The following is a 115,343-nucleotide window of genomic DNA, read 5'->3' as shown; positions in this document are numbered from 1 at the left end:
TCAAGGCGGCCAGGAAGACCGCCGCGAACAGATTGCCGCCGATGGTCCTGGCGACACCCTCGGAAAGCGAATCGGCATCGGGAAACGAACTGCCCGGGGCCACCAGGCTGACAACGTAGGCGACGGTGACGAAGATGGCCCCGCCGATCAGCGCGATCAGCACAATGGCCCGCGGGATGGTGCGCTCGGCATCGTGGGTCTCCTCGGTCAGCGTGCTGACAGCGTCGAAACCCAGAAATGAGTAGGCGGCCACCGCCGCTCCCGCGGTGATCGCCGTAAACCCTCCGTTGCCGGTGAACGGGGTCAGTGAAAGCAGTGACCGCGAGTCGCCGACCAGATACCCAATCGTCAGCGCCACGAAGGAGGCCAGGATCAGCAGTTGAAACGTCACAGGATGAAGTTCGCCCGGTCGGCGACTTTGAGCCCGATGAGGTTGAGCACGGTGGTCAGGGCGGCAAAGCCCACGATCCATGTCCAAAACGGCACGGCGGGAAACCGGTCTTGCAAATAGGAGCCGCCGATCAGCCAGATCACCAACGGCAAAAATAGGTAGTCCAACAGGACCGCCCAGCCGACCATGAAGCCCACCCGGGCGTCCAGCGCCTTGCGCACGTAGGTGTAGGCCGAGCCGGCGACCGGAAAGTGCCGTGCCATCACCCCGTAGCTCTGCGCGGTGAACAGCATCGCGACGGTGGCCAGCAGGTAGGACCCGGCGCTGGCGCCCTTCGATCGTTCGGCGATCACCCCGAAGATGCCCAGCACGATGATCGGCGTCATATACGCGAGACCGAACAGCACGGCCGACCGCTGCCCCAGCGCCTTCTGCAGCTCGGAGCGAGCCCCGGTGGTCACCGCCATCCCCACGCCGCCGTGTGCGCCTCGTCGATCCGACTCACACGGCCCACCTGCACCAAGCCAGGCTAATCGCGATCTGATCCGGGCGACCGAATCTATCCACACCCGGACGTTCATCCACAACCGGCCGCTATGGCGTGGTGGCTACCAGTGCGGACGATCTAGCATTCGAATATGCGTTCGATTGCCGGTCTTCTGGACGCCCTCGATGCCGCCGTGGCGGCGATCGGCGAAGCCCACCTCGAGGGTCTGCAGCCTGTCGAACGGCTGCGCATGCTGGCGCGGCTGGAAACCGCTCGACGCCTGCAGGCGGTGATCAGCCACGACGTGATCGCCGGCCTGTACACCGAGGATCCCGCCGCCATCGGTGGGCCGGTGACCAAGGTCGTCGCCGACTGGCTACGCATCACCCCCACGGACGCCCGTCGCCGGCTGCGTGATGCTCAACAACTGTCTGCCCGGACCACCCTGGCCGGGCAGGTGCTGCCCCCGGAACTGCCCGCCACCGCGCGGGCCTGGCGCGACGGTCAGCTCGATGGCCAGCACCTGCGCGTCATTGCGACCTTCGTGCGCGATCTACCGCAAGACACCGCGCCGCAAATCGTTGCGGGCGCCGAGAAGCTGCTGGCCCACCAGGCCCCGCAACTGCGTCCCGACCAACTGGAAAAGGCGGCACACCGCTGCGCCCTGCTGATCAACCCGGACGGCAGGTTCTCCGATGCCGACCGGGCACGTCAGCGTGGCTTCACCTGGTGCGCCCAACGCCGCGACGGCATGAGCATCGGGAAACTGATCGCCACCCCGGAACTGCGCGCCAACCTCGACGCCTGGCTGGCGCGCTTCGCCGCTCCCGGCATGTGCAACCCCGACAACCAAACCCCCTGTGTCACTGACGAACCCACCGAAGACGCCGCCGCTACCGACGCCCGCCGCCCCGCCCAACGCCAACACGACGCCCTCAACGCGCTGGTGCGCGGCCAACTCGGTGACCCAGCCCTGGGCACTCACAACGGGCTGCCGGTGACCGTCATCGTCTCCACCACCCTGCAAGAACTCACCGCGGCCACCGGCCGCGCCGTCACCGGCGGAGGGACCCTGCTCCCCATGCGCGATGCCATCCGCATGGCCCGGCACGCCTACCACTATCTGGCCGTTTTCGACGAGCACTCCAACCGGCCCCTATATCTGGGGCGCACCCGGCGCATCGCCTCGCCCGACCAGCGCGTGGTCCTCTACGCCGCCGAGCGCGGCTGCACCCACCCCGGCTGCGACGCCCCGGGCTACTGGTGCGAAGTCCACCACCTCGCCGACTGGGCCGCCGGGGGCCCGACCGACGTCGACAACCTCACCTTCGCCTGCACACCGCACCACAGGCTTGCCGGAAAGAGCTGGCAGACAATAAAACTCCCCAACAGCCGCACCGCATGGCTCCCGCCACCCCAACTTCGTCGCGGCGCCCGCACCAACGACTACCACCATCCCGAACGCCTCTTGGACGACCGGGCGGCACCGGATTGACGGCCGCGATCACTTCTGGGATTGGCCGGCGCGGCCGTTGCCTGCGTGCAGTATGGGTATCACGCTGGCCATCAGTGGTCCATTGGATGAGGACGTGAGGTTATGAGCGAGCACGAAGTGGTGGTTTATTGGCGGCCTGGCTGTCCGTTCTGTTGGCGCCTGCGCCGCGGGCTCCGCCGGCGCGGGCTACCGACCCGAGAGATCAACATCTGGACGGATCCAGATGCGGCCGCGGCGGTTCGCTCAGTCGCAGACGGCAACGAGACGGTGCCGACCGTGGTGGTCGGCGACGTGGCGATGGTCAACCCGACGGCCGGCCAAGTCATCGACGCGGTGCGCACCCAGGCACCGGAACTCCTGGAACAACGCAACACCAGCAGGGGCTGGTTTTCCCGACGCTAACGCTTGCCGCCAAGCCAGCCGGCCACCCGAGACACCAGGCCGGTCGCCTCGCCCTCGGGTTCACCTTCGACATCCACGCCGTTCCAGAACGCGACATGATTCTTGATGCGACGGGCCAGCGGGCTAGGACGCGGATAGAACCAGGCGGCGTCGGGATTCGTACGGCCGTCGACCACGACGGTGTAGTAGTGGGCCACGCCCTTCCAGGGGCACAGCGAAGTGGTCGTGCTTTCCCGCAAGTACACCCGATGCACCGATTCGGGCGGGAAATAGTGATTGCCCTCCACCCTTGCCGTCCGGGGCGTTTCTGCCAGCACGGTTCCGTTCCACACGGCGCGGATCATTGGCCCACCTCCTCGACACTTCTGTCTGATCGATAGTCCACCCGTTCGCGTGCTGAGTGGGCGAATTGCCGCGAGTAATGCCCATGACCTTGAGATCAGCCCTGCGCAACGAGTTCGATGGTGACATGCAATTCCCCGAACGCCTCGCGCGATTCGCCCCAGGGCAAATGACAGCGCCGTGCTACTGACCCGGACTCCTTGAGCCCCTGGTGATGCGGATCGTCGCGATCCTGGAGCGGCCGGTCCGGCTACTCGGTGGACCCGCCAACGCGGTCGTCAACTTCAGCCAGCACACGGTCTCGCTCGTCGCCGTGGTCAGCGACGTGATCCGGCACGGAAAACCGTTGACGGGGGTGGCTTTCAACTCGATTGGGCGATTCGCCCAAAGCGGGATCCTGCGCGACCGAATGATCCCCCGCGTGCTCGCGGCGCCCGAAGATGCACTGCTGGACCAGCGCGGACACCTCGACCCGGCCGCTGTGCTGCGGCATGCGCTTTGCGACGAGAAGCCCGGCGGACATGGGGACCGGGCCGGCGCGGCCGCCGCCGTGGAACTGGCGTGCTGGGATCTGGCCGCCAAGCTCAATGACGAGCCCGCATACGCGACCATCGCGCGCCGCTTCGGACGGGATCCGGCCCCGCTGGTCTCGGTGTATGCCGCCGGCGGCTACTACTACCCGGGCGGCGGCCTGGACGCCCTGCGCGATGAGATGCGCCGCTATCTGGATCTGGGCTATGACGCGGTCAAGATGAAGATTGGCGGCGTGGCGCAGCGCGACGACCTGGCGCGCATCGAGGCGGTCATCGACGTCGTGGGCGCAGATCGGGTGGCGGTGGACGCGAACGGCAGGTTCGACCGGGCCGCCGCGACGCGCTGGGCCGCGAGGTTGGCCCCCTACGGACTGCGCTGGTACGAAGAACCCGGTGACCCATTGGATTTCGAGCTGAACCGTGCGGTGACCGGCTGCTACGCAGGCACCGTTGCCACCGGCGAAAACCTGTTCTCGGTACCCGACGTAACCAATCTGGTCCGCTATGGCGGCATGCGCGCGGGCCGTGACATCTTTCAGATGGACGCCGGCCTGAGCTACGGGTTGGGCGAGTACGTGCGGATGCTCGAGTTGATCGAGGCGCACGGGTTCGACCGCCGTTGCGCATACCCGCACGGCGGACACATGATCAACCTGCACATCGCCGCGGGCCTCGGATTGGGCGGATGCGAGTCCTATCCGGGGGTGTTCCAGCCCTTCGGCGGCTATTGCGATGGCTGCGTGTTGCGCGACGGGCAGATCGTGCCCACGGATGCGCCGGGGTTCGGGCTCGAACGCAAACCCGGCCTTGGCGAGCTGATCAGCGAACTGACGAGGTAGCCTCGGGAGAGTGCGTTGAAGATTGCGATAATCGGCTGCGGTGCAATGGGTTCCATCTACGCCGCCAGACTCGCCGGAGCGGACAACGACGTCGCGGTGATCGACCGTCACCAACCCAACGTCGACCAGATCACCCGAACCGGTCTGCGGGTCAGCGGCCCCGGCACTGACCAGCTGGTGTCGCTGCGAGCAGCCACCACTGCGCCCACCGAGGTGATGGACCTGGTGGTGCTTGCCGTCAAGGCCGCGGACGTGGCGGCGGGCGCACGGCAAGCGCTGTGCATGCTTGGCGCCGACACACCAGTGCTGACCATTCAAAACGGTCTCGGTTCGGCCGAGACGGTCGCCGACATCGTCGGTGAGCAGCGGGTCGCGGTTGGGATCGCAAGCGGATTCGGCGCGGCCCGGCTCGCGCCCGGGCACGTGCACCACAACGCGATGAAAGCGATGCGCTTCGGCGCCTATTCGTCGCTGCCGCACGAGACCGTCGAGCGCATTGCCCACGCCTGGACCGAGGCGGGCTTCGACGCTGCGGCCGTCACCGATATCGCTGCGATGCAGTGGGAAAAGCTGATCTGCAATGTCGCCTACAGCGCGCCATGCGCATTGACCGGGATGACCGTGGGCCAGGTGCTCGATGACGCGGAGATGGGCCCGGTCAGCCGTGCGGCGGCAACGGAAGCGTGGGCAGTGGCGCGGGCATCAGGGATCGCGGTTGCCGTCACCGACCCCGTCGCACACGCGCGCGCCTTCGGCGCCGCAATGCCCAACGCAAAACCGTCGGCGCTGCTCGACCACGAGGCGCGCCGGGCCAGCGAGATAGACGTGATCAACGGCGCGGTCGGGCGCCACGGCGCCCGGGTCGGGGTGCCGACACCGGTGAACACGACACTGACCGCGTTGGTCAAGTCGGTCGAACGGCAATGGAGTGCAGTGAATTCGGATTAGGGGTTGTCACACGTCGCTGGTTTGGCCCCGGGGCCGCATCCGGCTGTTGCGGTTGATCAGCCTGGTTATCCCGTAGATCCCGAGCACGGCAACCCAGGACAACATACTGAGCCAGAACTGGCTGTGCGCGGCGTCGTCGAAAGCCATGCGGACCAGCACAACGAAGATGCCGACCACCGTGAGAATCGGCAGCCAGGGGAAAAACCACATCCGCACCCGCAGCTTCTCCGGTGGGGTTCGGCCGCGCAAGACGATCTGGGAGAAAGCGATCAGCAGGTAGACGAAAAGCAGAACCGCACCAGAGGAATTGAGCAGGAAGATGAATACCGTGGTGGGCGCGATCCAGGCCATGATCACGCACAAAAAGCCCACCGCCGACGAGGCCAGGATGGCCACGTAGGGCACCCCCCGGCGGCTGACTTTCACCAGCGAGGCCGGCGCCTCCCGTCGCCCGGCAAGCACGAACATCATTCGCGACGCGGTGTGGAGGCCCGAGTTCAGACAGGACAGCACCGCGGTGACCACCACCGCGTTCATGATCTGGTCCGCGCCGGGAATCCCCATGCGTTGGAAGGCCGCAACATAGGGTGAGGTGCCGGGGTCGATCGTGTCCCACGGCAGAATCACGACGAGCAAAAAAACCGACCCGACGAAAAACACCGCAATGCGGGCCATCACCGTGCTCATCGCTCGCTGCACCGCATATTCCGGGTCAGGCGTTTCGGCGGCAGCGATGGTGATGATTTCGGTTCCGGTCATGGAGAAGATCGCGATCACAACGGTGGCGAAGACCGGCTCCACGCCCTTGGGAAAAAGTCCGCCGTGTGAGGTGAGGTTGCCGAAATCCATATGGTGACCCGGTAGCAAACCAAAGGCGAACGCGGCGCCGAGGGCCAGGAACACCACGATGCCGGCCACCTTGATGCCCGCAAACCAGAACTCGAACTCACCGAAGGACGACACCGAGAACAGGTTCGTCGCCGTCATCATGATCATCAGACACAACGAGAGCAGCCACAACGGCGCATGAATCCAGTACATCAGGACTTTTGCTCCGGCGACGGCCTCGAAGCCGACCACGATCACCCAGAAGTACCAGTACAGCCAGCCGACCGAGAACCCGGCCCAGCCGCCGAGGGCGTCGGCAGCAAAGTCGGCGAACGACCCGGTGGACGGATTCGCGGCGGCCATCTCGGCGAGCATCCGCATCACCAGAAGGATCAGCAGACCGCACAGCGCGTAGGTCAGGAAGGCGGCGGGACCGGTAGCGCGGATGACCACACCGGACCCGACGAAAAGGCCGGCCCCGATGACACCGCCGATCGCGATCATGTTGAGCTGACGCTGCGTTAACCCTTGCCGCAGTCCTAATCGGTTATCTATTGACGGCTGCCTTCCAGGAGGTCGGGGCGGTCCAGACCGCGCATCGACCGATTGACTCACGAAACGGGCCACCCCGGCAAATCGGTGTGCGACCGAGTTGCCGGGGTGGCTCGGGTACGTCAGTGGGGCTTGCGGAAGTGCTGGATGCCCCAGGCCAGGTGCCCCTCACGCGCGGAGTCCACCCAGTTCCGCAGGCCGACCCGCATCTTGTCCAGGTACTCGGTGGACGAATGCTCCTCGAGTTCACGACGGCGGGTCTCGAGTTCCTCGAGCACCCGCTGGTAGTGGACCCCCAGGTTGTGCACCAGGTCGATCTGATCAACCACTTCGAAACCCACTGCCAACGCGGTTTCGCGATAGAAACGCATCGAGCCGAGGTCGGCCAGGTTCAGCCGGTCATACACCGGCGCCAGCACACCGTCGGGCACCTCGTCGGCCTGCATCGGATCGGTGAAGATCAACTCGCCACCGGCTTTGAGCACCCGGAACGCCTCCTCGATCACCTTTCGGCGGTCGGCGGCATGCAAGATGGCGTCCTGCGACCAGACGACGTCGTAGCTGCCGTCGGGCTCGGGAATCGCTTCAAAGCTGCCGTGCACCACCCGGATCTTGGCGTCCAGGCCCGCATTGCGGTTGCGCTCCCGGTTCGTCTCGTTCTGCGCTTCGGAGATGTTCAGACAGGTCACCGAACTGCCGTAGTCGCTGGCGAGGTGCCGGGCGCAGCCGCCGTAGCCGGCCCCCAGGTCCAAGACCCGGGTATCGCCGTCGAACCGGGTCAACTGGCGCACCATGCGGTCCACGGTCTTTCTCGCGGCTGCCCCGATATCGCGGGTGTCCTCGTAGCAGCCGACGTGAATGTCCTCGCCGCCCCAGATCATCGAGTAGAAGGCGTTGGCGTCATCGCTGTCGTAGTAGGCCGCGGGCTCGGCCCGAGTGCCGGTCAACGCCGCATCAATATCGGGCTCGGCCAGCGCCTCACTGGCCAAGGACTTCTCCGCGACACAGGGCTCCGGCGTTGTTGATTAGCAGGCTTGTGAGCTGGGGAATTGTGGATTGAGGAGGTCTAGGCGGCGGTTGGCGGTCAAAGCGGTGATCCGGCAGGCTTCGGCGATGTTGTCGGCGCCGTTGAGGCGGTGCAGATTGATCGCGGTGTTGCGTAGCGTTGCTAGGACCTGTGCGCCGTTTCCAGTATGTGCCCTTTGACGGTCTTCGTCGAAGGTGACGTCGCGTATCCAGTGCAGGCTGTTCTCGATTCCCCAGTGTTGACGCATCCAGGCCATGATCGCGGTAGGGCGGGCGTGCTCGAACGGCAGGCTGCAGATGGCATAGACCACCTCCACGCTGCGCTGGTCGGTGGCGGTGATCAAGCGTTCACGAGTGATCCGGATGATTTGTTTTGCGTAGGGGAAGCCGATTCCTCGTGCAGCGGTGATGATTTGCGGGGTGCGGGTCTCGACACGGCCGTGGCCGCGGGAGTCGTCGGTAGCGGCTGTGGGCACCTCGGCCCAGGGCAGCGCGGTGATACGCGCAAGTATTTTGGCTTGGTTGGACTTGACGATCATCAGGTAGTGCGACTTCAAGGTGGCGCAGATCAACTTCGCGGTGACGACCTGGGTATGCATCGCATCCACGGTGACCAGCCACCGCAAGCTACCCGGCAGCAGCGTGAGCAGGGCACGTACGCAGGGAATTTCATTGCTTTTCTCGGCGACAGCGAGTTGACCGAGCACCAATCGGGCACGGTGGGCGAACACCGACACGAGATGCGTGGCTGTCGCTTTGGCGCGTAAAGCACCACGCAGCATCTTGCCGTCCAACGCGATCGGCACCAATCCACTGGGGTCGCTGCTGGCCACGTGTGCAGTGAAGTAACTGCCCATCCTGGCGTTGAGGTCGGCGGGGTCTAGCCGAGACAAAACAGCGCGGAAGGTCTTCTCACTGGGCCGCCGGAACCGGACCCCTAATTGGGCCAACACATCATCGGGAGCGGTGGCCGCCCATGTGGCAAAACCAGCATAGCCGCGCATCCCCGCGGCAGTGGCCAGAACCGCGATCGCCAACAAAGCCACCAGCGAATACCTCCGACCGCGTGGGCCCCTCGGGTCTGGCACCGAGGCCAACACATCGAGAAACTCCGATCCGATGAGCTCGCTGCGCTCACCAGGACTCCAGCAGTCGAACACCTCTGGAACCGGCGACACACGCAATACTGAAACGGTAGGCACGGGCAACTCCAGACCAACGACGAACAGTAACCAACTCGATCGTTCTCCAGATAGCCCGTGCCTACACTCCGGCCCCAATAGCGCGGCACCAAAGATCATCAACCCAGCTCACAAGCCTGCTAATCAACAACGCCGGAGCCCTGCTCCGCGACATGGATGAAGAAATCGGGTTCGGTCTCCTCGTAGGATTCCTGGAAATCCCCGTAGGTGCGCACCGCCGTAAAGCCCGCTTCGCGCATCAAGCGACGAACATAGGACTTCCGCAGCGGAAACATGTTCAGCGTGTATTCCGAGCCGTCCGGGAAATCGTACTTGAAACGAGCGAGGCCCTCATCGACATATTCCGGCTCCGCCGTCACCTGATCACCACAGTAGTAATATTTGTGCTTTGACTTGAACCCGTGATCGAGTATCTCATCATAATTTCGCTGGTCGAGGATGAGAATCCCATCATGGCGTAATGCCGCATAAAATTCGGCCAGGGCCCGACGCCGATCGTGTTCATCATGCAAGTGAGTGAACGAGTTGCCAAGACAAATGATGGCGTCGTACTTGCCCTGGATGTCGCGGTTCAGCTCCCGCCAATCGGCCTGCACGGTTCGCAGGATGAGGCCCCGCTTGCGACCGTTCTCAAATGCCTTGGCCAGCATCGCCGCCGAACCATCAGCACTGGTCACATTGAATCCCGCCTCAGTGAGACGCACCGAGTGAAACCCGGTGCCCGTCGCGACGTCGAGAATGTTCTGCTTGTCGCGGGCGCGCTGCACGTCAACAAAGAACCGCCCCTCGGACTCGGAGCGAGCATCCCAGTCGATCAGCTCGCCCCATTTCTCCATAAAACTCATCACGTATTCAGCGCGATAAAGTCCCGTTTCACGATCGGACAACGGATCGTCGCCGTAGATTTGATCGTTTAATTGCAGTTCAGCGTTTTCTTGATGGATAGATAAACTAGTCATCTAGCCTTTCTTCTCCGCTAGCCCGCACGCAAATACCGCGACCCGATCGCGCGCGGTGTACTTGTGGCCATGGAATGCCTCGATACCCACCCACGGGCCCGGGGGCGAGTTCAATCCTGCGATGCATTCCGCCGAGCGAAAACGACGCCATCCCGACAGCACCTATGTGCCACTCCTGGGAAGCGGACCAAAAACCGCACCAGCCCATCGCTCCCGCACCGCGCCGTTGAGTCTAGTGATGTCCGTGAGCAACAGTGCACGTAGGTCAGAATTACCTGCGCTGTGCTGGGGCTATCCTGCGCACCAACTTGTCGGCGGCCACAACCAAGCTGACCACGGTGGCGACGCCGAAGATACGCAGCCATACCGGGGCGCCGATCGGCGCCGTCGCAAAGACCGCGTTCATCGCGGGAAGGTAGGTGATGGCAAGTTGAGCGATCGCTTGAGCAGCGACCCCAAAAATGATCCAGCGGTTGGACCAGAAGCCGATCCGCCAGGCCGAGCGGGTCAGCGACCGACAACTGAAGAGGTAGAACGCCTCAACGACAACAAAGAGGTTCAGCGCCGCGGTCCGGGCAGCTTCGACACTGGCGCCCTTGCCGACCTCCCATTCGAACAGCCACCAGGCTGAGGCCACGAGCAGCGTGGAGACCAGCAGAATGCGCCCCACCAGCGTGCGCGTCAACAACGGCTGGTCCGGGTCGCGCGGCGGACGGGACATGATGGCCGCCTCTTTGGGCTCGAACGCCAGCATCAGTCCGAGCGCGATCGCGGTGGTCATATTGATCCACAAGATCTGAGTCGGCAAGATCGGCAGGGCGGTGCCGAATGCGATGGCGGCAAGGATCACCAACCCTTCACCGATGTTGGTGGGCAGTGTCCAGGTGATGAACTTCGTCAGATTGTCGAATACCCCGCGTCCCTCTTCGACCGCAGCTTCGATGGTGGCGAAGTCGTCATCCGTCAGCACCATGTCAGCCGCGTCCTTGGCGACTTCGGTGCCGCTTCGGCCCATCGCGACACCAACGCTGGCCTGCCGCAGCGCCGGCGCATCGTTGACGCCGTCGCCGGTCATCGCGACCACGTGCCCTCTGGCCTGTAGGGCCTGGACCAGTCTCAGCTTCTGCTCGGGCGAGACCCGGGCGAACAGGGTGGCCTGGTCCACGGCGTCGGAATAGTCTTCGGCGTCCAGCGCGGCGAGGTCAGGGCCTGTAAGAACGGCACCCGGGCCGGGTCCGCCATCGTCGAGCAACCCCACCTGCGCCGCGATCGCCGTGGCAGTGCCGGCGTGATCACCGGTGATCATCTTCACGTCGATGCCGGCGGTGTGACAGGCCGCCACCGCACGCCGCGCGGCCCCCCGGGGCGGATCGAGCATCGCGTGCAACCCGGTGAACGCCAGGTCGCCCGGCAGCGTGTCTTCGTTGAGCTCCAGGGGACTGCCGCCAACACGCACCGCGGTGGCCAGGACCCGCAAACCTCGGGCGGTGAGCATTTCGGCAGCGTCCACGACAGCGCCAGGCTCCAGCGGGCGCAATGCGCCGTCGGCACCCATCTGCGAGCTGCACAGCTCGAGCACTCGCTCCACCGCGCCCTTGGCCAGCACCACACGATCGGCACCGTCGCGATGCAACGTGGCCATGTACTGGCGCTCGGAGCTGAACGGGATGGCCGCCTCTCGTGGCATTCCGGACGCGAGTCGCCCGAGGTCGAGCCCGGCCTTTGAGGCAACGACGAGCATCGCCCCCTCAGTGGGATCGCCGACGATGTCCCAGCGCGCGTCGTCATGGGTGAGCGCGGCATCGTTGCAGCTCGCCCCGGCGATCAAGGACCAGCGCAACGCCGCATTCGCGTCCATCGACATCGGTGCGCCATCGCAATCCTGCAGGATGCCGTCGGGTGCGTAGCCGGTGCCGGTCACCTCAACGACGTCGTCGGGGGTCCAGATCACCTGAACGGTCATCTGGTTTTCGGTCAGCGTTCCGGTCTTGTCGGTACAGATCACCGTGGTGCCGCCCAGCGTCTCCACCGTCGGCAGGCGCCGGACGACGGCGCGGCGCCTGGCCATGCGGGCCACCCCAATCGCCAAGGTGATCGTCACCGCGGCCGGCAGGCCTTCGGGAATCGCACCGACCGCCAGCGCGATCGCGGCGGTAAAGGTCTCGACGGCGTCCTGCTGCCGAAGCAGCCCGACGGCGAAGGTGACCGCCGCCAGACCCAGGATGGCGATGGTCAGGACCTTGCTGAACCAGGCGAGTTTGGCGGTCAGCGGCGTCATGAGCGTTTCCGCAGCCCCGACGAGGCGATGAATTTCGCCCAGTTCAGTCTCGGCGCCGGTCGCGACCGCGATGCCCGCGCCCCGGCCCGCGGTAACCAAGGTGCCCGAATAGACCATGTTGAGTCGGTCGGCTACCGGAGTTGCCTCCGGCAGTACGGCCACGGATTTGTGGACCGCCGCCGACTCCCCGGTCAGCGCCGACTCGTTGAGGTGCAGTTCCGTTGCTCGCACCAGTCGCAGATCGGCCGGCACCTTGTCGCCGCTCTCGAGCAGCACCAAATCTCCGGGAACGAGATCTTCGGAAGCCACGGTGTGCTCGTGGCCGTCCCGAATCACCGTGGCCTGGGTGCGCACCATGGACCGCAGCCCCTCCAGCGCCGACTCGGCCTTGGACTCCTGAATGAAACCCACGATTGCGTTGAGGACGACCACCCCGAAGATCACCGAGGAGTCGATGTACTCCTGCAAGCCCGCGGTGATCGCCCCGGCAACCAGCAGCACATAGATCAGCGGGTGGTGAAACTGCCGCAGAATGCGCAGCAGCAAGCCACCACGTTTGGCCAGCGGCAGGGCGTTGGGCCCGAATCGCTGCAGTCGCTCGGCCGCCTCGCCATCGGACAATCCGCGGTGCGGATCGGTCTCCAGCAACAGCACCACTTCGTGGGCCGGCAGACCGTGATGGGCCGCGGTGGCGGTCACCGATACCGACAATCACCTCACCTCGCCAGGAAACCGACAAGTCATGGCTCCCACCCTGCCTGATCAAACCCCTGCGGGGTCAGAGCCGGAAGTCACCCACCGCGCGGACCTAGGTCCAAGCGCCCCGTCGGCGCTCAGGAGTCGGCGGGAACCTGCCACCCGCTCGGCACCACCAGGACCGGCCGATGGGAGTGGTGCACGGTGCCCATTGCGACGCTGCCAAGCAATGTCTCGCGCGCGCCGGAATGTCCCCGCGAGCCGACCACCAGCAGGGCCGCGCCGTTGTCCTGTCCGGCCGCTACGAGCGCTTCGGAGACGGCTCGAGCGTGGAAACCGCGACCACGTTCGACACTCAGCTGCCGAAGCTCTCCCACGCCCGCCGCGGGCGGAGGCGCACTACCGTCGCCGACGAACACCAGCACCACCTCCCGGTCCGGGCACAGGCGTCTGGCCGCCGCCAACTCCGTTTCCGAGCCGGCCGAGCCGTCCCATCCCACCACCATCGGCCCCTTCGGCAGCGCGTCGTACTCGGCTGCCAGCATCGGATTGGGCACCACGACCACCGGTCGCGGGCAGCGGTGCAGCACCATGTCGGCCACGCTGCCCAGCACCGCTTGCGTCCCGCCGAGCCCCCGGGTGCCGACGAGTACCAGGTCTGCCTGAACTTCGTCGGCTTCCTCGGCCATGCGCAGTCCTTCGGGCCCCCAAGTCCGCTTGAGCACCGGTTCGGCATCCCATCCGGCGGCGCGGGCCAGGGTCGCGCCCATCGCGACCACTCGCCGGGCCTCGAGCTCCCCCTCGCGCTCCACCATCTCGACCAACTCGTTGGTGTTGCTGGCCATGGGCCGCAGACGCCGGCGCACCTTTTCGCTGGCGAACGGCGGAACCCAGAGATAGGTGATCCATCCGCGCGCTCCTGGGAACAACAACGCACCGGCGTCTATCGCCGTGCTCGCCCCCGGCGAGCCGTCGTATCCCACAACCGCGTTCACCGGCACGGTGCACCTCCTGGATAGGTCCCGGGCAACAAGGCCCGCCATCACTGGTCACATCGCATTGCTCCACAACGGAATCTACGCGCCGCACTTTTCGGCAACTTCGCTACACAACGGCTCGCTGTGGATTAGCCGCGCTCACCGGGCACGCCGGGATGTCACGCGACAATTACGTTGCCCGGTTGTCCGGCGTGCCTCGGCCGGAAACCCGGTGTCGGCACGGCATCATGGCGCTCGTGGCTGACCTGACCCGTCGCGCGGTGCTGCGTATGGGAGCCGGCACCAGCGCAGGAGCCGCCGGGATGTGGGCGCTGAGCGCATGGCTGAATCCCCTCGAACCCAAGGCGGCCCCACCGCAGGCACCCGCTCCGTTTGAGCCCCCGGCGGCCGGGAGCAGCCTGCCGACCAGGTTGTCCGGCTCGTTCATCTCGGCTGCTCGCGGCGGCATCAAGACGAATTGGGTGATCGCCCTTCCGCCCGGCCAGACCGGCTTGCTGCGTCCGGTTATCGCCCTGCACGGCAAGGACGGCAACGCGGGCATGATGCTCGACCTCGGTGTCGAAGAAGGCCTCGCACAGCTGGTGAAGTCCGGCAAGCCGCCCTTCGCCGTGGTGGGCGTGGACGGCGGCAAGACCTCCTACTGGCACCGCAGGGCCTCCGGCGGGGACTCCGGCGCAATGGTGCTCGAGGAGCTGTTGCCGATGTTGGCCGCGATGGGGATGGACACCTCCCGGGTAGGTTTTCTGGGCTGGTCGATGGGCGGATACGGGGCGCTGCTGCTGGGGGCCCGGCTGGGCCCGGCACGGACCGCAGGGATCTGTGCGATAAGCCCGGCCCTGTTCAGCTCCTTCACCGGCAGCGCGCCGGGAGCCTTTGACAGCTACGACGATTGGATGGCGCACCGCGTGGTGGGTCTGCCGGCGCTCAACCAGATTCCACTGCGCGTGGATTGCGGCACCAGCGACCGCTTTTACTTCGCCACCCGCCAATTCGTGAACCAGCTGAAGAATCCACCGGCGGGCAGTTTCTCCCCCGGCGGGCATGACGCGGAGTACTGGCGCGAGCACCTTCCCGGTGAACTCGCCTGGATGGCGTCCTAGCCATGCGTGCGGCCCCCACGAACCGACCAAATTGATGACAAGACGACGTTGATGACAATCCGGCAGGATCGGTCCGCCAGCCAGCTCCGCGCAGCGCAGCGGCCCGGTCCGCGAATCGCGTTTCGCCCCGACATCGAGGGCCTGCGCGCGATCGCGGTGGTGGCGGTTGTCCTGTACCACGCGGGTATTCCGGGGATCTCCGGCGGCTACATCGGCGTGGACGTGTTCTTCGTCATCTCCGGTTTCCTGATCACCGGGCTGCTTTGGCGCGAAGTGACCACCACGAATACGGTCGCGCTGGGCCGCTTCTATGGTGCGCGCGCTCGCCGGCTGCTGCCGGCCGCGGCAACCGTGGGCGTCGCCACGGCGATCGTCTCAGCCATTGTGCTGCCGCCGCTACAAGCACGACGGGTCTTCGTGGACGGCATCGCCAGCGCCCTCTATGTCGGCAACTACCGGTTCGCCGTGCAAGGCACCGACTACATGGCCTCCGATCTGCCGCCATCGCCGTTCCAGCACTACTGGTCGCTCGGGGTGGAGGAACAGTTCTATCTGGTCTGGCCGGCGCTGATCATCGCAACCGCGTGGTTGCTACGACGTATCGGGAAGAACAACCGCGGCGCCACCCCGTACGCGGTGGTCCTGGTGCTGGTGGCCGCGGCATCGCTGGCAGCCGCGGCAATCTGGACCCGCACCTCGCCGCCATGGGCGTTCTTCTCGCTGCCGACCCGGGCCTGGGAACTCGCCGTCGGTGGCCTGGTTGCCCTAACGATGCAGCAGTGGCGCCGGCTTCCGCTGGTCCCGGCGACCATCGTCGGATGGGGCGGTTTGGCGCTGCTGCTACTCACCTGCACCCAACTGGGCCCGAACACCCCGTATCCCGGCACGGCGGCGCTGCTGCCGGTACTGGGCACCGCGCTGGTGATCGGCAGTGGCTGCGTCACCGGTGCCATGGGGGTCGGGCGGGTGCTGTGCCGGCCCGTCATGCGCGCCATCGGCCGGGTGTCCTACTCGTGGTACCTCTGGCACTGGCCGGTGCTGCTGCTCCTGCCGACGCTGCTGGGTGACCCCGCGGGCCTGCCGGCCCGGCTGGCCGCTACGACCGTCTCCGCCGGCCTGGCGGTGATCACGATGTATCTGGTCGAGAATCCAGGGCGGTTCACCGCGGCATTGCGATCGGTCCGGGCCAGCCTGACACTGGCGGCGGCGGCCACCGCGGCCGCGGCGTGCGCGTGCGCGCTGCTGCTCACCGCGATACCGGTACCGGACGGCCATGGAACCGCGGCCCCGGAAGCCAAGATCATTGCGCTGCCCCCGGCCGCGCTACCCCAGCGAGCACTCAGCCCACAGGAGGCGGCGGTCCAGCAGGCGTTCGCCGCGGTGCGCGCGGCGGTCGCGGCCTCCGCCGGCCTGGGCGCGGTCCCGTCCAACCTGAATCCACCGCTGGCCGCCGCGCCCGGCGACAAGGCGGCGGTGTTCGTCAACGGGTGCCTGCGCTCCTGGCGCGACCTCGGTCAAAGCGAGTGCGCAACGGCCGACACCGCCTCGCCGACAACGGTGGCCCTGGTCGGCGACTCGCACGCCGCGATGTGGGACCCGGCGCTGCAATTGGTTGCCGAACAGCGCCACTGGCGCCTTGAAACGCTGGCCAAAGTGACCTGCCCGATGCAGGATCTACCAATCCTCAGCCCGTATCTGGGCCGCGAGTACACCGAGTGTGAGCAGTGGCGCGGCGAGATCATGGGGCGGCTACAGAGCGAACGGCCACGGTTGGTGGTGCTGAGCATGAGCCGGCGCTATCAACCGGACTTCAGCTTCGCCTCGTATGACCCCGCATGGATCGACACCTTGAACCGGACCGTGGCGCAGCTGCGTCGCAATGGTTCGAGCGTCCTGGTCCTGGGGCCCGTCGCGGATCCGCAGTCGTCGGTGCCCACCTGCCTTTCCGCCCATCTCGACGACGCCGGCGCATGCGCACCGTCGCGCTCCGCTGCTACCAACGCCGGCGGCGTCGCCGCCGAACAGACTGCCACCGAAGCCGGCGGGGGCCACTACGCGGACCTGACCGACCTGTTCTGCACCCCGGATCGCTGCCCCACGATCATCGGAAACACCCTGGTGTTCCGCGACGACAATCACCTGACGACCGAATACGCGCAGCTACTGGCACCCGTCATCGGCGCGCTCGCCGATCGTGCCCTGGCCGCGGGCTGACCCGGGCGATTGCCGGTCATCACGGCCAAATTCCTCGGCGAGTTTTCTGGCGAATGAACCACGCGGGGGCGCCGAACGTGCTAGGAATAAAAGAGCTTTGGAGGTTCAGATATGAGTCCGATGCTGTTGGTATTCGCCACGGTCGTCACGCCGCTCGCGGGACTCGGCCTCATGCAATTGCAAGCGCGCCTTGAGCGTTGGGACTACGAACGGCACGCCGAAGACTGAGAAGTCAGCCGCATGCTCGCTAAACACCCAGCGCAACTTCGCGTTTGGAGCTAATCAAGTTACCTGGAATTAACCGGCCAGCCGCGCGCCGATCAGCGGCGCAATCTTATCCGCCAAATATGCATGTCCGGCGTCGTTGGGGTGCACACCGTCCGCGCCGATCAGGTCGGGGCGGTCAAAGAACCAGCCTTCTGCGATCGGATCGACGAACTCGGCTTGTGCGAAGCCGGCGGCCGCGCGGACGACGTCGCGAATCTGCAACACCGGAATGGGTACGTCAGGGGTCGGCCATGGCGGTCCGATCACCAGTAGCCGCGCCGAGGGCGCGACGCGGTGCGCCAGGTCGAATGCATTGCGCGCCCGGTCGCCGAGCAGCCCTAGGTCCACCCCTTGGTCGTTGCGCGAGCCGAAGAACACGACCAGTGCATCGTCGGGTTTGACCGCACCGGCGGTCAGATCCTCGAACACACTGCCGTGGTCGCCGGGCATGCCGTAACCGGCCCTGCCCTCCGCGGCGACGTCGGCGTTGATCCGCATGCCTCGCTGGGCCAGCTCTCGCCAGGCAAGAGAAGTCCACGCATTCGGTCCCCGGCCGCCCTCATCGGTGCCGGTGGTGTAGGAATCACCGATCACCGCGATATGGCTGAGCCGATAGTCCACGGTCAGGGCGTCGTATGCGCGCGCCCGCGCCGGGTGCAGCGGGCGCAGCGGAAATCCAACGACCACACCGACGAGCAGGGTGAGACCGATCACGACCATGACCAGACGACTCACCACCACCTCCACCACAGACCGAATCATTGTGTGCCGCACGCAAATCAAATCATACGGGGAACCCGTCGCTACCTCGCAAATGACGCATCCCACGTGTCACGCCCGATGAATCACGGCCAAGCGCGCCACTGTTCAAACCGCGCGAGCCGAAAACCCTTCCAGCGCACCATCGGCCTGATTGCGCTTACCGTTCACCGGCTCGCTGGGCTCGATTCTGGCCGTCACGGCTCTGACATCGACCATCCTACGCATCCAGCGCCGGGCTGGCTCTTCGATGAAGTGGTACAGCAGTACCGAGGCCGCCACGGCGATCACAAGCAGGCCGATGACATTCCATTTCCACGGATTGTCCTGCGGCGTGAGCTCGAATTGCAGCACCGCCCAACCCCATGCCGTGTGCACCAGCTCGTGAACCATGTACAAGCAGAACGAGATCTCACCGCCGTAAACCATGACCCGAGTCGACAGCAACCTCGGCAGACTACCCACGCCGACCGCGAGGGTGACTATCAACGGCACAAACAGCACGTCGACCACCCCGCCGCTGTCCACGACTCCGCTTATCGGGTGCGCGTCAACCAGGTAGAGGATGCCCACGATGGCAGCGATCAGCAGGACCGACAGGTAGCCGGAGGCCCGCCGGGCCCGGTCGGTCAGCCGCAATCGGCGCACGGCGGCGGCGGCCAGCGCACCCGCAACGAATTGGGTGACAATTCGGGGCAACCAGCTCCAGGGCGTGTAGAACTGGCCGCTGGCCAGCAACAGGATCACCGGGGGCAACGACGCCGCGAACGCCAACCACATCAGGTTGCGCGCCCGGGTGGCATGCGTCATCCGGAAGATGACCAGAACCAGTGCGCCGAACAGCAGGTAGGCCAGCCATTCCGCGCTGATCGACCAGGCCGGCCCATCCCAGCTGGAGTCGTCGAAGAAGGGCTGAAACCACAATTGCACCATCAGCACCTGGCGTATGTAGCTGACCGCGGTGAGCTGACCGACCTCGGGCAGCGGCACATGCCCCACGTGCAGGGTCATGATCACCAACAGCGCGGCAAGGTGCATGGTGACCAGGTACACCGGCCACACCCTGGCCAGCCGCAGCCACAGAAAGTGCAGGGTCGCCCGCGTCGACCACGAATGGCCCATGCGATCGAGATAGTTCCAGGTCAGCACGAACCCACTGAGGATGAAGAACAGGTCGACGCCCTGTGCGCCGCAGTTGAGCACCGGAGCGAGGTTCTCCCGAAAATCCGGCGATGCATCGGCCAGCATGGGGCGGAAGTGAAACAGCACCACCCACACCGCGGCGACGATGCGGAGTCCCGTCAGGGCTTTGATCTCACCCTGGAGCATTGGGCTGCGCACGATGGTCTTTCCGCGCTCTCTACCATCTAGAAATCCGCTGTCTGGTTCGCCTGCTAGTGCGGCTGACCCGGGGATCCAGCCACCTCACGAGCCCCCCGACGGGCAATCGGCAGCCTAGCAGCTCCGCTCGCCCGAAATGCCGCACGAAGCCTGTGCACCGGTTGGGAAGCGCGCGGCGGGTCGCCGGCCTCACATCTTTAGCAAAGAGTTAGACGCAACTGTTGGTCTCCTTAGTTTTGACGTGCAGCGTTGGGAGACAGAATTTGACCGGGTCCGAGCTACACAACGCCAAGGGGAATGGGGGCCGCTGATGGGTATCGCGATCACTGCGTCGAGCTTCGCCGATCGACAGAAAAATGGCACCTTCGAGTGCAGCGGCGCGGTGGTCCGCGCGCACTGCCGCCACCTGGCCACCATCGTGACCATCCGGGGCGAGATCGATGCCGTCAATGTCGATCAGGTCACCGAGCGCATCCAGCACTTCATCCACGGGACGAACCCGGTGGTCCTCGATGTCGGCGACGTCAGTCACTTTTCTCCGGCCGGGATCTCGCTGCTGGCCGCCATCGATGAGGAGTGCCACGCCGCGGGAGCGGAATGGACCTTGGTCGCAGGCCCGGCCGTGGTTGAGCTACTGGGTGAGGACATGGCAACGATGTTTCCGGTCGCGCATTCGGTGCACGAGGCGCTGCGCAACCTGGCTGAGGCCAACAGCAGTCGCCGTCAGCTGATGTTGTCGCTGGTCCGCAAAACCGCTTAGCGTGCGAGATCCGAGCTGTTGTCGGCAGGCCCGCTGGGCAGTTATCGCGCCCGAATCGCGCCCGCCGCAGCCGGCAGACTCCCACGACCGCGAGCACCCCGCCAGGGTCGCCAGGGTCAGGGTCAGCACCCATTTGCTGTGGGTGATAGATCACCGACGCCGTGACGGATTGACCTGCGGTAACGGGAGCGCCGGCCACCGTTGAGGTGGCCTGTCCTGATTTGGCTCACGATTGGCGGTTCGCGGTAGCTGTGGCGCCTTGAACTTTGGGAGTGGTTTAGCCGAGGCTTGCGCACTAATACGGCGCCTCGCCGGCGGATTCCGAGCCGCTGCCGATTCACGTCCTCGCTGACGAGGCGCACTAAAGTGAGCCAACTCGGGGCAACAGCTACACCGCATCGTTGCATCTGACCCTCGCGACGCCGCTAAACACCTCTCACATCAGCAGATAACGATTCTGAGTTACGGATCATGTTGTGTAGCAGAACTATTCGCAAGACCCGACACTCTCGGCCATCAGCAACATCGACCCACCGACCCGCACCGCGCAGCACGGGAAACGCGAATCCCGCTGATCTATAAGCACTATCGCAGACCGCGCAACCTCACGCTACCCACCAACGGCAACCACCACAGCCTCCCGACGAAACCTCCCACCCGTTCCGATCAACAGCGATCTCCGAACACAAACGCATGTACGGCGCAGTCTGATGTGAGCAGATCGTCGACATCGCGGCCCGGCACGGACGGTCGGGGAAGAAACCAACGCGACCATGCTGGGTCATCCAGATTCATTGAGAATCCCTTGAGGCCAACGCTCTTTGATTGGTGTCGAAATCTCAGCAGCCTCTCGCCCTATCGGCAGTACAGCGGCCGAAGGCTTCGGGCTGGCCAAATGGAGTTCAGTGCCTTTGATCGAACGCAACGTCCGACGAGATACTTGGTTGAAAGGGTTGTCTTGGTGGTTGATCCGCCCGATATCCGTTCTTTGCCCTTGGCGCCGAGAAACCCACTGCCTTACTGGCAACAGCTGAAGGCGCTCAAGACGCTTCATGTTGGCAGTGAGGCCCTGCGTGACGCTGGTGGGTCGGTGACTCGTATCTGGCTGGGTCCCAAACGGCTCGTACCACCAATGGTCATGGTCACTTCACCCCAAGGGGCTCGCGACGTCTTGGGGCGCTCAGGTGCGTTGTCGGACCGAGGAACGCTGCCACTCTTGAAGGATCTGCGTCGCACCATCGGCGAGAGCGTGCTGAACCTCCCGCACGACACCTGGCTTCCACGAAGGCGCACACTGCAGCCGATATTCACCAAGCAGCGCGTCGCCGGATTTGCTGGACACATGTCCGAGGCAGCCAATCACATACTCCTGGGATGGCCTGACGGCGCGGAGGTCGATCTGAACGCGGCTTCTCACGCGCTGGTTCTTCGTGTCGTGGGGCACTCGGTTTTTGGGCTGGACCTACAGGACAAGGCTGACGTGATCACCACTGGCGTGACATTGGCGGCGAAATGGGCGGCTGATCGTTCCGCACGACCTGTGCGCGCGCCGCACTGGCTACCGACCCCAGCGCGACGAAGGGCTCGGGGCGCCTACGACGCTATGTACAAGATCGCGGCCGACATGCTGGCGGCGTGCGGGGCTGATCCGAGTCGAGAAGCACCGCTGATTAGGGCCCTGATTGATGCGACTGACCCCAACACCGGAGAGTCCTTGTCTGACCAGCAGATCTGTGACGAGATGGTCTATTTCATGATCCTCGGCGAAGACACCACCTCGACGGTGCTGACCTACGCACTTTGGGCGCTAGGGCAACATTCCCAGCTACAGGATCGACTCGCCGCTGAGGCTGCTGAACTGGGCGATCGTCCGTTAACGCCTGCCGAAGTCCCTCGCCTCGGATACACGATCCAAGTGCTGCAAGAAGCTATGCGGCTGTGCCCGCCGGGCCCCACGGTGGCGCGAAGAGCCATGCAAGATATCGAGGTGGATGGGTATCGCGTGCAAGCTGGCACCTACTGCCTTGTCGGTGTGTACGCCATGCACCGCGACCCCGCACTCTGGGACGATCCGCTAGCGTTCGATCCCGATCGGTTCGCTCCGAAGAAATCCAAAGGCCGCGACCGCTGGCAGTATCTGCCATTCGGAGGCGGCGGGCGTTCCTGCCTCGGGGATCATTTCGCCATGCTCGAAGCGAGCCTAGCGCTAGCCACGATCATCCGCGAGGCTGAAATCCACTCACTCGATGGGGATTTCCCCGTTGCCATTCCACTACCCATCGTCCCTGCCGGACCTATCCGTGCCCGGGTAAACCAACGCAGGCCAAGCCAAGAGGTGTGTACGACGACGTTGTCTGATTCTTCAGCGTCTTCTTCAGCGTCGTGATTTCGCCAGGATCGTGGATCGACTCGCTGAGGTGTCTGAGGACTGATCTTTGGCGCGCTTCGCGTCGTAGGCAGCGTGTATCTGCTGATCTGCCCGGCTTCTCCTGCGTTTTTGTCCTAGCCCCTTCACCGGACATAAGGTCCGCGCATTCACACCGTTCGACGTACGTTCATCCCTTAACCTCGCCATCAATGCTAATACGACCACTTATCGTCGAACCATCACCCTGGGCTACCAATATCGGGGCGACCGATTCTGCTGTCGCCCTGACAATTATAGGCCACGGCAATGCTATTTTGTTGAGGTCACGCGGTATCACTTCCGGGTCGAGGTGGTCAATATCTGCATAGGCACCAGAATCAGACACATCATACGTCACCATTTTCGGGTTGCATCCGCACTACCACCAGTGCCGGTCTGACAATCACCAAGACAGCGACAATAGGGATCTACCGCCGCCCCAACACCGAAACTATATTATGCCGAAGGATAAGAATGATGTCATTGACCAGATTGCCTCTATTATACGAGGCATGTCAGCGGCTAACGACACCTATGCGCCCTGGCAACAAATTGTATGCAACCCAGTATTTTTTCAAAACCAATCTCAGTTCCACCCGTAGTTACGCTGCCCGCCGAACTATCAGAGGCACATCTTCGGGGCACGGACCGGAGCCGCCGTGGACCACAGAGCAGCGGAAAATACCTGTGTTTGGAAAGCCCATTCAACCCATCCCCGGTGGGCGCCTCTCCGCGTGACCACAACCAGTGGTGACGCAACCCAAACCGTGCGACGGGTGCACCCAGGCGCGGAATTTCAGCATAAGCTTACTGTTCAGGGTGCCCTTTGACATCACACCGGAGCCGGCAGACGGAGCAACGCAACCACCGGCGATAGACAACCCGCCTAACCCCGAGACTGGCTTCCCCGCCCGATGGGCGGCCATGCGCACCCATCAATGAGACATTCATGTCTTATATTGAACAGTTTCAACCCCGGCGCGACAATTTGTGTTCATATTTTGAATTCGAGTCGACCTATACAGAATCGCGACATATGCCCTGGGTCGTCCACAGACGTTTTCCGCAGATGCTCGAAAGCCAGGGCGGCCCTGACCGCCCGAGCAAAGGTAGATGAGATCTTTGCCTGCTATTGCTGGTGAGGTTGGTTGCGGAAAGTCTAAACGCATAGCTTTCCAGCTTGCATGGGCGCCATTTCCCGCTTGCTATAGGTATTATCGGAGGTTGATCAGTGGGGCCACGCCAGGGCGGATTGCCTTTAACCCGCGGCCAGCTGGGCATCCAGGGCTCCGGCGTTGTTGATTAGCAGGCTTGTGAGCTGGGTTGATGATCTTTGGTGCCGCGCTATTGGGGCCGGAGTGTAGGCACGGGCTATCTGGAGAACGATCGAGTTGGTTACTGTTCGTCGTTGGTCTGGAGTTGCCCGTGCCTACCGTTTCAGTATTGCGTGTGTCGTCGGTTCCAGAGGTGTTCGACTGCTGGAGTCCTGGTGAGCGCAGCGAGCTCATCGGATCGGAGTTTCTCGATGTGTTGGCCTCGGTGCCAGACCCGAGGGACCCACGCGGTCGGAGGTATTCGCTGGTGGCTTTGTTGGCGATCGCGGTTCTGGCCACTGCCGCGGGGATGCGCGGCTATGCTGGTTTTGCCACATGGGCGGCCACCGCTCCCGATGATGTGTTGGCCCAATTAGGGGTCCGGTTCCGGCGGCCCAGTGAGAAGACCTTCCGCGCTGTTTTGTCTCGGCTAGACCCCGCCGACCTCAACGCCAGGATGGGCAGTTACTTCACTGCACACGTGGCCAGCAGCGACCCCAGTGGATTGGTGCCGATCGCGTTGGACGGCAAGATGCTGCGTGGTGCTTTACGCGCCAAAGCGACAGCCACGCATCTCGTGTCGGTGTTCGCCCACCGTGCCCGATTGGTGCTCGGTCAACTCGCTGTCGCCGAGAAAAGCAATGAAATTCCCTGCGTACGTGCCCTGCTCACGCTGCTGCCGGGTAGCTTGCGGTGGCTGGTCACCGTGGATGCGATGCATACCCAGGTCGTCACCGCGAAGTTGATCTGCGCCACCTTGAAGTCGCACTACCTGATGATCGTCAAGTCCAACCAAGCCAAAATACTTGCGCGTATCACCGCGCTGCCCTGGGCCGAGGTGCCCACAGCCGCTACCGACGACTCCCGCGGCCACGGCCGTGTCGAGACCCGCACCCTGCAAATCATCACCGCTGCACGAGGAATCGGCTTCCCCTACGCAAAACAAATCATCCGGATCACTCGTGAACGCTTGATCACCGCCACCGACCAGCGCAGCGTGGAGGTGGTCTATGCCATCTGCAGCCTGCCCTTCGAGCACGCCCGCCCTACCGCGATCATGACCTGGATGCGTCAACACTGGGGAATCGAGAACAGCCTGCACTGGATACGCGACGTCACCTTCGACGAAGACCGTCAAAGGGCACATACCGGAAACGGCGCACAGGTCCTAGCAACGCTACGCAACACCGCGATCAATCTGCACCGCCTCAACGGCGCCGACAACATCGCCGAAGCCTGCCGGATCACCGCTTTGACCGCCAACCGCCGCCTAGACCTCCTCAATCCACAATCCCCCAGCTCACAAGCCTGCTAATCAACAACGCCGGAGCCCTGGCTGCTACCCAAGATGCGTGCGCAGATTCCGCCGATGATCAACACCATGACGATCATGCGCGACATGCTGCTCGTCTGGCACGGCACACTGCAGTCGTTCTACGAGCAACAGGACTCGGGCAGCAAGGATCCCGGCGCAATGGGGCGGGTGTTCGACGCGGCCCAAATCGATGATTCGTTCTATCTGCCGGAGTCGGCTTTCAAGAATCCGGATTTCCAACGTGGTCTGAAGATGTTCCTGTCCAAGGACGGCAAGGCGGCGCGGTTCATCATCGCGCTCGACGGCGACCCCGCGACGTCAGCGGGCATCTCGCGCGTCGCGTCGATCAAGCAGGAGGCGCGCGAGGCGATCAAGGGCACCCCGTTGCAGGGTGCGGCGATCTATTTGGGCGGCACCGCGGCGACGTTCAAGGACATCAGCGAGGGCGCGACCTTCGATTTGCTGATTGCCGGCGTGGCCGCGATCAGCTTGATCGTGATCATCATGATGCTGATCACCCGAAGCGTGGTGGCCGCCGCGGTGATCGTCGGGACCGTGCTGCTTTCCATGGGGTCTTCGTTCGGCCTATCCGTGCTGGTCTGGGAGGACATTCTCGGCATTGAGCTGTACTGGATGGTGCTGGCGATGTCGGTGATCCTGCTGCTGGCGGTGGGATCGGACTACAACCTGCTGCTGATCTCCCGGCTCAAAGAGGAGATCGGCGCCGGCCTCAATACCGGGATCATTCGTGCCATGGCCGGTACCGGAGGCGTGGTGACAGCCGCCGGAATGGTGTTTGCTGTGACGATGTCGCTGTTCGTGTTCAGTGACTTGCGGATCATCGGGCAGATCGGCACCACCATCGGATTGGGCCTGCTGTTCGACACGCTGATCGTGCGCTCGTTCATGACGCCGTCCATCGCGGCGTTGCTGGGCCGTTGGTTCTGGTGGCCGCAACGAGTTCGCCCGCGCCCGGCCAGCCAAATGCTGCGGCCGTCGGGACCCCGCAGCCTGGTTCGTGCGCTCTTGCTGTCGCCGGAGAACAAGTCGCCAGAGGGCCATCGCCTTCCCGAACCTGGTGCCCCGGGCACGCCGAACAGCAGCGATGTCACCGTCGCCGGACGTGCGCCAATTCAGCCGTCAGGTTAGCTGCCACACTGATGCCCATGACAGAGCCAACACATCGCCGGCAGGTGGAGCTATTGACCCGCGATGGTTGCGCGATCTGCTTGCGAGTGCACGCGCAGTTGGCCGAGTTGGCCGGTGAGCTCGACTTTGACCTGGTCAGCACCGATGTCGACGTCGCCGCGTCGGCCGGCAACGCACAATTGCGGGCCGAGTTCGGCGACCGGCTGCCGGTGATTCTGCTGGATGGGCGCGAGCACAGCTACTGGGAAGTCGACGAACCCCGGCTGCGGGCTGACCTGGCCAGCTGAGGAGCCCATACCCGTCTAGTCGATTATTTGGTAGCCCAACTACCAAGCGTCTACCGTAGAGAGCAGTTCACTTTCTCGAGACGCAAGGGAGCGGGCCAGGTGATGCTGCCGTGAGCATCTTGCTCTTCGGGGTTTCGCACCGTAGTGCGCCGGTCTCCGTCCTGGAACAACTCAGCATCGAGGAGTCCGAGCAAGTCAAAATCGTCGACCGGGTGCTGCAGTCGCCGCTGGTCACCGAGGCCATGGTGCTGTCGACGTGCAACCGCGTCGAGGTATACGCCGTTGTCGAGGCGTTCCACGGCGGTTTGTCGGCGATTGGGCAGGTGCTCTCCGATCACTCCGGTATGTCGATGGGGGAGCTGACCAAACACGCTTACGTGCGCTATAGCGAGGCGGCCGTCGAGCACCTGTTCGCGGTGGCCAGCGGACTGGATTCGGCGGTGGTCGGCGAGCAGCAGGTGCTCGGCCAGGTGCGCCGTTCGTACTCCGCCGCCGAGGCCAACCGCACCGTCGGCCGGGTGCTGCACGAGCTGGTCCAGCGCGCGCTGTCGGTGGGCAAACGGGTGCACTCGGAGACCTCGATCGACGCCGCGGGTGCCTCGGTGGTGTCGGTCGCGCTGGGCATCGCCGAACGCAAGCTGGGCGGTTTGGGCGCCAAGACCGCCGTGGTCATCGGAGCGGGGTCGATGGGGGCGCTCTCCAGCGCACATCTGACCCGGGCCGGCATCGGCAAAGTCCACGTGCTGAACCGTTCGCTGGCCCGTGCACAGCGGCTGGCCGGCAAGATCAGGCAGTCGGGCGTGCTCGCCGAAGCCCGGACACTGGACCGGCTGGCCGAAGTGCTGACCGACGCAGATGCGGTGGTCAGTTGCACCGGGGCGGTGGCTCCGGTGGTTTCCCTGGCCGACGTGCACCACGCGCTGGCCACCGCACGCCGCGACGAGACGACCCGGCCCCTGGTCATCTGTGATCTGGGGATGCCCCGCGATGTCGACCCGGCCGTGGCCAGGCTGCCCGGTGTCTGGCTGATCGACGTGGAGCGGGTGCAACGCGAACCGTCGGCCCATGCCGCTTCCGCCGACGTTGCTGCGGCCCGCCACATTGTCGCGGCCGAAGTCGCCGGCTATCTGGCGGGGCAGCGGATGGCCGAAGTCACTCCGACCGTTACGGCGCTGCGCCAGCGTGCCGCGGACGTGGTCGAGGCGGAATTGTTGCGCCTGGACAACCGGCTGCCGGGGCTGGACAGCGCCGAACGCGACGAGGTGGCCCGCACGGTGCGACGGGTGGTCGACAAGCTGCTGCATGCGCCGACGGTGCGGATCAAACAACTGGCCAGTGCCCCTGGTGGCGACAGCTATGCCGAGGCATTGCGCGACCTGTTCCAACTGGACCAGACCGCCGTCGACGCCGTAGCGACCGCCGGCGAATTGCCCGTCTTTTCAAGCGGATTGGATGCCGGAGCCGGCCCGCAGGGCGCTGATGGCCCGTCGGCCGGCCCGACCCCGTCTGCCCCCAACCCTTCCGCCGAGTAGCTGATTGGCGCACGTGATCCGGATAGGCACCCGGGGCAGCCTGCTGGCCACCACCCAGGCTGCGACCGTTAGAGACGCTCTCATCGCCAATGGCCATGCCGCCGAGCTGGTCACCATAAGCACGCTCGGCGATCGATCCTCGGCGCCGATCGAAACTCTCGGTGTGGGGGTTTTCACCACCGCGCTGCGCGAGGCTATCGAGGACGGCCGCGTCGACGCCGCTGTGCACTCGCACAAAGATTTGCCAACCGCCCAGGACCCCAGGTTCACCATTGCGGCCATTCCGCCACGACAGGACCCCCGCGACGCAGTTGTTGCCCGCGACGGGCTGGTGCTCGGGGAATTGCCGGTCGGTTCGCTGGTGGGAACCTCGTCGCCGCGGCGGGCCGCGCAGCTTAGAGCATTGGGTCTCGGTTTGGAAATCCGCCCCCTAAGAGGCAACCTAGATACCAGGTTGAACAGGGTAAGTAATGGTGATCTTGACGCCATCGTGGTGGCTCGGGCCGGGCTGGCCCGGCTGGGCCGTCTCGACGACGTCACCGAGACGCTGGAGCCGGTACAGATGTTGCCAGCGCCTGCTCAAGGTGCGCTCGCGATCGAATGTCGAGCCGGCGATAGTCGGCTGGCAACAGTGTTGGCGGAGTTGGACGACGCCGACACGCGGGCAGCGGTCACCGCCGAGCGAGCCCTGCTCGCCGAACTGGAGGCTGGTTGCTCCGCGCCGGTGGGTGCGATCGCTGAGGTGGTCGAGTCCATCGACGAGGAGGGACGGGTTTTCGAAGAGCTGTCGCTACGCGGCTGCGTGGCGGCACTGGACGGATCCGACGTGATCCGCGCGTCCGGAATCGGCACTTCCGGTCGGGCACGGGAGCTTGGGCTCGCCGTTGCCGCGGAGCTGTTCGAGCTGGGCGCTCGAGAGCTGATGTGGGGAGAGGGCAATTCCCCGCAAGGAAGTTGAGTGAGTGACTTGGGAGCGACAATGATGACGCGAGGGCGCAAGCCGAGGCCGGGCCGCATTACTTATGTGGGCTCTGGCCCAGGTGACCCGGGTCTGTTGACCACACGGGCCGCCGCGGTACTGGCGAACGCCGCCCTGGTGTTCACGGACCCCGATGTGCCTGAATCGGTGCTGGCCCTGATCGGTAACGATCTGCCGCCCGTCTCCGGGCCGGCGCCCGCGACTGCAGTGGCCGACAATGCTGACGCTGCGACCGGCGGCCCCGCCGAGGATGAGTCCGACCAGGCGGTTCCGGCGGTGGTCTCTAGTGGTCCGGACATCCGCCCGGCGCTGGGTGATCCCACCGAAGTTGCCAAAACGCTGACCGCCGAAGCCCGTTCGGGCGCCGACGTGGTGCGTTTGGTGGCCGGTGACCCGATGTCGGTGGACGCGGTGATCGCCGAGGTCAACGCCATTACCCGCAGCCACCTGCAGATCGAGATCCTGCCCGGTCTGGCGGCAACCAGCGCGGTCCCGACCTATGCGGGACTGCCCCTGGGCTCCGCGCACACGGTTGCCGACGTGCGTGGCGACGTGGACTGGGAGGCGCTGGCCGCCGCACCGGGTCCGCTGATCCTGCAGGCCACCGCGTCACATCTGGCTGACGCGGCCCGCACGCTGGTTGAGCACGAGCTGGCGGACACAACGCCGTGCGTGGTGACCGCGCACGGAACCACCTGCCAACAGCGCTCGGTGGAAACCACCCTGCAGGGGCTGACCGATCCGGCCATCCTGGGTGGAACCGACCCTGCCGGCCCGCTGACCGGGCCGCTGGTGGTGACCATCGGCAAGACCGTGAGCAATCGCGCCAAGCTGAACTGGTGGGAGAGCCGGGCACTGTACGGCTGGACCGTATTGGTACCCCGAACCAAAGACCAGGCCGGCGAAATGAGCGAGCGGCTGACGTCCTACGGCGCCCTGCCGGTCGAGGTGCCGACGATCGCCGTCGAACCGCCGCGCAGCCCGGCGCAGATGGAACGCGCGGTCAAAGGCCTGGTCGACGGCCGGTTCCAATGGGTCGTGTTCACCTCCACCAACGCCGTGCGCGCGGTGTGGGAGAAGTTCGGCGAGTTCGGCCTGGATGCCCGGGCGTTCTCCGGAGTGAAGATCGCCTGTGTGGGCGAGTCGACTGCCGACCGGGTTCGCGCTTTCGGGATCAGCCCGGAGCTGGTCCCGGCCGGGGAACAGTCCTCGCTGGGCCTGCTGGACGAATTCCCGCCCTACGACAGCATTTTCGATCCGGTCAACCGGGTGTTGCTGCCGCGCGCTGACATCGCCACCGAGACGCTGGCCGAGGGGCTGCGCGAGCGTGGCTGGGAGATCGAGGACGTGACGGCCTACCGCACGGTGCGGGCCGCTCCGCCGCCGGCGGCCACCCGCGAGATGATCAAGACGGGCGGTTTCGACGCGGTCTGCTTCACCTCGAGTTCTACGGTGCGCAATCTGGTCGGTATCGCCGGTAAGCCGCACGCGCGGACCATCATCGCCTGCATCGGACCCAAGACCGCCGAAACGGCCGCCGAGTTCGGGCTCCGGGTGGATGTCCAACCCGAGACTGCCGCGGTGGGTCCGCTGGTGGACGCGCTGGCCGAGCACGCCGCCCGGCTGCGCGCCGAAGGAGCCCTGCCCCCGCCTCGCAAGAAGAGTCGCCGGCGCTAGTGGTGCACGCGGAGGGATGCTAGTGGCGGGCCGCCACTGATGGGCGCCTACCCGCGGCAGCGGCCGCGCCGGCTCCGCTCGACTGCGGCGATGCGCCGCTTGGTAGCGCAGACCTCCTTGGAGCCAAGGCATTTGGTGCTGCCGATGTTCGTCGCCGACGGTATCGAAGAGCCGCGCCCGATCGCGTCGATGCCGGGGGTGATGCAACACACCCGCGATTCGCTGCGCAGCGCCGCCGCGGACGCCGTTTCCGCCGGGGTGGGCGGCCTGATGTTGTTCGGGGTGCCCCGTGACACGTCGAAGGACCCCGTCGGCTCGGCCGGTACCGATCCCGACGGCATTCTCAACGCGGCCCTGCGCGACTTGGCCAAGGATCTCGGGGACGCGACGGTGCTGATGGCCGAAACCTGCCTGGACGAGTTCACCGACCACGGGCACTGCGGGGTGCTCGATGACCGGGGCCGTGTCGACAACGACGCGACCGTGGCCCGCTACGTCGAATTGGCGGTCGCGCAGGCGCAGGCCGGCGCCCATGTGGTGGGACCGAGCGGGATGATGGACGGCCAGGTGGGTGCGATCCGCGACGGGCTGGACGAGGCCGGCTACGCCGACGTGGTGATTTTGGCCTACGCGGCCAAGTTCGCCTCGGCGTTCTATGGCCCCTTCCGAGAAGCGGTGAGCTGCAGCCTGTCCGGGGATCGGCGCACCTACCAGCAGGAACCGGGCAACATGCGGGAGGCGCTGCGCGAGGTCGAGCTGGATCTGGACGAAGGTGCCGACATCGTGATGATCAAACCCGCTTTGGGGTATCTGGACGTCGTCGCCGCGGCCGCAGACATTTCCCCGGTGCCGGTGGCCGCCTATCAGGTCTCGGGGGAGTACGCGATGATTTGTGCGGCGGCGGCCAACAGCTGGATCGACCAGCGGGCCGCGGCCCTGGAGTCGCTGACCAGCATCCGGCGTGCCGGGGCCGATATCGTGCTCACCTATTGGGCCGCCGATGCAGCGAGTTGGCTGTCGTGACGGAGGCTCACATGACATCAGCGGGGGAACCCAAGACGTTGTTCTACGAATCCGGCGCCTCTTGGTATTGGCTGCTGGCCGGCCCGTTCTCGGCGCTGTCGTTGATCTTGATCGAGAAGTCCACCGGCGCCGGCATCCAGTTGATCACCCCAGTGATCTTCCTGGTCCTGGTGTCGGTATTCGTCGGCATTCAGGTGAAGGCGGCGCGAATCCACACCTCGGTGGAGCTGACCGAAGAATCCCTACGTCAGGGCACCGAGACCATCCTGGTGTCCGAAATCGTGAGGGTGTTCCCCGAACCCGAGAACTCCGTCGCATCTGGAAAGTCGCTGGCCAAGTGGCAGTCGGCGCGGGCGCTTGGTGAGTTGGCCGGGGTACCACGCGGCCGGGTCGGCATCGGCATCAAGCTCACCGGCGGACGCACCGCGCAGGCCTGGGCGCGTCGGCATCGCCATCTGCGTGCGGCGCTGACTCCATTGGTGCAGGAACGAGTCGGGCCTACCCAGGTCGACCGCGACGCTGGCGACGACGCCGAGACGGCACTGTGAACCCCCGCAACCGGGCCGTGATTGAGCTGGCTCTGGCCCTCGTCGCGGTGTGGGCCACCGCGGCGAGCTGGCTACAGACCACCTCAACGGTGGCGGTCGCTCCCGTTACCGCAGGTCAACCCGTCACGACGTCGGTGATCTATCACCCGCAGCAATTGGTGCCGACCCTGGCCCTGGCGACCCTGGCAGGGGTGCTCGCGGTCGTGGGAGTCTGCCGGTTGCGGCGGGCGCGACAATCGCCCAGTGCGCCTGCCGACAACAGCTCGGATCTCGCGCGCTAAGCGGTTTTTCGGACCAGCGACAACATTAGCTGACGGTGAATGCTGTTGGCCTGAGCCAGGTCGCGCAGCGCCTCGTGCACCGAGCTCCGAGTTGGCTCAATTGGAGGACGGGTCGGCAGCAGTGAGGGTGTGGTCGCCGGCCTTGATCTTGACCGTGCGGGTCCCCACCCGCCACGACGGACGCTGGCCGTAGCCAAGGTTTGCCGCCACCGGCGTTGGGCCTAGATCGGCATCCGCCGCTTGACGGTGGCATAGGAGATCGGCCGGACCCCGATCTCGGTGAGCACTCGTTCGGTGTCGATCATGGTGCTGGGCCCAATGATCCGCGCCATCACGAAACACGTTGTCGCTATAGATGGTTGAGTCGAACCCTAGGATCCGGTAAGACGCGCACAGGCCGTTTCGCAGATGTCTTCTTGGGTCACTTGTGTGTCACTGGAGGAAGTTTTTGAGGTGGTTGGTGTAGGTGGGGGTGTGGTTGGGGTGGAGGAGTTGGTGGTGTGTGCAGTTGGTTGAGTGGGTTGTGGTGGGGCCGGTGAGGTGTGGTTGCCAGGCCTGGAGGAGGTATGCGGCTTTGGTGTGGGTGCTTTCGTAGGTGGGGTGGTTGGGGGGTGGGGTGTGTTCGGCGGCGATGAGCAGGGTGGGGCCGGTGTAGGTGTGGGGTTGGTGGTGTTGGTAGAGGGTGATGTTGTGGTTGTGGTTGTGGTTGTGGTTGTGGTTGGTGGTTGGTGGTGAGGTGGTGTAGCTGGTCGTCGGGGATGGTGGTGTGGTGGTGGCCGAGCAGTGTTTGCAGGGTTTGGCGGTTGTTGCGGGGGTGATTGTTGGGTCGGTGTTGGTGTCGAGGGTGGGTAGTGAGTCGAGCAGGATGAGTCGGGTGTCGGTGTGGCCGCGGTGGTGTAGTTCGATGGCGATTTGGTGGGCGAGGACACCGCCGAAGGACCAGCCGAGGAGGTGGTAGGGGCCGGTGGGGTGGGTGTTTTGGATGCGGGTGGCGTAGTTGCGGGCCATGGCTTGGAGGGTGTGGGGTGGGGTTTCGTCGGCGTTGAGGGTTTGGTTGATGCCGATGAGGGGGTTGGTGAGGTGGGTGGCGAGGGTTTGGTAGGGCCAGCTGATGCCGCTGGTGGCGTGGATGCAGAACAGGGGTGTGCCGGTGCCGGTGTGCAGGGTTTGGATGGGGGATGGTGGCGGGTTGGGCTTGGGTGTCGATTCGGTGGGCGAGGGTGGTGATGGTGGGGGTGTCGAAGATGTCGGCGACGCGCAGGTCGGTGTGCAGGGTGGTGTTGGTGGCGGCGATTAGGCGCATCGCCGACAGGGAGTCTCCACCCAGATCAAAGAAAGAGTCGGCGGCGCTGACCCGGTCCTCCACACCCAGGATTTGGGCGTAGAGGCTGGCCAGGGTTTCTTCCACCGGGCCTTGCGGCGCGACATAAGCCTGCGCGCTAGTGGTGTAGTCGGGGGCGGGCAAAGCGCGGCGGTCGAGTTTGCCGTTGACCGTCAACGGTAGTTCGTCGATCAGCATGAAGGCGGCCGGAACCATATACGCCGGCAACACCTGGCTCAACGAGGCGCGGATGTCGGCGGTGTCGAGCCCGGTCCCCGTGGTGGTGGTGTAGTAGGCGACCAGCCGGGTTTGGCCGGGGGCGTCGTCGCGGGCGATGACCACCGCCTGCTCGACCCCGTCGAGGGCGGCTAGGGCGGCGGTGACTTCGCCGCATTCGATGCGGTAGCCGCGGATTTTGACTTGTTCGTCGGCGCGGCCCAGGTATTGCAGTTGCCCGTCGGGGCCTCAACAGACGAGGTCGCCGGTGCGATACATCCGCGACCCGGCCGACCCGTACGGGCAGGCGACAAACCGGGCCGCACTCGACGCGCCGCGGCGCCAATAGCCGACACCGACCCCGGCACCGGCACCGGCACCGGCACCGGCGACATACAACTCACCCACCACCCCGGGCGGGACTGGGCGCAGCCAGCTGTCGAGGACGAATACCCCGGCCCCGGACACGGGTGCGCCGATGGGCACCACTGTGTCCGCGGGGTGTAGGGGGTTGCTGATCGTGGTGCACATGGTGGTTTCGGTGGGGCCGTAGGCGTTGAGCAGGGTGTGCTCGGTGGCCCAGTGGTGGGCGAGGTCGATCGGGCAGGACTCTCCCACGGTGATGACGGTGGTTGCCTCTAACCCGTGATCGGGGAGTTGGGCTAATGCTGAGGGGGTGTGGGTGAGCACACTGACGTGTTCGTCGATGAGCAGGGTGTGGAAGTCCTCGGGTGAGGTGACGATGTGTTCGGGCACGACCACGACCCGTCCGCCGCTGAGGAGGGCGCCGAGGATTTCCCAGACGGAGACGTCGAAGGCGTAGGAGTGCCATTGCGACCAGACCGCGTTGGTGGGGATGTCGAGATCGAGTTGGGTGGTCAGGGTGGTGGCGTTGTGGTGGGTGATGGCCACGCCTTTGGGGGTTCCGGTGGTGCCGGAGGTGTAGATCAGGTACGCCAGGTCGTGGGGGTTGGGTGGGGGTAGTGGGGTGGTGGGGTAGTCATCGAGGTTGGTGAGGGTGTCGAGGGTGATCACCGGAACACCACTGCCGGTGCCGGTGCTGGTGGGGAGGTGGGTGGTCAGTTCGGTGGTGGTCAGTACTGCGGTGGGGGTGGTGTCGGTGAGCATGAACGCGATACGCGTTGGGGGTGGTGGGGGTCGATGGGTAGGTAGGCGGCCCCGGTTTTGAGGACGGCCAGGATGGCGTGGTCGCTGCGCGGTAGCAGCAGCGCAACGACCGCACCCGCTCGAGCCCCGTGGGTGGTGGTGAGGTGGTGGGCGAGTTGGGTGCTGGCCGTATCGAGGTCGTGGTAGGTCCAGGTGTGGTCTTCGAAGGTGAGGGCCGGGGCGTGGGGGTGGGTGGCGACGATGTTGGTGAAGGCAGCGGGAATCGAGATCGCCGTGGTGGTGGGAGCGGTGAGGGTGGGGTGGTTGCCCCAGGTGTGTAGTTGGGTGTGTTCGGTGTCGGTGAGTAGGTCGAGGTGGTGCAGGGGTTGGTCGGGGTGGGTGGTGAAGGTGGTGAGGGTGTGGTGCAGGCGGGTGGCCAGGGTTTCGATGGTGGTGGCGTTATAGACGTCGGTGCGGTATTCGATGGTGCCGGTCAGGGCCGGTGCTGTGTCGGGGCTGGTGGGGTGTTCGCCCACGGAGATGACCAGGTCCATGCGGGCGGTGTGGGTGGCGACCGGATACGGGCTGATCCGGGCCTGACCCAGGCGCATTTCAGCACCGTCGTTGGTGTGTTGGGTCCAGGGGTGGTTTTGGAAGGCGAGCATGACCTGGATGAGGGGGTGGTGGGTGCGGAAGCGGGTGGGTTGGAGGTGTTCGACGAGGAGTTCGAAGGGCACGTGTTGGTGTTCGAACGCGGTCAGGCTGTCCTCGCGGATGTGGGCCAGTAGGTCGGTGGGGGTGTCTGCGGGGTGGGTGTGGGTGCGTAGCACCAGGGTGTTGACGAAGAACCCGATCAGTTCATCGAGGTGGGGGTGGGTGCGTGCGGCGATCGGGACGCCGATGGCGATGTCGTTGGTGTCGGCGAGGGTGGCTAGGACCACGGTCAGGGCGGCGTGGATGACCATGAAGACCGAGACGTGGTGGGTGTGGGCCAGGGTGTGGATTGCGGTGGTTAGTTCCGGGGGGCCAGCTGAATTAGTGGCTGGCGCCGCGGTAGTCGGCGATCGGGGGGTAGGGGCGGTCGGTGGGCAGGGGCAGGTGTTCGGGGAGTCCGGCCAGGGTGTGCTGCCAGTAGGCCAGGTCGGTGGCCAGCAGGCTGGCCGGGTCGTGGGGGTCGCCGAGGAGTTGGTGGTGCCACAGGGTGTAGTCGGCGTAGTGCACCGGCAACGGCACCCACACCGGCGGGTGCCCGGCGGTGCGGGCGGTGTAGGCGGTGTCGAGGTCGCGGGCCAGCGGGCCCAGCGACCAGCCGTCGGCGGCGATGTGGTGGATCAGCAGTACCAGCACGTGCTGGTGGTCGGCGGTGTGCAAGATGGTGGCGCGGATCGGGATCTCGGCGGCTAGATCGAAGTGGTAGTTGGTGGCTTCGTCGATGGCGGTGTGCAGGTGTTGGGGTGTCCACCCGCGGGCATCCACGACCTGCCAGAAGACTTCGGCTTGGTTGGGGGTGAGGATGTCTTGGTAGCCGATCCCCTCGCTCGTGGTGCTGAAGCGGGTGCGCAGGGTTTCGTGGCGGGTGATCAGATCGTCGAGTGCGGCTCGGAGTGCCTCGGTGTCCAGCGGGCCGTCCAGGTGCAGGACGACCGGGATGTTGTAGACCGCCGAGGGGCCTTGAAGCTGTTCAAGAAACCACAGCCGGGACTGGGCAAACGACAACGGCACCCGTGGCGGGCGCTCACCGGCGATCAATGGCAGCTGAGCGACCGGGTCGGCCCCGACACGGTGGGCTAGCCCGGTGATGGCGGGGGCTTCGAACACATCAGCAACGCGCAGACCGGCGTGCAGGGTGGTGTTGGCGGCGGCGACCAAACGCATGGCTGAGACGGAGTCTCCACCCAGGTCAAAGAAGGAGTCGGCGGCGCTGACCCGGTCACTACCGCCGAGGATCTGGGTGTAGAGGCTGGCCAGGGTTTCTTCCACCGGGCCTTGCGGCGCCACATAAGCCTGCGCGCTAGTGGTGTAGTCGGGGGCGGGCAGGGCGCGGCGGTCGAGTTTGGCGTTGACCGTCAACGGTAGTTCGTCGATCACCACGAAGGCGGCCGGAACCATATACGCCGGCAGGACCTCACTTAGCCGGTCCCGCAGCCACGCCGTATCGATCCCACCGCCACCGATGGTGGTGGTGTAGTAGGCCACCAGCCGGGGTTGGCCGGTGTCGGTGTGGGCGATCACCACCGCCTGCTCCACCCCATCGAGTGCGGTCAGGGCGGCGGTGACTTCTCCGCATTCGATGCGGTAGCCACGGATTTTGACTTGGTCATCAGCGCGGCCCAGATATTGCAGTTGCCCATCAGGGCCCCAACAGACGAGCTCGCCGGTGCGATACATCCGCGACCCGGCTGCCCCGAACGGGCAGGCGACAAACCGGGCCGCACTCAACCCGCCGCGGCGCCAATAGCCGACACCCACACCGGCACCGGCACCGGCACCGGCACCGGCGACATAAAACTCACCCACCACCCCGGGTGGCACCGGACGCAGCCACCTGTCGAGGACGAACACCCCGGCCCCGGGCACGGGTGCGCCGATGGGCACCACAGTGGCGCCGGCGTGCAGCGGGGGTGCGGCGGTGAGGTAGATCGTGGCTTCGGTGGGGCCGTAGGCGTTGATCAGGGTTCGCCCCGGAGCCCTGCGCGCGCATGCGCCTGTGGTCTTGGTTTTGCAGGGTTTCTACGGGGAATCGCTGATGTTGCACCGCTTTTTCGATCCGGGCATGGGTGTGTCTGCAGAACTGGGCGATGCTGGATCCCGGTGTGGAGATCAACGTTAACGGGACAGTGCCCACCATCAACCCGGTGAAGGTCATTGACTCAGGTTCGACACGGCGGCTCACCGGGAAATCGATGACAACCTCAGAGTGGTGATCGCACCACTTCCCGACCAGCAGCGCGCACGCCGCGGTTAATATCGCCGATCGGCGCACTCCTAGCGCCCGGCAAAGTTTCTGCACCCCGGTGACGATCGCGGGATTCAGCTGCACCGGCGCGGAAACGCCGTCGCTTTCGGTGTTGTCGTCTAGGGGGCTGACCAGGGCTCCGGCGTTGTTGATTAGCAGGCTTGTGAGCTGGGTTGATGATCTTTGGTGCCGCGCTATTGGGGCCGGAGTGTAGGCACGGGCTATCTGGAGAACGATCGAGTTGGTTACTGTTCGTCGTTGGTCTGGAGTTGCCCGTGCCTACCGTTTCAGTATTGCCTGTGTCGTCGGTTCCAGAGGTGTTCGACCGCTGGAGTCCTGGTGAGCGCAGCGAGCTCATCGGATCGGAGTTTCTCGATGTGTTGGCCTCGATGCCAGACCCGAGGGACCCACGCGGTCGGAGGTATTCGCTGATGGCTTTGTTGGCGATCGCGGTTCTGGCCACTGCCGCGGGGATGCGCGGCTATGCTGGTTTTGCCACATGGGCGGCCACCGCTCCCGATGATGTGTTGGCCCAATTAGGGGTCCGGTTCCGGCGGCCCAGTGAGAAGACCTTCCGCGCTGTTTTGTCTCGGCTAGACCCCGCCGACCTCAACGCCAGGATAGGCAGTTACTTCACTGCACACGTGGCCAGCAGCGACCCCAGTGGATTGGTGCCGATCGCGTTGGACGGCAAGATGCTGCGTGGTGCTTTACGCGCCAAAGCGACAGCCACGCATCTCGTGTCGGTGTTCGCCCACCGTGCCCGATTGGTGCTCGGTCAACTCGCTGTCGCCGAGAAAAGCAATGAAATTCCCTGCGTACGTGCCCTGCTCACGCTGCTGCCGGGTAGCTTGCGGTGGCTGGTCACCGTGGATGCGATGCATACCCAGGTCGTCACCGCGAAGTTGATCTGCGCCACCTTGAAGTCGCACTACCTGATGATCGTCAAGTCCAACCAAGCCAAAATACTTGCGCGTATCACCGCGCTGCCCTGGGCCGAGGTGCCCACAGCCGCTACCGACGACTCCCGCGGCCACGGCCGTGTCGAGACCCGCACCCCGCAAATCATCACCGCTGCACGAGGAATCGGCTTCCCCTACGCAAAACAAATCATCCGGATCACTCGTGAACGCTTGATCACCGCCACCGACCAGCGCAGCGTGGAGGTGGTCTATGCCATCTGCAGCCTGCCCTTCGAGCACGCCCGCCCTACCGCGATCATGACCTGGATGCGTCAACACTGGAGAATCGAGAACAGCCTGCACTGGATACGCGACGTCACCTTCGACGAAGACCGTCAAAGGGCACATACCGGAAACGGCGCACAGGTCCTAGCAACGCTACGCAACACCGCGATCAATCTGCACCGCCTCAACGGCGCCGACAACATCGCCGAAGCCTGCCGGATCACCGCTTTGACCGCCAACCGCCGCCTAGACCTCCTCAATCCACAATCCCCCAGCTCACAAGCCCGCTAATCAACAACGCCGGAGCCCTGGGTTGCTCATGAACACCGAAAACGCGATGGAGCCGGTAAATACCAAGCCCGGCGACAAGGGCCACGCCCATGACAGCAAGCAGCAGCCACATTCGTCTCACAACGCTGGTAACCGGAATCATCCTCACCCTCGTGTTCCGCCACCGGGTCACAAAATCGCCCGCGCGACCAAAAACACCGGCCGCGGCTGGACCCTTAAAAAGGGGCTCGGCTGAGACCGCCCATCACGCGGGCCTGTACCGCCCAATATTCTCCATATGCGTCGCTATCAGATATCTCGTTGCGCTAACTAGCGTAGACGCTAATGGCGACCTGCTGAAGCATTTCGGATTTCCGCACGCGGCACCTCGCGCGCGGGATTTAGGTGCAACCCAACGGCTTGCCCGATGGCAACCGTTGTCTGCCGGCCCGGCTTGCGGCGGCCGTCACGTCCAGGCGGCACTTCCCCACCCATCGGCGCTTCGCGCTAGGCCCCAAAATGCCTCGACGGGGCCATCAACCGTCGCTCCAAGCACTGCGCCGGAAGCGGCATCGGATGCGCAGCAACCCCAGCCGCTATCGATGGCCCGCACTGCCCCACAACGACGCGTTCCACGCTTATTTCAGCGGTCCGTGAATTAGCCATCGGATGTCACCGCCGAATGAATTAGGGAGCGCAATGATTCGGGGGCAAGGTTGACGATTCAACGCTTGTAGAGCACACTGTTCAGCGTCTGCGACAGGCCGCTCGGTCAACTCTAAAAAAATTCCACGGTCATCGGTCGCAACTCAATTGGGCGAAAGGGACAACATCGATGCGTGTATCGACCGACCATCGAGTAATCACCAGGTGGGCGCCAAAGTCATGCTACCGCGCGGCGGCCGACGATTTCTTGGCGGCGGCAATTAGCCTCGGTTTTCTGGACTCCAATGCCATCTGTGGCTCACTGGCTAAAGACGATGTAATACCCGGATGGAGCGACCTGAATATCGTGTGCATCGCCCGAGACGATGCGCCAAGCGGGGAGACGCTGGGTGAACTCAACCGCATCGTCAAAGACCTCACCGAGCGCACCGCCATCGGAATTGGGTTTGACCTCGTGTGGCGCACAGAATTCGACCGGTCATCAAAAATCGGCGGTCGACCACTGGCGATGACGTACGAAGTCGCTCAATGCGGAGAGTTCCATATCAACCCGGCACCGTTTGCTGCCGCCGCGCCGATGCATACCGTCGTCGAAAAACTTCGACAGGAACGCGCTGTACTGCTGCTCGCGGAGATGCATAACTGGCGGCGGGCATGCTTTGCGGACGACGAGCCCGAAACCAACAAGCTCGCCGTGAAGACGCTTCTGAAGATGCTCAAGCAATGCGTCAGCCCCTACCCCGGGAGTTGCTTCACCCATGCCGCGAACCTCACCCGGCTGCCGCGAGACATCCCTGACATCGCTCGCGAAGCATTCCTGATGGCGGTGGAGACACGCGCCACGTGGGGGCAGAATCGCGACATCGACCAAGCCCGATCCGCAATCCTGAGCCTGCTGTTGACCGAGATCGATGCGCTCGATCTCATCGGGTCTTTTTATTCGCCTCAGTCATCAGAAAATTGATGCCGATCTATTTCTGTCGGCGATACGAAAGTGCATGATAGAACGGACACCCGCCAGCGAGCGACGGAGCCCATCGGACTCACATCGGTGCCGCAAAATATGCCGGACCAAAAAGCAGTTTCCCGTCGGCCGACCTCTTCCACTAAATGGCAGGTCCCGAAGTTTTTTCCTCACCGAAGTTCAGGAATCACGCTTTCACGTCTTGGCATGATCGCCTCGGACATACGGAATCGAGAAATATCAGGGAAAATGATCTGCGCATCGCGCATTTTGCGTGAGCCTCTGGCCAGAACGGCCGATCCGCCACCTACGGTCACGCGGCTGACGGAATCGGCCGAACGCCCAAAATTCGGGACCAGCACCGATAGGTTATTGCCATCTACCACTATTAACCAGCGATACAGTGCCCATCCGATATTGACGGGCCCGAAGGAAACCATGTCATATGTGATCGCGGCCCCGGAATTGCTGGCAGGCGCAGCTACGGACTTGGCGGGTCTCGGCTCGACGCTGCAGATCGCCAACCGGGCCGCCGCCGCCACGATCACCGGCGTGCCGGCCGCCGGCGCGGACGACGTCTCAGCCGCACTGGCGGCGGTGTTTTCCGGCCACGCCCTGGATTATCAAGCCCTGAGCGCCCAGATGGCCGGGGTGCACCAACGGTTCGTACAGGCGTTGACCGCCAGCGGGAGCTCCTATGCGGCCGCCGAGGCCGCCAACACCAACCCGCTACAGGGCGTCGAAGAACACCTGCTCGGCGTGCTCAACTCCCCCACCCAAGCCCTGTTGGGCCGCCCCCTGATCGGTGACGGCGCCGCCGGCGCCCCCGGACAGGACGGCGGCGACGGTGGACTGCTCTTGGGCAACGGCGGCGCCGGCGGAACCGGCTCCGCGGCGAACGCCGACGGTGGCAACGGCGGGGCGGCCGGACTCATCGGCAACGGCGGCGCCGGCGGAACCGGCTACAGCCCGACCACCGGTTCCGGCGCGGTCGGAGGCGATGGCGGGGCCGGCGGCTCCGGCGGAATCGGCGGCGTCGGTGGCAGCGGCACCATCGGCGCTCCCAGCGGTCACGGGGGTAGCTGTGGTCTCGGCGGTGGCACTGGGCTATTTGGCCAAGGCGGCGCCGGCGGCAACGGCGGGCAGGGCGGAGGGGAAAACTTCGCCTCGACCGCTGGGGCAGGAGGGCCCGCCGGCACCGGCGGGCACGGCGGCTGGCTCTACGGCAACGGTGGAGCCGGCGGTATCGGCGGGGCCGGCGGGGTCGTTGGTAGCTCCGAGGGCGGCGTGGACGGCGGAGTCGGCGGCAGCGGCGGCAGCGGCGGCGCTACCGGGCTGCTCGGCAACGGCGGGGCCGGAGGAACCGGCGGACAGGGCGGCGGCGGTGGCCGAGGGTTTGACGGCTCCCTCGGTGCTGGTGGCACCGGGGGCACCGGCGCCGTCGGCGGGTCCGGAGGGTGGCTCGTGGGCGACGGCGGGACCGGCGGCGACGGCGGGCAAGGTGGCGACGGCCACCTCGGCGGCGCGTTCGCGGGCGGGGGCGGCGACGGCGGCGCGGGCGCTGTCGGCGGGACCGGCGGGTGGCTGCTGGGTGACGGCGGGGCAGGCGGGGCCGGCGGCGCCGGCGCGAACGGCGGCCTGCTGATCGGCCACGGCGGCGCTGGCGGCGGCGGCGGGACCGGCGGGAATGGTCACGGTCGCCCCATAGGCAGCGGTGGGGCCGGCGGCGATGGCGGCGGCGGCGGGACCGGCGGGTGGCTATACGGCAACGGCGGGCACGGCGGCACCGGTGCCACCGGTGGCAGCGGCAGGCACTCCGGCGCCAGCGGCGATAGCGGCGACGGCGGTGACGCCCAGGCGATTGGCGACGGCGGGGCCGGCGGGTCCGGTGGCGCCGGCGGGGCCGGCGGCTCCGGCGGGCTGCTGTTCGGTGCGCCCGGCGCGCACGGGTAGCGCTCGGTAACCAATCGCGTGCGGGTTCGCCCGCCCGGATCAGAGCAGCTGCTCGACCCTGATTGGCAAGTCGGTGACCCGTTTTCCGGTGGCATTGAATACCGCGTTGGCGATCGCCGCGGGCACCGCAATGATCACCAACTCGCCGAGTCCCTTCACCCCGATCGGGTCGGCGATGGTGTCCTGTGCGGGCAGAAAACTTGCGTCCAGCGCGGGAACGTCGGCGTTGACCGGGACCAGGTAATCCGAGATGTTCGCGTTGACGACGCGACCGTCTCGGTAATCCAACTCGGTCCCTTCCAACAGAGCCATCCCTATTCCGCCGATCATGCCTCCGATTGCCTGGCTGTGCGCGAGTTTGGGATTGATCACCCGGCCCGCGTCGTAGCAGGCATGGATGCGGCGGATCCGCACCGTAGGCAGCAATGCGTCGATGGCGACTTCGGCGAATACGGCTCCGTAGGCGTAGGTGGAGTATCGCTTGCCGGCATCATCGGGTGTCCAGGTGTGTTCGGATTCCAGGGCTGGCCAGCCACGCCTGCGCAGCAGATCCTGATACGACTCGCCCCGCGCCGGCCCGTCCGTGGCGACCGTGGAAAACATGTGGCCGTTGGTTACCATCACGTCTTCCGGGCGCAGGCCCGCCAGCGGCGATTGCGGGTCAGTCACCGCCGCACGAATGAACTTGTCGCGCAGCATATTTGCGACAGTGAACACAGCCGAGCCCACGCTTGCCGTAGTCCGCGAGGCCGAGTGCGCCGGCGCCGGCGGGAAGCGGCTGTCGCCCAGTGAGAATCGCACCCGCTGCAACGGCAGGCCGAGCGCATCCGCGGCAATCTGGGTCATCGAGGTGTAGGTCCCCGGTCCCATGTCGCTGGCGGCGCTGCACACCTCGGCAGTGCCGTCCGCCGAGATCCTTGCGATGGCCGCGCACTTACTGCGATAGGTGAAGTACGCCGCGGTCGCCATCCCGATACCGACAAAGGAATCGCCGTCGCGGTTGGCTCCGGGGATGCTGTTTCGGCGGTGCCATCCGAAGTCGGTGGAGCCCTGCTTGATGCAATCGACCAGCCGCCTGGTGGAAAAGGGCAAGCCGTTGATCTGGTCGATTCGAGGTTCGTTGCGCAAGCGCAACTCGATGGGGTCGATGCCCAGGCGGTGCGCGAGATCGTCCATGGTGGACTCGAGCGCAAACGTTCCGGTGACCGCACCGGGTCCCCGCATGAACCACGGCAGGTTGATATCGAGTGGCACCACGCGGTATGTCGAACTCATGTTGGGGACCTGGTACATCAGCTGCGGGCTGCGCACGATGCCGTCTTCATAGATGCCGTACTGCGCGGTTTCCGTGCGCCCTTCGTGGATCATCGCCATCAGGCGCCCGGAGGGGTCTGCGCCAATCGCCATGCGTTGGCGGCTGGTCGGCCGGAAACCGACCGAGCTGTACATCTGTTTTCGCGTCAGCACCAGCTTGACCGGCAGCTGCATTCGGCGCGCGGCGAACGCGGTCAGCAGTTGATGCGGCCACATGCGGCCGGCGCTACCGAACGCGCCACCAACAAATGGCGAGATCAGCCGCACCCGCTCTTCGGACATCCCGAATGCCCGGGCATAGGACCGCCGCGCTCCGTTGATGTGTTGGACCTTGTCCCAGAGTGTGAGCCGGTCGCCATCCCATTTGGCGATGGTGGCGGGCAATTCCACCGCGTTGTGGTTGTTGCGGGCGATGCTGAAATTGAGGTCGCTGATCCCCGCAGCGCGGATCATCACCTGATCGGGGGTGCCGCGAACGTAGTCGGCGATGAGTCGGCCGGGATAGCCGACTGCCTGCGGCGCATCGATATCGGTTAGCTGCGGCCACGTTGAGTAGCTGACGTCGACCAGCGATACCGCGTGCGCCGCAGCCTCATGCGTGGTGGCGACCACCACGGCGATCGGCTGTCCAAAGAAGAAGACCTGGCCGGTGCCGAAGGGCAGACGCACCCCGGTGAAATCGGTGAGCACCGCAAGCACGCCAGGCTGGCGCATGGCGGCTCCGGTGGCGATGTGGTCGACGGCACCGCGCGCCACCGTGCTGCAGACCAACGCCGCATACACCAACCCGGGAATCGGGTGGTCGGCCGCGTAGCGGGCTTTTCCGGTCACCTTCAGCGGGCCGTCCACCCGGTTGATCGGCTGGCCACTGATGCCTCCGGCGGCGGAGAAGGCGTGGGTCATGGCATTGCCGCCACGACCGTCAGCTGCTTTTCGACGACGCGCTTGAGCAGCTCTACCTTGAAGCGGTTCTCGCTCAAGGGTTTTGCCCCAATGGCCGAGAGCGCGGCGGCGCGGCGGAACAGATCCGCATCCGATGGGCGGCCCCGAAGCGCGGCTTCGACCGCCGGCAGGCGCCACGGCACGGTGCCCACCCCGCCGGCGGCCACCCGCGCGGTGCGTATGGTGCCGGCGGCGATGTCGAGTGCCACGGCTGCGGACACCAGCGCGAACTGGTACGACTCACGGTCGCGCACCTTGAGATATCCGGACCGGTGCAGCTGGGGCCCGACCGGAATCTCGATGGCAACCAGCAGCTCACCCGGGTGCAGGTTGTGTTCCCAGTGCGGAGAGTCACCCGGATGGCGATATAACTCCGCGAGCCCAAACCTCCGATGTCCAGCGATCTGGCGAGTCAGCACAACGGCGTCTAGTGCCACCAATGCCACCGCGAGGTCGGAGGGATGGGTTGCGCAACAGTGTTGGCTGGCGCCGAAGATTGCGTGCGTTCGGTTGCGGCCCTCGATTGCCGCACAGCCGGCATCGGGACCACGTCGGTTACATGCGGCCGAGACGTCGCGGAAATACAGACACCTCGGGCGCTGCAACAGATTGCCGCCGATCGATGCCATATTGCGCAACTGCGCCGAAGCGCTGAGCTCCAAGGCTTGGCTGACCATCGGAACTTGTTGCCGGACAACGGGATGAGCCGCCAGATCCGACATTCGCACCAGGGATCCAACACGGATCACTCCGGGCTGCACGTCGATCGACTGGTAGGGCAGCGCATTGATATCCACCAACGAATCGGGACGTTCGACCGTCTCACGCATCAGGTCGACCAGAGTGGTACCGCCGGCTATGTAACGGCCACCGGCCGCGGCTGCCCGCAACGCGGACTGCTCGTCGGAGGCCTTGCTGTAGCGAAACGGAAACACGGATTAGTCGTCTCGAGCCACCGATGCGACAGCTTTGACGATGTTCGGGTAGGCACCGCAACGACAGAGATTGCCACTCATCCACTCGCGTATTTCCGCGGGTGAACCCGCGTGACCTTCGGCGATACACGCGACGCCGGACATGATCTGACCTGGGGTGCAGTACCCGCACTGCAACGCGTCCTCATCGATGAAGGCCTGCTGCAGCGGATGCAGCCGGCCGTCCGGGCCGGCCGAACCTGTTAGCCCCTCGATCGTGGTGATCTGTGCGCCGTCGTGCATGACCGCCAGAGCCAGGCAGGAGTTGATGCGGCGACCGTCAACCAGCACCGTGCACGACCCGCACGCGCCCTGATCGCAGCCCTTCTTCGTTCCCGGCAGCCCCGCTCGCTCCCGCAGCATGTCCAGCAAGCTGGTGCGGTTATCGACGGCGATCTCCCGCTGCTCACCATTGATCTGAAGGCGCACCACAGCGGTGTGGCCATCGCCCTGGTGGACGCGTTCGGATCCGGGGATGGCAGTGACAGCCGCGACGGCGCCCCCCACCGCAACGGAGGTACCCACGAACGTCCGGCGGTTGACTCGTAACCCGAGTCCGTCATCCACGGATTTACTCTAGAACGGGTAGATCGGTGCGCATCGCCAGATCGAAATCTCGGCCATCCGCCGCACTGTTTACCGGGCAGCGTTAGCTGTCCCCCAGGTAGCTCGGACGGTTGCCAACCGTTGCCGGATAGGGTTGAGATCGGCCGCAGCAAGTCATCGGCCGGTACCGCGATTCCGGGAGGTTTCTGATGGCTTCCTCTGACCTGGGCAGCTCGAGCGGCGGCGGTCATTTTGACCTGGAGTCGCTGGCCGAGAATGCCAGCGCCACCCGAGCGCTAGCGGATATGACGGTCCCCACCGAAGGCTCGGCCGCTGACCCGCAGCCACCGATCGATCTGACCGCCGCCGCATTCTTCGACGTGGACAACACCCTGGTGCAAGGCTCGTCCGCGGTGCACTTCGGCCGGGGCCTGGCCGCCCGCCACTACTTCACCTACCGCGACGTGCTGGGCTTCGTCTATGCCCAGGCCAAGTTCCAGCTGCTCGGCACCGAAAACAGCGAAGACGTCGCCGCCGGCCGCCGCAAAGCACTCGCCTTCATAGAAGGCCGCTCGGTCGACGAACTGCTGAACCTCGGCGAGGAGATCTATGACGAGATCATCGCGGACAAGATCTGGCCTGGCACCCGCGAGCTCGCGCAGATGCATCTTGATGCCGGCCAGCAGGTGTGGCTGATCACGGCCACGCCCTACGAGCTCGCCGCGACCATCGCCCGCCGGCTGGGGCTGACCGGTGCCCTGGGCACCGTTGCGGAGTCCGTCGACGGGGTGTTCACCGGACGGCTGGTCGGTGAGATCCTGCACGGCACCGGCAAGGCTCATGCGGTGCGCTCGCTGGCGATCCGGGAGGGTCTGAACCTCAAACGCTGCACCGCATATTCGGATAGCTACAACGACGTGCCAATGCTGTCGCTGGTGGGCACCGCAGTCGCCATCAACCCCGACGCCCGGTTACGTAGCCTGGCCCGCGAACGAGGATGGGAAATCCGGGACTTCCGCACCGCTCGTAAAGCCGCCCGGATCGGGGTGCCCTCGGCCCTTGCTCTGGGCGCGGCGGGCGGCGCGTTGGCAGCACTGGCGTCTCGACGGCAATCACGCTGATAAGCTGCGCCGCTGAGCATATATTCGAGCAGAGAGCAAAGGGCATGACAGTCCCCCCAGAAGCCGCAGGACTCATCGGCAAGCACTACCAGGCACCGGACTACTTCGTGGTTGGCCGCGAGAAGATCCGGGAATTCGCAACCGCGATCCAAGACGAGCACCCATCGCACTCCGATGAGGCCGCCGCAGCCGAGTTGGGTTACCCCGAGCTGGTCGCCCCGTTGACCTTCCTGGCAATTGCAGGGCGTCGGGTGCAGCTGGAGATCTTCAATAAATTCAATATTCCGATCAACATCGCCCGGGTCTTCCATCGGGACCAGAAGTTCCGCTTCTACCGGCCCATCGTGACCGGCGACAAGCTGTACTTCCACACCTATCTCGACTCTGTCCTGGAGTCTCACGGGACGGTGATAGCCGAAATCCGCAGCGAGGTCACCGACGACGAGGGCAAGCCGGTGGTGACGAGTGTGGTCACGATGTTGGGCGAGGCGGCCCATCACGAGGCCGAAGCGGATGCCGCTGTGGCGGCGATTGCATCCATCTAGGAGGGCCAGTAGGGTCCGGTTGATGGGGAAAAGGGGCGACCAACCTTCTCTTCCGGACCAGCTCTCGCCACCTGTCGAGGCGGTCCAATCGCACTACGACCGCTCAAACGAGTTCTTCAAGCTTTTCCTCGATCCATCGATGACCTACAGCTGTGCCTACTTCGAGCGTCCCGACATGACGCTGGAACAGGCTCAGTACGCCAAGCGCAAACTTTCACTGGACAAGCTCAACCTCGAGCCCGGCATGACGCTGCTCGACATCGGCTGCGGCTGGGGCTCGACCATGCGCCACGCGATCGAGGAGTACGACGTCAACGTCATCGGCTTGACGCTCAGTGAGAATCAACTTGTCCACGACGAGCGCAAGTTCGCTGACATGGACAGCCCTCGGCACAAAGAGGTGCGGCTGCAGGGCTGGGAACAATTCGACGAACCGGTCGACCGCATCGTGTCGCTGGGCGCCTTCGAACACTTTGCCGACGGCGCCGGTGACGCTAGCTGGGAGCGGTATGACCGCTTCTTTAAGATGTGCTACAACGTGCTGCCCGATGACGGCAGGATGCTGCTGCACACGATCATCGTGCCCGACGCCAAGGAAGCCAAGGAACTTGGTTTGACGGCGCCGATGAGCCTGATGCGCTTCATCAAGTTCATCCTGACCGAGATCTTCCCCGGCGGGCGGCTACCCCAGATTCCGCAGATCGATGAGTATTCGTCGAGGGCGGGTTTCAAGGTTGAGCGGTATCACCGGATTGGGTCGAATTACGTTCCGACACTGAACTCTTGGGCTCAGGCGCTGCAGGCCAACCAGGAAAAGGCCATTGAACTGCAGGGCCAAGAGGTCTACGACATCTATATGCACTACCTGACGGGCTGCTCGGACCTGTTCCGCGACCACTACACCGACGTTTGCCAGTTCACGATGGTCAAGTAGCTGGCCCGCCCACCAAGGTAGCGGTGCAGCGTCGGTGACGTGGCCGCGCGAGGTCAGCCGAAGAAGACGTTGCGCCGCCCGGCCAGCAACCGGTACAACGTTTGCTGGATCGTCTCACGGACCTGGTCGCTCAACTCGAAGGTGACCATCGGATCCTCGGCGTCACCGGACCCGTAGTCGGCGGTGTAGATCGGTTCGCCGAATGCGATGCGCCACTTCGACGGCAGCGGCACCAGCCCGGCCGGACCCGCCAACGGGAACAACGGGGTGACCGGGAAGTACGGCAAGCCGAACAGCCGCGCCAGCAACTTGACGTCGGTGAGCATCGGGTAGATCTCTTCGGAGCCGATGATCGAACACGGAACAATCGGCGCCTTGGTTCGCAACGCTGCCGATACGAAGCCGCCGCGGCCGAACCTCTGCAACCGGTAGCGATCAGAGAAATGCTTGCCCAGTCCCTTGTAGCCCTCGGGAAAAACGGCAGTCAGTTCGCCGGAGGCCAGCAGGCGGTGCGCGTCGGTCGTGCAGGCCATCGTGTGCCCCGCTTTACGGGCGGCTTCACCGACCACCGGCAGATCGAACACCATGTCGGCGGCCAGCAACCGCAGATCCCGCTGCGCCGGATGCTCATCGTGCACCGCCACCGACAGCATCAACCCGTCGAACGGCAGCACCCCTGCGTGGTTGGCCACCAACAGTGCGGCGCCTTCGCTGGGGATGTTCTCCACGCCGCTGACTTCAACCCGGAACCAAGACTTGAAAAAGAACCTCAGCAAAGGCCGAACGATCGCATCGTTGAAGTGCGGATCGAACCCGAACTCATCAACGCTGTAGTCACCGATCAGTCGCTGACGGAGAAAACCCGCGACCGCGGCAACGCGCTGCGCAAGCTCGTTCAGCGGCGGTTCGGCAGTTGAACTCCCACCCGCGACACGCCGGTGTTCATCGATTTCGCGGACGACAGCGGCGATCTGCTCGGCCGATGCGCGGCCGCCCGGATCGGACAGCAATGAGGGATGTTGACGAGACGTGTCTGCCCGTTGATCGGCGCGACGACGCGCCGCCACACGACCCCGATTGGCGTGCAGGGGAATGACATTCGCTCTGGTATTACCCGCCACGATATCTACCTGACCCCACCCCATGGAATTGGATTTCGGCTACCCCAGCGCTGCGCTACCGCTATGGCGCGCCCCTCCCAGGAGCGTACCCGATGCGGGGCGATTATGGGAGTCAAGCCGCGGCCGCGAACGTAGTCGTCAAAGGCCTCCGCCGTCGACCACTTGGGCTGGTAGCCGAGTTCGGAACGCATCCTGGTGGTGTCCATCACGCGGCCATAACTCAAGTACGCGAACTGCTCGCGGTTGATCTCGGTATAACGATTAGCTCGTCTCAGCGAATCGAGAGCCCACACCCCAAAGCCCGGAACCGGCAGCGGAATTCGGCCGGCCCGACGGATAGCCTGGGACAGCATGATGATGCCGTCGGCACCGATGTTGTAGGTGCCGCCCTTGCCCGAAAGAGCCGCGCGTTCCAACGCGCCCAGGGCATCCTGCTCGTGCAGCAGCTGCAACCTCGCGTCGCGGCCAAACATGGTGGGCACCCCTGGCCCGGCCAGATACCGCGACAGGGTGGTGTCCATCGCCGGGCCGATCATGTTGGCCAACCGCAGGATCGTCACTGCGATATCGGGGCGACGCCGGCCCAGGCCGCGCGCATAACCCTCGATGTCGAGGCTGTCCTTGGCAAAGCCCTCGCGAAATGGACGACGGCTGCTGCTGTCCTCGGTGAATACCACCGGATCGTGCGGGCTGGACCCGTACACCTCGGAAGTCGACTTGAGCACAACCCGACGCACCGACGGCGCCTTCTGGCACGCCGCGAACAGCTGCATGGCGCCCATCACGTTGAGTTCCTTCAGCGCGGCGCTACCACCGGAGCGCGGAGCGTAGGACGCCGCCGCGGCGTGCACCACCGTGTCGACATCGCCGTTGCGAATCACCTTCGCGATGAAGGGATTACGGATGTCGGCGCGCACGAACTCGGCTCGGCCCATGCGCCGCAGCATGTCCTTGCTCGGCGCGATCGCATCCACCGCGATGACCGAACTGATCAACGGGTTTTGTGCGAGTCGCGCGGTCAAGTAGCCGCCGAGAAATCGGCAGGCGCCGGTAACCAGCACCACCTTGGGATGGTGGACGCTGTCACCGCCGCCACCGATTCCTCCGGCGCCGCCCCCTTGACCGTTCGACGAATTCACCCCGACAGCCTAGCCGCGGCTAGAGGCATAGGCGTTACAGCCTGGTGACGGCAGCCGCCAACCCGAGCCAGTCGAGGCCTACTTGCCAAGTTTTCTGCGCTGCACCCGGGTGCGGCGCAGCAGCTTGCGGTGCTTCTTCTTGGACATGCGCTTGCGCCGCTTCTTGATTACTGAACCCATGAACTCCGCTATCTGACCTGTGACCGGCTTGCTTCAACAAATGACCCGGACACCTTACCCAGCCCGCCGTACCCAACACCAAACCGGCGCCACCTAACCAACCGAAGCCAAGCCTGGCGGCGTGCGGCCGGTATTCGGCTAACCGGCGAAATACGAGGTCTGCAGCATGTCGTGGACTGCCTTGGCGTGCACCCGAAATGACCGCCCGACCCGAACCGCTGGCAACTCTCCGTTGTGCACAAGCCGGTAGACGGTCATTTTGGACACCCGCATGAGCGAAGCCACCTCGGCCACCGTGAGGAACTGGCTGCCGGCCTGCTGGCCTTCGCCTGAACCGCTATCACGTACCGACTTACCAGCAGAATCGCGCGCCGATGGCCCGTTCGTAGACGTCATCGCTAACCCAATCGTGTCAGGCACACGCAATCCCAGCGGCTTCCCCTCCGCTGGCACCCACGCGTGCATACAAAGAGGAGAATAGCGGGACTAGTGGGGTTACTGGTACTGGTGGGGGACAATCAGTTCAAATTTTTTGAATTATTCCGATGTAATTCTTAGCTGCTCAGAGCGGCTTTTGGCGGCCTGCACGGCGGCATCGACCGCCCCCCGGAACCCTTCGCGCTCGAGTTCGCGCAGCGCAGCGGCGGTGGTCCCGCCGGGTGAGGTGACCGACGCCCGCAGCTGCGCCGGCGAGGTGTCCACCCGCAAACCCAACGGCTCGGCAGCGCCGCGTCGGTCTTGATCCATCCGCTCCAGCAGCATCGCCGCCGAACCGGCCATCGTCTGGGCCGTCAGGTCGGTTGCCACCTGACGACTCAAGCCCGCCGCCACACCCGCGTCCACCAATGCCTCGACCATCAGCAGGAAATACGCCGGCCCGGACCCCGACAACGCGGTCACAGCGTCGAGTTGCTGCTCGGGAACGGTGAGCACGACGCCGACCGAATCGAACAGGGCTGAGACTTCCTCGAGCTGTTCGGGCGTGACGAAGCGGCCCTTGGCCAGCGCGGTAACCCCCGCACTCACCAGTGCGGCCGCGTTGGGCATCGCTCGAACCACCGGGGTGCCCGCGGGCAACTTGGATTCGAAATATGAGGTGGTGACCCCTGCCGCGACGGTGACGAACACCTGCTCGCCGCTGTAGCTTTCGGCCGCGGCAACCACCGCGCTCAGGTCGCCCATCACCGAGTCGACGTCGCCGGGCTTGACCGCGACGACAACCAGCGAGGCGCTCTCCGCCGCATCCTTGGCCGACGTCACCAATACCGAATAGGTACTGGCCAGGTATTTGGCGCGCTCCGGTACCCGCTCAGCCACCACCAGATCTTTGACTTGCCGCCCGGCCCGCAACAGTCCGGACAACAATGCTTCACCGATGCTGCCGCCGCCGATGATCGCGATTCTTGGCATGCCCGACAGCATCGCAGACGGTCCGCAGTGGCGCCGCTACCGGGCGGGCACCATCGCCAGCTGGCGCGTCTGCACCACGATGCGGCCCGCCTGATCGACGACGATGTGGTCCTCGTCGAACCAGCCCTGCCCGATCTCAACGCAGGTGGCGACGATCCGTAGCCACCCATCGGTGGGCAGGGCGCGCAGGATGGCGGTCAGCTGGACGGTGGGCGCCCAACCGGTGCGTCCGACGGCAAAGGTGACCGGGACCGACAGATCGCCGCACATGAGGGCGAACAGCGCGTCCGGGGCGACGCCACGCGGCCGGGCCCACATCTGAAAGGTCGGCGCCCGTCCGCCCCACCCGCTCGCCGGCGTCTGCAGCGTCGACGCCAGGGGCCGCACATCGCAGCCCGCACCCAGGTGGGCCAGACCGGCCAGCGCATGACCGGGGTCGATCGGTGTGACATCGTCGGGCGGTTCGGGGGCCATCATTTCCAGCACCGGGTTGGCCGATAGCAGCGGTGCCGCCGGGCCGGACTCGTAATGCTCGGGTTCACCCAGCGTGACGACGGCGTGCACCGCGGTGCGCTCGCCCTGCATGAGCTCCACGTCGACCACGCTGATCCGGCGGCCACGCTTGCGGATCGATGTCACCAGTCGCATCGGCCCCGGATCGGGGGCCCACAGGAAGTTGGTCGACACCGCGACCGGTTGCAGTGCGTCACCGCCATGGGCGGCGCGCGCCGCCTTGGCGCACAGGGCCAGCATCACGCCGCCATGCACCTTGGGACCGATGGTCCAGTTCTCGTCGAACTCACCGTCGAATATCCGGCATTGCCCGCCCGCGGGTGCTTCGACCTCGCGCAACGCCATCGCCGTCGTGAATAACGCGTTCATATCACCGCATCAGGTGGGTACGGGCAAACTGCAAGGACTCCGACAGCATCGCTTCGCGCTCCGCCGCCGAACGGGCTGAGGAGGTGGATACCTCCAAGACCACCTGCCCGGCGAAGCCCCCACCGGCCAGCATCTGGCATACCTCGGCGGTGGGCTCCGTTCCGAGGCCGGGAACCAGGTGTTCGTCGGCGGGCAGCCCGCTGCCGTCGCACAGGTGCAGATGCATCAGACCCGAGCCCATCCGCCGGGCCATGCTCAGCGCGTCGGTTCCGGCTGTCGAGGTGTGCGAAAGGTCCAGTGTGTAATGCGCGTGATCGCCGTCCAGCGGGTCATAGGACGGCGCGAAAGCCGAAATCGCCGCACCTGGGCCACCACCGCGCTTGCGCATGCGTTCTCGTGACTGGCCGGCCCCGAAGAACCGGTCCGCCCGGAACGGAAACATGTTCTCGACGGCCACCACCACGTCGCTGGACGCTTCCAGGGCCGCAACCTGGTCGCTGAATCCCTCGGCGTAGCGCCGTTGCCAGCGGAAGGGCGGATGCACAACGACGGTCTGCGCGCCCAGCTCTTCGGCAGCCCGAACGCTGCGGTCCAGCTTCAAGATCGGGTTGGCCCCCCACACCCGCTGCGAAATCAGCAGACACGGGGCGTGCACGGACAGCACCGGCACGCGGTAGCGCCGGGACAGCTTTCGGACGGCATCGATGTCCCGGCTGATCGACTCGCTCCAGACCATCAGCTCCACGCCGTCGTAGCCGAGCCTGGCGGCATACTCGAACGCGGCCTCGGCCCGCAAGGGGTACACCGAGGCCGTCGACAGACCGACTTTGATTGCTGGGCGCACTGTGAGTGGGGGCCGCCTAGCCCGATTGCAGCAAGGCCAACGGCCCCAGGGTGATCAACGCACCCACGGCAACCGCTATCAATGTGCTTCCGATGTCCTCCGTCTTGCGAACCACCCGAACCCCGACCACCAGACCGAGGATGACCAGCACCGAGAGCACCAGAGCGACGATGCTGTTCCATCGCCACAGCTGGTCAAACGCGATGAACAGACCCGCACCGAAGACCACGGCCAAGATCGACTGCAGCACCACCAGCGTGCCGCGCCACAGGGCCGCGAGCTTGCCCGACAACGGGCGCGCACCCTGTTCCTCGTCGGCTTCGGCCTCTTCCTCGTCGAACGTCGACGGGGACGATTCCCCGCGCCGCCGCGCCACCTCGTCGGCCAGGGACTGCCCGCCATAGAGGGCCTGATCGGAGATCCCCTCCGACGCCTGCAGAAAAGAACGCACGTAGGCGGAATCCTCGACCTCGGATTCCGCTTCGGCGTCGGAGACATCCACCGATGTATCGCCGTAGTGGCCCACCGGGTCGGGGCTCATGTCCTCAGCCCCGGGCCCTTGCCCCGCGGCATCGCTATCCCCGGTGTGGCGCAGGGGTCTGGGGTACTCACTGCGCTCAGGACCCGCTTTGGTCCGGGTGATCGGCTCCGATTTCGGCCAGCGCGGCTCGGGCTCCGACCAATACGCCGCCCTGCCGGCCTGCCCGGCCGCCGGTTCCTCGGCGGCCTGCGGGGGCTCGGTGGCTTCGGCCGGTGCCACGACCGATTCGGGCTGCACGCGCGATGCGGGTGCAGGCTCGTCGACCTCGACTCGGCCGTTGCCGGGCTTGGCTTGGCTTGTCGGCGCGACAGTCTCGGTGGTTTCGGCGGGCGCACTGGGCGCGCTTCGCTCATCGTGATGATCGTCACGGATGATCGGAATTTCACCAGTGAGCTCGGCGACCGTGATCGAGTCGGTGTCGCCGCGGCGGCGGCGGCGCCGCCGGGTCACCGCCGGGGCACCGACGTTACCATTGCGGGCCAGTAGTTCGGCCACCGAGATCTGCTTGGTGTCCTCCGTCTCGGAGTGTGGTCCAGTCATGGTTTGTTGCCTCTCGATCGGCCTGCAGCGTTCCGATCTACTACCTGACCTCTAGCATCGCGCACCGAAGTCAACACCGGCGAAGTTTCCATGAAGGCGGTCCCGTCGCCCTCACTGTCGAGTCGGCGCAAAATAACACCTTCTCGGAGCGCCCACGGGCAGATATCCAACGCTTCTATCGAGAGCGCTCGCATGCTTGCCTCCGCCACCAGAGCCCCCGCCACGATTTGCGGCGCCCGCTCGGCGCTGACTCCTTCCAGTTCTGCACGGTCAGCGGTCGTCATCCTAGAGATGAAAGATATGAGTTGTCTGAGGCCATTGGCCGTCAGGGTCCTCTTCACCCGTGGTCCGGCGGCCGACGGCGCCGCGCCGGTGAGTCGGGCCAGCGAGCGAAATGTCTTGGACGTAGCCACCGCGAGGTCCGGGATGCCCGCGTCCAACATCGTCACGCTGGCATCGGATAACTCAGCATCCAGCCAATCCCGAAGCATCGCCACCCGGCGCCGGCCGGGCGGATCGTCGGGCAGCCATTCCCGCGTCAACCGTCCCGCGCCTAGCGGGAGCGACAGCGCCACCTCGGGCTCTTCGTCCACGCCGCTGGACAACTCCAGCGAGCCGCCGCCGATGTCGAGGTTGATAATGCGCCCCGCGCTCCAGCCGAACCAGCGGCGCACCGCCAGGAAGGTCAGTCGCGACTCGTCGACACCGCTGAGAACCTGCAATTCGACATCGGTTTCGTTGCGCACCCGCGACAACACGTCATCGGAGTTCTCCGCCTCTCGGACCGCCGATGTCGCGAAGGCCATCAGCTCCGCGCAGCCCGAGCTGGCGGCGATCTTGGCGAACTCGTCGATCGTGGACACCAGCTTGTCGGCGCCACGCTTGGTGATGTTGCCCGAGCTATCGGTGGCCTCGGCCAGCCGCAAAGTCGCCTTCGTCGAACTCATCGGGGTCGGATGGCCACCACGGTGAGCATCAACCACCAGTAGGTGGACCGTGTTGCTGCCCACGTCGAGCACGCCCAATCGCACGAAATCAACCTAGTCGTGCGGCAATGCGGCCCGCCGTGCGACCCGCTGAGTTGCCCGGCAATACCGGCCGGCAAGCTCGCCGACGCGCGCGCAACCGCAGCAGCGCCGCGAAGCATGACTGTGGACTAACGTTGTAACCGTGGCAAACTCGTGCCTGAAGACGGTGCAGCCGGGACAAGAGGTCGAACTGGATTTCCCCCGCGAGTGGGTGGAATTCTACGATCCCGACAATCCCGAGCATCTGATCGCGGCCGACCTGACCTGGTTGCTGTCGCACTGGAGCTGTGCCTTCGGCACCCCGGCCTGCCAGGGCACCGTGGCCGGCCGGCCGAACGACGGATGTTGTTCACACGGCGCATTCCTGTCCGACGATGACGACCGCGCCCGGTTGGATGACGCGGTCAAGAAGCTGACCGACGACGATTGGCAATATCGGGACAAAGGCTTGGGCCGCAAGGGCTACCTAGAGCTCGATGAGCGCGACGATCAGCCTCAGTACCGCACCCGCAAGCACAAGGACGCCTGCATCTTCTTGAACCGTCCCGGATTTGCCGGCGGCACCGGCTGTGCGCTGCACAGCAAAGCCCTCAAACTCGGTGTTGCTCCGTTGACCATGAAACCCGATGTGTGCTGGCAATTGCCGATCCGGCGCAGCCAGGAATGGGTGACCCGGCCAGACGGCTCCGAGATCCTCAAAACCACGCTCACCGAATATGACCGGCGCGGCTGGGGCTCCGGTGGCGCCGACCTGCACTGGTATTGCACCGGCGATCCGGCCGCCCATGTCGGAAGCAAGCAGGTGTGGGAGAGCCTGGCCGATGAGCTCACCGAATTGCTCGGCGCCAAGGCGTACGCCGAACTGGCCGCCGTGTGCAAACGCCGAAGCCAGCTGGGTCTGGTCGCCGTACATCCGGCGACGCGGGCGGCCGAGTAGCGGCGCGCGACGCTACCGCTCGGGATCCTCGCCGGCATAGGCGGCGCGATAGCACATGATCATGCGCAATGCGCTCGCGTTCAGGTATCCCTCAACCGCCGCGGCGGCCGTCTCGGGGTCACCCGCCAGCACAGCGTCGTTGATGGCCGTCAGATCGGCGATCACCGGGTCCGCGTCCTCATAGGCGCCGGTCAGCTCGTGCTCGCGGCCCCCGAAGGCCTGCTCGACCCAGCGGTACAGCAAACCCAAAGCGCGGTTGCGGGTGCCGTGGATGAGTACCCGAAAATAGGCGAGATCGGCGGCCTGGCGCGCCGGCGCAGTGTCGGCGTCGGCCACCTCCGCCAGCGCAGCGCGTAGCGCCTCAGCGTCCCCGGAGCTGTTCCGTTCGGCAGCCAGACGGCCGATCAGCGGCCCCAGGGCGGCCCGAATTTCAAGCACTTCGACCAGGAAGTCGGGACCGAGCTTGCGCACCAGCGCCTCGACCACCGCGGGATGGGTAAGGCTCTGCGGGTCACGCACGACGTTGCCGCTCCCCTGCCGGGTCTCGATCAGCCCCATCTGCTGCAACCTGGCCAAACCCTGGCGCAGCGACGTCCGGTTGACACCGAGCTGCCCGGCCAGCTCCCGCTCGGGCGGCAGCGCGGAGCCAGGTGGAAAAACGCCATCGAGGATCGCGTCGGCGATCGATGTGGCGATCTGCTCGTCGACCCGTTGACGATCCGGCGGCTGCAAAATACTTGACTGGTTCATTGGCTCAACCAATATAGTGGATGGACCGACGGCACAACCACAACCAAGAGCGTGTCGCGCCGCATGGCAACACCGGAGGTGAAGCGGGTGGACGAGGAAATGCGATCGGCGGTAGCCCCACGCTGGCAGGGCAAACCCGGACGCCTGGAAGTCTGGTATGCGACCCTGTCGGATCCCTCAACCCAGGCCGGACTATGGGTCCACTACGAAACCGTGGCACCCACCAGCGGTGACGCGCCCTACGCGCACGGATGGGCAACGTGGTTCCCGCCGGACGGCCCGCCCCGCACCGGACGTTTCGGCCCCGCGCCGGTCGGGCCGGCGACGGGAGCCGCCTGGTTCGAGGCGGCAGGCGCGCGGGCGGCTCACGAATCGCTCACCGGCCGAGCGGGTTCACTGAGTTGGGACTTGTCGTGGAAGGACGCCGCCGCGCCGCTGTGGACGTTCCCGCGGGTCGCATGGGAGCGCGAGTTGTTGCCGGGCGCCCAGGTGGTGCTCGCCCGCACCGCTGAATTCAGCGGTTCGCTGACGGTGGGCGATACCAGCCACCCGATCGGCGGCTGGCGCGGCGGGGTCGCCCACATCTACGGGCACGGCAACGCCAAACGCTGGGGGTGGATCCACGCCGACCTCGGTCACGGTGACGTGCTGGAGGTCGTCACCGCGGTGTCGCACAAGCCGGGACTGCGCCGGCTCGCACCGATGGCGTTCGTCCGCTTCCGCATCGATGGAAAAGACTGGCCCGCAAGCCCGTTGCCGTCCCTGCGGATGCGCACCACCCTCGGCATTGCACATTGGCAGCTGGAGGGCCGCATCGATGGCCGTGACGTGCTGATCCGGGTCGACCAACCGGCCGAGAGGTGCGTGAGCCTGCAATACACCGATCCCGATGGGGGGAAAGCGGTGTGCACCAACACCGAACGGGCCGACGTCCACGTCGAAATCAGCCGCAACCGGGTCATCGAGCGCAGCTGGTCGGTGTTGGGAACCGGGCACGCCGAAGTCGGCCTGCGCGATACCCGCGATGCCAAGGCGCCGGCCGTCAATGAACGTCGATGAACGTCGATGAACATGAATGAAAGGACGTACCGATGAGTTTTCTGCTGGACCCACCGCTGTTGTTCGCCTGCGGAGTGCTCATCGAGCGCCACCTCGACGAAGACCGCCGCGACCTCGCCGAAGCCGCCGCCCTCGGGGTCTTCTTCGCGGGTTCGTTCGGCCTGTACAACAACGTGCCCGGGCTGGGCTTGCTGTGGCGGCCGTTCCGCGCCCGCAACGGCCGCGACTTCATGTGGAACAGCGGGGTGTTCAACGTGGATACCGACCAGGCACAGTGGCCGCTGCACGCGGCGGCCGGAGGCATCTTCGCGACGTATCCGTTCTTCATCAAGCTCGGCCGACGGCTCGGTAGCCGGCTGGCAACCCGGATATGAGCCGCACCCAGGCCGCACTGGCCTCGTTCGGCGCCGCGTTGTTGCCCGAGGAACGCGGTGGCCCGACGTCGACCGAATTCGCCGAGCGCGTCGACCGGTACCTGTCGCAGCTGCCGACCACCTCACGGCTGGCCGTGCGCGCCGGGCTGGTGTCGCTGGCGGCCGCGAGCTACCTGACCACCGGCCGATCCCTGGCCCGGCTTGAACCCGCCCAACGCGAACAGGTGTTGCGCCGAGTCGCGGCGATCAATCCCGACACCAGCGCCGCGCTGGAAGGGCTCAAAGCGGTCGCGCTGCTGGCCAACGGTGCCGACACCTACGCACCGGACTTGCTTGCCCGCGCCCAGGCACACGACGCCGCGCGTTCCGATGCGGCGCTGGACATCACCGCTTCCCCGGATAGCCCTTCGGTGGTCACCGCCGACGTGGTGATCGTCGGGTCCGGCGCCGGTGGCGCCATGACGGCCCGCACCCTGGCCCGTGCCGGCTTGCGCACCGTCGTGCTGGAGGAGGGCCGCCGCTGGACGGTGCGGGAGTTCCGCACCACCCACCCGATAGACCGCTACGCCGGCCTGTATCGCGGCGGCGGGGCCACCATCGCGCTGGGACGTCCGGCCGTAATACTGCCGATGAGCCGAGCGGTCGGTGGCACCACCGTGGTCAACTCGGGCACCTGTTTCCGGCCGCCGTTGGCCGTGCAACAACGCTGGCGCGATGAGTTCGGGCTCGATCTGGCCGATCCGGACCGACTGGCCGGCCGCCTCGACGACGTGGAACACACCTTGCAGGTCGCACCCGCGCCGCGCGACATCATGGGCCGCAACGGAAACCTGCTACTGGATGCCGCCGCATCGCTGGGCTGGCAGGCCGCACCTATCCCCCGCAATGCTCCGGGATGCGCCGACTGTTGCCAATGTGCGATCGGTTGCCCCAGCAACGCCAAGTTCGGCGTGCATCTCAACGCACTTCCCCAGGCCTGCGCGGCCGGCGCCCGGATCATCTCCGACGCGCGGGTACAGCGGGTGCTGCATCAGGGGGGACGGGCCCGCGGCGTGCGCGCCCGCCGCCCGGACGGCACCGCGATCGACGTGCGCGCCGACATCGTCATCATCGCCGCCGGGGCCACCGAAACACCGACGCTGTTGCGACGCAGCGGCCTTGGCAGCCACCCTCGACTCGGCCGCAACCTCGCGCTGCATCCGGCCACCATGCTGGCCGGCGGCTTCGACGACGATGTCTACGCTTGGCGCGGCGTCCTGCAGAGCGCGGCGGTTCACGAGTTCCACGAGTCAGACGGCGTCCTGATCGAAGCGACCGCCACACCACCGGGGATGGGTTCGATGGTTTTTCCCGGCTACGGCACCGAGCTGCTCGACTGGCTGGATCGGGCGCCTCAGGTCGCGACTTTCGGTGCGATGGTCGCCGATCGTGGTGCCGGTTCGGTGCGGTCGGTACGCGGCGAAACCGTTGTGCACTATCAAGTGGCCCCGGACGACATCACCAAACTACGGGTGGCGGTACAGGCCATCGGCCGGCTGCTCTTTGCCGCGGGTGCGGTCGAGGTGCTCACCGGACTGCCCGGTGCCCCCACGGTGACATCACCGGCAGCACTGCAGGATGCGCTGCAGCGCAGCGACCCGAGAAATCTGCACCTGGCCGCCTTCCACCCGACCGGAACCGCCGCCGCCGGCGCCGACTCGCAAATCTGCCCCGTCGACGCAACCGGCCGGCTGCGCGGGGTCGACGGAGTATGGGTCGCCGACGCGTCGATCCTGCCCAGCTGCCCGGAGGTGAACCCGCAGATATCGATCATGGCGCTGGCGCTGGCGGTCGCCGACGAGGTGGTCGCCGACCGCTCGGGCTCGATCTATATCAGCCCTCCAGCTTGTAGCCCAGGCCCCGCACTGTGACCAGATGCACCGGATTGGCCGGGTCCGCTTCGATCTTGGAGCGCAAGCGCTTAACGTGGACATCGAGCGTCTTGGTGTCGCCAACGTAGTCCGCGCCCCAGACCCGGTCGATCAGCTGGCCGCGGGTCAGCACCCGCCCACTGTTGCGCATCAGGTATTCGAGGAGATCAAATTCCTTGAGCGGCAAGGTGATCGCGTCACCGTTCACCGACACCACATGGCGCTCGACGTCCATGCGCACCGGTCCGGACTCCAGCACGCCGTCGCTGACTTCGGAATCGTCGTCGCCGCCCCGGCGCAGCACCGCCCGGATTCGGGCGATCAGTTCGCGCGCCGAATACGGCTTGGTGACATAGTCGTCGGCGCCCAACTCGAGCCCAACCACCTTGTCGATCTCGCTGTCGCGGGCGGTCACCATGATGACCGGCACGCTGGAGCGGGCACGCAACTGCTTGCACACGTCGGTGCCCGACATGCCCGGCAGCATCAAGTCGAGCAGCACGATGTCAGCACCCGAGCGATCGAACTCCGCCAGCGCGGCCGGGCCATCGGTGACCACGGTGGCTTCAAAGCCCTCCTTGCGCAGCAGAAACGCAAGCGGATCGGCCAATGACTCCTCGTCCTCAACGATCAGCACGCTAGTCATCGGCGCCACTCCTCTTCATCGCTTCGCTCTGCATCGTCGTAAGCGCGGGTCATCGGCGCCACTCCTCTTCATCGCTTCGCTCTGCATGGTCGTTAGCGCGGGTCATCGACTTAGCTCTTCCTCTCGTTGTGACCGATTGGGCCGCGCGTCGCGGGCCCGCGGCTGGTCAGGTTGATCGCTGTCGTCGGGCGCCGAACTGGCAGGGATGGACAGGGTGAACGTGGACCCCGTTCCCGGCTTGCTCCACACGCCGATGCTGCCGTTGTGGTTGGCGGCGACGTGCTTGACGATGGCTAGCCCCAGTCCGCTCCCACCAGTAGCCCGCGAACGAGCCTTGTCGCCCCGGAAGAACCGCTCGAAGACTCGCTCCTGGTCTTCCAGCGCGATCCCGATACCCCGGTCGGTGACGGCGATCTCGACGTTGTCGCCGCGCTTACGGCGGCTGATCGACACCGGTGAGCCCGGTGACGAGTAGGCGATTGCGTTGGAGACCAGATTGGCCAACGCGGTCACCAGCAGGGTCTGGTCCCCCAGCACATGCAGCCCGGAGGACGAATCGGTGCGCACCTCGATCTCGGCGTTGTCAGCGGCCACCTTGTGGCGAGAAATCGCCTCCGAGACAATGGTGTCGACGTCAACGTCGGTGACGTTGTGTAACCGCTCGGCCCCCTGCAGGCGCGATAGTTCGATCAATTCCGCGACCATGTCGCCCAGCCGATTGGCTTCGATCAGCACCTTCTCGGCGAACCGCCGAACCGTGTCGGAGTCATCGGCAGATGCCAGCAGGGCCTCGGCGAGCAGGGCCATCGCACCGACCGGGGTCTTGAGTTCGTGGCTGACGTTGGCCACGAAATCACGTCTGGTTGCCTCCATGCGGGCATAGTCAGACTGGTCGTAAGCGAAGACCACGGTGAAGCGCCGGTCTTCCTCGCTGAGCAACCGGGCTTGCCCGTGCACCGATAGCCCGGACCGGCCGCCCGGACGCTTTCCAGGTGACAGATCGAACTCGACGTCGCTGCCCCGCAACGCCTGCTGTGCGGCCTCCCACGCCTGGTCGTCGAGCTGCCGGTCGCGCACCAGGCCCAGCTCTTTGGCCCGGTCGTTGAGGTAGACGACGTCCCGATGGCTATCGACCACCGCGACACCCATCGGCATCAGCGCGACGATGCGTTGCAGCATCTGCGCGACGGTGATGCCAGTCCACTCGGTGGACGCTTGTTGGCGGCGCCGCACCAGCCGCTGTGACAGCCGGGCCCCGACCGCGACACCTGCGGCCAGCGCCAGCGCGGACAAGACCCCGGCCAGCAACAGTGCCGAGAACACAGTCACAAACAAAATCCTACAAATCTGGTGAACGCAGCCCTAGCGCTGCGCGGCCAAATCAGGACAAGTCACATCCTCGGCCGCATGTGTTCTGCTGCCGTTCACGCATTGTTTAGCGACTGGCCCTATCGGCGCCAGAAATCAGGCTTTTGCCGCGCCTTGACTCGCCACCGCGGCAGCCCCCGCGGCGGCCGCCTCCGGGTCCAGATAGGTACCCCCGGGCACCACCGGTTGCAGCCGTTCGTCCAGGTCGTAGCGCAGCGGAATGCCCGTCGGGATGTTGAGTCCGACGATGTCCTCATCGGACATCTGGTCCAGATGCTTGACCAACGCGCGCAGCGAGTTGCCGTGCGCGACGATCAACACCGTCTTGCCGGCCCGCAGGTCACCGACGATGACGTCGGTGAAGTAGGGCAGAAACCGGGCCACCACGTCAGCCAGGCATTCGGTCAGCGGCCCGCCGTCAATGTTGGCGTAGCGGGGGTCAGCGTCCTGGCTGAACTCACTGCCCTTCTCGATTAGTGGCGGTGGAGTGTCATAGCTGCGCCGCCAGGCCATGAACTGCTCTTCGCCGTAGCGGGCCTTGGTCTCGGCTTTGTCCAGCCCCTGCAGCGCCCCGTAGTGACGTTCGTTGAGCCGCCAGCTGCGCCGCACCGGAATCCACAGCCGGTCGGCGCTGTCCAGCGCCAGATGCGCAGTGGTGATCGCGCGCCGCAACAGCGAGGTGTAGAGCACATCGGGCAGCAGATCCTGTTCGGCCAGCAATTCGCCGCTTCGTACCGCCTCGGCCCGGCCCTTCTCGGTCAGGCCGACGTCGACCCAGCCGGTGAACAGGTTGCGAGCGTTCCAGTCGCTCTCGCCATGGCGAAGCAGCACCAACGTCCCGGTGTCTCCCATGCCGGCAAGTCTCTCACGTCGCCGGAGCCCGGTCCTCTCGGTCATCCTCGTCGTCGATCAGATGCGCGAACGCCTCCAGGTTCTTCAACGACTCGCCCCGGGAAATCCGCCATTCCCACTCTTTTTGAATCGAAGACCGAAAACCCAACTCCAGCAACGTGTTGAAATCCGAGTCCACCGCCTCGAGCACCTGCCCAAGCACTCGGTCGATCTCGTCGGCGTCGACGGAGGCCAAGGACATGCGCCCAACCAGGTAGATATCGCCGACGTTGTCTAGCGTGTATGCCACCCCGTAAAAGCGGCGGTTGCGTTTGAGTAAGAACCGGTAGACACCTTCATGGTTTTCGTCCGGCTTTCGACAGACGAAAGCCTCCACGCGTACCGAGTGCTCACCGATGCTCAGGATGGTGTTGGTCTTGAGCTTGCGTTCCCCCGGCAGTTCGACGATCAGGCCGGCCAGCCCGCCGTGGGCGCCCTGATGCCGGGTGTAGCTCAGATCGTTGACCTTAAGCGTGTCCTCGATCACCGCTTGCACGGACTGGCTCTGCGGCGTGGTGGGGGTCACGCGCCGACTCCGCGCCGAGCCGTCCAGCGACGCGGTTTGCGAGCCGCCACCGGGTCGCGAACCTTGCGGCGGCGCCCGGCGGTGAAGTCGCCGATCGCGCGGCGGTAACTGGCCAGCAGCGCGTCTGTGGTGTTCTCCCAAGAGAACGTGGCCGCATGCTCGGCCGCAGCCCGACTCATCAGCGCGCCCTGCGCGCCGGCATTGCTTCGCAGCAGCCCGTCGATCGCCGCCGCCCATTGGTCGACGTCATGTCCGGAGACCAGAGTCCCGCTGACCCCGTCACGTACCGCCACCGGCAACCCGCCGACCGCGGCCGCCACCACCGGCGTTCCGCACGCCTGGGCCTCCACAGCGACCAGGCCAAACGACTCGGAATAACTCGGTATCGCGACCAGATCAACCGCGTGGAACACGCGAGCCAAATCCGTGCGGGACTGCGGCGGCAGGAATGTCACCCGCTCTGCGATGCCGAGTTCGTCGGCGAGTTGAGCCAAACCGTCCGGGGATGCCAGTCCACTGCCCGAGGGGCCCCCGGCAACGATGATCCGCACCCCGGGCAGTTTGGCCACAGCACGCAGCACAATGTCGGGCGCCTTCAGCGGCTGGATCCGCCCGACGAAGGCCACCACCTTCTCCTCGGGCCGTAGCCCCAGCGCGGTTCGCGCCTGCTGACGGTCGCCGGGGCGGAACACCTCCAGGTCGACACCGGGATGCACGACGTCGATCCGGGCCGGATCCGCATGGTGAATCGAGATCAATTGCTTGGCCTCATCGTCGGTGTTGACGATGAGCCGATCAGCTTCGTCGACCACCTGCTGCTCGCCAACGGTGCGCAGCGGCGGCTCCGGTGCATCACCGTTGGCCAGCGCCGCGTTCTTCACCGCCGCCAGCGTATGGGCGGTATGCACCAAAGGGACCGCCCAGCGGTCACGGGCCAGCCAGCCGACCTGGCCGGACAGCCAATAGTGCGAGTGCACGATGTCGTAGTGCCCGGGTTCGTGGGCGGCTTCCGCGCGCAGCACCCCGGCCGCGAACGCACACAACTGGGTGGGCAGGTCGTACTTGTCCAGACCCTCGAATGGTCCCGCCACCACATTGCGCACCAGCACACCGGGCGCCACCCGCACGACCGGCGGGTCCGCCGAAGCGGTGGCCCGGGTGAAAATCTCGACCTCGATCCCCCGCTTGGCCAGATGTAGCGCACTTTGCAGCACGTAGACGTTCATGCCCCCGGCGTCACCGGTGCCCGGCTGCGCCAGCGGCGAGGTGTGCACAGCCAGCAGGGCAACCCTGCGCACGACGGCGTCGGCGGTTAGCCGGGAGACATCATCGGGCCGCACACCATCATCTTTACAGGACTCGCCCGCGGCACCGGCCCCCGCACGCATGGGGCGCACGTCAGGCCCTCCTACGCCGAGGCTTCGGGTTCGGCCTGCCGCAGCCGGGTGTTCAGTGCCCCAGAACGACGCATCGCCCCGCGCGGATCGGCATACAACCCGCCTAGGGACACAATGCCCGCTCCCGCTTCCTGCACCCGGTTTCCGAATGACGTGACGCGGATGTCGCGCGGGGCCAGCACCGATCGAGCGGTGAACGCCTCTTCCACCTGGCGCATCCCCTCCGGGTACTCGGTGAATGCCTGGCCACCCACCACGAGTTCATCGGGGTTGAGCACGTCGCGCAGCAACGCAACCGTCTCGCCGAGCACTCGAGCCCGCTCCGCGAGCAGCTCCCTGGCCTGTTGATTTCCCGCCCGCGCCACGCGCAGCAAGTCGGTCATCGCGGTGACCGAGCCGTTCGTACGGGCCTGCGGGGTGGCCGCGATGATGCGCAGACGGCGGACAGCGGCCAGCACCGCCTCGTCGCTCACCGTCGACTCGAGCTGGCCGGTACCGCCGAGCAGTTCGGAGTGGGCCGGCAAACCCGCGATCGTGCCCGGGCCGCTGGCCGGACAGTGCACCCGCCCGTCGATCACCAGCGCGTAACCCACGGTTTCGCGAGCGTAGACATACAGGCTGGTCGATGACCCCCCCGCGAGGCGCCGGGTACCGAGCAGAAGTTCGGCTCCGGCCATCGCGTCGACGTGGGATGCCACCGAGACCGGAAGCCCCAAGGCGTCTGCCAGCGCGGGCCCCACCGGTGCCTGCCGCCAGCCGAGTCGTTGGTGGTCGACGTGGCCGCTGGCGTCATCCACCGTGCCACCGATCGCGACCCCCACCCACAGGGCACGACGACGATGCCAGCGCCGCAGATACCGGCCCGCACTGTCGGCCAGGGACGCCAGCGCACTGCTGGCCGAACTGCGCGGTGTCGCGGTTTCGACGGTGTCGAGGGTGCGCCCCAACAGGTCGGTGGCCACGATGCTGGTGGTACGCGCACCGATGTGCAGACCCAGCGTCACGAACGGCTCGTGGTTCACCTCGACCGGCACTCGCGGACGCCCGATGGCCCCCGAAACCGCCAAGTCGGCGCGCTCCCGCAGCAGGCCCGCATCAAGTAGCGCGATGACCTGGCGGTTCACCGTCGCGATGCTCAGCGAGGTGGTGGTGGCGATGACGTCGCGGCCAACCGGTCCGCGCAATCGCACGGCCCGAAACACGGAGGCCGCCGCGGAATCCGCGAGGTGCAATGACGGGGCCACCACCTGACGGTAGGAACGTGGCTGGCCGTTATGACCGGAATGATGGGCGGTGAGGGTAGTCGAGTGCACAGGCGTCCTTGTTCTGAGTCAACTGGCCGGGTCCCTGGCCGCACATGCTGAGCTGAGTCAGGCGCGGCAAAGTCAGCGGCAACAACAGGCGCCCGCGAAGCGACGCGGGGCGGTGCTGCTGAACATGGCACTGTGGTACACACCGCGAATTTAGCACGTTTACTAGAGTGTGCCCGATGACAACTACTGACGCTGGAAACCGAGTCGCAGTGGTCACCGGCGCCAGTTCCGGGATCGGCGAAGCAACCGCCAGAACTCTTGCCGCGCAAGGGTTTCACGTGGTCGCGGTGGCTCGTCGCGCGGACCGGATAACTGCGCTGACCGATCAGATCGGGGGCACCCCAATTGTGGCGGATGTCACTGACGGTGCGGCAGTGGCGGCCTTGGCGGACGGACTGAGCCGCGTTGACGTCCTGGTCAACAATGCCGGTGGCGCCAAAGGGCTGGAACCGGTGGCCGACGCCGATCTCGAGCATTGGCGCTGGATGTGGGAGACGAATGTGCTGGGCACGCTGCGGGTAACCCGCGCGCTGCTACCCAAGCTGATCGCCTCCGGCGACGGGCTGATCGTGACCGTCACCTCCATTGCGGCGCTGGAGATCTACGACGGCGGCGCCGGTTACACCGCCGCCAAACACGCCCAGGGCGCACTACACCGCACCCTGCGGGGCGAACTCCTGGGCCTGCCGGTGCGACTCACCGAGATTGCACCCGGCGCGGTCGAAACGGAGTTCTCGTTGGTCCGGTTCGACGGCGACGAGCAACGCGCGGACGCGGTCTACTCCGGGATGACTCCGCTGGTGGCCGCCGACATCGCCGAAGTGATCGGGTTCGTGGCCTCACGCCCCCCGCACGTCAACCTGGATCAGATCATCATCCGGCCGCGTGACCAGGCCTCAGCGACCCGACGGGCTAACCACCAGGTGTAGTAGTGCTCGGTGTGGTCGGTGTACCCGACAGGCTGGGGGCAGTCGACGGGGTGGCCGGCGCCGTGATCGGGATCTGCGTACCAGGCGTACGCGCCGACGGAGCCGGCAGCGCGGACATCGACAACCAGGTGTCCCAGTCCACCGCCCAGTCCCAGATGTCGCCGTCTGAGTAGGACAGCTCGATCGTGCTGCCGGTGACCTCAACCGGGTCGCCGTATATCGCCGAGTGGAAGTACTCCTCAGCGTTGGACGTCGACAGATTGATGCAGCCGTTGGTGACATTGCTGTTGCCTTGCGCGCCCGCGCTTTGCGGGTTGGCGTGGATGAACTCACCGTTGTTGGAGATCCGCACCGCCCAGCGCTCGTGCACGTTGCTGTATCCGGCGGCCGGGTTGGACATGTAGAAGTCCGAGTACTTCTCGGTCACCACATGGACACCGTTGCGGGTGACGTTGCGCGCCAGGTCGGCCTCGCCGTAGCTGCACGGGAAGTCCATGATGACTCCCTCATCGGTGACGACCTGAATGCGGTGGGAGGGGACCTCGGCCTTCACGATCTGGCGGCGCCCGATCTGGAAGTTCAACGTCATGTCTTGGGCACCGTAGGCGCCGTCGCCGAACGGCAGCCCATAGAGCTTGGCGTCGACGCTGACCGTGGTGCCCGCGGGGTAGTACTCGCGCGGGCGCCAGTGCACCCGGGCGCCCTTGGCCTCATCGGGCAGCCAGGCCCAACTCCCCTCCACCGGCGGGTTGGTGGTGACGTGGAGCGCACGTTCCACTGTCGCCTTATCGGTGATCGGTGCATCGAATTGAATGATGACCGGCGCCGCGATCCCGACAGTCTGCCCGTCGGCTAACTGGAAGCCCCCGTCGATCTGCTTGTCCGGCGTCACGGTGGTGAACTTGCCCCCCACCGGAATCGCCTTGCCGTCGTGGCCGACAGCCGCACCACTCCAGGTGTAGGTGGTGTCGTAGCCCAGTGGTTCGGTGACCGTATAGACGGTGCGTTCCTGGTTGTAGGCACCGGCGATGACCTTGCCGGACGGATTCTTCAGCACGACCCGCTGGAACCAGCCGTTGCCGACCTCGACACTGACCGGATCGATCGGCAGCACGTCACCAGCGGCATCGGTCGGCCGGAAGATCAGCCGCGGCGCCTCGGGCGCCTTCTGCTCGGCCTGCTTGGCGACCTTGCCCGAACAGGCGGCCAAAACATTTGGCGCCAACACACCGGCCCCAAGGGCCATCAAAGCCATGCGCCTATTGATCGGCGCCTGACTCTTGGGTGCGCTGGATGTGTTCACGGGATTCCAAGATACCGGGCGCAATAGCGCGCAAACGGTCCTCAAGCGGCCCCGTACCCGTCGCAGCACGATGCTCCAGACGGGCTCCGGGCCAAAAGTAGCAGCTACAACGCGCAACCAACCAGAACGGGCTCCGGTTTCAGTGTGATACCAAACACATCACGAACTCCGTCACGCACTGTCCTGGCCAATACCATAACGTCCGCTGCCGTCGCGCCACCGCGATTGGTCAAAGCCAGTGCGTGCTTGCTGGACAGTCGGCATCGGGCGTGCGGGTCGCCGGGATAGCCCTTGCCGAACCCGGCCCGCTCCAGCAGCCAGCCGGCAGCCAGCTTGACGCCGTCCGGTGCCGGGTAGTGCGGCACCGACTCCCCGGTCTGGGCCGCCAGCCGTTCGTAGATCTCGGGCGCGACCACGGGATTGGTGAAAAACGACCCCACGCTCCAGGTGTCATGGTCCGTGGCGTCAAGCACCATGCCCTTTCTCGCCCGCAGCGCCAGCACCGCATCGCGGACCGCCCGCGGCTCGCCACGCTCGCCGCTATTCATGCCCAGCGCAGCCGTCAGCTCGCCGTAGCGCAGAGGGGCGCTGCGGCCCGAGGCATCCAGCGCGAACTCCACCTCTAGGACCACCGCCGGCAGCGCCAGCCCGTCGGCTTGCTTGAGCACGCTGGTTCGGTAGCCGAAAGACAGGTCGGCGGCGGGCACCCAGCTCACATCGCCGGTGCTGCGGTCCAATAGCCGGACCCGGGTGATGACGTCGGACACCTCCACGCCGTAGGCGCCAACGTTTTGTACCGGCGTCGCCCCGGCCGATCCGGGAATGCCCGACAGGCATTCCAGACCGCCCAGACCGCGTTCGATCGCCGCGACCACCACTTCGTCCCACACCGCGCCGGCCTCCGCGCGCACCAGGTTTCCGTCGATGGTGACCCGGTCGTTGGCCACCCGCACCACGGTCAGGTCGGCAAGGGCGTCGCCGATCACCACATTGGAGCCGCCCGCGAACACCAACACCGGCCCGCAGTCTCCGTTTCGGGCACGGTCATCGAGCTCCCGGAGCACGCCAACCAGCTGATCGGTGGTGTCGCAGGTGACCAGCGTCCGCGCGACCGGCCCCACCCGCAACGTGGTCAATGGCGCCAGCGGCACCGACTCGGCGACGCGCGCACCGGCGAATAGCGAACCGACATCGCGCCGTTTCATGGCCCGTAACGGTAGCCTGGCCAGCTATGCCGCGTTCATTCGACGTGTCAGCCGACTACGAAGGCAGCGTCACCGAAGTCCTCCAGGCTTTCTACGAGGAGCAATACTGGCGGGCCCGGCTGGCAGAAACTCCAGTGGACGTCGCAACCCTGGAGTCGATGCGGGTGGACGGCAAGCCCGGACACGACGGGACCATCGAAGTGGTCACCTTGCAGACCGTCTTCAGCCACAACTTGCCGGGCCTGGTCACCCAGTTGCACCGCGGAGATCTGTGCATCCGGCGTGAGGAAACCTGGGGGCCGGTCAACGATGGAACCGCAACGGCGTCCATCGCAGGGTCGATCGTGGATGCGCCGGTGAATCTATGGGGCACCGGAGTCCTCACGCCCAACCCCAAGTCGGGCGGCTCCCGACTGTCGCTGCAACTCACCGTCCAGGTACGCATCCCTTTGATCGGCGGCAAGCTGGAACGGATGATCGGCACCGAGCTGAGCCAGCTGGTGACCGTAGAGCAGAAGTTCACTACCGAGTGGATCGCGGACAACGCCTAAGTAGCCCCAACTAGGCGCGCTAACACGTGCCGCAACCGATCCCGGTTCCGATCGCCGGGAGACGCCCGCAAGCCGGCTCTCAACGCCTTCGCCGCAACATGCATCGACCGGAATTGGTCACCTCAGCCGGCGATGATGCGAGCGCCACAGTCCCTGAGCTCCGCGTAGTCCCAACTGCAGGGCGTGTCCGTCCGTCTCGATGTTGAGACGGGTTTGGTGGCTGCCGGTGGTTGTTTATGCAGTTCGGGTTGGGGTGGCTAAGACGCTGGTGGGCGGCGTGCGGGAGCGGTGCTACTCAACTTTTGACGATCTGATTTTTCTACAGATGCATCGCTGACCTGCGGATATAGCGTGTTTGGACCGGTTGGGTCCGGGTCGAACTCTGTTGGCCTTTGGGTGGATGGGCGGTGGGTGTTGTGTCGTTTGTGAGTGTGGTTCCGGAGTGGGTGGCGGCGGCGGCAACCGATGTGGCCGGGATTGGGTCGGTGGTGGGTGCGGCTAATGCGGCGGCGGCGGGGGCGACGACGTCGGTGACGGCGGCTGCCGGTGATGAGGTGTCGGTGGCGATTGCGGCGTTGTTTGGGGGGTTTGGTCGCGAGTATCAGGCGGTGTGTGGGCAGTGGGCGGAGTTTGAGCAGCGGTTCGCGCGGGCGTTGGGGGCCGGGGCTGCGGGGGCTGAGGCGGCTGCGGTGGGGACGTTGTCGCCGCTAGGGGTGATTGAGCGGGGCGTGTGGGGGGGCGGTGAACGGGCCGGCGGTGGCGTTGTGGGGGCGGCCGTTGATCGGTGATGGCGCTGATGGGGCGGCCGGGACGGGGCAAGCCGGTGGGGCGGGGGGGGTTTGTTGTGGGGTAACGGGGGTAATGGGGGTTCGGGCGGGGTGGGTCAAAGCGGTGGGGCGGGTGGTTCGGCGGGGTTGATCGGGCGAGGCGGGGCCGGTGGTGCGGGCGGGCTCAGCGGCGCCTCGGGGGCCGGCGGTGCGGGCGGGGTGGGCGGCAATGGCGGCTGGTTGTGGGGTGCCGGCGGGGATGGTGGTGCTGGCGGGGTGGGTGCGCTTAGCGGTGGTGTTGGTGCTGCGGCGGGTCGAGCGTGGTTGTGGGGTGCGGGCGGGGCCGGCGGTGCCGGCGGGCAGGGCATGGGTCTCGGTGCCGGTGCCGGTGCCGGTGGCGGCGGCGGGCAGGGCGGGCTGGTCTATGGCGGCGGCGGCGACGGTGGCGCCGGCGGGGTGGGTGCGCTTAGCGGTGGTGTTGGCGGTGCGGCGGGTCGAGCGTGGTTGTGGGGTGCGGGCGGGGCCGGCGGTGCCGGCGGGCAGGGCATGGGTCTCGATGGCGGTGCCGGTGCCGGTGGCGGCGGCGGGCAGGGCGGGCTGGTCTATGGCGGCGGCGGCGACGGTGGTGCCGGCGGGGTGGGTGGTGAGGTCGGCGGTGGTGGCGCCGGCGGTACCGGCGGGGCCGGTGGTGCGGCGGGGCTGATCGGCCACGGTGGGGCCGGGGGTGGCGGTGGTGCCGGTGATGGCGGTAGCACCGGGGGTGCGGGCCAGACCGGTGGTGATGGCGGCCGTGCCGGTGATGGGGGCGTTGGGGGCGGGGCGGCTGGCTGGCCGGTGCCGGCGGCGACGGGGGTGTCGGCGGTGCCGGTGGTGGCGGCGCGGACGGGCTGGTGTTGGGCAGTGACGGCGGAGATGGCGGTGATGGCGGTACCGGCGGGGCCGGGGGGACCGGCGGCGCCGGGGGTGCGGGCGGGTTGATCAGCTTCTTCGGCGGCCAGGGTGCCGGCGGGGCCGGCGGTGCCGGTGGGGCCGGTGGGCTGGCCGGTGATGGTGGTGTGGGGGCCACGGGCACGTTTGCCGGTGGTGGCAGCGGTACCGGTGGTGCCGGCGGTGATGGCGGCACCCCCGGTGTGGGTGGTGCTGGCGGCGCCGGCGGGGCCGGCTCGATCGCGGGCGCTCATGGCAGCGAAGGTGCCCGCCCACTGAGCGGTAATGGCGGTAGCGGAGGGCGCGGGGCCGATAGCACCGTGCCCGGCGGGATCGCCGGTGATGGTGGGGTCGGTGGCAACGGCGGGGTGTTCGGCAACGGCGGTACCGGTGGTGCCGGCGGTACGGGCATCGCCGGGCAGCGGGGGGTGAGCGCGGACACCCCGGGCGGCTCGGGCACCGCCGGTGAGGATGGCGGGGCCGGCGGCAATGGCGGGGCCGGTGGCCTGGGTGGTGCCCTGGCCGGCCACAGGGGCGACGGCGGAGCCGGTGGCACCGGCGGCGACGGTGGGGCCGGCGGCTCGGGTGCGGCCGGCACGGCCGGAGACCGGGCCACCATCGCCCACCTTGATGGTGGCCGCGGGGGTGACGGTGGGTCCGGTGCCGACGGTGGGGCCGGCGGGGCCGGCGGGGCCGGCGGGGCCGGCGGTAACGGTGGCGCCGGTGGTCAGGCATTGGCGGCCGGCTACACCGACGGCGTTCGCGGCGCCGGAGGATCCGGCGGCGCCGGCGGGGCCGGCGGGCTGGCCGGGGCTGGCGGTGACGGCGGTGACGGCGGTGACGCATACACGACCGGCGGCGGGGCCGGCGGGGACGGCGGCCACGGCGGTGACACCGGGACCGGTGGGGCCGGCGGGTCCGGCAGCGCCGGCTCGAGCAACGGCCTGTCCGGCCTGTCCGGGCATAGCCCGACCAGCGGCGGTGATGGCGGCGCCGGTGGCGACGGCGGTGACAGTCCCGCCACCGGCGGGCGTGGCGGGGCCGGCGGTAACGGCGGCAAGTATGGCAATGGCGGCGCCGGCGGGGCCGGTGGTGACGGGATCGCGCGGGGCGACGCGGCCGGCGGGGACGGCGGCAACGGCGGCAACGGCGGCAACGGCGGCAACGCCGGCAACGGGGGCAACGGCGGCAACGGCGGCAACGGCGGCAACGGCGGGTTCTACGGTGACGGCGGGGACGGTGGGGCCGGCGGCGCGGGCGGTTCGGGCACCAGCGGTGTGGGGTTTGAGGGTGGCCGTGGCGGGGCCGGCGGGGCCTACGGCGACGGCGGGGCCGGCGGAGCCGGCGGCGACGGACGCAATGGGGTCGACGCCACCACCGCGGGCGCTTCCAGCACGCAGGGATTCGCCGGCGGCGGCGGTGGCGCGGGCGGCGCCGGCGGGGCCGGGGGCGCCCAAGCCGGCGCCGGTGGGGCCGGCGGCACCGGTGGTTTCGGCGGGTCCGGCGCGAACGGCGGGGCCGGGGATCACGGCACCGCCGCGAACCCCAACGGAGGCCGTGGCGGGGCCGGCGGGGATGGCGGGGCCGGCGGCACCGGTGGTTTCGGCGGGTCCGGCGCGAACGGCGGGGCCGGGGATCACGGCACCGCCGCGAACCCCAACGGTGGCCGTGGCGGGGACGGCGGATCCGGCGCGGCCGGTGGGGCCGGCGGCGACGGCGGTAACGGCGGGGCCGGCGGACAGGCACAAGCGGCCGGCTACGCCGACGGAACCCGCGGCGCCGGCGGCAACGGCGGGGTCGGTGGGGCCGGCGGGCTCGCCGGCGACGGAGGCCGCGGCGGAGACGGTGCGGTCGGGTTCGGTGGAGCCGGCGGCGACGGCGGCCACGGCGGTAACACCGGTGCCGGTGGAGCCGGCGGCGACGGCGGCCACGGCGGTAACACCGGTGCCGGTGGAGCCGGCGGCGACGGCGGCCACGGCGGTAACACCGGTGCCGGTGGGGCCGGCGGCACGGGCGGTGTCGGCTCCAGCACCGGACTCACCGGCCTGGGCGGGCACAGCCCCACCAGCGGCGGGGACGGCGGAAGCGGCGGAAACGGCGGGCGGGGTGCGGTCGATATCGCCGGCGGGGCCGGCGGGACCGGAGGTAACGGCGGGGCCTACGGCAACGGCGGCGACGGCGGCGACGGCGGTGACGGCGGTGACGGCGGTGACGGTGTCAACGGAACACGCGGGCTGACCGCGATCACCCCAGGGGGCTCGGGCACCGACGGCAGCGCCGGCAGCGCCGGCGGCGCCGGCGGGTACGGGGGCAACGGTGGGGCCCTGGCCGGCGACGGCGGCGACGGTGGTGACGGCGGCAACGGCGGCTACCCCGGGGTCGGCGGGGCCGGCGGTAAAGGCGGAATCGGCGAGACCATCGGACTCAGCGGCCTCGGCGGCTACAGCCCCATCAGCGGCAACGGCGGCGACGGCGGCGACGGCGGCAGCGGCAGCGCTGGCACCACCGCCCACCCGGCCGGCTTTGACGGCGGTGCCGGCGGGCACGGCGGCGATGGCGGCGCCTTCGGCAACGGCGGCAACGGCGGCCCCGGCAACAGCTCCACCGGCGGTAACAGCGGCAACGGCGGCGGTGGCGGCTTGGGCGGCTACGGCGCTACCGGCGGCACCGGGGGCAAGGGCGGCAACGGCGGCAGTGGTGGCATCGGCGGCAACGGCGGCAACGGCGGCTTCGGCGGCGGCGGCACCATCAGGGGCACCGGCGGCAACGGCGGCAACGGCGACAACGGCGACAACGGCAGCAACGGCAGCAACGGCAGCAACGGCGGCAACGGCAGCAACGGCGGCAACGGCGGCAAGGGCGGCAACGCCGGCAACGGCACCGTGGTCACCGGCTTGGGGGGCAACGGCGGCAACGGCGGCGATGGAGGGCACGGCAACGGGTCAAATATCGCTGGAGGCAACGGCGGCAGCGGCGGCGACGGTGGCAACGGGGGCAACGGGGGCGACGGGGGCGACGGGGGCGACGGCGCGATCAGAGGTGATGGCGGCGCCGGGGGCAACGGCGGCAACGGCGTCGGGACCCTTAACACTGTCAACCCCAACGGCGGCAACGGCGGCAAGGGCGGCGAGGGCGGCGAGGGCGGCGAGGGCGGCAACGGTGTGATCGCCGGCGCTGGGGGTGACGGGGGCACCGGCGGCGCAGGTGGCGGTTTCCAAGCCACCGGCGGCAGCGGCGGCGCTGGCGGCTCTGGTACCACCGGAGGCACCGGGGGTCGCGGCGGCGCCGGCGGCGCAGCTGACGGTTTCCAAGCCACCGGCGGCGCCGGCGGCACCGGCGGCGGCGGTGGTAACGGCACCTCCACTGGTGGCGTTGGGGGTAACGGCGGCAAAGGCGGGGGCGCCACCGATCTCGAAAGCGTTGCCGGCAGCGGGGGGCAACGGCGGTAACGGCGGTATCGGTGCCACGGGAGGCAATGCTGGTCGCGGCGGAGACGGCGGTTCCAGCACCGGCTTCGGCGGTGGTGGCGGTATGGGGGGCACCGGCGGCCTTGGCAACGCCGGATACGGCGGATACGGCGGCGACGGCGGTAAGGGCGGTGACACTGGCGGTGGCGTCGGCCGCAGCGGAGGCACCGGCGGCAAGGGCGGCGCCAGCACCTTGAACGGCCAACAGGTTGCGGGCGGCAGCGGCGGCTCCAGTAAGGCGCCAGTAGGCAATAGAGGCAGCTCCGGCGGCACGGGCGGCCACCCTGGCGGCCTCTGACCCGCTTCCAGGGGTCCTAAGCTGGCTGCTATGCGAATCGCGCTGGCACAGATTCTCAGTGGCACTGACCCAACAGCAAATCTTGAGCTGGTGCGTGACTATGCCGAGCGGGCGGCGGATGCCGGCGCCAGGCTGGTGGTGTTCCCCGAAGCGACCATGTGCCGGTTCGGCGTCCCGTTGGGACCCGTCGCACAGCCCCTGGACGGCCCCTGGGCCAACGGAGTGCGCCGGATCGCCGCCCAGACCGGAATAACGGTGGTGGCGGGGATGTTTACCCCCGCCGATGCCGGACGGGTATCAAACACACTGTTCGCAGCGGGTCCGGGCGCACCGAATCAGCCAGATGACCACTACCACAAGATCCACCTCTACGACGCCTTCGGCTTTGCCGAGTCGCGTACCGTCGCGCCGGGACACGAGCCGGTAGTGGTCACGGTCGACGACGTCCAGGTCGGTTTGACAGTTTGCTACGACATCCGCTTTCCGGCCCTCTACACCGAGCTGGCTCGGCGCGGCGCCGAACTGATCGTGGTCAGCGCCTCCTGGGGCTCAGGCCCTGGCAAACTTGACCAGTGGACGCTACTGGCCCGCGCCAGGGCCCTGGATTCGGCCAGTTATGTGGCCGCGGCGGGTCAGGCCGACCCGGGAGACACCGCGTCGGATCCGGGCGGAGGTTCCGGTGCACCGCGAGGGGTGGGCGGCAGCCTGGTCGCCTCCCCGCTGGGTGAAGTGGTGGCGTCAGCGGGGTCGGACCCGCAACTCGTTGTCGCCGACATCGACCTCGCCAAGGTAGGTGCGGCACGCGACAACATAGGAATGCTGCGCAACCAATCGCGCTTCACTCAGACTGATAAGGCACAATCGCGTAGGTGACGAACCCGCAAGGCCCACCCAACGAGGGCCCGTCGACTTGGTCGCGTCCCAGCAATCAAGGCCCCCTTGGCCGGGCCCCGTCCCCGGTTGACCCGTCTGGTGGGCCGTTCCGTTCGGGCGAGCCCGCCAACCCCCAGCAAGAGCCGCCGACGATGGCCGGCATCGGCCCGCAGCAGACGGAGCCCATCGCCGCCAGCAACGCCGATTCGCGGCGGCCGGAATCCACTTCTCCGCCCGCCTCGAGCGCCAGTAAGACGACGTCGGTTGCCACGCCAGAGGAAGAGCCGCTGGCGGGAACGCGCAAACGACGCTCACGCCGGGACCCACTATCCATCTTTTTGATTCTGATCATCGTGTTCTCGCTGGTCCTCGCCGGCGTGATCGCCAGCGAGCTCTACGCTCGCCATGTCGCCAACGGCAAGGTTGCCGCCGCGGTGGCATGTGAGGTCAAAGACAAGGCCACCGCGTCGTTCGGCGTGGCGCCCCTGTTGTTGTGGCAGTTGGCAACCCGCCACTTCACCAACATCACGGTCGAGACGGCGGGCAACCAGGTGCGTGACGCCAAGGGCATGAAGCTTCGAATCAGCATTCAAGATGTCCATCTCAAGAGCACGCCGAACTCCGCGGGCACACTTGGAGCACTGGATGCCACCATTTCCTGGACATCGGATGGCATCAAGGAATCGGTGCAGAACGCGATCCCGATCCTCGGCGAGTTCGTCACCAACAGCGTGGTGACACACCCCGCCGACGGCACCATCGAACTCAAGGGCATGCTCAACGACATCATCGCCAGGCCAGTGGTGTCCGGCAAGGGGTTGGAGCTGCAGATCGTGAGCTTCAATACGCTGGGCTTCTCACTGCCGAAGGAAGCGGTGCAGTCGACACTGAACGACTTCACCGCAGACTTGACCAGGAACTATCCACTGGGGATCCACGCGGACAGCGTTCAAGTCACCACGACCGGTGTGGTCAGCCACTTCTCCACCCGCAACGCCACCATCCCGACCGGTAGCCAGAATCCCTGTTTCGCCAACCTCTGAGCGCGGTGTAACCGCAGATCAGTTCTGGCCGAGCCCCTCGAGGACCGCTCGGGTGCCGGACAGGCCCAGCCTGGTTGCACCGGCACTGAGCATCGCGACCGCGTCGGTGGCGGTCCGGATGCCGCCGCTGGCCTTGACCCCGAGTCGTCCGCCGACGGCGCTGGCCATCACTTCGACGGCGCGCGTCGAGGCGCCGCCTGCGGGATGAAAGCCGGTAGACGTCTTGACGAAGTCCGCTCCGGCGTCCTCGGCGACCCGGCACACGCCGATCAGCGTGGACTCGTCGGCCAGACCCAATAGCGCCGCCGACTCAACGATCACCTTCAGCACCGCCCCGGAGGTCGCGCAACGCACCGCCTCGATGTCGGACCGCACCGCATCGAGGTGCCCGGCCAGCGCGGCACCGACATCGATGACCATGTCGACCTCAACGGCACCGCAGGCAACGGCAAGCGCCGCCTCATGCGCCTTGATCGCCGAGGCATGCTTGCCCGACGGGAAACCCGCCACCGTGGCTACCCGGACGCCGCCGGCCGAGACCGCGGCGGGCACCATCGACGGCGAAACGCAGACCGCGTAAACGCCGAGGTCGGCGGCTTCTGCCACCAGGGCCACCACATCGGCGGCAGTAGCCTCGGGCTTGAGCAGGGTGTGATCCACCAACGCCGCCACCTGGTCTCGGGTTGGTTGACCCGGCATCAAGACTGACCCCCGTCTGCAGACGACACAACCGCCCGTGAAAGTTCGGCCTCTTCAGGGCCGCCCGGATTGCAGCCTGAGGCAAACATCTCGGCGTCATCGACCACCGGGCGCCACGGCTCGAGATTCCAGCTGCTCTTGCCGGGTGCTGCGACCTCGGCGAAATCCCAGTGACAGACGAACTGTGCCCGCATGCCAGGGGTGTCGGCCTCCGGAGCCAACGCCAGTACCTCCGCCCACGCCTCCTCCGCGGCCGCGGCGGTCATGCCGAACTGGCTGGCGGCCGCGCGCCCGGCCGACGTCGGGAACACGCGCAGGCCCCGCAATGACCCCCACTGCGCCCATTCGGTGTGGTCCACGAACGGCGGCGAATGAACTGGCTGCGCGGCGCTGGCATCTCCGGCACCCGCATCGGCCGCAGCATCAGGCGCGCTCAGCATGGCGATAAGCACCGCGACTGGCGCGGCCAACAGGACTTTCATCCGGCTAGCGGGATTTGCCCTGAATCTCGAGCAGCTTGGGCCGCACGTCGACCAGATAGACCCCGGCCGCACACGCGGCTATCGCCATCCCGAGCACGCCGAAGACGAAGCCCAGGATGGAGGTCAGTGCCACAGCCGCGCCGAGAATCACCAACCACACCGGCTTGGTCAGCTTGTCAGCGGCGGTATAGGCATCAGGCCGCTGCATCGCTGCATGCACAAACGCGTACACGGCCGTTACCAGGACGGCGATCTGCAGGACCAACAGGACGGTACCTACGAGTTGGCTCACCCCTAAAGACTATGCGGGCATTGGCCAAAACGTCGACTCCGAGCCGCCTTACCGGCGACTCGCGGGCCAAAAACGCCGACTCCGAGCCGCCCGACTGGGCGACTCGGAGTCGAATCGTGAATGTTATCGGTCCGAGCCGAGCTCGGCCCGGATCACTTCTGGGTGACCTTCTTGGCCGGAGCCTTCTTGGCCGGAGCCTTCTTGGCAGGCGCCTTCTTGGCGGCCGGAGCCTTCTTGGCGGGAGCCTTCTTGGCGGGAGCCTCGAGTTCTTCCTTCTTCGGCAGCTCGATGCCGACCAGCTTGGCGGCGCGCTCACCGACGGCGCGGGTCTGCGTCGCGACGGTGCCCAGCGCCTCCTGGGTCAGCTCCACAGCCTGGTCCACGTAACCCTCGGCGCGAGCCGACACGTCCTCGAAGGCCGGCTGGCTACGCAACCGCTCCAGGGCGGCCTCGCCGCGCTGAACCAAGTCGTTGTACCGGCCGGTGGCGGCCTCCAGGTAACCCTCGGCAGCCTTGCGGAGCTCGTCGGAGGTGAAACGCTCACGCAGTTCGGTGAACTGCTCCGGCAGGTCCTCCTGCAGCTTGGTCAGGCGAGCGCGGCTCTCCTCGACCCGGCTACGGGTGTCGGTGCGGGTCTCTTCGGCGCGGTCACGCAGGTTGGCGATCAGGTCGTTGACGGTGGCCAGAGCCAGGTCGGCGGCACCGAGCGCGGCAAGCAGCGGCGCCCGCAGGTCCTCGATGTTCGTGTTTTCAGCCATGTTGTTTCCTTTCATGGATTGTTTGTCGTTATTGGCGCTATCGAGACTTGAAATGGAAGTTGGGGCATGCGTCGGCTCCTCTGGGGGAATAGTCAAGACCCACGGATTGCCGTAGCGCGCGGATTGCGGGGAACCTCCTGAGTCGTCGGATCGGTGGACGGTCCAGTTTCCAGTTGCCAATACAGGCCTGATTTTTCGCTGGTCAGAACCCGTTCCCGCGGTTCGCGATTGCCGGTCACACAAACCCGCAGACGCGTACTCGACGGCGCATTCGCAACGTCTATCCCTATTGAGTTACCCGACGGCCGGCGCTCTAGACGTCGCCAATCTCACATCTGGCGGCCGACCACTTAATCAATCGTCAATTTCAGATGGGCTCGAACACTCCTCACGGACGGCTTCGTTCTGCTGGGTAAACGACGCATAGATATCCAACAGAATTTGCTTTTGACGCTCGGTGATGGCCGTGTCGGTGATGATGACGTCACGCACCTGGCTGGTCTCGCTCGGTTCGAGAATCCCGGCACGCACATAAAGGACCTCGGCGGATACCCGCAGCGCCTTCGCAATCTGGGCCAAGACATCAGCGGACGGCTTGCGCAGCCCACGCTCGACTTGGCTCAGGTAAGGATTGCTGACACCGGAGCGCTCCGCAAGCTGCCGCATCGAGACGTGCGCATTCTCGCGTTGCGTCCTGATGAAGCTGCCAATATCGGAGGCCTTAGAGGACACCGCGGACACCTTGGCGCCCAGCTTTTCCTCCCCCGGCATCGGTGCACTCCCTCGCTAGTGGTAGTCGTTTACGCACCCAAGGGTACGGAGAGGTGCTTGCTTTTGCAAGCGCTTGTTAGCACCCTCAGAACAGCAAGTGCGCGATAGCGAAGATCACCAAACCGGCCAGCGCCCCCACAACCGTGCCGTTGATCCGAATAAACTGCAGGTCACGGCCGACGTGTAGTTCGATGCGCCGACTGGCTTCCTCGGCGTCCCAACGCTCGATCGTCTCGGTGATGATTGCCGTGATCTCGACCCCATACTGCGAGACCAAGTGCTGCGCCGCCCGCACCATCCAGTCGTCCACCTTGTCGCGCAGCTCGCCGTCGTCGCGCAGTGATTCGCCGATTCGGACCACCGTTTCGGCGATCCGGCTGCGCAAGACGCTGGACGGGTCGTCAACGCCCTCGAGCACCAGCCGCTTGATGGTTTTCCATGCGGTCGCCGCGGCATTGGCGACCTCGTCGCGGGCCATCAACTGGTCTTTGATGGTGTCGGCGCGCGCAATGGTGCTCGGATCGTGCTGGAGATCGTCAGCGAACTCGAACAGGAAGCGGGTCGCCGAACGGCGCAGTTCGTGATCGGGGTTGCGCCGAACTTTGTCGGTGAAATCCATCAACTCGCGGTGGATGCGGTCGCCAACCATGTGGTCGACGAATCGCGGCGACCACGTTGGCGAGTCGCGCTCGACCACCCGCTGAATGATCACCCCCGCGTTCAGTGACCACTGAAAGGCACGGTCGGCCAGCAGCTGGATCAGGGCTTCCTGCCGGTTCTCGGCCAGGACGGTCTGCAGCACCCGCCCCACCGGCGGACCCCACTGCGGCTCGGCGATACGACGCACGATCATCCGGTCGATCACGTGCTGGACGTCATCGTCGCGCAGTAGCTCCATCAGCACCCGCAGCACCGTGGCGGCCTCGGCCGCCACCCGTTGGGCATGCCCGGAATCCGCGAGCCATTTCCCCAGCCGGCCGGGGACCTGCGCATCGCGCAACTTGGTTTCCACCACCGGGGCCGACAGGAAGTTCTCCCGGACGAACGTGCCCAGCCCCTCGCCCAGCTGGTCTTTCTTGCGTTTGATGATTGCGGTGTGCGGGATCGGGATCCCCAGTGGATGCTTGAACAGCGCCGTCACCGCGAACCAGTCGGCCAGCGCACCGACCATGCCGGCCTCCGCGGCGGCACCGAGGTAACCGACCCACAGCGGCGCCCCACCTTGAGCCTGCACCCACCGACATGCCAGGAACACGATGGTGGCGCCGACGAGGAACCCCAGCGCCACCAGTTTCATCCGACGCAGGCCCACCCGCCGGGCCGCATCTTCCTGCGGATCGGCGCCGGCGAACGACTCAGCAAAAGACATCCGGTGTATCGATGCCGGCGGCGAACTCGAAGGCTCGGCTCTGTGTGCCACCACACCATCATCCGCTATAACTGCCACGGGTTAGTGTGACTGCACTGTTGTGGGGCCTCGCGCACGCACCGCCGATGCGCCATATGTAACTGCACAAGCCGTAGTATCAAGGGCGTCTAGTAAGTGGAAACCAGCAGAAAGTGGTAGAGCGTATCCCGGCTATGACGGGGAAAACAGATGGTCGCAAGCGGCGCTGGCACCAACACAAGGTGGAGCGGCGCAACGAGCTTGTCGACGGCACGATCGTCGCGATCCGCCGACACGGCCGCTTCCTGAGCATGGATGAGATCGCGGCCGAGATCGGGGTCTCCAAGACGGTCCTCTACCGCTACTTCGTCGACAAGAACGATCTGACGACCGCGGTGATAATGCGCTTTGCGCAAACCACCTTGATCCCCAACATGGCGGCAGCGCTGTCCTCCAACCTGGACGGCTTCGACCTGGCTCGCGAGATCATCCGGGTCTATGTCGAAACCGTCGCCGCCGAACCGGAACCGTATCGGTTCGTGATGGCCAACAGCTCGGCCAGCAAGAGCAAAGTCATCGCCGACTCGGAGCGCATCATCGCCCGCATGCTCGCGGTGATGCTGCGCCGGCGCATGGCCGAGGCCGGGATGGACACCGGCGGCGTGGAACCGTGGGCATACCTGATCGTCGGCGGTGTGCAGCTGGCTACCCACTCCTGGATGTCGGACCCGCGGACGACCAGCGACGAACTCATCGACTACCTGACAATGCTGAGCTGGAGCGCACTGTGCGGCATCGTGGAGGCCGGCGGCTCTCTGGAGAAGTTCCGTGACCAGCCGCACCCGTCGCCGATCGTGCCCCCACGGGTGGACGACTAGGCAACTGCCTAGCCTCCTACCAGGCATCCGCGATATCCGCCGGATACCGGCGTGGGTTCTGTACCGCTGTAAAGCAGCTACCATTCATGGGGGCAACCGGGGGGCACGCCAGCGTGCGCTGAGCTAAGCCCTGTGGAACAGAAAGGCTCCATCACTATGTCCGTCCAGCTCACGCCGCATTTTGGCAATGTGCAAGCCCATTACGATTTGTCTGACGATTTCTTCCGGCTATTTCTCGACCCGAGCCAGACCTATAGCTGCGCATATTTCGAGCGTGACGACATGACCCTCGAGCAGGCGCAGATCGCCAAGATCGATCTGGCGCTGGGCAAACTGAACCTCGAGCCCGGGATGACTTTGCTGGACATCGGCTGCGGCTGGGGCGCCACGATGCGGCGTGCCATTGAGAAGTACGACGTCAATGTTGTCGGCCTGACGTTGTCGGAGAACCAGGCCGCCCACGTTCAGCAGATGTTCGACCAGATCGACACCTCCCGCAGCCGTCGGGTGCTGCTGGAAGGGTGGGAGAAGTTCGACGAGCCCGTCGACCGCATCGTCTCGATCGGCGCCTTCGAACACTTCGGCCGCCTGCGCTACGCGCACTTTTTCAAGATGGCCTACCAAGCGCTGCCGGCCGACGGAATCATGTTGCTGCACACCATCGCCCGCCCCACCTTCAAGGAGGCCCGGGCGAAGGGGCTGACGCTGACCCACGAAATCGTGCACTTCTCACAATTCATCCTCGCCGAGATCTTCCCCGGCGGCTGGCTGCCAACAATCCCGACGGTCGAAGAACACGCGACCGCGGCGGGCTTCAAGGTGACTCGGGTGCAGTCGCTGCAACTGCACTACGCACGGACGCTGGAAATCTGGGCCGCCGCGCTGGAAGCCAAGAAGGAAGAGGCCATCGCCATCCAGTCGCAGAAGGTCTACGACCGCTACATGAAGTACCTCACGGGTTGCGCGAAGCTGTTCCGCCAGGGCTACACCGACATCGATCAGTTCACTTTGGAGAAGTAGCCACACCGGCTAGCCGCCCGGTCGCGTTCCGCGGGACGCGATCGGCGGCTTGGCGTTGGCGTTGTCGGGAACGGGCCGTGCGCCGGCCGCATGAGCGCTTGCGAGTGTCTTGGTGTATCGCGCCGCGGCCCCGCCGCCCCAGCTTGACCCGTCTGACACCCCCCAATTGACGCAGAAACGCCCGACGGAATCATCCGCCGGGCGTACCGCGTACTTCCAGGTCTGGGTGACCTACTTGACCAAGGTGAACTGCCCCACGTTGCTGATGCCCTTGCGGAAGAAGTTCTCGCATCCCGTCAGGTAGTGCATGTACTTGTCGTAGATCTCCTGGGACTGCATGGCGATGGCCTCTTCCTTCCTGGCCTCCAGATTCACCGCCCAGATGTTGAGCGTCCGCGCGTAATGCTGCTGCAGCAATTGCGCTCTTTCAACGGAAAATCCGGCCGCCTGCGCAAAATTGAAAATATCTTCCTGCGCCGGCAACTGTCCGCCGGGAAATATCTCTTGGCCGATGAATCGCATGAATCGGACGTCACTCATCGTCACCTTGACGCCCATCTCATGAAGCTGTTTCTGCGTATAGGTGAGAATCGTGTGCAGCAGCATCCGGCCGTCGTCGGGGAGAATGTCGTACGAGCGCTCGAAGAAGGCCGCGTAGCGCTCCATCTTGAACGCTTCGAAAGCGCCGATGGTGACGATGCGGTCGACCTTGTCCTCAAATTCTTCCCATCCCTGCAGCCGCACCTCAACGGTGCGCTCGGTGGGAATCTTGGCCATCTTGGCCTTGCTGTACTCGAATTGATTGCGACTCAGCGTGATACCGATGACGTTGACGTCATACTTCTCTACCGCCCGCTGCAGCGCGCCGCCCCAGCCGCAGCCGATGTCGAGCAAAGTCATCCCGGGCTCGAGGTTCAGCTTGCCCAGCGCCAAGTCAAACTTCGCGTTGGACGCCTCCTCCAGCGTCATGTCGTCCCGCTCGAAGTACGCACAGGTGTACGCCATCGTCGGGTCTAGAAATAGCGCGAAGAACTCATCCGAAACGTCGTAGATTGATTGCGATTCTTCGTAAAACGGCCTCAGCTCGGTCATTCCGGAAAACTACCTCTCATCTGTCGATCCGGGGCAAATACTACCCGATGTTCAAAACGCCTGTCACACGACTGCAACGACGCCACCTCGGGGCTGTGACCTTCACGTGAGCCGCATGTGAGGCAGCTGGAAATTTCAGTAGGTATAAAAACCTTGGCCCGACTTCTTACCCAACTGACCCGCCTCTACCATGCGTAACAACAGTGGCGGCGGACCATAATGCGGTTCCTTGAATTCCTCAAACATCTTGTCGGCAATCAACTTCAGGGTATCCAAGCCGACAAGATCGGAAAGCCGCAGCGGGCCCATTGGATGAGACAGCCCGGCAACAACCGCTTTGTCGACGTCTTCGACGGTAGCGAATCCGGCCTCCACCATGCGGATCGCCGACAGCAGATACGGCACCAGGAGTGCGTTCACCACAAAGCCGGAGCGATCCGAACAGCGCACCACCTGTTTCCCGAGCACCGCGCTAGCAAACTCCTCGGTGCGAGCCACGGCGGCTTCGTCGGTGACCAGCGTGCTGACCAACTCGACCAGCGGAAGCACCGGTACCGGATTAAAGAAGTGCAGCCCCAGCACTCGCCGCGGATTCTTGGTGGCCGCGGCAACCTTCATGATCGGGATGCTCGACGTGTTCGACGCCAGCACCGCGTCAGGATCGGTGACCACGCGGTCGAGGTCGGCAAAGACCTTCGTCTTGACGGCCTCGTCCTCGATGATGGCCTCGATCACCAGCTGCCGGTCGGCCAGGTCATTCAGGTCGGTGGTGAACGTCAGCCGGCTCAGGGCGCGGTCACGCTCACGCTCGGTGACCTTGCCTGAGCTGACGCCACGCTCCAGCGACTTGACGATGCGGTTGCGGCCCGCGGTGATCAACGCCTCGGTGGTCTCGAACACCGTGACTTCGACGCCGGCACGCACCGAGACCTCCGCAATGCCGGATCCCATCTGTCCGGCACCGACAACCCCTACTCGCTGGATTGCTGCATCGCTGCCCATCTATTTTCTCTCCCGCGAATCGATTTTGTGACGCATTGCAATAGGCCCCGCCCAGGTTGGCTGGGCGGGGCCTACGCTGTCAACTTCCCTGGCGAGCAGACACAAACTCACATCAACTGCGCTGCAGAAGTGCGAGTCTGCGTCTGCTCGGCAATCAGTCAGCTCAGTGGAACTGGCCCTCTTCGGTCGAACCGGCAAGCGCGGTGGTCGACGAGGTCGGGTCCACCGTGGTGGCGATGCGGTCGAAGTAACCGGCACCCACCTCACGCTGGTGCTTGGTTGCGGTGTAGCCGCGCTCCTCGGCGGCGAACTCCCGCTCCTGCAGCTCGACGTAGGCCGACATCTGGTTGCGGGCGTAGCCGTAGGCCAGATCGAACATCGAGTAGTTCAGGGCGTGGAAGCCGGCCAGGGTGATGAACTGGAACTTGAAGCCCATCGCACCCAGCTCCTTCTGGAACTTGGCGATGGTCTCGTCGTCGAGGTGCTTCTTCCAGTTGAAGGACGGCGAGCAGTTGTAGGCGAGCATCTGGTCGGGGAACTCCGCCTTGACGCCCTCGGCGAACTGCTTGGCCAGCTTCAGGTCCGGGGTGCCGGTCTCCATCCAGATCAGGTCGGAGAAGGGCGCGTAGGCCTTGGCGCGGGCGATGCAGGGCTCCAGACCGTTCTTGATCCGGTAGAAGCCTTCCTTGGTGCGCTCGCCGGTGATGAACGGGCGGTCCCGCTCGTCAACGTCGGAGGTGATCAGGGTGGCCGCTTCGGCGTCAGTCCGGGCGATGACCACGGTCGGGACATCGGCAACGTCGGCTGCCAAACGGGCCGAGGTCAGGGTCCGGATGTGCTGCTGGGTGGGGATCAGCACCTTGCCGCCCAGGTGGCCACACTTCTTCTCCGAGGCCAGCTGGTCCTCCCAGTGCGAACCGGCGACACCGGCGGCGATCATGGCCTTCTGCAGCTCGTAGACGTTGAGCGCACCACCGAAGCCGGCCTCACCGTCGGCGACGATCGGCACCAGCCAGTTGTCGACCGAGCGGTCGTTCTCGACCTTGGCGATCTCGTCAGCGCGCAGCAGCGCGTTGTTGATACGACGGACGACCTGCGGCACCGAGTTGGCGGGGTACAGGCTCTGGTCCGGGTAGGTGTGGCCGGAAAGGTTGGCGTCACCGGCGACCTGCCAACCCGACAGGTAGATGGCCTTCAGGCCGGCACGCACCTGCTGGACGGCCATGTTACCGGTCAGCGCGCCCAGCGCGTTGACGAAGTCCATGTCGTGCAGCTGCTCCCAGAGCACCTCGGAGCCGCGACGGGCCAGGGTGTGCTCCTCGACGACGTGGCCCTGCAGGGCGACGACGTCTTGCGGGGTGTAGGTGCGGGTGATGCCCTTCCACCGGGGGTTGTGGTCCCAGTCGTGCTGGATCTGCTCAGCGCTCTTCGGGGTGCCAACGACAGACATTGGACGGCTCCTTTTACGGTCACTACATTGCTGAATTTCTGAGACCACCACCGCCGGGCGGCGGCCTAGAGAGCTTCTAGAAGACATCTAGAAAGTTCTCCGTGGGCTCAACTTCACTCGTGTGCTAACACGACCATGACATAGCCCATTCCCCCTGGTCCACCCATTTCACTTGCAAATTTCGGCTACGACTTCCGGCCATTTTGCAAAGCTTGCGAAGTCGGGTGATTACTGAACCGTTACAGAAGCTACCCGCCAGTAACTAAAATTCGCAGATCAAAGGGGATTTACCCGTACGCTTGTCCGGTTAAAGCGAGAAGAGTCCGGCGACGGCTTTCGTCTCGTCGCCAACCGCATATGTGAGAGTTGTAACAGTGCGGTCGGTCAGGCCCGGGCCGAACTTATCGGTGGAGCCGGCCGGGTGAACGTGCGAAATGATCTCGAGCTTGTCGCCCAGCGCGACCGGCGCCTCATGCTCGATGGTGACTCGCAGCGGCGCCTGCAGCAACTCGCTGTGGCAGGCCAGGTAGTCCTCGATCACGCTCCAGTACACGGAGTTGTTCATGTGATCGAACAGGTCGATGTCGGTGACCCGGACCGGGAACTCGTGTATCTCGGTTGCATCGTCGCGGCTACCGGGCTTGAGGTAGCCCTTCCAGCGAAGCCGCTCCACGGCGGTGGTCTTGTGCAGACTCGCCAGGAAGTCGTCGGCAATGCGCGCCGGCATCTCGGTTTCCTTATTAACGTGGATCCAGAACGCCTCCGACTCGATCAGCCCGCCTTTGCGGCCATCGATGCGAACACGCATCTCACACCACCGGTTGGAGGTTCCCGAACACCAACGCCGACACCGCAGCATGTCCTGGAATTCGATGGGGCGGATCAGGTCGACCATGGTGCGCCGAACGATCCAGAGTGGATGGGTTTCCTCGAAACCCATCTCCCGCAGCTGGTCTTGACCGATGTCCTGGATGTGCCGGCATGCCGCGTCCAACCGCAACCTTCCGGTGCGGTTGATATCGCCGACGCGCAGCGGCCACTCACGATCGAACACCGAAGGGTGACCGTCCGGCACCGGCATCATTTCTTTGTCCAGGCTCACGGCTTAACTCCCCGTTTCCTCCTAGCGTGAACCCCAGCTAATCCCTGGGAGTCTCGTTGCGAATCATGCCAACGACGCACCGGAAACACCAATCGACTACCTGTCCCCGTCGGCGTGCCAACTCTGCTAACCAGGCCTTCACATGACCCGACCTGTCTCACTAGGCTCGCTTGCGTGTCCAAGACGTTCGTCGGCTCGCGGGTCCGCCAGCTCCGTAACGAGCGGGGCTTCAGCCAGGCCGCGCTCGCCCAGCTACTGGAAATCTCGCCGAGCTACCTCAACCAGATCGAGCACGACGTTCGCCCACTGACGGTCGCGGTGCTGCTGCGCATTACTGAGGTATTCGGAGTCGACGCCACCTTCTTCTCCTCGCAAGACGACACTCGGCTGGTCGCCGAGCTACGCGAGGTGACGATGGACCGGGATCTGGACATCAGCGTCGACCCGACCGAAGTCGCCGAAATGGTCAGCGCGCATCCCAGCCTGGCCCGCGCGATGGTCAACCTGCACCGCCGCTACCGAATCACCACCGCACAGCTGGCCGCCGCTACCGAGGAGCGCTACTCCGACGGCAGCGGTACCGGGTCGATCACCATGCCCCACGAAGAGGTGCGCGACTACTTCTACCAACGCCAGAACTATCTGCACGAGCTCGACGCCGCGGCCGAGGATCTGACAATCCAGATGCGGTTGCACCATGGCGATCTGCGCAGCGAGCTGACGCGCCGCCTCACCGAGGTGCACGGCGTGCGAATCACCAGACGGATCGATCTGGGCGACACGGTGCTGCATCGCTTCGACCCCGCGACCAAGACGCTGGAAATCAGCAATCACCTCGCCTCGGGCCAGCAGGTGTTCAAGATGGCCGCCGAGCTCGCCTATCTCGAGTTCGGCGATCTGATCGACGCCATGGTGACCGACGGCAAGTTCACCAGTGATGAGTCACGCACGCTGGCGCGCCTCGGACTGGCCAACTACTTCGCCGCGGCCGCGGTACTGCCCTACCGCCAGTTTCATGACGTCGCCGAGAATTTCCGCTACGACGTCGAGCGGCTGTCGGCGTTCTACTCGGTGAGCTATGAAACCATCGCGCACCGGCTCTCGACGCTGCAGCGACCGTCGATGCGCGGCGTCCCGTTTTCGTTCATCCGGGTCGACCGTGCCGGCAACATGTCAAAACGGCAGTCCGCCACGGGTTTTCACTTCTCTTCCAGCGGCGGAACCTGCCCGCTGTGGAACGTCTATGAGACCTTCGCCAACCCGGGCAAAATCCTGGTGCAGATCGCGCAGATGCCCGATGGCCGTAACTACATGTGGGTGGCCCGGACCGTCGAGCGTCGCGCAGCCCGGTATGGTCAGCCGGGTAAAACGTTCGCGATCGGGTTGGGTTGCGAACTTCGCCACGCGCACCGGCTCGTCTACTCGGAAGGACTCGATTTGTCCGGCGATCCGAATATCGCGGCCACGCCGATCGGCGCCGGTTGCAGAGTCTGCGAACGCGACAACTGTCCCCAACGGGCATTCCCCGCCCTCGGGCGCGCACTCGATCTCGACGAGCATCGCAGCACCGTGTCCCCCTACCTGGTGAAGCAGCCATGACGGGGGACCAGGTCGCGCGCATCCCGTCGGGCGGCATCCGCCAGCTCGGGCCCGTCAACTGGGCGCTGGCCAAGCTGGCCACCCGTTCGGTCCGGGCGCCGGAAATGCACTTGTTCACCGCGCTGGGCTACCGGCAGTACCTGTTCTGGACTTGGGCGATCTACTCGGGGCGTCTGCTGCACGGACGGCTACCGAGGATCGATACCGAGTTGGTGATCCTGCGGGTAGCGCACCTGCGGTCCTGCGAGTACGAGCTGCAGCATCACCGCCGGATGGCGCGCGCCGCCGGGCTGGACGCCCAGGCGCAGGCCACGATCTTCGCGTGGCCTGACGCTCCGCAGGGAGACGGCCCCCGAAGGGTCCTCAGCTCCCGACAACAGGCGCTGCTCACTGCCACCGACGAACTGATCAAGAACCGATCGGTCACACCCGCCACCTGGGAGCAGCTCGAGATTCACCTCAACCGCCGCCGGTTGATCGAGTTCTGCCTGCTGGCAACCCAATACGATGCGTTGGCGGCGACAATCACCGCGCTTGGCGTACCGCTGGACAACCCCCGCTAGGCCGTCGCGCACAGCAGCAGCAGGCGCCACAAGATGGGACCCGCGTGCCCACGGGACTCGGTTACCGGTCTCATCTACGCCCTGGTAAATTTCAGCACCCCACGACAATTCTGACGCTGCGGCGCGAGGGAGACCCGTTCTCGCACTACGCCGTTGCCTGGTAGGCGTCGCTTGATCTTGCGTTGGTCGTGGAGATGTTCAGTGGCGGATCAAATTTCGGGAGGAATACTGTGACAGCATCCGTCTGGATGGCTTCGCCGCCGGAGGTACATTCGGCGTTGCTCAGCGCGGGACCGGGCCCCGGGCCCCTGCACGAGGCCGCGACGGCATGGACGGCACTTTGCGCCGAACACACCTCGGCGGCAGAAGAACTCACCACCTTGCTGGGCGGGGTACAGGCCGCAGCATGGCAGGGGACCAGCGCGCAGAGCTATGTCGACGCGCACGCGCCGTACTTGGCGTGGCTGACCACCACCAGCGCCGACTACGCGGCGACGGCGGCCGAGCACGAGGTGGCGGCCGGGGCCTACACCAGTGCGCTGGCTGCGATGCCGACACTGGCGGAGCTGACCGCCAACCACACCACCCACACGGCGCTGGTCGCGACCAATTTCTTTGGGCTCAACACCATCCCCATCACGCTCAACGAAGCCGACTACGCGCGGATGTGGGTCCAAGCGGCCACCACCATGAGTGCCTATCAAGTCGTCTCGGGCACGACGCTGGCCTCGATGCCCCACACCACACCAGCCCCGCCCATACTCAACACCCAGATCGGCACAGCCACCAACGTCGCGCCCCCCTACTGGCACAACCGTTGGATATTATCGAAATCATTCTTGCGATATTGATCAACCTCATTGCGATAACATTCTTCTTGGTTTTCGCAATCAACGCGTGCACAATAATTTTTGCAATTTTACTCATCCCGATTCTTATTGCCCTCGCGTTTTCTGTGGTCGTCTTCGCGTTTTACATCGCTATCGCGATAATTATCGTGACGCCTCCGCTTTTGGCGGCCCTGTTGCCAGTTGCGCTCGTCAGCTCGCTGATCGGAATACCGATTGCGCTTGCGACGACGTTGCCGATCGCCTTGCCGGTCGGCATCGGCCAGTACCTTGCTGACCAGACATGTTTGGAGACGAAGTCCGTCGACCAACGCCAAGAAACCGCAGGTACCGAGCTTGCGGCAGCGGAAGATAATTGGCAGCTAGGTGGCATGCCCGACGCCGGGCTGGCGTCAATTACAATGCCTGCCCCGACCATCGGCAAGGTTCCGGAAGTGGCTTCCGGGCAAAATGCAATGGGATTTGCCGGTACCGCTGTCAATCGACCCGTTCAATCGCCCGCGGGGCTGACGATTCTGGGCAATGGCGAGTCCGGCCATGGTTCACGAGTGCCGATGTTGCCGGCCGCCTGGGAACACGGCTTGACCGAAGCGACCAGCGGTAGGGCATTACCCACATAAATAATCTGGATTCCGACGCCCCGGACCGGTAGTTCAACCCCATCGCGGCGAGGATAGCTACCGGTCCAGTGGGTGCGGATCGGCTCGCGGGACTCCGGGCTGGTCTACCTGGACGGTGATCAGCGGCCTCTGGGGCGGCACGAAGGCCGCAGCGGCGCCGCGGTGGCATGGCTCAATCCGCGCACACCGCAACCCACCGCGAAATCCTGTCCACGTGGATCGCCAAATCGGCTCGGCAACCCACTTCTGACCAGCACCAACAGCTGAAAGCCTCAGAAGTAGATGTCGGCCAGCACGGCCAGGGTCAGCACCACCGGCAGCACGGGCAGGCCGAACACGAATGCCGACCAGCCGTACCTGTTACGCCAGCGCATCAGCAAACCCACCAGCGCCGCACCAACCGCGAGCAGACCCGACAGCAGCAATATGACCAGGCTCCACTGACCTACCGTCGTGAGATCATCACCGATCGATATGGCCACCAGCCACAGGAGGTAGCCGGCGGTCACACCGCCGGCCCCGCCCAACACCGCTTCGGTGCGAATCATGCTCAGAAGTTGATCATGTGCCCGGCCAAGCCGTGGAAACACTCCTGTAGCGCCTCGGACATCGTCGGGTGAGTGTGCACGTTGCGCGCCAACTCTGTTGCCGTGAGGTCCCACTTCTGCGCCAAGGTCAGCTCCGGCAACAGCTCCGACACGTCGTGTCCGACCAGGTGCCCACCCAACAGCTCGCCGTGCTTGCCGTCGGCCACCAGTTTGACGAAGCCACTGGGGTCGCCCAGGCCATGGGCTTTTCCGTTGGCCGTGAATGGGAACTTGGCAACCTTGACGTCGTAGCCCTCATCACGCGCCTGCTGTTCGGTGAGCCCGAAGCTGGCTACCTGCGGCTGGCAGAACGTGGCGCGCGGCAGCATGCGGTAGTCGCCCAGGGACAGGGTCTCAGCGCCGGCGATGGTCTCGGCCGCCACGACCCCCATGGCCTCAGCCACGTGCGCCAGCATCAGCTGCCCGGTGACATCACCGATCGCATAGATGTGCCCGACGCTGGTCTGCATGTACTCGCCGATACCGATGGCCTTGCGGTCGGTCAACGCGACACCGGCCTTGTCCAGCCCGTAGCCCTCGACATTCGGGGCGAACCCAATGGCCTGCAATACCTTGTCGGCCTTGAGTTCCTCGGACTTACCGTCCTTGCTCACGACCACCGTGACCGCAGAGCCATCGTCGGAGATGGACTCGACCTTGGTTCCGGTCCGGATCTTGACGCCCAGCTTCTTGAATTGTCTCTCGATCTCCTTGGACACCTCGGCGTCCTCGTTGGGCAGTGCGCGCGGCAGGAACTCCACGATGGTGACGTCAACGCCGTAGTTCTTCAGCACGTAGCCGAACTCCATGCCAATGGCACCGGCTCCGGCGATGATGATCGACTTGGGCAATTCGCGGGTCAGGATCTGTTCTTCGTAGGTCACCACGTTGGTCGACAGCGAGGTGCCGGGCACCAGCCGGATACTACTGCCGGTGGCGATGATGGCGTTGTCGAACGTCACCTTCTCGGTACCGCCGTCATTGAGATCCACCGAGAGCGTGTTGGCGTCGGTGAATTTCCCGTAGCCGTGGATCTCGGTGATCTTGTTCTTCTTCATCAGGAAGTGCACACCGGCCACGCGGCCCTCGGCCACTTTCCGGCTGCGGTCGAACGCCACACCATAATCGAAGGTGGCCTCGCCGCTGATGCCAAAAGCCTTGGCGTCCTTGGTGAAGATGTGCGCAAGTTCGGCGTTGCGCAGCAGCGCCTTGGACGGGATGCAGCCAACGTTGAGGCAGACTCCGCCCCAGTACTTCGGTTCGACGATTGCGGTGTTCAGGCCAAGTTGTGCGGCACGGATGGCCGCCACGTATCCGCCTGGACCGGCTCCGAGGACGACGACGTCATAGTGGGTCACGGCACCCACCATAACGGCCGGGTACGGCGTTGGACCGACCTACCGGGTCAACACCGCGGCCCGGTCGGCACGCCCGTACCGCAGCGGCATCGGGTGAGGCGGGTGCGGGCCGGTGACACCGGCCCCATCACCCAATCAGCTGCCCGGCATTGCGCGCGTCCGGAGTGAAGTTAGATCCCGCGAAGCGAATGATTTCTAATAATCGAAACTAATTCTAATTTGCACATTCACAAGGTCGGATCGTGCGGAAACGTATATCGATGTGGACAATTCCACTTAAGCTCAACCACGCCATTACCCGCACCGAAAATTTTAGTCTCGCTAACATACACGCGTCGGGCCGCCTGCTGGTTTCCAGGATTCGGCAACCGCCGCCGATGAACTGCGCCTCGATCCAGAAATATTCCGCAGCCTCCACCCCAGGCCGAGCGACCCAAGGAATCAGAATGCCAGTGTCAACATGGAAATTGCGAAGCTACTACGAGCCCATGGAGCTGCTGGAGCGCATCGAGGACATTACCGACGAATACCCGTATTTTCAAAGCCTGTCACACGGCAACATCGCAAAATATGAGGGAAGCAACGGACCGGTCCTCAACTTTGCCTGCTATGACTATTTAGGACTGAGTGCGGATCCCCGCGTTAAAGAGGGCGCTACCGCGGCGGCGCAAAGATACGGCTGCTCCGCGGGCGCTTCCCGACTTGTCGCCGGCGAGTTCGACATTCACAGCGCCCTGGAAAATGCCCTGGCCGAATTGCTGGGACAGGAGAAAGCGCTCGCCTTCGTCAGCGGATACAACACGAACGTCTCCACCCTCGGCTTCCTGCTCTCCGAGGAAGACGTGATCATCTGCGACCACTGGGTCCACAACAGCATCGCCGTCGGCGTGAAGCTGGCACGGGCCAGGTCGCTGCACTTCCCGCACAACGATGTCGGCGCCCTCGCATCCCTACTCGAGCAGCACAAGGACCATCCCGGACGAGTGGCGGTGTGCATCGAGGGCCTTTACAGCATGGACGGCGACCTGCCACCGCTCGCCGACATCGCGGAGCTGAAGGAGAAGTACGGGTTTCTGCTGTTCGTTGACGAGGCACACGCCATCGGCACGGTCGGAAAGACCGGCCGCGGCATCACCGAACACTTCGGGCTGCCACCCCAAGTAGTCGATATTCAGATGGGCACGCTGAGCAAGACTTTCGGCAGCTGCGGAGGATACATCGCCGGGTCGGCCGACTTAATTATGTATCTAAAATACAATTGCCCTGGATTCGTGTTTAGCACCGGGCTACCCGGCCCGCTCGCCGCGGCCGCACTGCGCGCGGTAGAGCTACTCAGAGATCGACCGGAATTAGTTTCGGAGCTACAGATGAAAAGCGAATCTTTTCGGCGCGCATTAGGACAGGACACGCCCAACCAGACCACCCCCATTGTTCCCGTGATCGCCGATTTCAACCGCGTCTATGCATTTTATGACGAACTCATGCGCAATGGCATACGAGTATTTCCGATCACGTATCCCGCGGTATCCAAGGATGCGACCCGCCTTCGGTTCTTCATCAATGTGAACCATTCGGTGTCCGATTTGGTTGCGACCGCCGGGCTGGTCCGGGAAACGATAAACAGACCATGACCGATAAGCCCCCGATATTCCGGAAGGCGCAGGCGCGGCGCTTCAGCAGCCCGTGGCCTAATAGGGAATGACGCCGGCCAGGCAGCGGCTCGCATGCTCGCAGAAGTAGGAGCCATACAGCGGCGCCGCGGCCGCGACCGAGGCAAACGGTGCCGACATCAACGCGAGCGACAACGCCGTGATCAGCGGCCTGCCCTGAACCATTGACAGCAGCAAGCTGGCCACCGCGCACAGCACCAGGTAGACCAGCACCACGAAGACTGGCAGCGTCTTGTCGATGGTGTGAAACCACCAGTAGAACAGGCTGAGCCCGACCTGGGCCGCGCCGAACCACACGCCCAGCACGACCAGCACGAACTTCCACCACTTCAGGTAGACGTACCGACTCGGCACGGTAACCGATGGCGCCGGGGTAGCGGTGCCCTCGGCCGGCGAATCCCCATCCAGAGAATCCCCATCCAGAGTTGTCAGCGGCGCCGACACCTCGGACAGGTCCACCAGCTCGACCGATGACTTCTTCGACTCCGTCACCACCGCGGCCAAACCGGCAAACGGCTTGGAGTCCGTATCGAAATCCGGCACGAACGGCACCGAGCGTTCACCGGTATCGAACTCCGGCACGAACGGCTCGGTTCCCGGGTTCGAATCGAGATCGTCTTTAGCCATGAGAGGCCACCTGAATCGCAACGAGCACACCCAACCAACCCGGAGCCAACGCGAGGATGAACGCGCCCAACACCGTCACCCAGCGGCGCCCCGAGAACAAGATCACCAACATGCCAATCACACTGGGAATCCCAACCACCAGCGCAATAACCAGGTCCGGCCGGACCCGGGTGTGAACCAGAATGCTGGATCCCACCCCGGCCAATTGCCCGACCGCGCCACCGACCAGCATGGCGCTTGTCAGCAGCCACGCACGTGGAAGGGGTATCACGCCTTACGACCTTACTGCGGCTAGGGCCGACTGGCCGGGCACGCACCCGGCGCGTTGTCGGCCACCACCTCACCTGGCACCGCCGGACGCTCACCACGCTCATAGGCGGCACCGGTTATCACCGGCGTCTCTTCCAGCAGCGCCTGCTCCTCGCCGGTGAAGACTCGGCCGCGGCTGAGGAACCGCATACCCTCCGGCGCTTCCAGGCTGAACCCGCCGCCACGGCCCGGCACCACATCGATGACCAGTTGGGTGTGCTTCCACGCCTGATATTGCGGACCGGAGATCCACACCGCGACGCCTTCTGCCCCGGTCTGCTTGCCGATATCAAGCGTCCCGAGCAATACGTCGCGATCACCGACGAGGAAGTCGCCGCGCGGGTAACACATCGGCGAGGACCCGTCGCAGCAGCCGCCCGACTGATGGAACATCACCGGACCGTGCCGGTCCTGCAATCGGGCGAGCAATTCAGCGGCGCCCGCGGTGATCACCACCCCCGACGGTGCCGACGGCTCCGGCATCAGAACAACCCCAAAGCCTTATCCGAGTAGGACACCAACAGGTTCTTGGTCTGCTGATAGTGGCCCAGCATCATCTGATGGCCTTCCCGGCCAATGCCGGACTGCTTGTAGCCACCGAACGCCGAGTGCGCCGGGTAGACGTGATAGCAGTTGACCCACACCCGGCCCGCCTGGATGTCCCGGCCGGCCCGGTAGGCCGTGTTGCCGTCGCGGCTCCACACCCCCGCCCCCAACCCGTAGAGGGTGTCGTTGGCGATACCCATCGCGTCGTCGTAGTCGGTGAACGGCGTGACCGCCACCACCGGACCGAATATCTCCTCCTGGAAGATCCGCATCTTGTTGGTGCCGCTGAAGATCGTCGGCTGCATGTAAAAGCCGCCGGACAGGTCACCGCCGAGTTCGGCGCGCTCGCCGCCGGTAATGACCTTGGCGCCCTCTTCCTTGCCGATTTCGATGTAGGACAACACCTTTTCCAGCTGGTCGTTGGAGGCCTGTGACCCCAGCATCGTCTCGATGTTCAAGGGATCGCCCTGCCGAACCGCCTTGGTCCGGATCGCCGCCAGCTCCAGGAACTCGTCGTAGATGTCGGCCTGGATCAGGCTGCGCGACGGACAGGTACACACCTCGCCCTGGTTGAGGGCGAACATCGTGAAACCCTCCAGCGCCTTGTCCTGGAAGTCGTCGGGCTTGGCCATCACATCAGAAAAGAAGATGTTGGGGCTCTTGCCGCCGAGTTCCAGGGTTACCGGGATCAGGTTTTGTGAGGCGTACTGCATGATCAGGCGCCCGGTGGTGGTCTCTCCGGTGAACGCGACCTTGGCAATTCGGTTGCTGGACGCCAGCGGCTTGCCCGCTTCGGCGCCGAAACCATTGACGACGTTGACCACCCCGGGCGGCAATAGGTCGCCGATCAGCGACATCAGGTACAGCACCGACGCGGGCGTCTGCTCCGCGGGTTTGAGCACCACCGCGTTACCGGCCGCCAGCGCCGGCGCCAGCTTCCAAGCACCCATCAGGATCGGGAAGTTCCACGGAATGATCTGCCCCACCACCCCGAGCGGCTCGTGAAAGTGGTAGGCGACCGTGTCCTGATCGATCTGCGACAGCGAACCTTCCTGGGCCCGGATCGCCGCTGCGAAGTAGCGGAAGTGATCCGCCGCCAGCGGGATGTCAGCGGCTATTGCCTCTCGGACCGGTTTGCCGTTGTCCCAGACTTCGGCCACCGCCAGCGCGGCCCTGTTTTCATCGATCCGGTCGGCGATCTTGTTCAGGATCGCGGCTCGCTCGGCCGGGGCCATCTTGCCCCAGGCCGGGGCCGCCGCATGTGCGGCGTCGAGCGCCATCTCGACATCGGCCTCATCAGAGCGCGGTATCTCGCAAAATGGCTGGCCGGTCACCGGGGTCAGGTCTTCGAAGTAACGGCCCCGCGCCGGGGCAACCCACTCACCCCCGATGAAATTTCCGTACCGGGACTCAAACGACATCAGCGCCCCGGCCGAACCCGGACGTGCAAACATGGTCATCTGATCGGCTCCTCGTTAGTTCATGTAATACAGCTCACACTACCGCCGGGGCCACAATGGCTTCCATGGCTCCCAAGGCTCCTGAGGCTCCCCAAGCTCCCGACGCGGCAGACACCACAACCGATCCGTATCTGTGGCTCGAAGACGTCACCGGCGAAGAGGCACTGGATTGGGTTCGCGCACGCAACGAACCGACCAAGGCGCAGTTCTGCGGCGGTGAGTCCGAGGACGAATTCGAGCGGATGCGCACCGAGGCACTCGAGGTGCTCGACACCGACGCCCGGATCCCATACGCGCGTCGGCGCGGGGACTACCTCTACGACTTCTGGCGCGACGCGAACAACCCCCGCGGGCTGTGGCGGCGAACCACGCTGGAGAGCTACCGCACCGACGCACCGGAGTGGGACGTGCTCATCGACGTGGACGAACTAGGGCGCACGGACAACAAGAAATGGGTGTGGGCCGGCGCCGACGTGATCGAACCCGAGTTCACCCGCGCACTGATCAGCCTGTCCCCCGGTGGTTCGGATGCCGTCATCGTGCGCGAATTCGACATGGTGACGCGCGAATTCGTCGCCGACGGATTCGAGCTGCCCGAGGCCAAGTCGCAAGTCGGCTGGGACGATCCGGACACCATCCTGGTGGGTACCGACTTCGGTCCCGACTCGATGACCGAGTCCGGATACCCACGCATCGTGAAGCGGTGGCGGCGAGGCACACCACTGAGCGACGCGGAAATGATTTTCCAGGGCGCACACACCGATGTCAGCGCGGGCGGTTCCACCGATCGCACACCCGGTTTTGAACGCACTTTCGTATCGCGGTCCCTGGACTTCTGGAACAGACAGCGCTACGAATTGCGGGGGACAGAACTGATCCCCCTCGACGTGCCCACCGATGCCAGCAGCATGTCGGTTCACCGCGAGTGGCTGCTGATCGAGCTACGCACCGACTGGTCCCCCAAAGCCGGCGCGGACGACGCCGCTAAGACCTACCGCGCCGGCTCGCTGCTTGCCGCGAACTACGATGATTTCCTCAGCGGCACAAGCGATTTGCACGTCGTTTTCGAGCCCGACGAACACACCTGCCTGTACCACTACGCCTGGGTTCGGGACCGACTGTTGATGGTTTCACTCGCCGATGTGGCCAGCCAAGTCGAAATCGTCACGCCGGGAAGTTGGCGCCGCGAACCCATCGCCGGCATCCCCGCATCGACCAACACCGTGATCGTCGCCGCCGACGACACCGGCGACGAGTTCTTCCTGGACTCCAGCGGCTTCGATGCACCGTCGCGGCTGCTGCGCGGCACCGCCGGTTCCGCGACGACGCAGCTGGAGCAGATCAAGTCCGCACCCACCTTCTTCGACGCCCAAAACATCTCGGTATCACAGCATTTCGCGACATCCGAAGACGGAACGTCGATCCCGTACTTCCTGGTGCGCCCCACCGGCTCCGATGGACCCGGCCCGACTTTGCTCTACGGCTACGGGGGCTTCGAGACATCCAATACCCCGGGCTACAGCGGCGTGATGGGCCGGCTATGGCTGGCCCGCGGCGGCACCTACGTCCTGCCCAATATCCGCGGCGGCGGTGAATACGGGCCCGGCTGGCATACCCAGGCGATGCGGGAGGGCCGGCACAAGGTGGCCGAAGACTTCGTAGCCGTAGCCGACGACCTCGTGCGGCGCGGCATCACCACGGTCGACCAGCTCGGCGCGCAGGGCGGCAGCAACGGCGGACTGCTGATGGGCATCATGGTGACCAAGTACCCGGAGAAGTTTGGCGCGCTGGTCTGCAACGTGCCGCTACTGGACATGAAGCGCTACCACTTGCTGTTGGCGGGCGCCTCGTGGGTCGCCGAATACGGCGACCCCGACAACCCCGACGACTGGGCGTTCATCTCCGAATACTCCCCCTACCAAAACATCTCAGCGGACCGGACCTATCCCCCGATCCTGATCACCACATCCACCCGAGACGACCGGGTGCATCCCGGCCACGCCCGCAAAATGACCGCCGCGCTGCAGGTCAGCGGGCACCAGGTCTGGTACTACGAGAACATCGAGGGCGGGCACGGGGGTGCGGCCGACAACGAGCAACTCGCGTTCAAATCGGCGCTGAGCTACTCGTTCCTGTGGCGAATGCTGGGCAGCCGGAAATAGTTTCCCGCTTGGCCACTGCGCCGGCACGGCGCCAGTTGACACGGCATGTCGATGCTTGACACTGGCGCCCTGCAGCGGCTTCGCTTCGGCTATGCCAACTCCTGAGTTCCAGACGCTGCTGTACTCGACAGCGGGCCCGGTGGCGACCATCACGCTCAATCGCCCGGAGCACCTCAACACGATCGTTCCGCCCATGCCCGATGAGATCGAGGCAGCCGTGGGGCTGGCCGAACGGGACCAGGGCATCAAAGTCATCGTGTTACGCGGTGCCGGCCGCGCCTTCTCGGGGGGTTACCAGGGCTCCGGCGTTGTTGATTAGCAGGCTTGTGAGCTGGGTTGATGATCTTTGGTGCCGCGCTATTGGGGCCGGAGTGTAGGCACGGGCTATCTGGAGAACGATCGAGTTGGTTACTGTTCGTCGTTGGTCTGGAGTTGCCCGTGCCTACCGTTTCAGTATTGCGTGTGTCGTCGGTTCCAGAGGTGTTCGACTGCTGGAGTCCTGGTGAGCGCAGCGAGTTCATCGGATCGGAGTTTCTCGATGTGTTGGCCTCGGTGCCAGACCTGAGGGGCCCACGCGGTCGGAGGTATTCGCTGGTGGCTTTGTTGGCGATCGCGGTTCTGGCCACTGCCGCGGGGATGCGCGGCTATGCTGGTTTTGCCACATGGGCGGCCACCGCTCCCGATGATGTGTTGGCCCAATTAGGGGTCCGGTTCCGGCGGCCCAGTGAGAAGACCTTCCGCGCTGTTTTGTCTCGGCTAGACCCCGCCGACCTCAACGCCAGGATGGGCAGTTACTTCACTGCACACGTGGCCAGCAGCGACCCCAGTGGATTGGTGCCGATCGCGTTGGACGGCAAGATGCTGCGTGGTGCTTTACGCGCCAAAGCGACAGCCACGCATCTCGTGTCGGTGTTCGCCCACCGTGCCCGATTGGTGCTCGGTCAACTCGCTGTCGCCGAGAAAAGCAATGAAATTCCCTGCGTACGTGCCCTGCTCACGCTGCTGCCGGGTAGCTTGCGGTGGCTGGTCACCGTGGATGCGATGCATACCCAGGTCGTCACCGCGAAGTTGATCTGCGCCACCTTGAAGTCGCACTACCTGATGATCGTCAAGTCCAACCAAGCCAAAATATTTGCGCGTATCACCGCGCTGCCCTGGGCCGAGGTGCCCGCAGCCGCTACCGACGACTCCCGCGGCCACGGCCGTGTCGAGACCCGCACCCTGCAAATCATCACCGCTGCACGAGGAATCGGCTTCCCCTACGCAAAACAAATCATCCGGATCACTCGTGAACGCTTGATCACCGCCACCGACCAGCGCAGCGTGGAGGTGGTCTATGCCATCTGCAGCCTGCCGTTCGAGCACGCCCGCCCTACCGCGATCATGACCTGGATGCGTCAACACTGGGGAATCGAGAACAGCCTGCACTGGATACGCGACGTCACCTTCGACGAAGACCGTCAAAGGGCACATACCGGAAACGGCGCACAGGTCCTAGCAACGCTACGCAACACCGCGATCAATCTGCACCGCCTCAACGGCGCCGACAACATCGCCGAAGCCTGCCGGATCACCGCTTTGACCGCCAACCGCCGCCTAGACCTCCTCAATCCACAATCCCCCAGCTCACAAGCCTGCTAATCAACAACGCCGGAGCCCTGGGGGGGTTACGACTTTGGCGGGGGTTTCCAGCATTGGGGCGAAACCATGATGACCGACGGGCAATGGGATCCGGGCAAAGACTTCGCCATGGTCACCGCCCGCGAGACCGCCCCGACACAGAAGTTCATGGCCATCTGGCGGGCGTCGAAACCGGTGATCGCGCAGATCCACGGCTGGTGTGTCGGGGGAGCCAGCGACTACGCGTTGTGCGCCGACATCGTCATTGCCAGCGATGACGCCGTGATCGGAACCCCGTACAGCCGAATGTGGGGCGCGTACCTGTCCGGGATATGGCTCTACCGGTTGAGCTTTGCCAAGGCCAAATGGCATTCCTTGACCGGTCGGCCGCTGTCCGGCGTCCAGGCCGCGCAGATCGAGCTGATCAACGAGGCGGTGCCGTTCGAACGGCTCGAAGCCCGGGTCGCCGAGGTTGCCGCCGAGCTGGCGCAGATTCCGTTGTCCCAGCTACAGGCGCAGAAACTGATGGTCAATCAGGCCTACGAAAATATGGGGCTGGCATCCACCCAGACCCTGGGCGGCATTCTCGACGGCCTGATGCGCAATACGCCGGACGCGTTGGACTTCATCAAAACCGCCGAAAACCAGGGAGTGCGGGCCGCGGTCGAGCGTCGAGATGGACCGTTCGGTGATTACAGCCAGGCCCCACCGGAGCTGCGGCCCAACCCCAATCACGTGATAGTCCCTGATCGCGACCGATAGTGAGATGGACTACGAATGTGACCTTGGCCCCTACGCCCCAGCACTGGAAGTGCTAACGTTGCAACTATGTCTCGGCTGAGTTCTAGCCTGCGAGCAGGCGCCGTTTTCCTCACTATCGGGATCGCCGCGGCGGTGTTTCCGAAGACCGCCGCAGCCGACTCAACAGACGACTTCCCGATACCTCGCCGGATAATCGCGACCAGCTGCGACGCCGAGCAGGTGCTCGCGGCCACCAGGGACACCAGCCCGGTGTACTACCAGCGGTACATGATCGACTACAACAACCACCCGGAGTTTCAGCAGGCAACCCAAGACAAGGCCCACTGGTTCTTCTCGCTGAGCCCCGCGGATCGCCGGGACTATTCCGAGCACTTCTATGACTCCATCGATCCGCTGTGGTGGGGCTGGCGCAACCACATGAAGATCTTCTTCAACAACAAGGGCGTTGTCGCCAAGTCGACCGAGGTCTGCAACCAATACCCCGCGGGCGACATGTCCGTGTGGAACTGAGCATAACCAACACCCTCCCGGCCGGGTCGGTTCACCGGGGTTCTCGTCCGCTGTTTGGGGGATGGGTGATTCAGCCTTGCATTGGCCGTTCGGCGGACAGCTAGTGCGCTCACGCGGTGGCCATACTGGCATCCGTAGCCAAATTCGGACGGTATCTCTACCGAGCCGAGCCCCCCGGGATGCAGATCATTGCCGACATGGCCGCGCGGTACTCCGGCCAGCCGATTGTTCCCTGACCTTGTCAAGTAGCGAATGCAGTCCGGAAAGTCGGAGGTATTCGCATGAGTCAGGCAACCGGCAATGAGGTCCCCGGCGTTCTGGTCGCGCTCGACTGGCAGACGCTGACCTGCCAGTCCGACGCGGGTTGCACAAATCGCGCGACGCATGTCGTCCACACCCACGCATTGGACCACTGCAACCGGCCCAATCTTGATCCGTTCGGGAACGTCATAGACATCCTGTGCGGCGACTGCCTCGGGCGCGCCCGGGCCGCAGCGCTGGTGCGAGTGAACCGTCTGGGCCGCTCGTCGGGCGCATACTGTCTGACCTGCGGGGCCCCGCTGTCCGACCCCGGCGACATCATCCGCGACGTGCGCCGGTGCGGGTTCAACGACCAGCCCGGGGTCTAGCCCGGGCCGACGGCGGCTGTCACCGACCGCGTCAGTAGTGCGGCGAACTCACCGCCAACCGCTCGGTATTGGTGTCTTCAGGTCCGTCGGCGGAATCACCGTTGCGGGGAAGCAGCAACGCCCGCACCAACGGGCGCGGTCCGTACGGACGGAGCAACTGACTGGCGGGTCGAGTGCGGACTTGTTGCGGCCACCAGAACCAGCGGCCCATCAGCGCCGCGATGGATGGGGTCATGAACGAACGCACAATCAGCGTGTCGAACAACAGCCCCAGCCCGATGGTGGTAACCACCTGCCCGATTACCCGCAAATCGCTGAAAATGAACGAAGCCATGGTGGCGGCAAACACCAGACCGGCAGTGGTCACCACCCCACCGGTGCCGGCCATCGCGCGGATGATGCCGGTCTTCAATCCGGCACCGATTTCCTCCTTCAAGCGCGAAACCAGCAACAAGTTGTAGTCCGAACCCACCGCCAACAGCAGAATCACCGACATCGCCAACACCATCCAGTGCAGTTCAACGCCGAAGATGTCCTGCCATACCAGGACGGAAAGCCCGAACGAGGCACCCAGCGACAGCAATACGGTGCCCACAATGACCACCGCAGCGACCAGGCTTCGGGTAATGATCAGCATGATGATCAGGATCAGACGACCGCAGCAACTCCCGCGATCAGCAGGTCCCACCGCGACCCGTCCCGCATGTCCTTGTAGACCGAGGCGGTACCCGCCAGATAGATCTTGGCGCCCTCGAGTGGGGTGCCCTTGATGGCCTGTTTGGCCTCGTCCATGATCGGCTTGACGTGCGAGATGCCCTCGGTACTGGCGGGGTCACCTTCGTGCGAGATGATGAAGCGGACCGCGTGCCCGTCGGGTGACAGGAACATTTTCAGACCACGCTTGAAATCGGCATTGTCGAACACCTCCGGCGGAATGTAGAACGAATCGTCATTCCTGGCGGCGTCGAAAGCCTTCCCCATCGCGGTGGAATTCTTGGACATCTCGTCCATCTGGTCATACAGCGAGGACATCGAGCTGTGCATGGTCAGCATCATCGTCTTCATGGTTTTCATCGACGCGATCTGGAAGGGGATCTGAGCTCGCATCTGCGGCATCAAGATATCGAGCCGATCCATGTCACGGGAGAGCGCGGCCAGTTTCTCGGTGATCTTGTCAACGCCGTCAAGGGCATCGAATATGGACCGCAGCGACCAGCAGATGGGAACGTCGTAGCAGTGCTTCTCCCAGTAGAAGTAGCTGCGAATGGGACGCCAAAAAAAGTCATCGAAATCGGCGATGTGGTCCCGCAACTCGTCGGTGATCTCGACCATGTCATGGGTCAGACCATCCATATCGTGGGTGGTTTCGACCATCTTGCCCATGATGTCGTACATGCGGTCCAGGGTGTCGATGGAATCCTGCATGGCGGCGGCCTGGATCAGCATGTCTGCCATCCGCTGTTTCATGTACTGCATGTTTTCCACCTGGACGGTGTTTTGCATGCTGATCTGAAACGGAATCGACGAATGCTCGATGGGCTTCCCGAGGGGCCTGGTTACCGCCTGCACCCGGGCCACTCCGGGTAGATGGAACACCCCTTTGGCAATGCGGTCGATTACCAGCATGTCGGCCGGATTCCGCATGTCATGGTCGGTCTCGACCATCAACAATTCGGGGTTCATTCTGGCCTGCGAGAAATGTCGGTCGGCTGCCGTATAGCCGACGTTCGTCGGGGTCGAGGCCGGTAGATACTTCTTGCTGTCGTAGTTGGTCCGGTATCCGGGCAGGGCCAGCAACCCGATCAGGGCGATCGCGATGGAAACCGCCAGAATCGGCCCGGGCCAGCGGACGATTGCCGTTCCCACCCGCCGCCATCCCCGGGTTCGCATCTTGCGTTTCGGGTCGAAGAGTTTGAAGAAACTCCCGACTACCAAGACCGCTGGCCCCAGGGTGAGCGCGGCCAGCACCGCAACCAACATTCCGACCGCACAAGGAGCGCCCAGCGTCTGGAAGTAGGGAAGGCGGGTGAAGCTCAGGCAATACATTGCGCCCGCGATGGTGAGGCCCGAGCCCAGGACAACGTGCGCCGTCCCGTGAAACATCGTGTAGAAAGCCTTCTCTCGACTCTCCCCCTCGCCGCGCGCCTCTTGATATCGGCCCAGGACGAAGATCGTGTAGTCGGTTCCGGCGGCGATGGCCATCAGCACCAGGAGATTGACCGCGAAGGTCGACAGACCGATGACGTTGTTATCCGCTAGGAAGGCGACCACTCCGCGTGCCGCCATCAGCTCGATCCCGACCATCACGAGAACCGAGATCACGGTGATCAATGATCGGTAGACAGAAAGCAGCATCACAAAGATCACCCCAATGGTGATGAAGGTGACCCGCTGGATACTCGCATCGCCCGCCGTGGATTGATCGGCGATGAGCGCGGCCGGGCCGGTGACATACGCCTTGACCCCCGGCGGGGCCGGGGTGTCGTTGACCAGCTCGCGTACCGCGTCGACGGACTCATTGGCCTTGGCTTCCCCTTGATTGCCAACGAGGTATGCCTGGACGTAAGCCGCCTTGCCGTCCGGGCTCTGTGATCCCGCCGCCGTCAGCGGGTCACCCCAGAAGTCCTGGACGTGCTGCACATGGTCTTTGTCCGCCTTGAGTTTGCGGACCAGCTCGTCGTAGTAATGGTGTGCCTCATCACCCAGTGGGTGATCGCCCTCCAGCACAATCATGACCGCGCTGTCGGTGTCGAATTCGTTGAACACCTTTCCGACACGCTTCATCGCGATCATCGACTCTGCGTCACTTGGGCTCAGCGAAACTGTGTGTTGCTTGCCGACTTCCTCGAGCGATGGAACGAACATCACGAGGACGGCGACCAGTCCCACCCAGAACACAACGATGGGCACCGCCATCCGGCGGATCAGCCGGGCCATCGAGGGGAGGCTCCCGTTCCCGTTCCCGTTCCCGTTCCCGTTCCCGTTCCCGTTCCCGTTCTCGGCTCCGGCCCCGTTCGAGGCCCCGTTCGAGGCCGCACGTTCGCTTACCGCCTGATCGTCGCTCATGCCGATTTCACCAGGCAGAAGGTCTGGGCGTTCACTTCGTTCTCGGACCTTTCGTCCTTGACTTCGCCGTTCACGATGATCCGGCACCCGATCTGGTCGGTGTCACCCTGAGCGACGACATTGACGCTGACCGACGGGAGCGTGGTCGTCACCGCCAGCGTCCAGGGCAACGTCACGCCGCTGACCCGCTGAGGCTGGGCTTCAACGTCCAGATAGTTGATGTTGGCGACGGTCCCCGGCGGACCAAAGACTTCATAGACCACGTGCTTGGGGTTGAACGGCTTGATGTCATCGGAGACGCCGCTGGTGAGGGGACGGTCGTCATGGACACCGAAGTAGCTGCGAAGCCGATTGACGCTGAACGCCGCGATCACGACTACGGCCAGGATGACCAGCGCGATCCACGTTCGCTTCAGCGCGTTGAGAACCGAGATATTGGGCACCCAATCACCTTCCGCTAGCAGGGGGCAGGTCCGTTCCAATCAAGTACTGCAGCCGTGGCGCGCAGGCGTCAGGTTGGACAACGGTGTCCACGCCGCGACTCCAACGGTGTTGGAACAAAAGCTGACTTACTTAGCCATCCCATCCATTTGTTTGTTGCGCTAAGCATCTTAAACACACCATGGGGTAGGCCGCAGAATTTCCGCTCCACGGATGGCGCCGGAACCGACGCCCGCTCAAATGGCCCATTCGCCGGTAACTTACGACGATTTGGCGGTCAAGCCGCAACAGGTGGCGGTCAGCAAACGAGTGAGAGCGGCCGCGAAGTCAAGATTCCACTCCGGCGGAAGCACGTCGGGCTCCTCGGCGTAGACGTCGGTGAGCCGCTGCGGCGGATTCGCGATCTGCCAAAGCGTGGCCCCCAGCGAGTAGGCCGCCAGCAGAACGTCGAACGCCCCCGGCAGTGCGTTCTCGATCGCATCAGCAAGCGCAATCACGGCGGCGGTGCTGGTGCGCTTGACCTCCACAACCCTGTCCACCTCCACTTCGTGTTCGAGGTGCAGGTGAAGGTTGGCCAGCAGGTCACAGAACAACGGGTCCGCGGCCAGGCCGTCAGCCAACGCCGCGGCCACCCGCGATTCGGTCATGGGACCGGGCTGGCTCAGCTCCCCACAGACCGTGTTCGACCACCGCTGCCACCCCTCGGCAGCAAGGTGCAGCAATACCTCTTTATGCGAAGTGAAATAGCGACGCACCGCCGAGTAGTGGATTCCGGCGCGGCTGGCAACCGCAGTCAGCGTGACCGACGCAACACCGGTCTCGGATGCCATCGAGCGCGCGGCCTCCACCAAAGCGGCCGCACGCTGGCGTTTGTTCTCCTCGGTGCGCGCGCGCCGGAAGGTTAGTTGCGCCACCGCCAGAGGATAACGCACACTGCGTGATTTGCGAGGGTAATGCCGACCGGGTACCGTACCTTTACGCACGTGATATGCGTTACATCCCCAAGATGACGGAAGGGGTCGACAATTCCGCCCATCGCCATGGTTTACTTAGGCTAGGCTTGGTTGCGCGTCTCAGCGCGATGCAGCCAGCCCGAGGTGAGACGGGGTGACAACCCGTAAATCGGCCGATAGATCCGCCGAGGTTGCGACAGCCACTAGATCTACTGGATCTACCTGCGGGCACTCCCACCCCTCACCGCGATCCAAAGATTGAACATGGTCGAACGGCGTTGAACATACGGGTATCGTGCGCCCCGTAGCTTCGCCAACCGGTAAAGGGGACTTGAGATTTTCAGGGTGCTGTCGCGAACGTGGATCGTGCTGGTGATCGTGGCGGTGATCATCGTCGGGGGATTCTCCGTGCACCGAATCCGCGGCTTCTTTGCCTCGGAAAAACGCGAATCGTATTCCGACAGCAATCTCGACAACAAGCCTTTCAACCCCAAAGAGATCACCTACGAAGTCTTTGGCCCTCCGGGCACGGTCGCCGATATCAGCTATTTTGATGTCAATTCCGACCCGCAGCAGGTAGAGGGTGCGGTGTTGCCCTGGACGTTGCATTTCACCACGAATTTGGCGGCCGTGATGGGTAACCTTGTCGCACAAGGAAATACCAACAGCATTGGCTGCCGAATCACGGCAGACGGCAAGGTCAAGGCCGAGCGGGTGTCCAACGAGGTCAATGCTTACACCTATTGCCTGGTGAAATCAGCGTGACCGTCAAATACGCGAACGACCCGGACACCCGCGCTCACACCGAAAAGCCGTTTCTGGCGCGAATGATTCACGCGTTCGCGGTGCCCATCATTCTCGCCTGGGTCGCGGTTTGCGTTGCGCTCAGCGTATTCATCCCATCGCTGGAAGTGGTCGGCCAAGAGCGTTCGGTGTCACTGGGCCCAAAAGACGCGCCCTCCTACGAAGCGATGAAGCGCATCGGCGCCGCCTTCAACGAAGGCAACTCCGACAGTCAGGCGATGATCGTCCTGGAGGGCAAGGACGCTCTCGGTGATGGCGCGCACAAGTACTACGACGTTCTGATCCGCAAACTGAGGGCCGATCCCCGACACGTGCAGAGCGTCCAGGACTTCTGGGGCGATCCCCTCACGGCGGCCGGAGCGCAGAGTAACGACGGCAAGGCCGCCTACGTACAGCTCAATCTCGCCGGCAATCAGGGCGAGCCGCTGGCCAATGAGTCCGTCGAAGCGGTGCGCAAGATCGCCAAGGAAACCCCCGCACCCCCCGGGGTCACGACTTATGTCACCGGTGCGGCAGCGCTGGTTTCGGACATGCACAGCAGCGGCGACAAGTCCATGATCAAGATCACCGTGACGACGGTGGCGGTGATCTTCATTATGTTGCTGCTGGTCTACCGATCGGTGATCACCGTTGTCGTGCTGCTGCTCACGGTGGGAGTCGAACTAACCGCCGCGCGTGGGGTGGTCGCGCTGCTCGGGCACAGCGGGGCCATCGGGCTGTCCACCTTCGCGGTAAGCCTGCTCACCTCGCTGGCGATTGCGGCCGGCACGGACTACGGGATCTTCATCTTCGGGCGTTACCAGGAAGCGCGTCAGGCCGGTGAGGACAAAGAGACGGCCTTCTACACGATGTATCGAGGCACCGCCCACGTCATTCTGGGTTCTGGACTGACGATCGCCGGCGCGACCTTCTGCCTCAAATTCGCCCGGATGCCCTACTTCGAAACCTTGGGCATCCCCTGCGCGGTGGGGATGCTCGTCGCGGTGATGGTGGCGTTGACCCTGGGTCCGGCCGTGCTGACCGTGGGCAGCCGCTTCGGACTGTTCGACCCCAAGCGCCTGATCAAAGTTCGGGGCTGGCGACGCGTCGGCACCGTGGTGGTGCGCTGGCCGCTGCCGGTTCTCGCCGCAACGCTGGCCGTCGCCCTGGTGGGTCTGCTCGCGTTGCCCGGCTACCGCACCAACTACAACGACCGTGACTATCTGCCCAACTTCATCCCGGCCAATCAAGGGTTCACGGCCGCGGAACGGCATTTCTCCCAGGCCCGGATGAAGCCCGACATCCTCATGATCCAGTCAGATCATGACATGCGGAATCCCGCGGACTTTCTCGTCCTCGACAGACTCGCCAAGGGAATTTTCCACGTCCCAGGAATATCCCGGGTGCAAGCGATAACCCGGCCCGACGGAACGGCGATGGACCACACGTCGATACCGTTTCAGATCAGCATGCAAAATGCCGGGCAGATCCAGACGCTGAAGTACCAGCGCGACCGCATGAACGACATGCTCACGCAGGCCGAGGAAATGGCCAAGACCATCGCGTTGATGCGACGCATGTACGGCCTCATGACCCAGCTGGCCAACAACACCCACAAGATGGTCGGCGACACGATCGAGATGCAGCAGATAACCAAAGAACTGCGCGACCATATCGCTAATTTCGATGACTTTTTCCGTCCGATCCGCAGCTACTTCTACTGGGAAAAGCACTGCTACGACATTCCCATCTGTTCGTCGTTCCGGTCGATATTCGACGCGCTCGACGGAATCGATCAGATCGACGAAAAGCTGGACAACCTGGTCGTCGACATCAAAGAGCTCGATCGGCTGATGCCCCAGATGATCGAGACGTTCCCGCCGATGATCGAAACCATGGAGAGCATGCGCCTGATGATGCTCACCATGCACAGCACCATGTCTGGTCTCTACGACCAGATGAGCGAGATGAGCGAAAACGCCAACGCCATGGGCAAGGCTTTCGACGCCGCCAAGAACGACGATTCGTTCTATCTTCCGCCCGAGGTCTTCAAGAACGAAGACTTCAAGCGCGCGATGAAATCGTTCCTGTCCCCCGACGGGCATGCCGCCCGCTTCATCATCTTGCACCGCGGAGATCCCCAATCAGCCCAGGGAATCGCGAGCATCGACCAAATTCGAACCGCGGCCGAGGAATCACTCAAGGGGACCCCCTTGGAGGACGCCAAGATCTATGTGGCCGGCACGGCATCGGTCTTCAAGGACATCTCCGAAGGCGCCGACTGGGACCTGTTGATCGCGGGGATATCGTCGCTGTGCCTGATCTTCATCATCATGTTGATCCTCACCCGTGCCTTCGTCGCGGCCGCGGTCATCGTCGGTACCGTGGCGCTTTCGCTGGGCGCCTCATTCGGCATGTCGGTGCTGTTGTGGCAGCACATCCTCAACATCGATTTGCATTACATGGTGCTCGCGATGTCGGTCATCGTGTTGTTGGCGGTGGGGTCCGACTACAACCTGCTGCTGGTGTCCCGGTTCAAAGAGGAGATACCGGCCGGGTTGAAGACCGGCATCATTCGCGCGATGGGCGGTACCGGCAAGGTCGTGACGAACGCAGGCCTGGTGTTTGCGTTCACCATGGCGTCCATGGCCGTCAGCGATCTGCGGGTGATCGGCCAGGTCGGCACCACCATCGGCCTGGGCCTGCTGTTCGACACCTTGATCGTTCGGGCCTTCATGACCCCGTCCATCGCGGCATTGCTGGGCCGCTGGTTCTGGTGGCCGATGAGGGTGCGCACTCGGCCCGCTCGAACCCCGTCGTCGCCGACGGCAGACCCCGAGCCCGACCGGGCCTTGGCCATGAGCGGCGAACGCTAACGATGTTGCGCATTTCCGGAGCGGCCAACCAAGCGGCCGGCGGCTCCGAATACCTCATGTGCAGCAGAAAACTCTCACCCAGCGTTCGATAGCCGTCATCGGCAGCGGCGTCGCCGGACTGACCGCCGCCTACCTGCTGTCCGGACGTGACCGGGTCACCCTCTACGAGGCGGACACCCGACTCGGCGGACACGCCCATACCCACTGTCTGGACGCCGGCGACGGCACGTTCGTGGGCGTCGATTCGGCGTTTCTGGT

General features: G+C 65.2%; 95 protein-coding genes and 12 pseudogenes (2 of these 107 running past the window's edge). 48 read left to right on the top strand and 59 right to left on the bottom strand.

Going from position 1 to position 115,343, the window contains the following annotated elements; all coding sequences use genetic code 11:
• Together MPSD_RS04975 and MPSD_RS30145 are read right to left on the bottom strand one after the other, a co-directional pair.
• Positions 1-391: the beginning of an APC family permease gene (locus tag MPSD_RS04975; RefSeq protein WP_264000815.1), read on the bottom strand. It extends 479 nt beyond the left edge of the window; only the first 391 of its 870 coding nucleotides appear in the window; it begins with the start codon at positions 389-391; its stop codon lies beyond the left edge, outside the window.
• The gene (locus MPSD_RS30145) at positions 388-858 is read right to left on the bottom strand and encodes an APC family permease (protein ID WP_238559517.1); all 471 of its coding nucleotides are present in this window, start codon (positions 856-858) and stop codon (positions 388-390) included. The genes MPSD_RS04975 and MPSD_RS30145 overlap by 4 nt, the downstream gene beginning before the upstream one ends.
• A 171-nt stretch (positions 859-1,029) precedes the next feature.
• On the opposite strand from MPSD_RS30145, the gene MPSD_RS04970 reads away from it, so the two are divergent.
• On the top strand, positions 1,030-2,373 hold the full coding sequence (locus MPSD_RS04970; RefSeq protein ID WP_020788688.1) for an HNH endonuclease signature motif containing protein: 1,344 nt from the start codon (positions 1,030-1,032) through the stop codon (positions 2,371-2,373).
• Positions 2,374-2,475: 102 nt separating this feature from the next.
• Positions 2,476-2,775, top strand: coding sequence for a glutaredoxin family protein (locus MPSD_RS04965; RefSeq protein WP_011738913.1), 300 nt, complete (start codon positions 2,476-2,478; stop codon positions 2,773-2,775).
• Here the strand turns inward: MPSD_RS04965 and MPSD_RS04960 are convergent.
• Positions 2,772-3,119, bottom strand: coding sequence for a DUF427 domain-containing protein (locus MPSD_RS04960; protein WP_015354495.1), 348 nt, complete (start codon positions 3,117-3,119; stop codon positions 2,772-2,774). The genes MPSD_RS04965 and MPSD_RS04960 overlap by 4 nt on opposite strands.
• Positions 3,120-3,331: 212 nt before the next feature.
• On the opposite strand from MPSD_RS04960, the gene MPSD_RS04955 reads away from it, so the two are divergent.
• Both MPSD_RS04955 and MPSD_RS04950 read left to right on the top strand, forming a co-directional pair.
• A complete protein-coding gene (locus tag MPSD_RS04955; RefSeq protein ID WP_020788689.1) occupies positions 3,332-4,489 on the top strand; it encodes an enolase C-terminal domain-like protein in 1,158 nt (385 codons plus the stop codon).
• 15 nt (positions 4,490-4,504) lie between these two features.
• Positions 4,505-5,437: a ketopantoate reductase family protein gene (locus MPSD_RS04950; protein ID WP_020727508.1), complete on the top strand. Its 933-nt coding sequence runs from the start codon at positions 4,505-4,507 to the stop codon at positions 5,435-5,437.
• Positions 5,438-5,443: 6 nt separating this feature from the next.
• On the opposite strand, the gene MPSD_RS04945 is transcribed toward MPSD_RS04950, so the two are convergent.
• The 6 genes from MPSD_RS04945 to MPSD_RS04915 all read right to left on the bottom strand — a co-directional run bounded on the left by MPSD_RS04945 (position 5,444) and on the right by MPSD_RS04915 (position 13,979).
• On the bottom strand, positions 5,444-6,769 hold the full coding sequence (locus tag MPSD_RS04945) for an amino acid permease (protein ID WP_020788690.1): 1,326 nt from the start codon (positions 6,767-6,769) through the stop codon (positions 5,444-5,446).
• A 170-nt stretch (positions 6,770-6,939) separates the two neighbouring features.
• Positions 6,940-7,806, bottom strand: a complete 867-nt coding sequence (locus tag MPSD_RS31020) for an SAM-dependent methyltransferase (protein ID WP_020788691.1) — start codon at positions 7,804-7,806, stop codon at positions 6,940-6,942.
• 36 nt (positions 7,807-7,842) lie between these two features.
• Entirely contained in the window at positions 7,843-9,045 is a 1,203-nt protein-coding gene (locus MPSD_RS04935; protein WP_420811873.1) for an ISAs1-like element IS2404/ISMul1 family transposase, read from the bottom strand.
• Between the two features lie 119 nt (positions 9,046-9,164).
• Entirely contained in the window at positions 9,165-10,004 is an 840-nt protein-coding gene (locus MPSD_RS04925) for a glycine/sarcosine N-methyltransferase (RefSeq protein ID WP_086085782.1), read from the bottom strand.
• A gap of 271 nt (positions 10,005-10,275) precedes the next feature.
• The gene (locus tag MPSD_RS04920; protein ID WP_086085781.1) at positions 10,276-12,993 is read right to left on the bottom strand and encodes a cation-transporting P-type ATPase; all 2,718 of its coding nucleotides are present in this window, start codon (positions 12,991-12,993) and stop codon (positions 10,276-10,278) included.
• Between the two features lie 122 nt (positions 12,994-13,115).
• Positions 13,116-13,979, bottom strand: a complete 864-nt coding sequence (locus MPSD_RS04915) for a universal stress protein (protein ID WP_020788693.1) — start codon at positions 13,977-13,979, stop codon at positions 13,116-13,118.
• A gap of 224 nt (positions 13,980-14,203) precedes the next feature.
• On the opposite strand from MPSD_RS04915, the gene MPSD_RS04910 reads away from it, so the two are divergent.
• Together MPSD_RS04910 and MPSD_RS04905 are read left to right on the top strand one after the other, a co-directional pair.
• Complete coding sequence (locus MPSD_RS04910; protein ID WP_020727513.1) at positions 14,204-15,076, top strand: alpha/beta hydrolase; 873 nt, start codon at positions 14,204-14,206, stop codon at positions 15,074-15,076.
• 51 nt (positions 15,077-15,127) lie between these two features.
• Positions 15,128-17,290: an acyltransferase family protein gene (locus tag MPSD_RS04905; RefSeq protein WP_036426928.1), complete on the top strand. Its 2,163-nt coding sequence runs from the start codon at positions 15,128-15,130 to the stop codon at positions 17,288-17,290.
• 297 nt (positions 17,291-17,587) lie between these two features.
• Here the strand turns inward: MPSD_RS04905 and MPSD_RS04900 are convergent, their stop codons facing one another.
• Entirely contained in the window at positions 17,588-18,292 is a 705-nt protein-coding gene (locus tag MPSD_RS04900; RefSeq protein ID WP_369797338.1) for an Rv0518 family GDSL lipase, read from the bottom strand.
• Positions 18,293-18,424: 132 nt separating this feature from the next.
• On the bottom strand, positions 18,425-19,645 hold the full coding sequence (locus MPSD_RS04895) for an acyltransferase family protein (protein WP_172900578.1): 1,221 nt from the start codon (positions 19,643-19,645) through the stop codon (positions 18,425-18,427).
• Positions 19,646-19,967: 322 nt separating this feature from the next.
• Here MPSD_RS04895 and MPSD_RS04890 point away from each other — a divergent pair, with 322 nt between their 5' ends.
• Positions 19,968-20,417, top strand: coding sequence for an STAS domain-containing protein (locus MPSD_RS04890; RefSeq protein WP_011738902.1), 450 nt, complete (start codon positions 19,968-19,970; stop codon positions 20,415-20,417).
• Between the two features lie 712 nt (positions 20,418-21,129).
• Positions 21,130-22,803 (top strand): cytochrome P450, encoded by a 1,674-nt coding sequence (locus MPSD_RS04875; RefSeq protein WP_086085780.1) that lies wholly within the window; start codon positions 21,130-21,132, stop codon positions 22,801-22,803.
• A gap of 169 nt (positions 22,804-22,972) precedes the next feature.
• Here the strand turns inward: MPSD_RS04875 and MPSD_RS30670 are convergent, their stop codons facing one another.
• The gene (locus MPSD_RS30670; RefSeq protein WP_369688772.1) at positions 22,973-23,185 is read right to left on the bottom strand and encodes an MmpS family transport accessory protein; all 213 of its coding nucleotides are present in this window, start codon (positions 23,183-23,185) and stop codon (positions 22,973-22,975) included.
• 1,064 nt (positions 23,186-24,249) lie between these two features.
• On the opposite strand from MPSD_RS30670, the gene MPSD_RS04860 reads away from it, so the two are divergent.
• The 9 genes and pseudogenes from MPSD_RS04860 to MPSD_RS04820 all read left to right on the top strand — a co-directional run bounded on the left by MPSD_RS04860 (position 24,250) and on the right by MPSD_RS04820 (position 32,928).
• Positions 24,250-25,452, top strand: a complete 1,203-nt coding sequence (locus MPSD_RS04860) for an ISAs1-like element IS2404/ISMul1 family transposase (protein WP_420811872.1) — start codon at positions 24,250-24,252, stop codon at positions 25,450-25,452.
• Between the two features lie 21 nt (positions 25,453-25,473).
• Positions 25,474-26,601: pseudogene (locus MPSD_RS04855) on the top strand (MMPL family transporter); the annotation flags it as partial.
• 17 nt (positions 26,602-26,618) lie between these two features.
• Positions 26,619-26,888 (top strand): glutaredoxin family protein, encoded by a 270-nt coding sequence (locus MPSD_RS04850; protein ID WP_036426931.1) that lies wholly within the window; start codon positions 26,619-26,621, stop codon positions 26,886-26,888.
• A gap of 110 nt (positions 26,889-26,998) precedes the next feature.
• Positions 26,999-28,420, top strand: a complete 1,422-nt coding sequence (locus tag MPSD_RS04845; protein WP_020788699.1) for a glutamyl-tRNA reductase — start codon at positions 26,999-27,001, stop codon at positions 28,418-28,420.
• Between the two features lie 13 nt (positions 28,421-28,433).
• The gene (hemC, locus tag MPSD_RS04840) at positions 28,434-29,378 is read left to right on the top strand and encodes a hydroxymethylbilane synthase (protein ID WP_012392780.1); all 945 of its coding nucleotides are present in this window, start codon (positions 28,434-28,436) and stop codon (positions 29,376-29,378) included.
• A gap of 24 nt (positions 29,379-29,402) precedes the next feature.
• Positions 29,403-31,076 carry a bifunctional uroporphyrinogen-III C-methyltransferase/uroporphyrinogen-III synthase gene (locus MPSD_RS04835; protein WP_086085809.1) on the top strand — a complete coding sequence of 558 codons (1,674 nt, stop codon included), beginning with the start codon at positions 29,403-29,405 and terminating at the stop codon, positions 31,074-31,076.
• A gap of 39 nt (positions 31,077-31,115) precedes the next feature.
• Positions 31,116-32,099, top strand: a complete 984-nt coding sequence (gene hemB, locus MPSD_RS04830) for a porphobilinogen synthase (protein ID WP_015354481.1) — start codon at positions 31,116-31,118, stop codon at positions 32,097-32,099.
• 11 nt (positions 32,100-32,110) lie between these two features.
• Positions 32,111-32,647 carry a DUF3093 domain-containing protein gene (locus MPSD_RS04825; RefSeq protein ID WP_086085807.1) on the top strand — a complete coding sequence of 179 codons (537 nt, stop codon included), beginning with the start codon at positions 32,111-32,113 and terminating at the stop codon, positions 32,645-32,647.
• Entirely contained in the window at positions 32,644-32,928 is a 285-nt protein-coding gene (locus MPSD_RS04820; RefSeq protein ID WP_020788702.1) for a hypothetical protein, read from the top strand. Before MPSD_RS04825 ends, MPSD_RS04820 begins: the two co-directional genes overlap by 4 nt.
• 155 nt (positions 32,929-33,083) lie before the next feature.
• On the opposite strand, the pseudogene MPSD_RS28915 reads toward MPSD_RS04820, so the two are convergent.
• The 5 pseudogenes from MPSD_RS28915 to MPSD_RS30665 all read right to left on the bottom strand — a co-directional run.
• Positions 33,084-33,357, bottom strand: a pseudogene (locus MPSD_RS28915) (IS1634 family transposase); the annotation flags it as partial.
• A 411-nt stretch (positions 33,358-33,768) separates the two neighbouring features.
• Positions 33,769-35,835, bottom strand: a pseudogene (locus MPSD_RS31015) (non-ribosomal peptide synthetase); the annotation flags it as partial.
• A gap of 135 nt (positions 35,836-35,970) precedes the next feature.
• A pseudogene (locus tag MPSD_RS31010) lies at positions 35,971-36,567 on the bottom strand (condensation domain-containing protein); the annotation flags it as partial.
• Positions 36,568-36,607: 40 nt separating this feature from the next.
• Positions 36,608-38,266: pseudogene (locus MPSD_RS30135) on the bottom strand (condensation domain-containing protein); the annotation flags it as partial.
• Positions 38,267-38,330: 64 nt separating this feature from the next.
• A pseudogene (locus MPSD_RS30665) lies at positions 38,331-38,582 on the bottom strand (AMP-binding protein); the annotation flags it as partial.
• A 221-nt stretch (positions 38,583-38,803) separates the two neighbouring features.
• Between MPSD_RS30665 and MPSD_RS04795 the strand changes: the two are divergent.
• Entirely contained in the window at positions 38,804-40,006 is a 1,203-nt protein-coding gene (locus MPSD_RS04795) for an ISAs1-like element IS2404/ISMul1 family transposase (RefSeq protein WP_420811871.1), read from the top strand.
• Positions 40,007-40,025: 19 nt separating this feature from the next.
• Here MPSD_RS04795 and MPSD_RS04790 read toward each other — a convergent pair.
• Positions 40,026-40,154, bottom strand: a pseudogene (locus MPSD_RS04790) (MmpS family transport accessory protein); the annotation flags it as partial.
• 666 nt (positions 40,155-40,820) lie between these two features.
• On the opposite strand from MPSD_RS04790, the gene MPSD_RS04785 reads away from it, so the two are divergent.
• Positions 40,821-41,615, top strand: coding sequence for a hypothetical protein (locus tag MPSD_RS04785; protein WP_020788706.1), 795 nt, complete (start codon positions 40,821-40,823; stop codon positions 41,613-41,615).
• Positions 41,616-41,785: 170 nt separating this feature from the next.
• Here MPSD_RS04785 and MPSD_RS27820 read toward each other — a convergent pair whose 3' ends face one another.
• The gene (locus MPSD_RS27820; protein ID WP_131807385.1) at positions 41,786-42,055 is read right to left on the bottom strand and encodes a hypothetical protein; all 270 of its coding nucleotides are present in this window, start codon (positions 42,053-42,055) and stop codon (positions 41,786-41,788) included.
• Between MPSD_RS27820 and MPSD_RS04780 the strand changes: the two genes are divergently transcribed.
• Positions 42,054-43,568 carry a PE family protein gene (locus tag MPSD_RS04780; protein ID WP_086085509.1) on the top strand — a complete coding sequence of 505 codons (1,515 nt, stop codon included), beginning with the start codon at positions 42,054-42,056 and terminating at the stop codon, positions 43,566-43,568. The genes MPSD_RS27820 and MPSD_RS04780 overlap by 2 nt on opposite strands.
• Positions 43,569-43,607: 39 nt before the next feature.
• Here the strand turns inward: MPSD_RS04780 and MPSD_RS04775 are convergent, their stop codons facing one another.
• From MPSD_RS04775 to MPSD_RS04765, 3 genes are read right to left on the bottom strand one after another with little or no spacing between them, the layout of a single operon-like run.
• The gene (locus tag MPSD_RS04775; RefSeq protein WP_086085510.1) at positions 43,608-45,785 is read right to left on the bottom strand and encodes a xanthine dehydrogenase family protein molybdopterin-binding subunit; all 2,178 of its coding nucleotides are present in this window, start codon (positions 45,783-45,785) and stop codon (positions 43,608-43,610) included.
• Complete coding sequence (locus MPSD_RS04770; RefSeq protein WP_020788709.1) at positions 45,782-46,759, bottom strand: FAD binding domain-containing protein; 978 nt, start codon at positions 46,757-46,759, stop codon at positions 45,782-45,784. Before MPSD_RS04770 ends, MPSD_RS04775 begins: the two co-directional genes overlap by 4 nt.
• Before the next feature lie 3 nt (positions 46,760-46,762).
• Positions 46,763-47,365 carry a (2Fe-2S)-binding protein gene (locus MPSD_RS04765; protein WP_117421636.1) on the bottom strand — a complete coding sequence of 201 codons (603 nt, stop codon included), beginning with the start codon at positions 47,363-47,365 and terminating at the stop codon, positions 46,763-46,765.
• Between the two features lie 188 nt (positions 47,366-47,553).
• On the opposite strand from MPSD_RS04765, the gene MPSD_RS04760 reads away from it, so the two are divergent.
• Genes MPSD_RS04760 through cmaA2 form a run of 3 tightly spaced genes read left to right on the top strand, consistent with a single transcriptional unit; the run spans position 47,554 to position 49,944 of the window.
• Positions 47,554-48,465: an HAD family hydrolase gene (locus MPSD_RS04760; RefSeq protein ID WP_012392770.1), complete on the top strand. Its 912-nt coding sequence runs from the start codon at positions 47,554-47,556 to the stop codon at positions 48,463-48,465.
• Positions 48,466-48,509: 44 nt separating this feature from the next.
• Complete coding sequence (locus MPSD_RS04755) at positions 48,510-49,010, top strand: FAS1-like dehydratase domain-containing protein (RefSeq protein ID WP_012392769.1); 501 nt, start codon at positions 48,510-48,512, stop codon at positions 49,008-49,010.
• A 22-nt stretch (positions 49,011-49,032) separates the two neighbouring features.
• Positions 49,033-49,944 carry a cyclopropane mycolic acid synthase CmaA2 gene (gene cmaA2 / locus MPSD_RS04750; RefSeq protein ID WP_012392768.1) on the top strand — a complete coding sequence of 304 codons (912 nt, stop codon included), beginning with the start codon at positions 49,033-49,035 and terminating at the stop codon, positions 49,942-49,944.
• Positions 49,945-49,997: 53 nt separating this feature from the next.
• On the opposite strand, the gene MPSD_RS04745 is transcribed toward cmaA2, so the two are convergent.
• From MPSD_RS04745 to MPSD_RS04705, 9 genes are all read right to left on the bottom strand, one after another.
• Positions 49,998-51,089 (bottom strand): lysophospholipid acyltransferase family protein, encoded by a 1,092-nt coding sequence (locus MPSD_RS04745; protein WP_085981826.1) that lies wholly within the window; start codon positions 51,087-51,089, stop codon positions 49,998-50,000.
• Complete coding sequence (locus MPSD_RS04740) at positions 51,071-52,204, bottom strand: SDR family oxidoreductase (RefSeq protein WP_020788711.1); 1,134 nt, start codon at positions 52,202-52,204, stop codon at positions 51,071-51,073. The genes MPSD_RS04745 and MPSD_RS04740 overlap by 19 nt, the downstream gene beginning before the upstream one ends.
• A gap of 78 nt (positions 52,205-52,282) precedes the next feature.
• Entirely contained in the window at positions 52,283-52,384 is a 102-nt protein-coding gene (locus tag MPSD_RS04735; protein ID WP_003402602.1) for a 30S ribosomal protein bS22, read from the bottom strand.
• Positions 52,385-52,522: 138 nt separating this feature from the next.
• Entirely contained in the window at positions 52,523-52,780 is a 258-nt protein-coding gene (locus MPSD_RS04730) for a helix-turn-helix domain-containing protein (RefSeq protein ID WP_011742123.1), read from the bottom strand.
• 141 nt (positions 52,781-52,921) lie between these two features.
• Positions 52,922-53,794, bottom strand: a complete 873-nt coding sequence (gene proC, locus MPSD_RS04725; protein WP_172607095.1) for a pyrroline-5-carboxylate reductase — start codon at positions 53,792-53,794, stop codon at positions 52,922-52,924.
• 36 nt (positions 53,795-53,830) lie between these two features.
• Complete coding sequence (locus MPSD_RS04720; RefSeq protein WP_020788712.1) at positions 53,831-54,676, bottom strand: thioesterase family protein; 846 nt, start codon at positions 54,674-54,676, stop codon at positions 53,831-53,833.
• Between the two features lies 1 nt (position 54,677).
• Positions 54,678-55,520: a sugar phosphate isomerase/epimerase family protein gene (locus MPSD_RS04715; RefSeq protein WP_020788713.1), complete on the bottom strand. Its 843-nt coding sequence runs from the start codon at positions 55,518-55,520 to the stop codon at positions 54,678-54,680.
• A 16-nt stretch (positions 55,521-55,536) separates the two neighbouring features.
• Positions 55,537-56,601, bottom strand: coding sequence for a hypothetical protein (locus MPSD_RS04710; protein WP_020788714.1), 1,065 nt, complete (start codon positions 56,599-56,601; stop codon positions 55,537-55,539).
• Positions 56,598-57,632, bottom strand: coding sequence for a Ppx/GppA family phosphatase (locus tag MPSD_RS04705; RefSeq protein WP_012392761.1), 1,035 nt, complete (start codon positions 57,630-57,632; stop codon positions 56,598-56,600). Before MPSD_RS04705 ends, MPSD_RS04710 begins: the two co-directional genes overlap by 4 nt.
• Before the next feature lie 139 nt (positions 57,633-57,771).
• Here MPSD_RS04705 and MPSD_RS04700 point away from each other — a divergent pair, with 139 nt between their 5' ends.
• Complete coding sequence (locus tag MPSD_RS04700) at positions 57,772-58,566, top strand: DUF3109 family protein (protein WP_036426934.1); 795 nt, start codon at positions 57,772-57,774, stop codon at positions 58,564-58,566.
• Positions 58,567-58,578: 12 nt separating this feature from the next.
• On the opposite strand, the gene MPSD_RS04695 is transcribed toward MPSD_RS04700, so the two are convergent.
• On the bottom strand, positions 58,579-59,316 hold the full coding sequence (locus tag MPSD_RS04695; protein ID WP_020788717.1) for a FadR/GntR family transcriptional regulator: 738 nt from the start codon (positions 59,314-59,316) through the stop codon (positions 58,579-58,581).
• Positions 59,317-59,403: 87 nt separating this feature from the next.
• Here MPSD_RS04695 and MPSD_RS04690 point away from each other — a divergent pair, with 87 nt between their 5' ends.
• From MPSD_RS04690 to MPSD_RS04680, 3 genes are read left to right on the top strand one after another with little or no spacing between them, the layout of a single operon-like run.
• Positions 59,404-60,375 (top strand): hypothetical protein, encoded by a 972-nt coding sequence (locus tag MPSD_RS04690; protein ID WP_179953028.1) that lies wholly within the window; start codon positions 59,404-59,406, stop codon positions 60,373-60,375.
• A gap of 32 nt (positions 60,376-60,407) precedes the next feature.
• A complete protein-coding gene (locus MPSD_RS04685) occupies positions 60,408-60,749 on the top strand; it encodes a hypothetical protein (RefSeq protein WP_011742115.1) in 342 nt (113 codons plus the stop codon).
• Positions 60,746-62,659 (top strand): GMC family oxidoreductase N-terminal domain-containing protein, encoded by a 1,914-nt coding sequence (locus MPSD_RS04680; protein ID WP_020788719.1) that lies wholly within the window; start codon positions 60,746-60,748, stop codon positions 62,657-62,659. Before MPSD_RS04685 ends, MPSD_RS04680 begins: the two co-directional genes overlap by 4 nt.
• Here MPSD_RS04680 and regX read toward each other — a convergent pair.
• The 6 genes from regX to MPSD_RS04645 form a co-directional block, all read right to left on the bottom strand.
• Positions 62,622-63,305: a two-component sensory transduction protein RegX gene (gene regX, locus MPSD_RS04675; protein WP_011742113.1), complete on the bottom strand. Its 684-nt coding sequence runs from the start codon at positions 63,303-63,305 to the stop codon at positions 62,622-62,624. The genes MPSD_RS04680 and regX overlap by 38 nt on opposite strands.
• Before the next feature lie 102 nt (positions 63,306-63,407).
• Positions 63,408-64,634 (bottom strand): sensor histidine kinase, encoded by a 1,227-nt coding sequence (locus tag MPSD_RS04665; protein ID WP_012392756.1) that lies wholly within the window; start codon positions 64,632-64,634, stop codon positions 63,408-63,410.
• Positions 64,635-64,769: 135 nt separating this feature from the next.
• The gene (locus MPSD_RS04660) at positions 64,770-65,525 is read right to left on the bottom strand and encodes a phosphoglyceromutase (protein ID WP_011742111.1); all 756 of its coding nucleotides are present in this window, start codon (positions 65,523-65,525) and stop codon (positions 64,770-64,772) included.
• 13 nt (positions 65,526-65,538) lie between these two features.
• Positions 65,539-66,090, bottom strand: a complete 552-nt coding sequence (locus MPSD_RS04655; RefSeq protein WP_020788720.1) for a type III secretion system chaperone family protein — start codon at positions 66,088-66,090, stop codon at positions 65,539-65,541.
• A complete protein-coding gene (mshA, locus tag MPSD_RS04650) occupies positions 66,087-67,478 on the bottom strand; it encodes a D-inositol-3-phosphate glycosyltransferase (RefSeq protein WP_262491525.1) in 1,392 nt (463 codons plus the stop codon). The genes MPSD_RS04655 and mshA overlap by 4 nt, the downstream gene beginning before the upstream one ends.
• Before the next feature lie 20 nt (positions 67,479-67,498).
• Positions 67,499-68,800 (bottom strand): ROK family transcriptional regulator, encoded by a 1,302-nt coding sequence (locus MPSD_RS04645; RefSeq protein WP_051153735.1) that lies wholly within the window; start codon positions 68,798-68,800, stop codon positions 67,499-67,501.
• 176 nt (positions 68,801-68,976) lie between these two features.
• Between MPSD_RS04645 and MPSD_RS04640 the strand changes: the two genes are divergently transcribed.
• A complete protein-coding gene (locus tag MPSD_RS04640; protein WP_012392751.1) occupies positions 68,977-69,729 on the top strand; it encodes an SDR family NAD(P)-dependent oxidoreductase in 753 nt (250 codons plus the stop codon).
• Here MPSD_RS04640 and MPSD_RS04635 read toward each other — a convergent pair.
• Together MPSD_RS04635 and MPSD_RS04630 are read right to left on the bottom strand one after the other, a co-directional pair.
• The gene (locus MPSD_RS04635) at positions 69,713-70,984 is read right to left on the bottom strand and encodes a L,D-transpeptidase (RefSeq protein ID WP_231395790.1); all 1,272 of its coding nucleotides are present in this window, start codon (positions 70,982-70,984) and stop codon (positions 69,713-69,715) included. The two genes, MPSD_RS04640 and MPSD_RS04635, sit on opposite strands and share 17 nt — an antisense overlap.
• Positions 70,985-71,136: 152 nt before the next feature.
• A complete protein-coding gene (locus MPSD_RS04630) occupies positions 71,137-72,237 on the bottom strand; it encodes a UDP-N-acetylmuramate dehydrogenase (protein ID WP_086085513.1) in 1,101 nt (366 codons plus the stop codon).
• 26 nt (positions 72,238-72,263) lie between these two features.
• Here MPSD_RS04630 and MPSD_RS04625 point away from each other — a divergent pair, with 26 nt between their 5' ends.
• The 5 genes and pseudogenes from MPSD_RS04625 to MPSD_RS04610 all read left to right on the top strand — a co-directional run bounded on the left by MPSD_RS04625 (position 72,264) and on the right by MPSD_RS04610 (position 80,163).
• On the top strand, positions 72,264-72,788 hold the full coding sequence (locus MPSD_RS04625; RefSeq protein WP_011742104.1) for a DUF2505 domain-containing protein: 525 nt from the start codon (positions 72,264-72,266) through the stop codon (positions 72,786-72,788).
• A 416-nt stretch (positions 72,789-73,204) separates the two neighbouring features.
• Positions 73,205-77,931 (top strand): annotated as a pseudogene (locus MPSD_RS30660) (PE family protein).
• Positions 77,903-78,247 carry a hypothetical protein gene (locus MPSD_RS28860; RefSeq protein WP_232022752.1) on the top strand — a complete coding sequence of 115 codons (345 nt, stop codon included), beginning with the start codon at positions 77,903-77,905 and terminating at the stop codon, positions 78,245-78,247. The pseudogene MPSD_RS30660 and the gene MPSD_RS28860 overlap by 29 nt, the downstream one beginning before the upstream one ends.
• Positions 78,248-78,277: 30 nt before the next feature.
• Complete coding sequence (locus MPSD_RS04615; protein WP_020788726.1) at positions 78,278-79,120, top strand: carbon-nitrogen hydrolase family protein; 843 nt, start codon at positions 78,278-78,280, stop codon at positions 79,118-79,120.
• Complete coding sequence (locus MPSD_RS04610; RefSeq protein WP_174524118.1) at positions 79,117-80,163, top strand: LmeA family phospholipid-binding protein; 1,047 nt, start codon at positions 79,117-79,119, stop codon at positions 80,161-80,163. The genes MPSD_RS04615 and MPSD_RS04610 overlap by 4 nt, the downstream gene beginning before the upstream one ends.
• Positions 80,164-80,181: 18 nt before the next feature.
• Here the strand turns inward: MPSD_RS04610 and deoC are convergent, their stop codons facing one another.
• The 6 genes from deoC to MPSD_RS04580 all read right to left on the bottom strand — a co-directional run bounded on the left by deoC (position 80,182) and on the right by MPSD_RS04580 (position 84,588).
• Complete coding sequence (gene deoC, locus MPSD_RS04605) at positions 80,182-80,862, bottom strand: deoxyribose-phosphate aldolase (protein ID WP_011742101.1); 681 nt, start codon at positions 80,860-80,862, stop codon at positions 80,182-80,184.
• Positions 80,862-81,344 (bottom strand): DUF2599 domain-containing protein, encoded by a 483-nt coding sequence (locus tag MPSD_RS04600; protein ID WP_020788728.1) that lies wholly within the window; start codon positions 81,342-81,344, stop codon positions 80,862-80,864. Before MPSD_RS04600 ends, deoC begins: the two co-directional genes overlap by 1 nt.
• Before the next feature lie 4 nt (positions 81,345-81,348).
• Positions 81,349-81,636, bottom strand: a complete 288-nt coding sequence (locus tag MPSD_RS04595; protein WP_015354451.1) for a DUF2516 family protein — start codon at positions 81,634-81,636, stop codon at positions 81,349-81,351.
• A 152-nt stretch (positions 81,637-81,788) separates the two neighbouring features.
• Positions 81,789-82,394, bottom strand: coding sequence for a heparin-binding hemagglutinin HbhA (gene hbhA / locus MPSD_RS04590; protein ID WP_086085603.1), 606 nt, complete (start codon positions 82,392-82,394; stop codon positions 81,789-81,791).
• A 354-nt stretch (positions 82,395-82,748) separates the two neighbouring features.
• A complete protein-coding gene (gene hbhR, locus MPSD_RS04585) occupies positions 82,749-83,165 on the bottom strand; it encodes a transcriptional regulator HbhR (protein WP_012392742.1) in 417 nt (138 codons plus the stop codon).
• A gap of 85 nt (positions 83,166-83,250) precedes the next feature.
• Positions 83,251-84,588, bottom strand: coding sequence for a DUF445 domain-containing protein (locus tag MPSD_RS04580; RefSeq protein ID WP_020788731.1), 1,338 nt, complete (start codon positions 84,586-84,588; stop codon positions 83,251-83,253).
• A gap of 137 nt (positions 84,589-84,725) precedes the next feature.
• On the opposite strand from MPSD_RS04580, the gene MPSD_RS04575 reads away from it, so the two are divergent.
• Together MPSD_RS04575 and pcaA are read left to right on the top strand one after the other, a co-directional pair.
• Positions 84,726-85,430, top strand: coding sequence for a TetR/AcrR family transcriptional regulator (locus tag MPSD_RS04575; protein WP_086085599.1), 705 nt, complete (start codon positions 84,726-84,728; stop codon positions 85,428-85,430).
• Positions 85,431-85,586: 156 nt separating this feature from the next.
• Positions 85,587-86,450 carry a cyclopropane mycolic acid synthase PcaA gene (gene pcaA, locus MPSD_RS04570; RefSeq protein WP_011742094.1) on the top strand — a complete coding sequence of 288 codons (864 nt, stop codon included), beginning with the start codon at positions 85,587-85,589 and terminating at the stop codon, positions 86,448-86,450.
• Between the two features lie 231 nt (positions 86,451-86,681).
• On the opposite strand, the gene MPSD_RS04565 is transcribed toward pcaA, so the two are convergent.
• From MPSD_RS04565 to MPSD_RS04550, 4 genes are all read right to left on the bottom strand, one after another.
• A complete protein-coding gene (locus tag MPSD_RS04565) occupies positions 86,682-87,542 on the bottom strand; it encodes a cyclopropane mycolic acid synthase family methyltransferase (RefSeq protein ID WP_086085600.1) in 861 nt (286 codons plus the stop codon).
• 135 nt (positions 87,543-87,677) lie between these two features.
• Positions 87,678-88,544, bottom strand: coding sequence for a 3-hydroxybutyryl-CoA dehydrogenase (locus MPSD_RS04560; RefSeq protein ID WP_012392737.1), 867 nt, complete (start codon positions 88,542-88,544; stop codon positions 87,678-87,680).
• 163 nt (positions 88,545-88,707) lie between these two features.
• Positions 88,708-89,994, bottom strand: coding sequence for an isocitrate lyase (gene aceA / locus MPSD_RS04555; RefSeq protein WP_012392736.1), 1,287 nt, complete (start codon positions 89,992-89,994; stop codon positions 88,708-88,710).
• A gap of 307 nt (positions 89,995-90,301) precedes the next feature.
• Positions 90,302-91,096: an acyl-[acyl-carrier-protein] thioesterase gene (locus MPSD_RS04550; RefSeq protein ID WP_015354445.1), complete on the bottom strand. Its 795-nt coding sequence runs from the start codon at positions 91,094-91,096 to the stop codon at positions 90,302-90,304.
• Positions 91,097-91,270: 174 nt separating this feature from the next.
• Between MPSD_RS04550 and ramB the strand changes: the two genes are divergently transcribed.
• From ramB to MPSD_RS04535, 3 genes and pseudogenes are all read left to right on the top strand, one after another.
• Positions 91,271-92,695: an acetate metabolism transcriptional regulator RamB gene (gene ramB, locus MPSD_RS04545; RefSeq protein WP_012392734.1), complete on the top strand. Its 1,425-nt coding sequence runs from the start codon at positions 91,271-91,273 to the stop codon at positions 92,693-92,695.
• A complete protein-coding gene (locus MPSD_RS04540) occupies positions 92,692-93,258 on the top strand; it encodes a carboxymuconolactone decarboxylase family protein (protein ID WP_086085601.1) in 567 nt (188 codons plus the stop codon). Before ramB ends, MPSD_RS04540 begins: the two co-directional genes overlap by 4 nt.
• 230 nt (positions 93,259-93,488) lie before the next feature.
• Positions 93,489-94,726: pseudogene (locus MPSD_RS04535) on the top strand (PPE family protein).
• 272 nt (positions 94,727-94,998) lie between these two features.
• On the opposite strand, the gene MPSD_RS04525 reads toward MPSD_RS04535, so the two are convergent.
• Positions 94,999-95,274, bottom strand: coding sequence for a hypothetical protein (locus tag MPSD_RS04525; RefSeq protein ID WP_011740227.1), 276 nt, complete (start codon positions 95,272-95,274; stop codon positions 94,999-95,001).
• Positions 95,275-95,276: 2 nt separating this feature from the next.
• A complete protein-coding gene (gene lpdA / locus MPSD_RS04520; protein WP_086085604.1) occupies positions 95,277-96,671 on the bottom strand; it encodes a dihydrolipoyl dehydrogenase in 1,395 nt (464 codons plus the stop codon).
• A gap of 488 nt (positions 96,672-97,159) precedes the next feature.
• On the opposite strand from lpdA, the gene MPSD_RS04515 reads away from it, so the two are divergent.
• Positions 97,160-98,302, top strand: coding sequence for an aminotransferase class I/II-fold pyridoxal phosphate-dependent enzyme (locus MPSD_RS04515; RefSeq protein WP_232022751.1), 1,143 nt, complete (start codon positions 97,160-97,162; stop codon positions 98,300-98,302).
• Between the two features lie 57 nt (positions 98,303-98,359).
• Here the strand turns inward: MPSD_RS04515 and MPSD_RS04510 are convergent, their stop codons facing one another.
• Genes MPSD_RS04510 through exaC form a run of 4 tightly spaced genes read right to left on the bottom strand, consistent with a single transcriptional unit; the run spans position 98,360 to position 101,283 of the window.
• A complete protein-coding gene (locus MPSD_RS04510; protein WP_012392728.1) occupies positions 98,360-98,968 on the bottom strand; it encodes a hypothetical protein in 609 nt (202 codons plus the stop codon).
• Positions 98,961-99,239 carry a putative holin gene (locus tag MPSD_RS04505; protein ID WP_012392727.1) on the bottom strand — a complete coding sequence of 93 codons (279 nt, stop codon included), beginning with the start codon at positions 99,237-99,239 and terminating at the stop codon, positions 98,961-98,963. Before MPSD_RS04505 ends, MPSD_RS04510 begins: the two co-directional genes overlap by 8 nt.
• A gap of 20 nt (positions 99,240-99,259) precedes the next feature.
• Positions 99,260-99,760 (bottom strand): DUF779 domain-containing protein, encoded by a 501-nt coding sequence (locus tag MPSD_RS04500; protein ID WP_012392726.1) that lies wholly within the window; start codon positions 99,758-99,760, stop codon positions 99,260-99,262.
• Positions 99,760-101,283: an acetaldehyde dehydrogenase ExaC gene (exaC, locus tag MPSD_RS04495; RefSeq protein WP_020788738.1), complete on the bottom strand. Its 1,524-nt coding sequence runs from the start codon at positions 101,281-101,283 to the stop codon at positions 99,760-99,762. Before exaC ends, MPSD_RS04500 begins: the two co-directional genes overlap by 1 nt.
• Before the next feature lie 65 nt (positions 101,284-101,348).
• Here exaC and MPSD_RS04490 point away from each other — a divergent pair, with 65 nt between their 5' ends.
• From MPSD_RS04490 to MPSD_RS04460, 6 genes and pseudogenes are all read left to right on the top strand, one after another.
• Positions 101,349-103,445 carry a prolyl oligopeptidase family serine peptidase gene (locus MPSD_RS04490; RefSeq protein ID WP_020788739.1) on the top strand — a complete coding sequence of 699 codons (2,097 nt, stop codon included), beginning with the start codon at positions 101,349-101,351 and terminating at the stop codon, positions 103,443-103,445.
• 91 nt (positions 103,446-103,536) lie between these two features.
• Positions 103,537-103,752 (top strand): annotated as a pseudogene (locus MPSD_RS04485) (enoyl-CoA hydratase-related protein); the annotation flags it as partial.
• 131 nt (positions 103,753-103,883) lie between these two features.
• Positions 103,884-105,086, top strand: a complete 1,203-nt coding sequence (locus MPSD_RS04475) for an ISAs1-like element IS2404/ISMul1 family transposase (protein WP_420811870.1) — start codon at positions 103,884-103,886, stop codon at positions 105,084-105,086.
• A 21-nt stretch (positions 105,087-105,107) separates the two neighbouring features.
• Positions 105,108-105,827 (top strand): annotated as a pseudogene (locus tag MPSD_RS04470) (crotonase/enoyl-CoA hydratase family protein); the annotation flags it as partial.
• A 66-nt stretch (positions 105,828-105,893) separates the two neighbouring features.
• Positions 105,894-106,337 carry a DUF5078 domain-containing protein gene (locus tag MPSD_RS04465; RefSeq protein ID WP_036426940.1) on the top strand — a complete coding sequence of 148 codons (444 nt, stop codon included), beginning with the start codon at positions 105,894-105,896 and terminating at the stop codon, positions 106,335-106,337.
• Between the two features lie 281 nt (positions 106,338-106,618).
• Complete coding sequence (locus MPSD_RS04460; RefSeq protein ID WP_011739572.1) at positions 106,619-106,966, top strand: hypothetical protein; 348 nt, start codon at positions 106,619-106,621, stop codon at positions 106,964-106,966.
• Between the two features lie 31 nt (positions 106,967-106,997).
• On the opposite strand, the pseudogene MPSD_RS04455 reads toward MPSD_RS04460, so the two are convergent.
• The 3 genes and pseudogenes from MPSD_RS04455 to MPSD_RS04445 all read right to left on the bottom strand — a co-directional run bounded on the left by MPSD_RS04455 (position 106,998) and on the right by MPSD_RS04445 (position 111,405).
• A pseudogene (locus tag MPSD_RS04455) lies at positions 106,998-109,903 on the bottom strand (MMPL/RND family transporter).
• Positions 109,904-110,028: 125 nt separating this feature from the next.
• Positions 110,029-110,475, bottom strand: coding sequence for an MmpS family transport accessory protein (locus MPSD_RS04450; RefSeq protein ID WP_020788746.1), 447 nt, complete (start codon positions 110,473-110,475; stop codon positions 110,029-110,031).
• Positions 110,476-110,733: 258 nt separating this feature from the next.
• Positions 110,734-111,405, bottom strand: a complete 672-nt coding sequence (locus tag MPSD_RS04445) for a TetR/AcrR family transcriptional regulator (RefSeq protein WP_036426942.1) — start codon at positions 111,403-111,405, stop codon at positions 110,734-110,736.
• Between the two features lie 366 nt (positions 111,406-111,771).
• Here MPSD_RS04445 and MPSD_RS04440 point away from each other — a divergent pair, with 366 nt between their 5' ends.
• The 3 genes in view from MPSD_RS04440 to MPSD_RS04430 are tightly spaced (at most 58 nt apart) and all read left to right on the top strand, a layout consistent with a single transcriptional unit that may run on beyond the window.
• Complete coding sequence (locus tag MPSD_RS04440; protein WP_015354433.1) at positions 111,772-112,191, top strand: MmpS family transport accessory protein; 420 nt, start codon at positions 111,772-111,774, stop codon at positions 112,189-112,191.
• The gene (locus MPSD_RS04435) at positions 112,188-115,085 is read left to right on the top strand and encodes an MMPL/RND family transporter (protein ID WP_020788748.1); all 2,898 of its coding nucleotides are present in this window, start codon (positions 112,188-112,190) and stop codon (positions 115,083-115,085) included. The genes MPSD_RS04440 and MPSD_RS04435 overlap by 4 nt, the downstream gene beginning before the upstream one ends.
• A gap of 58 nt (positions 115,086-115,143) precedes the next feature.
• Positions 115,144-115,343: the 5' portion of an NAD(P)/FAD-dependent oxidoreductase gene (locus MPSD_RS04430; protein WP_086085293.1), read on the top strand. Its footprint extends 1,117 nt past the window's final position; only the first 200 of its 1,317 coding nucleotides appear in the window; the start codon lies at positions 115,144-115,146; the stop codon falls past the right edge of the window.

This window comes from Mycobacterium pseudoshottsii JCM 15466, from assembly GCF_003584745.1.
Classification (GTDB): domain Bacteria; phylum Actinomycetota; class Actinomycetes; order Mycobacteriales; family Mycobacteriaceae; genus Mycobacterium; species Mycobacterium marinum.
The sequence above is the reverse complement of the archived record's forward strand: the minus strand, read 5'-3'. Positions and strand labels throughout refer to the sequence as shown.

Bases quoted from the DNA above. Each gene is read 5' to 3' on its own strand.
- MPSD_RS30145 (WP_238559517.1), bottom strand. From the start codon at position 858: ATGGCGGTGACCACCGGGGCTCGCTCCGAGCTGCAGAAGGCGCTGGGG.
- MPSD_RS04970 (WP_020788688.1), top strand. From the start codon at position 1,030: ATGCGTTCGATTGCCGGTCTTCTGGACGCCCTCGATGCCGCCGTGGCG.
- MPSD_RS04965 (WP_011738913.1), top strand. From the start codon at position 2,476: ATGAGCGAGCACGAAGTGGTGGTTTATTGGCGGCCTGGCTGTCCGTTC.
- MPSD_RS04960 (WP_015354495.1), bottom strand. From the start codon at position 3,119: ATGATCCGCGCCGTGTGGAACGGAACCGTGCTGGCAGAAACGCCCCGG.
- MPSD_RS04955 (WP_020788689.1), top strand. From the start codon at position 3,332: ATGCGGATCGTCGCGATCCTGGAGCGGCCGGTCCGGCTACTCGGTGGA.
- MPSD_RS04945 (WP_020788690.1), bottom strand. From the start codon at position 6,769: ATGATCGCGATCGGCGGTGTCATCGGGGCCGGCCTTTTCGTCGGGTCC.
- MPSD_RS04925 (WP_086085782.1), bottom strand. From the start codon at position 10,004: ATGACTAGTTTATCTATCCATCAAGAAAACGCTGAACTGCAATTAAAC.
- MPSD_RS04910 (WP_020727513.1), top strand. From the start codon at position 14,204: ATGGCGCTCGTGGCTGACCTGACCCGTCGCGCGGTGCTGCGTATGGGA.
- MPSD_RS04905 (WP_036426928.1), top strand. From the start codon at position 15,128: ATGACAATCCGGCAGGATCGGTCCGCCAGCCAGCTCCGCGCAGCGCAG.
- MPSD_RS04895 (WP_172900578.1), bottom strand. From the start codon at position 19,645: ATGCTCCAGGGTGAGATCAAAGCCCTGACGGGACTCCGCATCGTCGCC.
- MPSD_RS04890 (WP_011738902.1), top strand. From the start codon at position 19,968: ATGGGTATCGCGATCACTGCGTCGAGCTTCGCCGATCGACAGAAAAAT.
- MPSD_RS30670 (WP_369688772.1), bottom strand. From the start codon at position 23,185: ATGGTGACGTATGATGTGTCTGATTCTGGTGCCTATGCAGATATTGAC.
- MPSD_RS04850 (WP_036426931.1), top strand. From the start codon at position 26,619: ATGACAGAGCCAACACATCGCCGGCAGGTGGAGCTATTGACCCGCGAT.
- MPSD_RS04835 (WP_086085809.1), top strand. From the start codon at position 29,403: ATGACGCGAGGGCGCAAGCCGAGGCCGGGCCGCATTACTTATGTGGGC.
- hemB (WP_015354481.1), top strand. From the start codon at position 31,116: ATGGGCGCCTACCCGCGGCAGCGGCCGCGCCGGCTCCGCTCGACTGCG.
- MPSD_RS04825 (WP_086085807.1), top strand. From the start codon at position 32,111: ATGACATCAGCGGGGGAACCCAAGACGTTGTTCTACGAATCCGGCGCC.
- MPSD_RS04785 (WP_020788706.1), top strand. From the start codon at position 40,821: ATGCGTGTATCGACCGACCATCGAGTAATCACCAGGTGGGCGCCAAAG.
- MPSD_RS04780 (WP_086085509.1), top strand. From the start codon at position 42,054: ATGTCATATGTGATCGCGGCCCCGGAATTGCTGGCAGGCGCAGCTACG.
- MPSD_RS27820 (WP_131807385.1), bottom strand. From the start codon at position 42,055: ATGGTTTCCTTCGGGCCCGTCAATATCGGATGGGCACTGTATCGCTGG.
- MPSD_RS04775 (WP_086085510.1), bottom strand. From the start codon at position 45,785: ATGACCCACGCCTTCTCCGCCGCCGGAGGCATCAGTGGCCAGCCGATC.
- MPSD_RS04760 (WP_012392770.1), top strand. From the start codon at position 47,554: ATGGCTTCCTCTGACCTGGGCAGCTCGAGCGGCGGCGGTCATTTTGAC.
- MPSD_RS04755 (WP_012392769.1), top strand. From the start codon at position 48,510: ATGACAGTCCCCCCAGAAGCCGCAGGACTCATCGGCAAGCACTACCAG.
- cmaA2 (WP_012392768.1), top strand. From the start codon at position 49,033: ATGGGGAAAAGGGGCGACCAACCTTCTCTTCCGGACCAGCTCTCGCCA.
- MPSD_RS04745 (WP_085981826.1), bottom strand. From the start codon at position 51,089: ATGGGGTGGGGTCAGGTAGATATCGTGGCGGGTAATACCAGAGCGAAT.
- MPSD_RS04735 (WP_003402602.1), bottom strand. From the start codon at position 52,384: ATGGGTTCAGTAATCAAGAAGCGGCGCAAGCGCATGTCCAAGAAGAAG.
- MPSD_RS04730 (WP_011742123.1), bottom strand. From the start codon at position 52,780: ATGACGTCTACGAACGGGCCATCGGCGCGCGATTCTGCTGGTAAGTCG.
- proC (WP_172607095.1), bottom strand. From the start codon at position 53,794: ATGCCAAGAATCGCGATCATCGGCGGCGGCAGCATCGGTGAAGCATTG.
- MPSD_RS04720 (WP_020788712.1), bottom strand. From the start codon at position 54,676: ATGAACGCGTTATTCACGACGGCGATGGCGTTGCGCGAGGTCGAAGCA.
- MPSD_RS04710 (WP_020788714.1), bottom strand. From the start codon at position 56,601: ATGACTGGACCACACTCCGAGACGGAGGACACCAAGCAGATCTCGGTG.
- MPSD_RS04695 (WP_020788717.1), bottom strand. From the start codon at position 59,316: ATGAACCAGTCAAGTATTTTGCAGCCGCCGGATCGTCAACGGGTCGAC.
- MPSD_RS04685 (WP_011742115.1), top strand. From the start codon at position 60,408: ATGAGTTTTCTGCTGGACCCACCGCTGTTGTTCGCCTGCGGAGTGCTC.
- MPSD_RS04680 (WP_020788719.1), top strand. From the start codon at position 60,746: ATGAGCCGCACCCAGGCCGCACTGGCCTCGTTCGGCGCCGCGTTGTTG.
- regX (WP_011742113.1), bottom strand. From the start codon at position 63,305: ATGACTAGCGTGCTGATCGTTGAGGACGAGGAGTCATTGGCCGATCCG.
- MPSD_RS04660 (WP_011742111.1), bottom strand. From the start codon at position 65,525: ATGGGAGACACCGGGACGTTGGTGCTGCTTCGCCATGGCGAGAGCGAC.
- mshA (WP_262491525.1), bottom strand. From the start codon at position 67,478: ATGCGTGCGGGGGCCGGTGCCGCGGGCGAGTCCTGTAAAGATGATGGT.
- MPSD_RS04640 (WP_012392751.1), top strand. From the start codon at position 68,977: ATGACAACTACTGACGCTGGAAACCGAGTCGCAGTGGTCACCGGCGCC.
- MPSD_RS04635 (WP_231395790.1), bottom strand. From the start codon at position 70,984: ATGGCTTTGATGGCCCTTGGGGCCGGTGTGTTGGCGCCAAATGTTTTG.
- MPSD_RS04630 (WP_086085513.1), bottom strand. From the start codon at position 72,237: ATGAAACGGCGCGATGTCGGTTCGCTATTCGCCGGTGCGCGCGTCGCC.
- MPSD_RS04625 (WP_011742104.1), top strand. From the start codon at position 72,264: ATGCCGCGTTCATTCGACGTGTCAGCCGACTACGAAGGCAGCGTCACC.
- MPSD_RS04615 (WP_020788726.1), top strand. From the start codon at position 78,278: ATGCGAATCGCGCTGGCACAGATTCTCAGTGGCACTGACCCAACAGCA.
- deoC (WP_011742101.1), bottom strand. From the start codon at position 80,862: ATGCCGGGTCAACCAACCCGAGACCAGGTGGCGGCGTTGGTGGATCAC.
- MPSD_RS04600 (WP_020788728.1), bottom strand. From the start codon at position 81,344: ATGAAAGTCCTGTTGGCCGCGCCAGTCGCGGTGCTTATCGCCATGCTG.
- hbhA (WP_086085603.1), bottom strand. From the start codon at position 82,394: ATGGCTGAAAACACGAACATCGAGGACCTGCGGGCGCCGCTGCTTGCC.
- hbhR (WP_012392742.1), bottom strand. From the start codon at position 83,165: ATGCCGGGGGAGGAAAAGCTGGGCGCCAAGGTGTCCGCGGTGTCCTCT.
- pcaA (WP_011742094.1), top strand. From the start codon at position 85,587: ATGTCCGTCCAGCTCACGCCGCATTTTGGCAATGTGCAAGCCCATTAC.
- MPSD_RS04565 (WP_086085600.1), bottom strand. From the start codon at position 87,542: ATGACCGAGCTGAGGCCGTTTTACGAAGAATCGCAATCAATCTACGAC.
- MPSD_RS04560 (WP_012392737.1), bottom strand. From the start codon at position 88,544: ATGGGCAGCGATGCAGCAATCCAGCGAGTAGGGGTTGTCGGTGCCGGA.
- aceA (WP_012392736.1), bottom strand. From the start codon at position 89,994: ATGTCTGTCGTTGGCACCCCGAAGAGCGCTGAGCAGATCCAGCACGAC.
- MPSD_RS04540 (WP_086085601.1), top strand. From the start codon at position 92,692: ATGACGGGGGACCAGGTCGCGCGCATCCCGTCGGGCGGCATCCGCCAG.
- MPSD_RS04525 (WP_011740227.1), bottom strand. From the start codon at position 95,274: ATGATTCGCACCGAAGCGGTGTTGGGCGGGGCCGGCGGTGTGACCGCC.
- MPSD_RS04515 (WP_232022751.1), top strand. From the start codon at position 97,160: ATGGAGCTGCTGGAGCGCATCGAGGACATTACCGACGAATACCCGTAT.
- MPSD_RS04510 (WP_012392728.1), bottom strand. From the start codon at position 98,968: ATGGCTAAAGACGATCTCGATTCGAACCCGGGAACCGAGCCGTTCGTG.
- MPSD_RS04500 (WP_012392726.1), bottom strand. From the start codon at position 99,760: ATGCCGGAGCCGTCGGCACCGTCGGGGGTGGTGATCACCGCGGGCGCC.
- exaC (WP_020788738.1), bottom strand. From the start codon at position 101,283: ATGACCATGTTTGCACGTCCGGGTTCGGCCGGGGCGCTGATGTCGTTT.
- MPSD_RS04490 (WP_020788739.1), top strand. From the start codon at position 101,349: ATGGCTCCCAAGGCTCCTGAGGCTCCCCAAGCTCCCGACGCGGCAGAC.
- MPSD_RS04465 (WP_036426940.1), top strand. From the start codon at position 105,894: ATGTCTCGGCTGAGTTCTAGCCTGCGAGCAGGCGCCGTTTTCCTCACT.
- MPSD_RS04460 (WP_011739572.1), top strand. From the start codon at position 106,619: ATGAGTCAGGCAACCGGCAATGAGGTCCCCGGCGTTCTGGTCGCGCTC.